This is a genomic window from Paenibacillus sp. Root444D2 (genome assembly GCF_001426375.1).
GTDB lineage: Bacteria > Bacillota > Bacilli > Paenibacillales > NBRC-103111 > Paenibacillus_E.
This window is the reverse complement of the sequence record NZ_LMEO01000015.1, coordinates 265-85,532: the sequence shown is the minus strand read 5'-3', so window position 1 is coordinate 85,532 and position 85,268 is coordinate 265. Positions and strand designations below refer to the sequence as shown.

The 85,268-nt window shown below is 43.3% G+C and carries 72 protein-coding genes and 4 pseudogenes; 71 read left to right on the top strand and 5 right to left on the bottom strand.

All coding sequences use genetic code 11. The features are described from left to right. The 27 genes and pseudogenes from ASD40_RS39060 to ASD40_RS11440 all read left to right on the top strand — a co-directional run. Nucleotides 1–308 (top strand): annotated as a pseudogene (locus ASD40_RS39060) (CARDB domain-containing protein); the annotation flags it as partial. 1 nt (nucleotide 309) lies between these two features. Further along, nucleotides 310–2,654, top strand: a 2,345-nt coding sequence (locus tag ASD40_RS11580; RefSeq protein ID WP_442952652.1) for a CARDB domain-containing protein, incomplete at its 5' end; no start/stop codon positions are given. A gap of 591 nt (nucleotides 2,655–3,245) precedes the next feature. After that, nucleotides 3,246–3,808 (top strand): annotated as a pseudogene (locus ASD40_RS11570) (galactose-binding domain-containing protein); the annotation flags it as partial. Nucleotides 3,809–4,268: 460 nt separating this feature from the next. Next, on the top strand, nucleotides 4,269–4,631 hold the full coding sequence (locus ASD40_RS38550; RefSeq protein ID WP_057303440.1) for a discoidin domain-containing protein: 363 nt from the start codon (nucleotides 4,269–4,271) through the stop codon (nucleotides 4,629–4,631). A gap of 31 nt (nucleotides 4,632–4,662) precedes the next feature. Further along, on the top strand, nucleotides 4,663–7,464 hold the full coding sequence (locus ASD40_RS11555; RefSeq protein WP_057303439.1) for a CARDB domain-containing protein: 2,802 nt from the start codon (nucleotides 4,663–4,665) through the stop codon (nucleotides 7,462–7,464). Between the two features lie 228 nt (nucleotides 7,465–7,692). Then, a complete protein-coding gene (locus ASD40_RS11550) occupies nucleotides 7,693–9,015 on the top strand; it encodes a response regulator (RefSeq protein WP_057303438.1) in 1,323 nt (440 codons plus the stop codon). Between the two features lie 111 nt (nucleotides 9,016–9,126). After that, a complete protein-coding gene (locus ASD40_RS11545; protein ID WP_057303437.1) occupies nucleotides 9,127–10,548 on the top strand; it encodes an ABC transporter substrate-binding protein in 1,422 nt (473 codons plus the stop codon). A gap of 103 nt (nucleotides 10,549–10,651) precedes the next feature. Then, complete coding sequence (locus tag ASD40_RS11540) at nucleotides 10,652–11,563, top strand: carbohydrate ABC transporter permease (RefSeq protein ID WP_057303436.1); 912 nt, start codon at nucleotides 10,652–10,654, stop codon at nucleotides 11,561–11,563. Continuing rightward, nucleotides 11,560–12,441, top strand: coding sequence for a carbohydrate ABC transporter permease (locus tag ASD40_RS11535; RefSeq protein WP_057303435.1), 882 nt, complete (start codon nucleotides 11,560–11,562; stop codon nucleotides 12,439–12,441). Before ASD40_RS11540 ends, ASD40_RS11535 begins: the two co-directional genes overlap by 4 nt. 148 nt (nucleotides 12,442–12,589) lie before the next feature. Beyond that, nucleotides 12,590–14,362 (top strand): sensor histidine kinase, encoded by a 1,773-nt coding sequence (locus tag ASD40_RS11530; protein ID WP_235549225.1) that lies wholly within the window; start codon nucleotides 12,590–12,592, stop codon nucleotides 14,360–14,362. Nucleotides 14,363–14,739: 377 nt separating this feature from the next. After that, nucleotides 14,740–15,498: a class I SAM-dependent methyltransferase gene (locus tag ASD40_RS11525; RefSeq protein ID WP_057303433.1), complete on the top strand. Its 759-nt coding sequence runs from the start codon at nucleotides 14,740–14,742 to the stop codon at nucleotides 15,496–15,498. Nucleotides 15,499–15,861: 363 nt separating this feature from the next. Next, the gene (locus ASD40_RS11520) at nucleotides 15,862–16,041 is read left to right on the top strand and encodes an aspartyl-phosphate phosphatase Spo0E family protein (protein ID WP_057303432.1); all 180 of its coding nucleotides are present in this window, start codon (nucleotides 15,862–15,864) and stop codon (nucleotides 16,039–16,041) included. 183 nt (nucleotides 16,042–16,224) lie between these two features. Next, nucleotides 16,225–16,890, top strand: coding sequence for a prolyl oligopeptidase family serine peptidase (locus tag ASD40_RS11515; protein WP_057303431.1), 666 nt, complete (start codon nucleotides 16,225–16,227; stop codon nucleotides 16,888–16,890). Nucleotides 16,891–16,939: 49 nt separating this feature from the next. Further along, a complete protein-coding gene (locus ASD40_RS38185; protein WP_057303430.1) occupies nucleotides 16,940–17,152 on the top strand; it encodes a histidine phosphatase family protein in 213 nt (70 codons plus the stop codon). Between the two features lie 861 nt (nucleotides 17,153–18,013). After that, entirely contained in the window at nucleotides 18,014–19,582 is a 1,569-nt protein-coding gene (locus ASD40_RS11505) for an FMN-binding glutamate synthase family protein (RefSeq protein ID WP_057303429.1), read from the top strand. A 589-nt stretch (nucleotides 19,583–20,171) separates the two neighbouring features. Next, on the top strand, nucleotides 20,172–22,103 hold the full coding sequence (locus tag ASD40_RS11495; protein WP_057303427.1) for a fructose-bisphosphatase class III: 1,932 nt from the start codon (nucleotides 20,172–20,174) through the stop codon (nucleotides 22,101–22,103). 537 nt (nucleotides 22,104–22,640) lie between these two features. Next, entirely contained in the window at nucleotides 22,641–22,868 is a 228-nt protein-coding gene (locus ASD40_RS11490) for a hypothetical protein (protein ID WP_057303426.1), read from the top strand. Between the two features lie 572 nt (nucleotides 22,869–23,440). After that, on the top strand, nucleotides 23,441–24,055 hold the full coding sequence (locus ASD40_RS11485; RefSeq protein ID WP_057303425.1) for a PH domain-containing protein: 615 nt from the start codon (nucleotides 23,441–23,443) through the stop codon (nucleotides 24,053–24,055). Nucleotides 24,056–24,087: 32 nt separating this feature from the next. After that, nucleotides 24,088–24,522 carry an AGE family epimerase/isomerase gene (locus ASD40_RS11480; RefSeq protein ID WP_057303424.1) on the top strand — a complete coding sequence of 145 codons (435 nt, stop codon included), beginning with the start codon at nucleotides 24,088–24,090 and terminating at the stop codon, nucleotides 24,520–24,522. 282 nt (nucleotides 24,523–24,804) lie between these two features. After that, on the top strand, nucleotides 24,805–26,910 hold the full coding sequence (locus tag ASD40_RS11475; protein WP_063870764.1) for a hypothetical protein: 2,106 nt from the start codon (nucleotides 24,805–24,807) through the stop codon (nucleotides 26,908–26,910). Between the two features lie 83 nt (nucleotides 26,911–26,993). Then, nucleotides 26,994–28,676 (top strand): sensor histidine kinase, encoded by a 1,683-nt coding sequence (locus ASD40_RS11470; protein WP_162251230.1) that lies wholly within the window; start codon nucleotides 26,994–26,996, stop codon nucleotides 28,674–28,676. A gap of 35 nt (nucleotides 28,677–28,711) precedes the next feature. Beyond that, on the top strand, nucleotides 28,712–30,178 hold the full coding sequence (locus ASD40_RS11465) for a response regulator (RefSeq protein ID WP_057303422.1): 1,467 nt from the start codon (nucleotides 28,712–28,714) through the stop codon (nucleotides 30,176–30,178). Nucleotides 30,179–30,274: 96 nt separating this feature from the next. Then, a complete protein-coding gene (locus tag ASD40_RS11460) occupies nucleotides 30,275–32,248 on the top strand; it encodes an ABC transporter substrate-binding protein (protein WP_200957399.1) in 1,974 nt (657 codons plus the stop codon). Between the two features lie 104 nt (nucleotides 32,249–32,352). After that, entirely contained in the window at nucleotides 32,353–33,351 is a 999-nt protein-coding gene (locus ASD40_RS11455) for an ABC transporter permease (RefSeq protein ID WP_057303420.1), read from the top strand. A gap of 63 nt (nucleotides 33,352–33,414) precedes the next feature. Then, on the top strand, nucleotides 33,415–34,239 hold the full coding sequence (locus tag ASD40_RS11450) for an ABC transporter permease (RefSeq protein WP_057303419.1): 825 nt from the start codon (nucleotides 33,415–33,417) through the stop codon (nucleotides 34,237–34,239). Nucleotide 34,240: 1 nt separating this feature from the next. Continuing rightward, the gene (locus ASD40_RS11445; protein ID WP_057303418.1) at nucleotides 34,241–35,239 is read left to right on the top strand and encodes an ABC transporter ATP-binding protein; all 999 of its coding nucleotides are present in this window, start codon (nucleotides 34,241–34,243) and stop codon (nucleotides 35,237–35,239) included. Continuing rightward, a complete protein-coding gene (locus ASD40_RS11440) occupies nucleotides 35,229–36,206 on the top strand; it encodes an ABC transporter ATP-binding protein (protein ID WP_057303417.1) in 978 nt (325 codons plus the stop codon). Before ASD40_RS11445 ends, ASD40_RS11440 begins: the two co-directional genes overlap by 11 nt. 3 nt (nucleotides 36,207–36,209) lie before the next feature. Here ASD40_RS11440 and ASD40_RS11435 read toward each other — a convergent pair whose 3' ends face one another. Continuing rightward, nucleotides 36,210–37,097 carry a helix-turn-helix domain-containing protein gene (locus ASD40_RS11435; RefSeq protein WP_057303416.1) on the bottom strand — a complete coding sequence of 296 codons (888 nt, stop codon included), beginning with the start codon at nucleotides 37,095–37,097 and terminating at the stop codon, nucleotides 36,210–36,212. 190 nt (nucleotides 37,098–37,287) lie between these two features. Here ASD40_RS11435 and ASD40_RS11430 point away from each other — a divergent pair, with 190 nt between their 5' ends. From ASD40_RS11430 to ASD40_RS11325, 23 genes and pseudogenes are all read left to right on the top strand, one after another. Then, a complete protein-coding gene (locus ASD40_RS11430; RefSeq protein WP_057303415.1) occupies nucleotides 37,288–38,370 on the top strand; it encodes a glycoside hydrolase family 172 protein in 1,083 nt (360 codons plus the stop codon). Between the two features lie 419 nt (nucleotides 38,371–38,789). Further along, nucleotides 38,790–39,227: an RbsD/FucU family protein gene (locus tag ASD40_RS11425; RefSeq protein ID WP_057303414.1), complete on the top strand. Its 438-nt coding sequence runs from the start codon at nucleotides 38,790–38,792 to the stop codon at nucleotides 39,225–39,227. A 33-nt stretch (nucleotides 39,228–39,260) separates the two neighbouring features. Then, a complete protein-coding gene (locus ASD40_RS11420; RefSeq protein WP_057303413.1) occupies nucleotides 39,261–41,054 on the top strand; it encodes an L-fucose isomerase in 1,794 nt (597 codons plus the stop codon). Between the two features lie 55 nt (nucleotides 41,055–41,109). After that, nucleotides 41,110–42,783, top strand: a complete 1,674-nt coding sequence (locus ASD40_RS11415; protein WP_057303412.1) for a ribulokinase — start codon at nucleotides 41,110–41,112, stop codon at nucleotides 42,781–42,783. A gap of 145 nt (nucleotides 42,784–42,928) precedes the next feature. After that, nucleotides 42,929–44,707 carry a cache domain-containing sensor histidine kinase gene (locus ASD40_RS11410; protein ID WP_057303411.1) on the top strand — a complete coding sequence of 593 codons (1,779 nt, stop codon included), beginning with the start codon at nucleotides 42,929–42,931 and terminating at the stop codon, nucleotides 44,705–44,707. 22 nt (nucleotides 44,708–44,729) lie between these two features. Next, the gene (locus ASD40_RS11405; RefSeq protein ID WP_057303410.1) at nucleotides 44,730–46,298 is read left to right on the top strand and encodes a response regulator transcription factor; all 1,569 of its coding nucleotides are present in this window, start codon (nucleotides 44,730–44,732) and stop codon (nucleotides 46,296–46,298) included. Between the two features lies 1 nt (nucleotide 46,299). Continuing rightward, entirely contained in the window at nucleotides 46,300–47,643 is a 1,344-nt protein-coding gene (locus ASD40_RS11400) for an ABC transporter substrate-binding protein (RefSeq protein WP_057303409.1), read from the top strand. An 88-nt stretch (nucleotides 47,644–47,731) separates the two neighbouring features. Next, nucleotides 47,732–49,060, top strand: coding sequence for an ABC transporter substrate-binding protein (locus ASD40_RS11395; protein ID WP_057303408.1), 1,329 nt, complete (start codon nucleotides 47,732–47,734; stop codon nucleotides 49,058–49,060). 79 nt (nucleotides 49,061–49,139) lie between these two features. Next, nucleotides 49,140–50,027: a carbohydrate ABC transporter permease gene (locus ASD40_RS11390; RefSeq protein ID WP_200957398.1), complete on the top strand. Its 888-nt coding sequence runs from the start codon at nucleotides 49,140–49,142 to the stop codon at nucleotides 50,025–50,027. Between the two features lie 11 nt (nucleotides 50,028–50,038). Then, entirely contained in the window at nucleotides 50,039–50,851 is an 813-nt protein-coding gene (locus ASD40_RS11385; RefSeq protein WP_057303407.1) for a carbohydrate ABC transporter permease, read from the top strand. 34 nt (nucleotides 50,852–50,885) lie between these two features. Further along, nucleotides 50,886–51,980: a glycoside hydrolase family 172 protein gene (locus tag ASD40_RS11380; RefSeq protein ID WP_057303406.1), complete on the top strand. Its 1,095-nt coding sequence runs from the start codon at nucleotides 50,886–50,888 to the stop codon at nucleotides 51,978–51,980. A 251-nt stretch (nucleotides 51,981–52,231) separates the two neighbouring features. Further along, nucleotides 52,232–52,498 (top strand): hypothetical protein, encoded by a 267-nt coding sequence (locus ASD40_RS11375; protein WP_156389972.1) that lies wholly within the window; start codon nucleotides 52,232–52,234, stop codon nucleotides 52,496–52,498. A 15-nt stretch (nucleotides 52,499–52,513) separates the two neighbouring features. Then, nucleotides 52,514–54,325 carry a cache domain-containing sensor histidine kinase gene (locus ASD40_RS11370; protein WP_057303404.1) on the top strand — a complete coding sequence of 604 codons (1,812 nt, stop codon included), beginning with the start codon at nucleotides 52,514–52,516 and terminating at the stop codon, nucleotides 54,323–54,325. Beyond that, nucleotides 54,300–55,496, top strand: coding sequence for a response regulator transcription factor (locus ASD40_RS11365; protein ID WP_057303403.1), 1,197 nt, complete (start codon nucleotides 54,300–54,302; stop codon nucleotides 55,494–55,496). Before ASD40_RS11370 ends, ASD40_RS11365 begins: the two co-directional genes overlap by 26 nt. After that, complete coding sequence (locus ASD40_RS11360; protein WP_063870763.1) at nucleotides 55,493–56,452, top strand: substrate-binding domain-containing protein; 960 nt, start codon at nucleotides 55,493–55,495, stop codon at nucleotides 56,450–56,452. Before ASD40_RS11365 ends, ASD40_RS11360 begins: the two co-directional genes overlap by 4 nt. A gap of 133 nt (nucleotides 56,453–56,585) precedes the next feature. Continuing rightward, the gene (locus tag ASD40_RS11355) at nucleotides 56,586–58,112 is read left to right on the top strand and encodes a sugar ABC transporter ATP-binding protein (protein ID WP_057303402.1); all 1,527 of its coding nucleotides are present in this window, start codon (nucleotides 56,586–56,588) and stop codon (nucleotides 58,110–58,112) included. A 6-nt stretch (nucleotides 58,113–58,118) separates the two neighbouring features. Beyond that, nucleotides 58,119–59,135: an ABC transporter permease gene (locus tag ASD40_RS11350; RefSeq protein WP_057303401.1), complete on the top strand. Its 1,017-nt coding sequence runs from the start codon at nucleotides 58,119–58,121 to the stop codon at nucleotides 59,133–59,135. 24 nt (nucleotides 59,136–59,159) lie between these two features. Beyond that, complete coding sequence (locus ASD40_RS11345) at nucleotides 59,160–60,191, top strand: substrate-binding domain-containing protein (RefSeq protein WP_057303445.1); 1,032 nt, start codon at nucleotides 59,160–59,162, stop codon at nucleotides 60,189–60,191. 403 nt (nucleotides 60,192–60,594) lie between these two features. Beyond that, nucleotides 60,595–60,714, top strand: a pseudogene (locus ASD40_RS39370) (hypothetical protein); the annotation flags it as partial. 136 nt (nucleotides 60,715–60,850) lie between these two features. Further along, nucleotides 60,851–61,828: a LacI family DNA-binding transcriptional regulator gene (locus tag ASD40_RS11340; protein WP_235549226.1), complete on the top strand. Its 978-nt coding sequence runs from the start codon at nucleotides 60,851–60,853 to the stop codon at nucleotides 61,826–61,828. Nucleotides 61,829–62,016: 188 nt separating this feature from the next. Next, the gene (locus ASD40_RS11335; protein ID WP_057303399.1) at nucleotides 62,017–62,253 is read left to right on the top strand and encodes a hypothetical protein; all 237 of its coding nucleotides are present in this window, start codon (nucleotides 62,017–62,019) and stop codon (nucleotides 62,251–62,253) included. Between the two features lie 761 nt (nucleotides 62,254–63,014). Next, nucleotides 63,015–63,854 (top strand): hypothetical protein, encoded by an 840-nt coding sequence (locus ASD40_RS11330; RefSeq protein ID WP_057303398.1) that lies wholly within the window; start codon nucleotides 63,015–63,017, stop codon nucleotides 63,852–63,854. Next, the gene (locus tag ASD40_RS11325; protein ID WP_057303397.1) at nucleotides 63,805–64,608 is read left to right on the top strand and encodes a LysM peptidoglycan-binding domain-containing protein; all 804 of its coding nucleotides are present in this window, start codon (nucleotides 63,805–63,807) and stop codon (nucleotides 64,606–64,608) included. Before ASD40_RS11330 ends, ASD40_RS11325 begins: the two co-directional genes overlap by 50 nt. A 278-nt stretch (nucleotides 64,609–64,886) precedes the next feature. Here the strand turns inward: ASD40_RS11325 and ASD40_RS11320 are convergent, their stop codons facing one another. Beyond that, complete coding sequence (locus ASD40_RS11320) at nucleotides 64,887–65,834, bottom strand: serine hydrolase domain-containing protein (RefSeq protein ID WP_057303396.1); 948 nt, start codon at nucleotides 65,832–65,834, stop codon at nucleotides 64,887–64,889. A 152-nt stretch (nucleotides 65,835–65,986) separates the two neighbouring features. On the opposite strand from ASD40_RS11320, the gene ASD40_RS39365 reads away from it, so the two are divergent. The 18 genes from ASD40_RS39365 to ASD40_RS11235 all read left to right on the top strand — a co-directional run bounded on the left by ASD40_RS39365 (nucleotide 65,987) and on the right by ASD40_RS11235 (nucleotide 80,702). After that, the gene (locus tag ASD40_RS39365) at nucleotides 65,987–66,223 is read left to right on the top strand and encodes a DUF5316 family protein (protein ID WP_162251229.1); all 237 of its coding nucleotides are present in this window, start codon (nucleotides 65,987–65,989) and stop codon (nucleotides 66,221–66,223) included. A 248-nt stretch (nucleotides 66,224–66,471) separates the two neighbouring features. Then, the gene (locus ASD40_RS11315; protein ID WP_057303395.1) at nucleotides 66,472–66,879 is read left to right on the top strand and encodes a tetratricopeptide repeat protein; all 408 of its coding nucleotides are present in this window, start codon (nucleotides 66,472–66,474) and stop codon (nucleotides 66,877–66,879) included. Nucleotides 66,880–67,094: 215 nt separating this feature from the next. Then, nucleotides 67,095–67,670, top strand: a complete 576-nt coding sequence (locus ASD40_RS11310; RefSeq protein ID WP_057303394.1) for a hypothetical protein — start codon at nucleotides 67,095–67,097, stop codon at nucleotides 67,668–67,670. Between the two features lie 153 nt (nucleotides 67,671–67,823). Then, a complete protein-coding gene (locus ASD40_RS11305; protein ID WP_063870762.1) occupies nucleotides 67,824–68,060 on the top strand; it encodes a hypothetical protein in 237 nt (78 codons plus the stop codon). Nucleotides 68,061–68,070: 10 nt separating this feature from the next. Then, a complete protein-coding gene (locus ASD40_RS11300; protein ID WP_057303393.1) occupies nucleotides 68,071–68,622 on the top strand; it encodes a GNAT family N-acetyltransferase in 552 nt (183 codons plus the stop codon). Between the two features lie 207 nt (nucleotides 68,623–68,829). Next, nucleotides 68,830–69,639, top strand: coding sequence for an aminoglycoside phosphotransferase family protein (locus ASD40_RS11295; RefSeq protein WP_235549224.1), 810 nt, complete (start codon nucleotides 68,830–68,832; stop codon nucleotides 69,637–69,639). A 394-nt stretch (nucleotides 69,640–70,033) separates the two neighbouring features. Then, nucleotides 70,034–71,200, top strand: coding sequence for a metallophosphoesterase (locus ASD40_RS11290; protein WP_057303392.1), 1,167 nt, complete (start codon nucleotides 70,034–70,036; stop codon nucleotides 71,198–71,200). Between the two features lie 600 nt (nucleotides 71,201–71,800). Further along, nucleotides 71,801–72,334 carry an AAA family ATPase gene (locus ASD40_RS11285; RefSeq protein ID WP_057303391.1) on the top strand — a complete coding sequence of 178 codons (534 nt, stop codon included), beginning with the start codon at nucleotides 71,801–71,803 and terminating at the stop codon, nucleotides 72,332–72,334. A gap of 172 nt (nucleotides 72,335–72,506) precedes the next feature. Then, a complete protein-coding gene (locus ASD40_RS11280) occupies nucleotides 72,507–73,070 on the top strand; it encodes an MOSC domain-containing protein (protein ID WP_057303390.1) in 564 nt (187 codons plus the stop codon). Nucleotides 73,071–73,465: 395 nt separating this feature from the next. Continuing rightward, entirely contained in the window at nucleotides 73,466–74,629 is a 1,164-nt protein-coding gene (locus ASD40_RS11275; RefSeq protein WP_057303389.1) for a serine hydrolase domain-containing protein, read from the top strand. A gap of 332 nt (nucleotides 74,630–74,961) precedes the next feature. Next, nucleotides 74,962–75,192, top strand: a complete 231-nt coding sequence (locus ASD40_RS11270) for a hypothetical protein (protein WP_057303388.1) — start codon at nucleotides 74,962–74,964, stop codon at nucleotides 75,190–75,192. Between the two features lie 247 nt (nucleotides 75,193–75,439). Beyond that, nucleotides 75,440–75,856, top strand: coding sequence for a hypothetical protein (locus ASD40_RS11265; protein ID WP_057303387.1), 417 nt, complete (start codon nucleotides 75,440–75,442; stop codon nucleotides 75,854–75,856). 431 nt (nucleotides 75,857–76,287) lie between these two features. Next, nucleotides 76,288–77,067, top strand: a complete 780-nt coding sequence (locus ASD40_RS11260; RefSeq protein ID WP_057303444.1) for a squalene/phytoene synthase family protein — start codon at nucleotides 76,288–76,290, stop codon at nucleotides 77,065–77,067. Between the two features lie 229 nt (nucleotides 77,068–77,296). Next, nucleotides 77,297–77,704 carry an SMI1/KNR4 family protein gene (locus ASD40_RS11255; RefSeq protein ID WP_057303386.1) on the top strand — a complete coding sequence of 136 codons (408 nt, stop codon included), beginning with the start codon at nucleotides 77,297–77,299 and terminating at the stop codon, nucleotides 77,702–77,704. A 260-nt stretch (nucleotides 77,705–77,964) separates the two neighbouring features. Beyond that, on the top strand, nucleotides 77,965–78,435 hold the full coding sequence (locus ASD40_RS11250; RefSeq protein WP_057303385.1) for a DUF6843 domain-containing protein: 471 nt from the start codon (nucleotides 77,965–77,967) through the stop codon (nucleotides 78,433–78,435). Nucleotides 78,436–78,636: 201 nt separating this feature from the next. Next, on the top strand, nucleotides 78,637–79,212 hold the full coding sequence (locus ASD40_RS11245) for a dihydrofolate reductase family protein (protein WP_057303384.1): 576 nt from the start codon (nucleotides 78,637–78,639) through the stop codon (nucleotides 79,210–79,212). 342 nt (nucleotides 79,213–79,554) lie between these two features. Next, nucleotides 79,555–79,890 carry a GNAT family N-acetyltransferase gene (locus ASD40_RS11240; RefSeq protein ID WP_082562179.1) on the top strand — a complete coding sequence of 112 codons (336 nt, stop codon included), beginning with the start codon at nucleotides 79,555–79,557 and terminating at the stop codon, nucleotides 79,888–79,890. Nucleotides 79,891–80,069: 179 nt separating this feature from the next. After that, on the top strand, nucleotides 80,070–80,702 hold the full coding sequence (locus ASD40_RS11235; RefSeq protein ID WP_057303383.1) for a LysE family translocator: 633 nt from the start codon (nucleotides 80,070–80,072) through the stop codon (nucleotides 80,700–80,702). A 268-nt stretch (nucleotides 80,703–80,970) separates the two neighbouring features. On the opposite strand, the gene ASD40_RS11230 is transcribed toward ASD40_RS11235, so the two are convergent. Beyond that, on the bottom strand, nucleotides 80,971–81,555 hold the full coding sequence (locus ASD40_RS11230; RefSeq protein ID WP_057303382.1) for a peroxiredoxin family protein: 585 nt from the start codon (nucleotides 81,553–81,555) through the stop codon (nucleotides 80,971–80,973). A gap of 60 nt (nucleotides 81,556–81,615) precedes the next feature. Continuing rightward, nucleotides 81,616–82,320 carry a Crp/Fnr family transcriptional regulator gene (locus ASD40_RS11225; RefSeq protein ID WP_057303381.1) on the bottom strand — a complete coding sequence of 235 codons (705 nt, stop codon included), beginning with the start codon at nucleotides 82,318–82,320 and terminating at the stop codon, nucleotides 81,616–81,618. A 272-nt stretch (nucleotides 82,321–82,592) separates the two neighbouring features. Between ASD40_RS11225 and ASD40_RS11220 the strand changes: the two genes are divergently transcribed. Then, a complete protein-coding gene (locus ASD40_RS11220) occupies nucleotides 82,593–82,805 on the top strand; it encodes an NUDIX domain-containing protein (RefSeq protein WP_057303380.1) in 213 nt (70 codons plus the stop codon). Nucleotides 82,806–83,061: 256 nt separating this feature from the next. Continuing rightward, on the top strand, nucleotides 83,062–83,673 hold the full coding sequence (locus ASD40_RS11215; RefSeq protein WP_063870760.1) for an HAD-IIIA family hydrolase: 612 nt from the start codon (nucleotides 83,062–83,064) through the stop codon (nucleotides 83,671–83,673). Here ASD40_RS11215 and ASD40_RS11210 read toward each other — a convergent pair. Beyond that, on the bottom strand, nucleotides 83,642–84,679 hold the full coding sequence (locus ASD40_RS11210) for a DUF3231 family protein (RefSeq protein WP_057303379.1): 1,038 nt from the start codon (nucleotides 84,677–84,679) through the stop codon (nucleotides 83,642–83,644). The genes ASD40_RS11215 and ASD40_RS11210 overlap by 32 nt on opposite strands. Nucleotides 84,680–85,103: 424 nt before the next feature. On the opposite strand from ASD40_RS11210, the pseudogene ASD40_RS39360 reads away from it, so the two are divergent. Continuing rightward, nucleotides 85,104–85,268 (top strand): annotated as a pseudogene (locus ASD40_RS39360) (IS110 family transposase); the annotation flags it as partial.

Below are 85,268 nucleotides of genomic sequence, written 5' to 3'. Positions count from 1 at the left end.
CATTCACGACGCTTGTTTCTCCCGCTACATACACGTTTAATCCGTCTTCCGGCAACGTGCTCACAATTCCTGTGACAGCGACAGTCAGCGACGTACAATTGAAAATCACGGCGAACTCCGGTGCGCCGGGGGCTCAAGTTGCCGAGTTTGAAGTCATCGGTACCCCAGCTCCGAATCCGGATCTGACGATCACTGGCATGTCATGGACGCCGAATTCGCCAATTGAAACCGACGCCATTACACTTAACGCTGTTGTGAAAAATATCGGCACCGCCTCCTCAACGGCGACAACCGTTAACTTTTACGTANTGACGATCACCGGCCTGACTTGGACGCCGAATTCGCCAATTGAAACCGACGCCATTACACTTAACGCTGTTGTGAAAAATATCGGCACCGCCTCCTCAACGGCGACAACCGTTAACTTTTACGTAGGCACGACGAAAGTCGGATCTGCCCCAGTAGCAGCTTTAGCTGTAGGTGCAACGGCTAACGTGTCAGTAAACATCGCAGCCCAAGTGGCAGGCAGCTACACACCGACAGCGAAAGTGGACGAGGAGAATGCCGTCATCGAGCTGAATGAAAGCAATAACAGCTACACAAGCAGCTCCAACTTGGTTGTTAATACGGTTCCGAGCTCTGATTTGGTAGGTACCGCTTCATCGGCACCAAGTAATCCAGTAGCCAGCAATAATGTATCCTTTACTGTAAATCTGAAAAACCAAGGCAACATCGCTTCTGCGAGCGGCGCTCATGCCCTGACCTTAGTTCTTAAGAACTCTGCTGGTGCAATCATTCAAACATTTACTGGATCCTATAGCGGTGCCATCGCAGCGGGAGCATCCGTCAATGTGAATATGGGAACTTGGATAGCTGTTAATGGCAGCTACACATTAACCACGACGGTTGCGGTCGATGCTAACGAAGTAAGCATCAAACAAGCAAACAACACAAGTTTGACAAGCCTTTATTCGGGACGGGGCGCTAATATGCCTTTTACCGTTATTGAAGCGGAATTGCCTTCCAATGCCACAAACGGAACGAGATTGGTTCCGAACTTTACACCTGGCGACTTTGCCGGTGAAGCCTCCGGACGATCGGCGGTTTATCTGGACACAAATGGCGAATATGTCGAGTTTACGCTGACCTCACCGGCCAACGCTTTCGTTCTGCGTAATGCCGTTGCTGAAAATACGACGGGAACCGTCAGTATTTATGCCGATGGTGTAAGTAAAGGCAAATTCAGCGTATCCTCTAAGTTCTCTTACTTGTATGCTACGCCTACTACGCTTGGTCGACTCGGTTATGATAATTCGGGTACGAAAGCTTACTGGCTCTATGAAGATTCCCAACTGATGCTCGACCAAGTCTATCCGGCAGGAACGAAGATCAAAATCCAGAAGGATGCCGGTGACATTTCTTGGATCTACGTAGACATGATCGAAACGGAAAACGTCGCTCCGGCTGCTTCCAACCCCGATCCGAGTAAATACGTCCAGGTTACGGCATCGAAATCGATCGATCAAGCATTGAATGAATTTAGACAAGATACAACAAAGAAAGGGATCTTCATACCAGCTGGCTCTTGGACAATCAATAGCAAAATCTTCATTTACGGACGCGCAACTGAAATCATCGGCGCGGGCCCATGGTATACAAAGCTGACGGCACCACAGGATCAATCCAACACAGATGTTGGCTTTAATATTGCTGCGACCGCGAATGGCTCAACCATCAGAGACTTATCCGCTTGGGGTAACTATCAGTACAGAGTGGATGGACCTGGTAAATTCATCGATGGTAATGGCATGCAAAACGTAACGATTCAAAACATCTGGGCGGAGCACTTCGTCTGCTTGTATTGGGGAGTTGGCGCTTCTAACAATACGTTCAAAAACAACCGGATTAAAAACACATTTGCAGACGGAATCAACATGACCAACGGTTCCAACAACAACATAATCGACAACAACTACGCGAGGGCAACCGGCGACGATTCCTTCGCAGAGTTCAGCGCGGTTGATGCCGGTGGATCGTATAATGTAGGCAACAAGTTCACTAACCTTACCGCGGTTACTGTAAGACGTGCGGCTGCTTTTGCGGCGTACGGCGGTTCGGATAACTTGTTCCAGAACCTCTACGGCGCAGATACGTTGACGTATCCGGGTCTAACGATCAGCAGCTTGAGCTTTGGTTACAATACTTTGGGCTTTGGTGACGTGGATACCGTATTCGACGGCATCACTCTGGACCGTACAGGCGGAGATTTCTGGACCAGTGTAGGAGCAGACGACAAGATCAACGATTACCAGAACTTCGGAGCAATCTGGTTCTATGTCGGTGATCGTGCATTCAAGAATATCGTGGTCAAAAATGTCGACATCAACAACTCAGTGTATTTCGGGCTGATGTTCCAGAATATGTATCCGAATGCGCTTGCAATGCAAAACGTTCGCATAGAGAACGTCAACATCAATAATCCGACCCGCTACGGCATCAAGCTTGTTGCTAGAGCGGAGCAAGGCCAAGGACCGGTAGTCGGTGCGGCAAGCTTTACTAATGTAAAAATCAATAATCCTGGTGTTACAGCTATCTATGGTGAATCATTGAGCCCGAACTTTACGGTCAATAGAGTTGCCGGCAACAACTGGTGATGTGGCTTAATTAATCGACAAACAGCTTACTCGGATAACCGAGTAAGCTGTTTTTGTTCGTAGATAAGAAAGTATAAATTTTTATGCTTTTGCTTCGCATCTACCTTGACAAACGCGCTCGTCCCTGAAGGACGACGGAGTCGTTTATCCTTGAACCATCGCACCCCGTTCAAGATGTGCACCAATGTGTGAACGAAACAGCCTGCTTGGTTAAGCGTTAGTGATCGTCATTGACGTGTTACAGTATAAAGAAATCTTCCTTGAATTGTATGAATTTCGTAATTTTGCACACGAACTAAGTAAGGAAGCACATCGTGCTCTCGTTCACTTGTTTGTTATGATTAAGATAGCGGCCGTCGCTNAATTGTATGAATTTCGTAATTTTGCACACGAACTAAGTAAGGAAGCACATCGTGCTCTCGTTCACTTGTTTGTTATGATTAAGATAGCGGCCGTCGCTAKGATAGGAGGTGGAGGTTAGTAATTAAGCGGCCTCAATCTAATCGCTKAAGGAGTGGGAAGCGCTTTCATTATTTTTGTAACAGGTACCTGCAAATTTTACATGTTTACTAATAAGGAGGTTTAATTCTAATGAAGTTGCAGTTCAATCGAGTTCATAAGTCAAAAAGCATGCTTGTCGCTCTCATTTTGGCGGTATTGTTCGCYCAGTTAGGAATAGCAGTGCCAGCTGCTYTTGCAGCCACGAATCTATCGGCAGGCAAACCAGTCACCGYTACTGGCTATAACGATGTCTATGTGGCGACTAACGTCAAYGACGGCAATCAAGCCACATACTGGGAAAGCACGAATAATGCATTTCCCCAATCGATTCGCGTAGACTTGGGAAGCACGTATTCCGTCAATCAGGTCGTGCTGAAGCTTCCTGTYGGCTGGGRAACGCGGACCCAAACGCTTTCCGTACTCGGTAGCTTGAATGATTCTACATATACCAATCTCACAGGCTCAGCTAGCTATACATTTAATCCTACAAGCAACAACATTGTGACCATTAATTTCACGGCAGCTTCTGCCCGATATGTCAAATTGACAGTCACCGCCAATACAGGCTGGCCTGCTGCGCAGCTTTCCGAATTTGAAGTATACGGAGCCGCGACTGGGGATACACAGGCGCCGACTGCACCAGCAAATTTGGCNCACCGCCAATACAGGCTGGCCTGCTGCGCAGCTTTCCGAATTTGAAGTATACGGAGCCGCGACTGGGGATACACAGGCGCCGACTGCACCAGCAAATTTGGCGTATACGACGCCTGCTTCTGGTCAAATTAAATTGACGTGGAACGCTTCAACGGATAACGTCGGCGTAACCAGCTACGACATCTACGCGAATGGCAGTCTGCGCGGAAGTGTAGCTGGAAATGTGCTGACTTACACCGATAACCAACCGGATACGGCCACGGTCAGTTACTACGTTACATCGAAAGATGCAGCAGGCAACGTTTCTGCCGCAAGCAATACGGTAACGCGTAACGGCAGTGTCGCAAGCGGCACCAACCTCGCTGTGGGCAAAACGATCACAGCATCGTCAAGCACGCAAACNCCGCAAGCAATACGGTAACGCGTAACGGCAGTGTCGCAAGCGGCACCAACCTCGCTGTGGGCAAAACGATCACAGCATCGTCAAGCACGCAAACATTTRTCGCAACAAATGCGAATGACGGCAGTGCCTCTACATACTGGGAGAGTGGTTCCGGTGCTTATCCGGCTACGCTTGCCGTTAGCTTGGGCGCAAATGCTTCCATCTCGTCTGTTGCTGTCAAGCTGAACCCAGACCCGGTGTGGGCAACGCGTACGCAAACGATCGAAGTGTTGGGAAAAGCGCAAGGCAGCACGGCATTCACGACGCTTGTTTCTCCCGCTACATACACGTTTAATCCGTCTTCCGGCAACGTGCTCACAATTCCTGTGACAGCGACAGTCAGCGACGTACAATGCCGCAAGCAATACGGTAACGCGTAACGGCAGTGTCGCAAGCGGCACCAACCTCGCTGTGGGCAAAACGATCACAGCATCGTCAAGCACGCAAACATTTATCGCAACAAATGCGAATGACGGCAGTGCCACTACATACTGGGAGAGCGCTTCCGGTGCTTATCCGGCTACGCTTGCCGTAAGCTTGGGCGCAAATGCTTCCATCTCGTCTGTTGCTGTCAAGCTGAACCCAGACTCGGTGTGGGCAACGCGTACGCAAATGATTGAAGTGTTGGGAAAAGCGCAAGGCAGCACGRCATTCACGACGCTTGTTTCTCCCGCTACATACACGTTTAATCCGTCTTCCGGCAACGTGCTCACAATTCCTGTGACAGCGACAGTCAGCGACGTACAATTGAAAATCACGGCGAACTCYGGTGCGCCGGGGGCTCAAGTTGCCGAGTTTGAAGTCATCGGTACCCCAGCTCCGAATCCGGATCTGACGATCACCGGCCTGACTTGGACGCCGAATTCGCCAATTGAAACCGACGCCATTACACTTAACGCTGTTGTGAAAAATATCGGCACCGCCTCCTCAACGGCGACAACCGTTAACTTTTACGTARGCACGACGAAAGTCGGATCTGCCCCAGTAGCAGCTTTAGCAGCAGGTGCAACGGCTAACGTGTCAGTAAACATCGCAGCCCAAGTGGCAGGCAGCTACACACCGACAGCGAAAGTGGACGAGGAGAATGCCGTCACCGAGCTGAATGAAAGCAATAACAGCTACACAAGCAGCTCCAACTTGGTTGTTAATGCGGTTCCGAGCTCTGATTTGGTAGCAACGGCTTCATGGGCACCAAGCAATCCAGTAGCCGGCAATAACGTATCATTTACTGTAAATCTGAAAAACCAAGGCAACATAGCTTCCGCAAACGGCGCTCATAACGTCTCCGTAGCTCTTCAAAATTCTTCTGGTTCAGCCATTCAAACATTTACTGGCTCTTATAGCGGTGCCATCGCAGCGGGAGCATCCGTTAATGTAGCCCTTACTGGTACATGGACCGCAGTAAATGGCAGTTTCACGGTAGTTGCAACGGTTGCAGCCGATGCGAATGAAGTAAGTATGAAACAAGCAAACAACACTAGCACTACAAGCCTTGTTGTCTATGCTGCACGTGGTGCGAGCATGCCATATACCCGATATGATACGCAGGATGCATCCATCGGTGGTGGTGCCAATGTGAAGTCCGCACCTACATTTGATCAATCGCTTACCGCATCTGAAGCTTCTGGTCAAAGCTATGTAGCTCTTCCTTCGAACGGCTCCTTTGCGCAATGGGCAATCAGACAGGGGGAAGGCGGAGCAGGTGTAACCATGAGATTTACGATGCCAGATTCGAGTAACGGCATGGGATTGAACGGTTCGCTTGACGTTTATGTAAATGGCGTTAAAACCAAAACCGTTTCATTGACATCCTACTATAGCTGGCAATATTTCTCCAGTGACCAGCCTGCAAATGCGCCTGGCGGTGGACGTCCGCTTTTCCGTTTTGATGAAGTGCACTTTAAACTGGATACAGCCCTCCACCAAGGAGATACGATCCGTATACAGAAGAACAATGGAGACAGCTTAGAATATGGCGTTGACTTCCTCGAAATTGAGGCAATTCCTACCGCTATTTCACGTCCGGCTAACTCGGTCTCTGTAACCGATTACGGTGCCGTTCCGAACGATGGACTAGATGATCTTGCAGCTTTTAACTCTGCTGTCAGTGCAGCTGTTTCATCTGGAAAAACGTTGTACATTCCAGAAGGAACGTTCCATCTTAGCAGCATGTGGCAGATCGGTACTGCCAGCAACATGATTAATAACCTAACAATTACGGGTGCAGGCATTTGGTTTACAAACATCCTATTTACGAATTCAAATGCGGCTGGCGGCGGCATCTCGTTCCGTATCAGCGGTCAACTTGATTTCAGCAACGTATATATGAACTCGAATCTCCGTTCGCGTTATAACCAAAATGCCATATACAAGGCATTTATGGATAACTTCGGGACAAACTCCAGAATTCACGACATCTGGGAAGAACACTTTGAATGTGGTTTCTGGGTAGCCGATTATGCTCACACGCCAGCTATTCATGCCGATGGTCTGCTGATTGAAAACAGCCGCGTCAGAAACAATCTTGCCGACGGCATTAACTTCTGTCAAGGAACGAGCAACTCAACAGTACGCAATTCAAGCTTGCGCAATAACGGCGATGATGCTCTCGCTGTTTGGACAGATAACACCAATGGCGCTGTAATGGGTGTAAATGATACCTTCACCTTCAACACAATTGAGAATAACTGGCGCGCAGGTGCTATTGCATTCTTCGGAGGAAGCGGACACAAAGCTACTAACAACTTAATTGTAGATACTGTTGGTGGTTCCGGTTTCCGAATGAACACTGTATTCCCGGGTTACCATTTCCAAAACAACACCGGTATCGTGTTCTCGGATAATACCCTAATTAACACGGGTACTAGTCAAGATCTTTACAATGGGGAACGTGGTGCGATCGATCTAGAAGCTTCCTCGGATCCTATACAAAACCTGACTGTCTCCAACGTTACTATTCTTAACACGCAACGCGATGCAGTTCAATTTGGTTATAGTGGAGGATTCCAGAATATCAACTTTAATAACGTTACTATTGACGGTACTGGTCTCGATGGGGTGACAACTTCACGCTTTGCAGGACAACATAAAGGTGCTGCTATCTATACGTACACGAATAATGGTTCCGCAACGTTTACTGGATTGACGACCAAGAATATTGCTTATCCTAGTCTTTACTTCATTCAGACCGGTTTTAATTTAACAATTAAATAAGTCAAATTCATGTTTGTCGGCGGCGAGGAGGTTATTTAAACTCCTCGTCTTTGTAATCCACTTAAGTCCGAGCCAGCAATATAGTCCGATTAGGATCCAGGCTGTTTAAATTGTTTATCCTCACAATTCGGAACATAAGACACAATAACCGTAATAAAACACATGTTAATTGCCATTTGTTGTACAATAAAATGGTATTGATGCATAAAAGGATAGTGAGGTGGCCGCATGGTTAATATTTTGGTTGTAGATGACGAGCCGATGATTTGTAAAGGCGTGGCTACTATATTGAAACAGTCGAATCTGGACATCGCTGAGGTTTTTATCGCATATAACGGTTTTGAAGCGTTGGATTTTATACATTTGGAGAAAATCGATCTTGTTTTTACGGATATACAGATGGAAAAGATGAACGGTATTGAATTAATTGAAAATATATTCATGGAAGATCCTACGATTCCAATCGTCATTTTATCCGCCCATGGCGAGTTTGAGTACGCACAGAAGGCGATCCGTTTCGGAGCCAAGGAATATTTGGTCAAGCCGATAACGCCGCCTCATCTCATTTCGGTAGCAGCTAAGTTGCTGGGGGAGAAGAAAGAGAAGCAGCGGCATTTCTCGAATTGGGAGAGCAGCCGAACCCTGTCAGAGCATACGTCGCTCGAGATGAATTATTACTTGAATGAGCTTGTCACCGGAACGGTCCATGAGTCCGAGGTACCTGCCATTATGGAGAAGCTTGGAACCCGAATGAGGGGTACGCATTACAGCATGTTAGTGATCAAATTATCCCTAGATCGAGGCGGCATTCATGATCAGGAAATATCGACGCTGAAGGACCGTAGTCTTCTGAAGTACGCCGCTTTGAATATTATTGAGGAGACCGTGAATCAGTGGTGTCATCTTGTTTTTAATAATCATAATTCTACTTTCTCCTTGCTGCTGCAAATTCCTGAAGAGGAGATTAGGGGCTCTCATAGCATTAATCATTTGTTGATGGTCGCCCAGATGAGTCACACGAATTTGCAGAAATACGTCAATGTCAAATGTCAGATTGGGATCAGCCGCATTCGGGAGGGTATCACACAGCTGCCTGTTATCTATCAAGAAGCTCTGGAGAGCTTGGCTTGGAGCGAAAAACACAAAGGGCATCACATGTTCTACATTGAGGATATCGGCAAAACGACGAACGAGCAGAATTTAACAAACACGCAGGTTGATGAGGCTAATAACCGAATTGTTTATGAGACAAAAACCTATATTGAAGGACACTTCTGTGATAAAGGCCTGAAGCTACAAGATATCGCCGATGCTGTGCATTTAAGCCCTAATTATTTGAGTTATTTGTTTAAAAAAGTGATGGGAGTCAACATTTGGGATTATGTGACCAAGCTTCGTATGGAAAAAGGGAAGCAATTGATTCTGACCACGGACAAACGCAGGTACGAAATTTCAGAGGAAATCGGTTACGAATCACCAGAGCATTTCAGTAAAATTTTTAAAAAACATTTCGGGTTGAATATATCGGAGTTAAAACATACGGGTCCGTAAGATGCGACATGATTAGCGTAACAGGACACATCGTCGTTCTTGGCGGTTCCCTTTATAATCGAAAGTGTAGGAACTAACATTTGATGAAACGATTCGAAAGGGGAACCAAACATGAAAGCTAAAAAGGCTTCAGCCATCAGTGCGATTGCACTGACCGTTTTACTCGCAGGATGTGGTACGAACAGTACCACGACTAGCACAACAAGCAGTCCCGCCTCAGCAAAGGAAACAGCAGCAGCAACAGCAACGCCTGCAGCCAAAAAAGTGACAATTACAGCCCAAGGCTTCAAGCCTGACCAGAAGGAAAAGAATGACCAGCTTGACCAGCGGATCAGCCGCTTTAAGGCGAAAACCCCGAATGTTGATTTTAAGAAAGACGACTGGCAGTACAACCCGTTGGAAATTGGGATCAAAATGGCTTCGAATAGCGCGCCAACCGAATATACGACGTATGCAACAGAAGGTAAAGTGCTCGTTGACAAGAAATGGGTCGCTGATATTACCGATTCGATTAATGCCTGGGAACATGCTAAGGACATGAATGATCTTCTTTCCAAACCGTTTGTGGTGAATGGTAAAACGTATGGAGTGCCCATCGACGGTTACGTGATGACCATTACGCTGAACAAGAAGCTTTTCAAAGATAAAGGTGTCGAGCTGCCTCCAATGGATTGGACGTGGGACGATCTGTTAACGGCAGCGAGAAAGATTAATGATCCGGCCAAAGGCATCGCGGGCTTTATTCCAATGGGTAAAGGACCGGAAGCAGGCTGGAACTGGACGAATTTCCTTTATGCAGCTGGCGGCGATGTGCAGAAGCTCGATAACGGGAAAGTGGTAAGCGTGTTCAATTCTGATGCTGGTGTGAAGGCGCTTGAATTTTATAAAAAGTTAAAAGACGAGAACTTAATTCCTCAGAACTGGGCCTTAGGGTATGGCGACGCATTGAGCGCTTTCTCCCAAGGACGCGGTGCGATGGTGATGTGCGGAAGCGGCAACGCGGCTGATGCAGCGATCAATGAAGGCGGTATCAGCAAAGAGGATATGGTCGTATATCCAATGCCTTCGATGACGAAAGGCGGCAAGCATACGGGCGTTCTTGGCGGTAACTATCGTGTTATCAATCCGAAGAGTGATAAGGATCAACAGCAAGTTGCTTTCAAATGGATTACGGATGAGTACTTCACAGACGACTTCTTGAATTCCACGAAAAAAGAAATCGAAGACCGTAAAGGTAAAAATCGTGTCTACATTCCACAACCGATTAATTACTGGAAGGATTCCTCCGATTTCGGCAAAAAGTATACCGATTTACTGGCCAAATATGACAACGTATTTAAATATGACCCGCAATTGCTGAGCCTATGGGATGGCAAGCCTGAAGCGCAGTATGAAGCACAGAAATATTATACCGAGATGGCCAATGTGATCCAAAAAGTGTTCACAACCAAAGATGTTGATTTGAAAAAGACGTTGGCTGATGCTTCGAATAAAGTGCAAACAGAAGTATTTGACAAAGTGAAAGTCGAGTAGCACCGGAAAATCGGATCTAAGCCGTTTAGCGGTTTAGGTCCGATTTTATAAGTTTATGCTTGCGAAGTAAGTTTTCTAACGAAAACTTTAAGGAGTGTTCAACATGGCAGCAGAATTGAGTGTACGGCCTGTCGTAGCGAGTAGTACGGTGAAGAAGAAAATCAACTGGTATTTGTGGGGGACGCTGTTTGTCCTTCCTGAAATGGTGTTATTTATTGTATTTTTATGGGTGCCGATTTTTAAAGGGATTTTCTACAGCTTTTACAATATTGATTTTGTCGATGGCAATCATTTCATTGGCTTGGCTAACTATGTAAGTATTTTTCAAGATGGACTGCTAATCACCTCGATTACAAATACGCTGTACTATATGGGCTTAGGCGTCCTACTCGGATTCTGGGTACCGCCGCTTATCGCAATCGTTGTCTCCGAATTGAAATGGTTTCAAGGCGCAGCCCGTATAATTGGCTATTTGCCAAGCGCTGTTCCAGCCATCGTGCTCTATGGGATGTGGCAGTGGTTTTTTGATGCCGTTGGCCCAATTAACAGCCTGTTACAAACGTTCGGTATCCCAAAAGTGGAGTTCTTCAGTCCGAAGATGGCCATGGGTTCGATTGTTCTGCTAGAAACGTGGCAAAGCTTTGGCGCAGCCACTCTCATTTATATCGCTGCAGTCGTGGGTATTCCGAGGGACATATACGAAGCGGCTGAGATCGATGGCGCCAGTGTCTGGCAGCGTATCCGTCATATCACCTTGCCAAGTATCAAGACGTTGATGCTGCTTCTGCTTCTCTTGCAGTTGATCACAACTTCACAGGGTTTTCAAGCGCAATTATCGATGACCGATGGTGGCCCGAATAATGCGACGCTTACGTACTTGCTGTGGATGAATCATACGGCGTTCCGTGATCTTGATTTTGGCAAAGCGAGTGCAATGGGCAGCTTAATGTTTTTCGTTTTAATTTTACTTTCCGTGCTATACAATTTGCTGCAGCGTAGAGGTGAGAAGGCATGAAGCGGGATGAACGTGGCATTATATCGCCATATGATATGAAAAAAGGTTCTGTGAAAACCGGTTACACCCTCATGGTACTGCTGATGATCGTCATTGGCATTACGACGTTATACCCGTTTTTTAATACCTTTTTTGGTTCGCTCAAAACACGGGAGGAATTCTTTGCTTTTCCACCGACCTTTTTTCCGAAAAGCTGGATTTGGACTAATTACAATGATGCGTGGAACGGGTTCGATTTACCCTTACTGACTTTCTTGAAGAATACCCTATTCATCTACATGGGAAATGTCGTGTGCTCGCTGCTGTTAATTGGTTTAGCGGCCTACGCACTGTCACATTTGAAGGTACCGTTCAAGAGATGGGTGACGCTGTTTTTCTTGGCTACATTGTTGATACCGCCCGCCACGTATATTGTTCCTAACTTTATGAACCTGAAAAGCTTGGGCATGATCAATACGTACTGGGCCTTCTGGCTGCCGGCGGCGGCGAACGCGTACTTCATGCTTCTGCTCAAAAACTTCTTCGATGGCATCCACAAAGAAATTCTGGAAGCAGCGAGAATCGACGGAGCGAGTGAATTCAATTCATTCATTAAAATTGCTGTTCCACTCTCTACACCCATTATCGGGACCCTGCTGATTCTGTCCTTCTCAACAACATGGAACGATTTCTATTGGCCTAGCATTGTAATGACGGAAAAGGAGATGTACCCGCTTGCCACAGGGATTTATCGGTATGTGGTGTACTCAACATCAGTTATTCCGTGGAGTGTGCGGTTTGCTATCTTGACGATGGCGATGCTGCCGCCAGTTGTGTTTTTTCTCATTTTCCAAAAATTTATCATTCGTGGATTAACCGTTTCCAGTGTCAAGGGTTAGGTCAAAGAACGCCCCTCAGAATGCTTATTCTGATGGCGTTTTCTTTGGCTTAAAGGAGATTGTGGCCGTAATAGCGAAGCTAAGTATGAATGAGACGGCTGGGAGGAATAATTTCCGAGGATACAGCTTGAAAGGAAGGAATGTCGGTATGCGAAAAATGCTGCGTAATATGAATTTGATGAAAAAGTTGATCGTACTACTCATCTTATTCGTCGTCATCCCGATATTAGTATTGGATTTGTTTGTAGCTAAGAAGCTGGAGTCCATTACGGAAGAGCAGGTGGGGAACGCGCTGCTCCAGTTAGTGCGAGGAAGTCATTTGACACTAGATAGAGAGAGCAGTGATTTCGAGGAAAAGACAGAGAAAATCATGATATCTCAGGAAATCCAACAGCTTGCAAGCATCCCGTCCTCATCGGAGTATGAACGATTTGAAATTTTTAAAGCCCTTGATAAATATTTGAACAACTATTCGACGAGTGCGGTGCGATATTCGCTGTTTTTTTCGGATACAGATAAGCAGTATTCGTTTGTCCCCAATCCGGATCTTCTGAACAATGGTATTTTTTATTCAACAGACTTGAATGCGCTCTCTTGGTATAAGGAAGTGAGTCAGGCCAAGGGGGAGGGGGTTATTCGTGTTATTGATAAATTCGGATACAACCCTAATAATTTACAAACTGTTGCCTATATGCGCCAATTAAATAGCATTTATAACGGGGAAAGTGTGATTGGTTATTTGGTTGTATCTGGCATTGATACACCTCTTCAGTTGGATTTTTCACCTTTTGACAAGTATGCGGATGCGGAATTGATGTTGTTAAACCAAGACAATGAGGTGCTCGCGACGAATACAACCAATTTTGAGATCGGATCCTCGGTACATGTTCCGGCTAATCAAGTAGAAGGGGTTTATAAGCTGAAAGAGGCTGATCATGAGTTCATGTGCGTTCTTCATACAAGTGAATATTCGAAAACGAAATTGCTCATGCGAGTTCCTGTTCAGTCGATTATTATCGATCATATTAGTGTGCAGCGATTGGTTGATTGGATCATGGTTATTTATTTCTTTATCTTGATTTTGGCGAGTATATACTTTATCCAGTCGATCTTGAAACCGATCTCTCGATTAGCCCGCATCACGAATTCTTATCATCCAGGTAGACCCTTAGCTATTTCCTTACACTCGGATAGCAAAAATGAGATTGTTTTACTCAATAATCATTTTATACGCATGACTGATCGCTTGAATCAAACGATTTATGACCAATATGAACTCGAACTGAAGCATAAGGAGATTGAATTATCTATTCTTCATACACAAATTAATCCGCACTTGCTCTACAACACCTTGGAATCTGTATATTGGCATACGCTAATGGAAGGGGCAGCAGAGTCTGCTGAAATGATCAAGGATTTATCGCTAATTATGCGAATTGGGCTCAGCAAAGGGAAACTTTTAATTCCGGTTATGGAGGAAATCAATCACGCGGAGGCTTATGTTCGCTTGCAGCTATTCCGCTATGAATATGCCTTTCAAGTCCATTGGGATATTGAAGAGGGAGCGAAGCGATTTGTCATGCCGAAGGTCGTTCTTCAGCCGATTATTGAGAATGCGATTCTGCACGGGATTAAGAACATGAGCCAGGATGGGGAATTATGGATTTCGGTAAAAAGCGCGGATGATAATGTCATCATCAGTGTAGAAGATAACGGTTATCGCCAGGTGGATATCGAGATGATGAATGGTATCCTGCAGGGTAAGGAAAATAATCGAGGCTTCGGAATTATTAATGTTCAGAAGCGGATTCAGCTGCATTTCGGCGAAAACTACGGTTTACATTACAGCTTTAGAAAAGATCAAGGTGTACGAGCTTGGATCGAGCTCCCAGCTGTACTTGACGAGAATGAATTGAAATAGCTCCATTATCTGGGGCGCTGCCATTTCTTCCGATAAGCTACTTTTTTTATTAAACTAACGGGAGTATAGCGTGGTGGAAGGGCTATTTATTATTGCTCCCTTTGTGATACGGGTCACCGCGAAATATCCGATTGTTTCGCGGATCAGTTGTCTGATTACATATTTCAAATGTTGTAAAGCAATTTTGAAATATTTCAGAAATGCTAAGCGAAATTTATGACACTATGAGTGAAATTTGAAGCGAAATGATATAGCATAATGTTCCAATAAATGGTATTATGTATTTTTCTTTTGAGTTGTATGCGGTTTCTTTTATTAAACATGCTTGTCAAGACAGGAAATCAAAATAGATTAATAGGAAGGGAGATTCGACTAATATGAATGAACAAAGTGCTAAAAATAAGATAGCTTGGGAACATCGAGCATATGAATTTTGGAACAGACGAGATGGTTCACCTAAGGATAAGGCAAAACAAATATTGGTGAATCCCAAGGCACAGCTAAAAAAACATAAGCAATATTTTGAACAGATTGCTGGAAAAAAGATTGCTAATCTTTGTGGTTCAAATGGAAGAAAAGCAGTCCCGTTAGCACTGTTAGGCGCAGATGTAACAGTATTTGATATATCGGAAGAAAATAAAAAGTATGCCCTAGAACTGGCGGATTCCGCCAATGTATCTATACAATATGTTATTACTGATATCTATGATATAGACTTAGAAAAGTATAGAGGTCATTTTGACATGCTATACTTAGAAGGTGGAATATTACACTATTTCAATGACATTAAAAAATTCATGTCTCTTCTTTTTTCATTACTTAAAGATAATGGTGTAATGGTTCTAAGTGACTTTCATCCCTTAAGAAGGTGTATCGTTTCTAACTCTAAAACCGAATATCAAATCCAACAAAGTTACTTTGACGAAGAATTACATAGTGGGGATGTAGCATATAAACATTATTTCGATGAACATGAACAAGAAGACTTTCCAGATGTTTCGATTAGGCTTTATACCCTTAGCGAAATAATAAATTCCGTTATTACATCTGGCTTTAATTTAAAGAAATTTGATGAGCATCGTGGTTGGGAAAATGAAAACATTCCATGGGAATTTACAATTGTGGCTAATAAATAAAAGGAAAGTTCTATCCAAAGAAGAACCACTCCATTGTCGGAGTGGCTTCTTCTTTATATAATAATGTATATTTTGTGTTCACACTGTACTTTGTGCTTAGATACATTACGGTGACCCGTAACATAAATAAAAGTCAGTTCATTGAGCTAACGGAAACGATAGCTAGGTATGCGAAGGAATGTCCAAATTAGGATATTCCTTATTTTTGTTGAGGAGTAGGAGTGGCTTCTACCTTACTTATTTATATTGGGTGAAATAATATTATTTTAAACAAATTACTAATATTTTCCTAATATTTTTGAGTTAAAATACTAATTAGAGGTATCAACTTACGAAATATAACATAGAATGGAGAATGATACGATGGAATCAATTCTTCAAGAAAAAATTGAATCATTACGCTTTGAAATGATTAATCAAGCATTTATAAATGGAAGTCTAACACATGAAAAAGTCATATCAGTTAGTCAGCTCTTGGATAGATACATTTTACTTTATCAAAAGCTTATATTGAAAAAAGCCCAACTGAAGTTAATTAGTTAGTGTTGAGAACTAGCTACATATAGTATTGATGGTAAAATAAATAAGGAAAGCTATCCGTAAAAGGGTAGCTTTTTTCATTATTATAGATGATATAATAAGGTGAATTACAAAAAAATGGAATTTCAATCGAATAAATTCGGTGGCCATAATTCTCCCAATTTATCATTAGAGGTGGGCTATTAAATGGCAGTTAATAATTATGAGTTTCACAAAGAAACACCACAGAAAATGAGTGTAAAATATCAATTATTTTTACCTCATGATTATGAATCAAAAGCAGACAATAAGTATCCATTAATTTTGTTTCTTCATGGTGTTAAAAAACGCGGAGAGGATATTAGTGTGCTAGATGATTACGGGCTTACTTGGATTGCAGAAAGTAAACAAGAATTTCCTTTTATTGTAGCTACTCCACTATGTCCATCCGATTCTAATTGGGCGTTGGAATATCATTCGATCACAGCTTTGGTTAATGAAATAATAACAAATTATCGAATTGATTCTGACAGGATATATGTTACTGGATTTAGTATGGGTGGAAACGGTACATGGGATTTCGCTTCAAGATCGCCGGAACTATTTTCGGCTATAGTTCCAATTTCAGGGTGGTTCGATTCGGATAAGGCTATGTTACTAAAAGATATACCTATATGGGCTTTTCATTGTGTAGACGATGATATTGTCCCTGTTTCAGGAACAAAGGATATGGTTAACGCTTTAATAAGTATTGGTGGGAATGTAAAATTTACTTACTATGCTGGATTAAAGCACGATCACCGAGTAATGCACGAAACATTCAATAATGCAGAACTATATACTTGGTTGTTGAATCAAAAAAGAAAAATATGACCTTTGGTGATTTTACTAACGAGAAAGTATTGTTTGGAGAGATGAATACTTGAAATTATCTGTTACAAGACATGGTCAAACTGAATGGAATGCTGAAAACAGAGTTTGTGGAGTAACAGATATCGACTTAACTGAACGATTGATAAAGAGTTTATTATCGACAACAGACTTATTGAACAAAACTATGGTGCTTTTGAAGGAATATCTCGAGACTCAGTGGATTTTAAATACGCCAGGAAACAGTTTCCAAGCAGACTTATAACAGGCGAATCATTATTCCAAGTTGCATATAGAGTATATGGCTTACATGGCAGTGTGTGTAGAGTAATCAATACCTATTTTAATGAGCTATCTAACGATGAATACTACTTATATTACACAGGCAATTGTGAACTCAAAGAATATGAAATGCAATAACAAACTTCAAGGAAAACGTGTTAATCCATCATTTAGAACGGAAGTGAAGGAGCTTGCATCGCGGCAGCTCCTTCACTTTCGTTCATTGAAGTAACGGGCAGGCTATCTTGGAATAATATGGATAAAAATTTTGCTTTATGTTAAAATGCTGAATTAATAAACTACTCTCATTGTGGAGGTTGAATTGTTTGTTTGACTGGTTATAGTTACTGAGATATCTATTCATTATACGGACGTCAAAAAAGTCTATAAAAACGGTGTTTTACGAAATGTTAGGGGTTTAAAACCTCACTCAAGGAAGATCATCGAAGAAAAGCTTATTGAGGGAATTTATCCAGTTGTAACAGATTTATATCGAAACAATAATCTTACAACTGGGAAGAGGAATGTAAAGTATTTTTCTACTGTATTCGCTCATTCGCTTTTTCTTGTGGTCGATACAAAGGACAATAGTGTTATTGGTCTTGATATTGGTCTTGATATTGGTCTTGATATTGGTCTTGATATTCACGGATAATGGGTTAAGCTAACGGAAACGATAGCTTCATAACAAGTTCTAGCAGGCTGCCGGTGATAAATTCGGTGGCCTATTCCGCTAACGGGCAGAAATTTATGTAGCTAACCAATACTATCATGTTGGCTTAAAGTTGGAATAAGATGGAATACTAAATACGGTTCACTTTTAGCGACTTGGAGGTTTTTCTAAATGGTACATATTGTACTGATGGTCATTTTGATTGCTATCGTTATTTTGCCACCCCTCATTTTTTTTAGTTATATGTATGCTTTATCCAAAAAACCAAAGCATTCCATCATCCGATCCCACCCTTTCCTTGGTTGGTTGCGCTACTTGCTTGAAAAGCTCGGGCCCGAGTTCCGCCAATACTGGTTTGACAACGATACGGAAGGGAAGCCTTTCTCGCGAGCCGATTTTGTCGGTATTGTGTATGCAGCGAAATACAGAACAGATCTCATCTCATTCGGCGGTAGGCGCGATTATGAGAAGCCCGGTTTCTATTTGTCAAATGCCATGTTTCCGAAATTAACTAGTGAGCTTAGGGTGGATAATAATAGGATGATACCCGGAAAAAAATATGTAATTACCGATGAGGGGCTTTTTACTCGGAAGGAAAAATTCGTAGAAGAACAAGTAAAACCTTGGTTGCTGGATGATGATGATGTCATTGTAGTAGGCGGAAACCGCAAAAACCCTTGGAGGCTCAAGGGAATGTTCGGCGCTTCGGCCACATCCTACGGAGCAGTCGGCGAGCATTATATTCAGTCAACAGGGAGCGGTGCATGTATGGCTGGCGGCTCATGGATCAATACAGGTGAAGGCGGGGTTGCGGATGTACATCTTGCCTCGGGGGTCGATGTCATTTCACAAATTGGGCCTGGCATGTTTGGCTTCCGAGATGGTAGTGGCCAGTTCTCAATAGAAGAATACAAGCACAAAGCTAAGGTCCAAAATATAAAGGCCTTTGAATTGAAGTTCCATCAGGGCGCCAAAATACGTGGCGGTCACCTCGAAGGTTCAAAGGTAACCGAGAAAGTCGCAGCAGCTCGCTTAGTGCCTGTTGGTAAAACAGTGAATTCACCGAATCGGTTTGAATTTCTAACCAATCCGATGGAAGCGCTCCGTTTCATAAGCACCCTCCAAGAAGAGGGAGGCAAACCGGTGGGCATCAAAATCGTCGTTGGCGATCCGAAGCGACTAGAACCGTTTTTCCATTCTATGATCGAATTGGATATCTATCCGGATTTCATTACCGTAGACGGTTCTGAGGGTGGTTCTGGAGCGACTTTTAAAGCGATGGCGGATGGCATGGGATTACCGCTCTTTTCCGCTTTGCTCATCCTCGACGATATAGCTAGAAAATTCGGCGTGCGCGACCGTTTCAAAATTTTCGCTTCCGGTAAACTCATAACGCCTGATAAAGTTGCAATTGCACTAGCATTGGGCGCCGACTGTGTCAACTCTGCTCGCGGCTTTATGATGGCTAATGGCTGCATCATGGCAATGCAGTGCCATACCGGAAAATGCCCGACCGGCATTACAACTACTGATTCCAAGTATCAGGCTGCTCTGGCGCCAGAGGAAAAGCAATGGCGGGTAATGAACTACATTCTTCAACTGAGGGAAGGTTTATTCTCTCTTGCTGCGGCCTGTGGCTTGGAAAGCCCACGTGGATTTAGCCGAGAACATGTAGTGTTTACAAACGAAAGCGGTCAATCCGTGCGAATCGTTGATTTGTTTCCTTATCCAGAATCCTGATTAGCTGCTGCATTGCAGCACTATATTCAACTAACGGAAACAATAGGACAATAAATTAAGTCAGGATGCCGATCACGTCTGCAGCCTTGCTGTATTAACGAGTATAATAGTATTTGAACAAAATGAAAGCTGCCTTACCGATCGACAATCGGATTGTTGAAGGTAGTTTCCCATTTTCATTTGGATAGAAAATTATTCTCAGATAACGCCTGTTGTTTGTCGTTGATGCTCGAGCATCAGAGAGATCGTTTTACTTCTGAGTAAGGAAGCGATCCACTCTTTTTGTTTCAACTTTAAAGCGGAAAACTTTTTGTTGGTTTGAAGCAATTTTCCATTTATGCGTATATGATTTTTCAACACTTCAAAGCCCCATTTTTTTGACATCATGGTCTCAATAAACGATACCATGCCATTTTCTATTATAACTGATATTTCAGTTATAATAGCTGTTAGTAAGAGTACCAATGGGAACCTAGGAAACCTAATGTTTTTCCCTTTACTGTTTACACTAAGCTTAAAGGTACGTGGCTAGCCCCATTTAAAAAACCTCTTATACATCACCATATTTCCTTGAAGGGGGACATCTGTTTTGGATGCGCAGTTTCTAGATTTATTGGCCCAGAAATATGATACGGAAGAAAAAGTTGTAACAGAAATCATCAACCTTGAAGCGATCTCCAATCTTCCCAAGGGAACTGAGCATTTTGTCAGTGATTTGCATGGGGAGTTCCAGGCATTTCAGCATGTACTAAGAAACGGTTCGGGTACCGTAAAAGAGAAAATCAAAGCCTTGTTCCATGAGGTTTGGACGGATCATGAAATCAATGATTTTACGGCGTTAGTTTATTATCCAGAAGAAAAAATACAGCTAGTTAAAGGAGACCTGTGCAATAAACAAGCATTGAACCGATGGTACAGACGAACGATTGAACAAATGCTTAAGCTCATTTCTAATGCCTCTTCCAAATATACGCGCTCGAAATTGCGTAAAGCTCTGCCGGAGGAGTTTGTATATATTGTAGAAGAGCTTCTATACAATACGGATTCAACCAACAATAAGGACCCTTATTACGAGGAAATATACCGGCAAATTATTTCCTTGGGCCAGGCAGACAAGCTCATTATCGGCCTTGCTTATACGACCCAGCGCCTGGTGGTTGACCATCTTCATGTGGTCGGAGATATCTATGACCGCGGGCCGGACCCCGATAAAATTATGGACACGCTGATCAATTACCATTCTGTAGATATTCAGTGGGGGAACCATGATGTCCTGTGGATAGGCGCCTATGCGGGTTCCCTGGTCTGCCTTGCGAATATTATCCGGATCTGCGCCAGATACGACAATCTGGACATCATCGAAGACGTATATGGAATCAATCTTCGCCCACTGCTGAACTTGGCGGAGAAATACTATGATGACAATCCGGCCTTTAGACCGAAGCTGCAGACCGACCATAACGGTTCGGAGCAGGAAATCCTGCAGATTACAAAAATTCATCAAGCCATTGCCATGATCCAGTTTAAGCTTGAAATCCCTATTATCAAGAGACGCCCATACTTTAATATGTCTGAAAGGGTTTTGCTTGAGCAAATCGATTACGACAAAACTGAAATCAAGATCGGCGGAAAAACTTACCCGCTGGAAAACACCTGTTTCTCAACCGTAAATCCGCAGCAGCCTGAAAAATTGCTGGAGGAAGAACAGCAGGTGATGGAAAAGCTGCTTTTCTCCGTTCAGCATTCCGAAAAGCTGGCCAGACATATGAAATTTTTTATGAAAAAGGGCAGCCTTTATCTAAAATACAACGGGAATTTGTTATTTCACGGCTGTATTCCTTTGGATGAAGAAGGAAACATGGAAGTAATGCAGATTGAAGACAAGACTTATTCGGGCCGTAAGCTGCTCGATGTTTTTGAATATTATTTACGTTACGCCTTTGCGCATCCGGAAGAGACGGATGATCTGGCTACGGATATGGTATGGTACATCTGGACAGGGGAATGTTCCTCGCTATTTGGAAAGAGAGAAATGACCACCTTTGAACGGTACTTTATCCAAGATAAAGAAACCTATAAGGAGAGAAAGAACCCTTATTACCATTTGCGTGAAAATGAGGATATCTGCCGGAAAATCCTGCTGGAATTTGATATGAATCCGGATCATGGACATATCATTAACGGCCACACGCCAGTTAAAGAAATTCGTGGAGAGAACCCCGTTAAAGCAAACGGGAAAATGGTTGTCATTGACGGCGGTTTTTCCAAAGCCTATCAATCCACAACGGGCATCGCCGGATATACCTTGTTGTATAATTCCTTTGGCATGCAGCTCGTTGCCCATCAGAAATTTATTTCAAAAGAAGATGTGCTATGTAACGGAACGGACGTATTGTCGGTAAAAAGGCTGGTGGACAAAGAACTGGAGCGGAAGCTGGTGAGGGAAACCAATGTCGGGGAGAAGCTGCTGCAGAAAATCTCAAATTTGAAGAATCTCCTGGAATATCGCTACATGAAATGAAACAACTGCTAAATGAAACAACTGCTAAATGAAACAACTGTTACAGCCGCGTTACGATCCCGCGAAATGATTCAGTTTCCTCACTCAGACTCATGAATTCGCAGGATTTCATCCTTTAGATAGTATGAAGAAGTGGATGGAGGAGGAGCCGGTAGCTTAGGGATGGGGAACTGGGCATGCATCTATTAACAAAATTGGTAAGTAGTAAGTAGGGGGTGAATAGTCTAGCTTACGACTGCTGTCTAGTGACAAGAATATAGACCGATAAGCATCCGCAGAAATTGCGGATTTTTTTACTTTATCGGAATAAATTCTTGTCATTTCTCAAAGACAACAATTTGTTCCGATTGCGATCGAGGCCAAGAATATGGACTGGTTACCGGTACCGATTGACAAGAACATTATCTCATTCAAGTAGGAAGTTGGAAGCGCATCAATTAAAATAACGGGCAGATTAGCTCAACAATAGACCACTGCGAAAATGCCGCAGGAATTAAGGTATTAGTACCTGGTACTAAGTTATAAGGAATGGTACAGTTGAAGTATTTTATTATTTCTGGTACATCTCGCGGCCTTGGCGAAGCAATTGCTGAACAACTCATTGATCCAGAACATCATCTGATTTGTATTTCGAGGAGAAAGAATGATACTTTAATTTCAAAATGTAATAACATCGATTATTTCGAGTTTGACTTAAACAATGTAGACGAAATTGGCAAACGGGCAGAATTGCTCAACACATGCGGGTATTTTTTTCTCTTTTAAGGAGGACTATCATCCAAGAATTGTCTCTGCTAGTTTCATATATTGTAAAGATTATTCACCAATCCATTGGTCTATTCCGCCAACTTAACAATACCCGGAATCGGAACTGATGGAGCGCTTATCTTTCCCTTTAACGTTAGTGGATCCGATTACAACGTTCCAGCCCCGCCTAACAACGAGCTTATTTATTCCGCATTTGTAAGTTCTAACAGCACGCAGCCAATTCGGATCGGTCCGGAAAGTTTTAACACTACAGCCTATTGTGACTTGTAATTTGAGAATAGAATAAGAGCCTTGATAGTTTTGAATTAATCTAATGGAAACCAAAAAAGGAGCAGCAGCATAAAAGCAGCTCCTTTTTTGGTTTCATTTCGGTAAAGGGCAGGATACGATCAACAGTCTAAAGCTTTTCCTGATATAATTAGGACTCATAACACTCTAATCACTGCAATCCAACTACTTATGTGAAATCTACCATTAATGTATAATAGGGTAACACTAAGGATCGGTTTTTCTAATTCCCGAGTTGAATACCAACTTATCCTTATTTCCAAAATGAGAGGATGATTCCATTGTTCAAGAAGTTTGCGGCAGATGCATTAGGTTTAAGTGATATCGGTAAGGTAATTAGTCCGAGTGATTTCGACAAGGTAGATTCAGATGATTATGTCATGCATGAGGATGGCGAGAAGATTTTCTTCATTATTAAGTCTAAGAAAGACGAATACTGCTTTACCAACTTTGCCCTAATCCACCTTGATGGAGATAGTGCTATTAGCAGCAAGCGTATGCTGAAACGTTACAGCTACCACACAAATGCAATTTCCAAGGTGTATTTGGAAACTGCAGGAACTATCGATCTTGACGTCGAGATCAAGTTCGTTATCGGTGACGTCAACTTCTCAATTGATGTGGACAAGAAGCAAATTGAGCAGATCAAAGACTTGTATAAAGCCTTAATTAAGATTTCTGAGACGGTAGCACATAACGAGGACTTGTTTGGTTACGCGAAGCAAAGCGTAGTTATTGCTAAAGAAGCGACAGGCCGTATCACAACTCAAACTACTTCCCCTGTAGCCCAATTCGATGCAATCAACGAATCTACTTACAATTGGTTGAAGACTAAGCACTCTGAGTTAAAGGTCAAGGATTTCGGTTACATTTTCGAACGCTATATCAACAACTAAATGTGAAATATTTTGGATGCTTCACCTTTTTGATGGAAAATAAGGGGAATTCGAAGCTAACCGCTTCAAGCGACCGGTATGATTCCAGCATTTTCGCCGATTGCTTTGTCGACAGGGAGGGAGGTCCTCCGGGAAGGAACAAGGAAGGCATTGAACATACATCCATGGTAAAACAAATAGAACAGAATTGGGATTCTAAATTGCGGTGGCCTCATTCCGAAGCGCTTTATACAATAATGCTCCTCTATAAGTTGATTGGAGATCCGGAGTTATTGGCTCAGTACAGCAGGCTTCACGATTATTCGTTCAAGACTTTTCCCAACCCGGATCGCAGCGTTGGAGAGTGGATTCAAATTCGTTCGCGAAGCGGCAAATTGATCAATCAAGTCGTCGCGTTGCCTGTAAAGGATCCTTATCATATCATTCGCAACGTCATTTTAATCATTGAATTGCTTGCAAGTAGATAAAAGCCTTTTAAAGTGGATTATATTCACTTGAAAGGCTTTTTTGATTGTATGTACCCGGCTTCTGAGAAAGTACGTATTCGTTTTCGTGAATAGCAAGAATGGATAATGAATAACAAATACCAACAAAGAAAATAGGTAAGTAGTCTGATAATATTAGCAATGTAATCGGAGAATGGTTGCGATTACAAGGAGGTGAGTCATGCCCTTGTTGAATGAAGATCGGAGAACATAGCCGTTGCAGAAAATCCGAGAGAATTTTAAAGAAGAAGGTGGCTAAGTGATATGAAGATATTTAGGAAAAAAAGCAAATTCGTAATTCTGGTTTCAGTGGCTTCTTGCTGGATGCTTGCAGGTGCGCTGTCATTACCGGCGCACGCAGTCGTGCCGCAGGACAGCACTTTTTTCTCCACAACAGCAATCGAGTCGTCGGATACAATCAATACGGCTTCACAAGGCGATTTGTGGGCATCGTGCTGGGCAGATGACGGCCATCTGTATGCGGCCAACGGAGATGGAAAAGGCTTCACGCTAGGTTCCACCACACCGAACAGCGTACCACCCGCGCCACCGAACCCGGACATCGCTGTAAACCGTATTACCGGAAGCATTGGCAGCCTTAGCGGCATGACACTCGCCACCAATAGTGCAGTTGGGCAAATTTGGAATACAAGCGGCGCCTATAATCGCAAGCCGACCGGGATGGTGTGCGTGAACGGAGAGCTCTATTTGGCCGTACAGGATTTAAACCTCGACTTCAATGACGCGCCGAATGCGACGATTGCGAAATCGACAGATCACGGTACGACTTGGACATGGAACACAGCAGCTCCGATGTTTAACAATCATACATTCACTACGATTATGTTCCTTGACTATGGACCCAATTCTGCATGGAACACGTTCGACAATTATGTATACGCTTACGGGCTCGACAATAACTGGCGGGATTCGTTCGACAATACGGTGTCCGATCCCAACAAGCTGTTCCTCGCAAGGATACCGAAGTCGAGTATCCAGAATCTTACGACCTGGGAGTTTTATACCGGGGACTTGAATGGTAACGCGACCTGGTCGAATGATATCAACCTGCGCAAGCCTGTGCTTCAGGACGACCGACGCATTTACGTCAGCACCCGTGACTCCGCCCATCCTGGCAATACGTCTGTCTTATCTCAGGGCGGCATCGTCTACAATAAAGCATTAAATCGTTACCTGTATACGTCTTGGACGGAGTACACGTTCGAATTTTATGAAGCGCCGCAGCCCTGGGGCCCGTGGAAGAAGTTCATGACCAAAGATTTTGGCGGGTACCCTTGGTCGGATACGAAGAATGGCGGCTACACGACGGTTATTCCTTCTAAGTTCATTAGCGCGGATGGCAAAACAATGTACGTGCAGTCTAATACTTTCGTGGGTGGAGCAACCAACTATAATTTCTCACTGCGCAAGTTCGTCGTAGAGCCATACGTCTCGACGACGGCGGCGAACGCGAAAAGCGACACAACCAACTTGGCAGCTCCGGCAAACGGCATGAAGCCTATTGAGAAGGTTGCGCATTACGGCAATACACAATTCTACAACGACGGCAGCACCACGCAAAATGAGGATAGTTGGGATCAAGAGAACAAGACGACAGACTGGTGGGGATATACGTGGCCTCGGAATTACAACATGAACAAACTCGTCTACACAACCGGGCAAATATTTAGCGACGGCGGCTGGTTCAGTGGCGACTTGAAGGTGCAGATACGCCGTAATTCGCAATGGGTAGATGCAACGAACGTGCAGGTCGGGCCGAATTACCCTTATAACAATACAGCCGGTCCGAACAAAACGTACACATTTACCTTTGACGACACATGGGGTGACGGCATTCGCATCATCGGTACACCCGGAGGCAGTGCAAAATTTACCTCCATCAGTGAATTATCGGTCTACTATGCGAGCGGCGTTGTTCAGGACACGTGCTTTGAGAAACAAGCTACCGCAGTGGTTTCCGCGCCATGGACCACGGATGGACCTGATAATAAAGGCATCGACCGGGGCATCGGTTTAGCGCACAGCGGGGCGAACAATGCTTGGATCCATACGTCTTCAACGAATTGGAACGCCCTTATGCAGCAAGTGAACGTGCTGCCGAACACCAATTACGTATTGAAGGGCTGGATTCGGAACTCGAACAACTTCACGGGCGGTTTTTTCGGCGTACGCAATTCATCCGGAGGCGTCATTAGCGAAGTTAATTATGGAGGTTTACTGAATTATATGCAGCAAACAGTCTCCTTTAATTCTGGTTCTAATACATCTGTAACCCTATTCGTCGGCTATTGGGCACCAGGGATTGACTCATGGATTCAAGTCGATGATATCGTTTTGGAAAAACCATAACAGCGAGTGTTTTCAGACAAACTTCCAAGGGGGATAAAAGGGATTACAATTTGAGTATGAACCTCTTTGCAAAGGAGAATGGCATGCATACTTCGCTCAAGTCGAAGATCATCCTATTTTTTATACTTTTTTCCAGTCTTATCTTACTGTTGCAGATCGGGATATTTCAGCATTGGATGGGCGCCATTATTTTAAAAAAGTCGGACACCTATTTTCAAGAAACCGTTAATCAGGTTGGAAAACGGGTGGAGCTTCAAACGAAGCAGTTTATTAATTTGGCAGTGGGGATGAGAAATAATCAAGTTGTGAAAAATTATTTATCGGATCTTAAAAATCATACGATTAATTATAATATCGCCAAATACAAAATCAGTAATGAAATATTAAGAACAACCAATATGGAATGGATAGACAATATCTACATCTTTCCAGTCAGCTCACAGCCGATTAATTTATACTATTCGACTGCTGTTTTTGAAGCGGATGATACGATTAAAAAGTTGTTAAATGAGGGTTTCAAAAACAATTCAGATGAAATGGTATGGACGGATTTACAGTCGGAACCGTATTCCTTCTCCGCGCTTTGTCTGATTCAAGAAAAAGATCGTTTGGGCATACTCAAAATTAGTCTGAATGAACTCCTTTTTAGTCAGATTTTAGATCAAGTGCATCTGGGAAAGGAAGGGAAGGCTTATCTTGCCAAAGATAATATGATCATTTACGCGAAAAATCGGGAGTTCATTGGAAAACCGGTGTCCGTTCTGGACAATATGCTCAGTTCCCAAGTGGAATATGAGCTCGAGGAAAAGGGGTGGAAGATCATTGGCGCTGTGCCTCAAGCCGAAATTCTACATCAAATCGACCAATTCAATCGGATTTTTATTTTCATGGTCATCTGTATTCTAGCGGCTATTATGGCATTCGCGATCGCTACGGCACAGGTCGTTTTGCGGCCTTTAGGAAAGATCATGAGAGGAATGGAAAGTGTTCAGCAAGGCAACTTACACGTTGTTCTGGATCATAAAAGCAATGATGAATTTAGAACGATCTTCTTTCATTTCAATTACATGGTAGAACGTATTAATCATCTGATTGAAACGATCTACCAGCAGCAGACGCATCATAGGAAAGCGGAATTATTGAGCTTACTCTCCAAGTTAAATCCCCACTTCCTGTACAATTCGTTAGATATGATTTATTGGAAGGCCATTATGAAAGAAGAAGAGGAGATTGGAGGAAGTATTGTTGCCCTCTCCAATATTCTCAGGTACTCGATATCGCATAAAAATGAGTTTGTGACAGTGACAGAAGACATGGAACAGTTAGCGAACTATTTGATGATCCAAAGAATGAGATATGAAGATAAATTGCAATATAAATTTGAGATTCAACATGAGATAGCGGACTATAAAATTCCTAAGCTGGTCATTCAACCATTGGTGGAAAATGCGATTAAATATGCCTTCCAGGATATGAAGCATGATGGAATTATTCATATTCGGGGTTATATGGATGCGGATGGTTTGTATTTTGAGGTGACCGACAATGGGATTGGTATGTCAGAGGAGAAAATTCAGATGCTCTTGTCTACTTGCGAGTCTGTAAGCGAGGAAGCGGGGTTGGGGATCCAACTCGTTCATCAAAGAGCGAAGTATATGTATGGAGAGGAGTATGGAGTTTCTATTGTAAGTGTAGTCGGAAAAGGAACAACAATTAAAGTGAGACTGGGCATAAAAAAAGAGATGAATCTGGCGACAGTAATGTGAGCGCTATCATTAAATATAAAGAGGGGAACCTTTATATGCTCAAAATGATGCTCGTTGATGATGAGAAGACCGTTTTACAAGGAATCTCACATATTTTGAACAAATATTGCCCGAATTACGAAGTAATAAGCATGGTTCAAAGCGCTGCGGAGGCACTGTTCATTCTACAAGATATTTGCGTCGATGTCGTGATTACGGATGTGAAAATGCCTGATATGGACGGAATTGAACTTACGAAACAGATTCGGACGTTATACCCGCAAACCGAAGTGGTTGTTTTGAGCGGATACGACGATTTTGAGTTCGTCAGACAGACAATGAAGAACGGGGCGTATGATTATTTATTAAAGCCGTGTCACTATCAGAGTATTTTGGACATTTTACGTAAGCTTGAAGAAGGTATCGTGCAGCGTGATAAAAAAGCGGCTATTTCGGACGAGCAAGAATGGTTCGAAAAGTATGCCGATTACGATAACCTAAAAATGGCCGTCGTTTCTGTTCAAGGATTCACAGATTCTGGATTTATGGAGCATCTCAAACAAGAATTAAAAAAAGGAAATATGCCGAAGGAATATGTTGAATGTATCGCGGTTGATCATCATTACGTAATTCTTTTTCAACATTCCTTAGATGTATCCGCAGCAAGGCAACGATTTTACGGTTATCGTCAAAGCTTGTTACAGAGAGGTTATTCCACGAATTGGGCCGTTGCCGACTGCCATCGTGGCACGGCGCGCTTGAAACAAACGTTTGATTTTTGTGTGGAAATGATTGACTTTCTACAATTCAATGAAATGACCATCGTTTTAGATGTGGAGATGTACCAGAAATATGTGGACCAGCAAAAAACACAGCATTTTAGTCATTATTTTTCAAGCGAGACACTGGGGAAATATTTACTGAATGGAGATTTCGAAAAATTAAGTCACTATCTGGAAACGAAGTGGTGTCAACTGTCTCACAGAGACTCTATCTGGGATTCGAAATTACTGAAGAATGAGGCAGTGAAAGAAGTACTGTATTTGGAACATCAATTGATGGATCATGGACTTCAACCTATTTGCGGGGAATTTGCGGATTATATTGAAAGAATCAATCTGTTGCCCACAAGCCGTGCGTTATTGGATTGGTTGAAAAATATGATCATGAACATCGTTACGAATTTGCATGTCGAAGGGCCTACGCCTCAGTACATTCATGCTGTGAAGAAATATATCGAAACTCATTATATGGAAGATCTATGCTTGAAGACGGTTTCGGACACCGTATTTCTGAATCCATGGTATTTTAGCACCCAATTCAAGAAATATATGAATATCACTTTCAGTGAATATTTGAATCAAGTGAGAGTGCGTATGGCAAAGCAATTTTTAAGACAAAGGGATTTAAAAGTGTATCAAGTGGCAGAAATGGTAGGTTTTCAAGATGCTGCTTATTTTAGCACCGTGTTTAAAAACGTTGAAAATATGAGCCCCAAGGATTTTCAGAAAACGGTTTCATAAAAGTGCTAATGCTTTTAAAAGAAATCAAAGATTATTAAAATTTTTAATTTTGCACACCTGATACAATCTAATAAATCGTACAAAGGAGGAGTCGAAGTGAGAAAAAAGCAAGGTTTTATTAGCTTGGTTTTAACATTAATGCTGCTGATGAGTGCATGCAGTGAAGAAGCGACTAATACGCAAGAGCCTGCAAGCACGGACTCGGGTAAACCAATGGCAAGTGCAGCTGCAACTGCTTCAAGCACTGTGGGCGACGGGAAAATGACCGATGTCGGTACGCCAAGAAATCAAACACTGATTGTCGACATTTTGAGCGGTAAAACCGCTGACCCGGATCTGGTAAATCCATACGTGCCAGGTGCGGTGCCGATGGATGCCGGGTTCCATCAATTGATATTCTCAAGCTTATGGGAAATTAATACGGAAAAAGGGGAACAAATTCCCGACTTGGCGGCGACATTTCCGGAGCCACTGGACAACACCAATACGAAATTCAAATTCAAGCTGCAAGAGGGCTTAGCTTGGTCCGATGGTGTGGAATTCACGGCAGATGATGTTGTGTACACATCAGACATGATCATTAAAACGAAAGAACTCGGATACAGCGGTTATTACGCGAGCCTCGTGAAAAGTATGAAAGCTCTAGATAAATATACGATCGAGGTAGAAACGGTTAACCCTGAAACCAGATTAGCCCAAAAATTAGGTGTAGTCATCTGGGGAACTGCCTTCCGAGTCATGCCTAAACATATTTGGGAAAAAGAAGATCCGACGAAATTTAAGTTCAAGGATCCTGTCGGTCTCGGACCGTATACGTTGAAATCACGTGATCCTCAGGGGAACTGGTTCCTCTATGAGAAACGTAAAGACTGGCAAAAGAGCGATATCGGTAAAATCGTTGGCGAGCCAGGCGCGCAATACATCCTGTTCAAGTTCTTCGGGCCGGAAGAAAAACGGATCATCGCATCCATTCAACATGACATGGACATTCTGCAGGATATTACGCCTGAGAGCTGGGATGTACTCCGTCAAAAGAACAAAACGGCTCTTGCCTGGTATGAAAACTTCCCTTACGCAGATATGAACGACCCTTGTGAACGAGGTATGTCCTTTAACGCCTCGAAAGCTCCGTACAATAATGAGGATGTACGCTGGGCGATGGCTTTAATGACGGATATCAAGAACGTATCCTTGGCTACCTTCGGCGGGATGCTGAGAGTTTCACCGATTCAACTGCCACCGATCTCTGTGCTGCAAGAGAAATACCACAAGCCTATGTTGGGTTGGCTTAAAGATTTTCAACTGAGCGACGGTTATAAGCCATTTGACGAAAGCTATGCGACAGACATGGTGGAAATGTTGAAGCAGCAAGGCATTAAAGGTTTGCCGACGGATACGAAAGAAGCTGTAAACACCTTTGGAGTAGGTTGGTATAAATACGATCCTGACGAAGCCGGTAAACTGCTTGAAAAAGCCGGATTCAAGAAGCAAGGCGACAAATGGATGAAACCTGACGGCACGCCATGGAAAGTGACGATCAATGCACCTGCCAACTTCGAAGTGCAATCCATGCGACTTGCATTTGCGGTAGCAGACAGCTGGAAAAAGAACGGCATTGACGCAAATGTACAACAAATGGATGGCGCTACATTCTGGGATAGCGAATCTACTGGCGCATTTGAGGTTGGTTCCTATTGGCCGGCTTGCGGATTGCTGCCTGACAGCACCGCTAACTTCCAAGGATGGCACAAACAATACATTGTTGATAACGGAAAACAAGCGCCAGGTAACCGCAATCGCTGGGCCAACGACAAAGTAAGCTCATTGATCGACGAGTTAGCCGGTATGCAAAGCAGCGACCCTAAGGTTATTAGCCATATTACCGAAATCAATAAGGAATTCGTTAAGGGTATGCCGTTCATCCCTATGTTCGGCACCTCGAAGTTCGTTCCTGTCGATACGTATTATTGGACTGGTTTCCAAACATCTAAAAATGCATTTGAAGGCCCGTGGTGGTGGTGGTCACAGTTTAAATACTACACGCCTCACTTCAAGCCTACGGGTAAGTAAAGCCTTATTTTCCAACATAGGTCGCATACCGGGCCTGGTTGGCTCGGTGTGCGATTTTAGCCTTACCATTGGATCTAGATGTTAAATGAGGGGAAGTGACTCCTGTGGGATTTTATAAGTTTTTACTATCTAGAGTAATAACGTTTGTACTCGTCATTTTTATTGGCATCACAACGGTATTTTTTGTGCCGAGATTTTTACCTTCTGATCCCGTGGAAGCAATGATCGGTCGAATGACTTCCAAATCGGCTTTTATGGAACCGACAGCAGTTGAGTCCATGCGTAAAACATTAAACGAATCGTTCGGTTTGCAAGGGTCGATCATGCAGCAATATTTCGGTTTTATCAAAAGAGTTGTTTTTACCCATGATTTCGGACCGTCCCTGGCTAATTACCCGACACCGGTAACCGAGCTGATTGGCCGTGCTTTGCCGTGGACGATGGGATTGCTGCTTATTTCCACACTCATTTCTTGGCTTATCGGAAATGCCATAGGTCTCTTGTCAGGATTCCGCAAAGAGAAAGCGTACTCCAAAGTGCTCGAAGCCATTTCTATCGCCTTGTATCCAATCCCATATTATATATTTGCATTAATTTTAATCATGCTTTTTGCGTACATCATTCCCATTTTTCCGCTTTCTGCGAATTTTATGGGAAAAGGTTTTTCCTGGGAGCATATAAAGAGTCTGCTTGTTAACTCGGCACTACCGGCGCTTTCCATTGTTTTAGTCGGAACCGGCTGGTGGGTCATTAGTATGAAGACGTTGTCTGCAGGCATTGCAGAAGAAGATTACGTGCATTTCGCCCGCTTGAAAGGGCTGAAAGAAAGAAAAATCATGACCAAATATGTGCTGCCGAATGCCGCTTTGCCTCAAGTTACAATGCTCGCGCTGCAACTCGGGAGCATTTTTAATGGCGCATTGATAACGGAATTCTTATTCGGCTATCCGGGCATAGGAACTTTAATCTTTGGAGCCATTTTACAATCAGATTATAATTTAATCATGGGTACAATTACCATTTCGATTATTGCTGTGGCAGGCGCGACATTTATTATAGATTTCTTGTATCCGTTCCTGGATCCCCGGGTGCGTTATAAGTAGCAAGCGGATGGCGCTTTGTGGTGAAGCCAGTTTTGCTCCGCAAAACTCTCAGGAGGAAATGGCATGAAAAATTGGAATTTTCGTTTGAAAACCGGGGTGTTCATTTTGGGGATCTTTCTGATTTTAGGATTCATCCTTCCCCTTTTTCACTCTGGCAACCCCACCGAGTGGGGAACATATCCGAAAAACTTAAAACCGAGTTCAGCACATTTTTTCGGTACGACCAATCTTGGTCAAGATACATTTTGGTTATTGGCTAAGTCTATACAAAACTCCTTTATTATTGGGATTATGGTTGCCTTTTTCGCAACGGTGATTGGTGCGCTGCTCGGTCTCTTAGCAGGATTTAAAGGTGGATTTCTCGACAGATTGATTACGCTGCTTACGGATTCTTTTATCGTGATACCCTCCTTGCCCATACTGATTCTATTAGGGAGCTTGATGAAAGGAAGAGCCTCGTTATTTTACATCGCTCTAGTTTTAATTATTTTTAACTGGCCGTGGCCAGCAAGACAGCTTCGTTCCATGGCATTATCGTTGAGTGAGCGAGAGTTTATCAATACCGCTGTGTTTTCAGGTGCAAGCACAATGAAAATTATTATGAAAGAGATATTTCCCTATGTTGCGGGATGGTCTGTTGCCAACTTCGTCAATACGATCCTGGTTGCCATAGGCTCCGAATCCGGTTTGGCCGTAATCGGAATGTCCAGCAACGAAAAAGCTACACTGGGAACGATGATCTACTGGGCAAACCAGCATCAGGCTATGTTAGCTGGACGATGGTGGTGGATCGGTTCGCCAGTAATCGCAATTGTTCTGATCTTCATTGCACTGTTCCTGACTATGACGGGATATCAGCAATATTCTGCGTTAAGGAGGGGGAAATAACATGCTGCGATTAAAAAACGTAAGCGCACAATACAACATGCTGACCGAATACGTAAAAGCCGTGGACCATGTCAATTTTGAAGTTCGAAAAAACGAAATTTTTGGCATTGCGGGTGAGTCGGGCTGCGGCAAATCGACATTGCTGAAAGTTATGTACGATTTGATCAACTATCCCCTGGAAATTTCAGAAGGCTCAGTGGAGATCCACTCGACAGATAAAAATGGCAATCCGCTGGTTTATAAAAACGGCGAAATCCACAAAAGTTGGTGGAAGATCATTTCTTATGTACCGCAGGGTGCGATGCACGTAATGAATCCTGTGACCAGAATCAAAAGCCAGTTCTTCGACGCAATCAGCAAATACCATGATAAAAAGAACAAAAAAGAGCTAGAAGCCGAAATCGCGGGCTATTTGAAAGAATTGGAGCTTTCGCCTGAGGTGTTGAACGCTTATCCCCATCAATTAAGCGGAGGGATGCGGCAGCGTGTATTGATTGCACTGGCTACGTTTCTCCATCCGGAAATTGTACTGGCTGACGAACCGACTACCGCATTGGACGTTATCGTCCAAAGAGGAATTTTGACCATGCTGTCCCGCGTCCAAAAGAAAATGGGGAATTCTATGGTCATCGTATCCCATGATATGGGTGTCCATTATCAAATCACGAATCGAATGGGCATTATGTATGCTGGGCAAATGATCGAAGTTGGACCGACGGAGCAGATCTTTACTAATCCCCAGCATCCGTATACCAAAATGTTAATTAACGCATTGCCTAAAGTAGGTGACAATAGTCAGAAGGAAGGAATTCCAGGCACGCCTCCTAGTTTGAAACAACCCCCTGCAGGGTGCAGGTTTGCTGCAAGATGCCCTGTTGCTATGGACTTATGCCGCACAAGGGAACCGGCTCGATATGAGGTTGGGGCCGATCATTTTGCCAGCTGCCACTTGCTGAGTGATATGGATATTGCCGCGGAGGTGGAGAGACATGGCGCATAATCGGTTGGAAATCAATAATCTCTCACGGCAGTTTAAAATCGGCGGCATGCTGTTGGGCAAGAAAATCGTAGCTGTAGACAAGATCGACCTGAAACTGCCAGGCGATAAACCGCAAATTATGAGTATCGTAGGCGAATCCGGATGTGGGAAAACGACACTGGCCAGAATGATTCTGCGACTTCAGGAACCGTCATCAGGCGAGATTAAGATAGATGGAATCCCTTTGTCTTATTACGACAAACGAAAAAACCGAAAAGAGTTCCTAAAGAAAGTACAACCCATTTTCCAGAACCCCTTCACCTCATTCAGCATGAGAAAAACGGTGGACACCTATTTATTTGAGACAGCATTGAATCTGGAGATTGCCAAGAATAAGCAAGAAGCCCAAACGGTTGTGAGTGAAGTCTTACATTCAGTTGGGCTTGAACTTGACCATATTAGAGGGAAATATCCGAATCAATTTTCCGGTGGAGAGCTGCAAAGGATTTCTATCGCGCGTGCATTGATTCCTAAACCGAGTTTGATTGTCGCCGATGAACCTGTAGCGATGATTGATGCTTCTCTACGTATGAATATTGTGAACTTGTTTAAAAAGCTCAAAGACGAGTACAAGGTTAATTTTATTTACATTACGCACGACCTTTCAACGGCCTACTATGTTAGCGACTATATTGCGACGATGTATCGCGGGCAATTAATTGAGTTCGGCGATGCAAAACTTATATTAAATAAGCCATCACATCCGTATACGGAATTATTGTTAGATTCAATACCAAGAGTTGGAAAGAAATGGAATGAAGATATCGTGCTTCCTGATATGGAAGACAAGGAGTACAGGCTTGACGGCTGTAAATTTGCAAATCGCTGTACGTATGCCAAGGATATTTGCCGTTCGATGAGTCCCCAAAAGGTCCAGCTCGATAAGGAACACATGGTTCTTTGTTTTAAGCACAATGATTACAGCTAAATACTAGATACCTGGAAACGTCTGCATGAATTGCCTGGGTGATATACCTTCTGATTGTTTGAAAGCCTTACTAAAGGCGAAAACACTGCTATAGCCGATCTTTTCTGCGATGGATGTCAAGGAAAGCTGGCTGTAGATCATGAGCTCCTTTGCTTTTTCAAACCGGTATTTCATTTGGAATTGATGGGGCGAGAGTCCGAATTTTTGCTTGAACAGTCTCGAGAAATGGTAAACGCTCAGACAGGCTAATTTTGATAAATCATCAAGGCTGATAGGCTGGTCGTAGTTTTCTTTGATGTGTGTTACGGTGTTTTCTAAAGCGGTCTGATGAAGGATAGACGGAGAACTAGCGGTCGGCTCCAGACCTTTCAAAATGAGATACAGGATTCTAAGCGTTAGGGATTTTTGAAGAATTGGGAAATCCGTAACACATCTTTCATAGGCATGAATCAATTGAACCAGGCTTATATGAACCTCGTTATGATTCTTAATCCGGATGACATCGGGAATGTTTAAAATATTGCCGAGAACGTCCGGACGAATCAAGGTAGTCTCGTATTCCAGACATTCTGTCTTACTTTTGAAATTAATGGGAACATCTTCAAAATTGTCGTAGTACAGCACATCAAAGTGAATGTGTGGCATCCAACTCTCACCTGTAGATCCTAGAAATTCATGCTCCTTCCCCGGCTTAAAAAGAACGATATCACCGGGCTCAAGTGTATATAGTGTTTCTTCAATTCGGACTCTCAGTAAGCCTCGTTCCAAATACAAAAGCTCATAATCGAAAATAATCCTTGATTTCAATTTCATTTCGGGTACACGATGGTTCCACGCTCTGCGTACGTTGGGTGAAAGATGCATGAAGAGATTTTTTTTATCAGTTTCCATGAGATTCTTCGCCTCCAATAAAGCAAGAATGGATATGTTTTAACAATTATGGCCAAAGCAAAGGACAGGCAAACTTGATAATATTATTACGGTAAACGTTTACATTATATAAGGGATAACAGGTGGAGAGCAAGAGGCGAACCTAAATTTATGAAGAACTTAATTAAATAACGGATAGGAGAGAGACTGGATGGTTATGTTTAATGGTTTGGATATGGGGATGGGAAGTTTAGCACGATTATCGAATGCCAAGACGCGATCAATTAGTGCGGAGAATTTTCAAGGCGACAATGGAAAGGGGGGCATGGCGGTAGATGGAACGGGCGCCGATTGCGCACGGGATTTGGGCGTCGGCTGGAAGTTGTCCCCATCTGTAGAGATTAAGGCTGGTTCAATTTTTACAATGGCGGAAATCGAAGGGCCTGGAGCCATTCAGCATATTTGGCTAACCTGCTTCCCTAGCCATTGGCGCAACCTCATTATCCGCATGTACTGGGACGAGGAGACGGAGCCTTCAATCGAAGTCCCGCTCGGCGACTTTTTTTGCAATGGGTGGCAAGAACGATGTAATGTCAACTCGATTCCGATAGCTGTCAATCCAGCAGGGGGAATGAACAGCTACTGGTTAATGCCTTTCCGCAAATCTGCCAAGATTACTATTGAAAACCTTGAACCGGATAAGGTCGTCCTGTATTACCAAGTCGACTACACGTTGACTGAAGTACCGGCAGACATGGCTTATTTGCATGCGCAATGGAGAAGAAGCAACCCTGTACCTTATAAAGGGGTTCATACGCTTATCGACGGCGTGAAGGGCAAAGGTCATTACGTAGGTACTTACTTGGCTTGGCAAGTCAACAATACAGGCTGGTGGGGAGAAGGAGAAATTAAATTTTACATGGACGGTGATGACGAATTCCCGACGATATGCGGTACTGGAACCGAGGATTACTTTGGCGGGGCTTGGAATTGGGAGCAACCACAGGGGCAGTATGGCACTTATTCGACACCATTTCTGGGAATGCACCAGGTCATTAAGCCTGACGGTCTATACCGCAGCCAGCAGCGCTTTGGCATGTATCGCTGGCATGTAATGGATCCGATCCGTTTCGAGCGGGAGCTAAAGGTGACGATCCAGGATTTGGGCTGGCGGTCCGGAAGAAGATATTTGCCACAGCAAAGCGATATAGCTTCGACTGTGTTCTGGTATCAGGCGGAGCCTCATGCGAGTTTCCCCGAACTGCCAGGGAATGATGAACGGGAGGTCATTTAACGATGTGGCTCGAAGGGACGGATCGTTTGGCTGAGCTAGGCATAGACAGGATATAGCAAATAGATAGGTTACAAACTATGAAGGCACAATTCAGACCACCTGTTCGGACTATTCATGTCCTTAAAGGTGGTTGGTTGTGTTTGGGTACATGAAAACAACGGAGGATTATGAAGTTTTCTTTGCATTTGTTGTATAACCCGCGAATATTTAAGTATAAGTGCAACGAAAGTGGAAATGTAACGGGAAATTTTTTAGGCAGGGGAGACTATTTTTGTTCTCGAAAAATGCGTGGGATGAATAAGCAAAATGTGGTTGACAGACGAAGGTTTGTGGAATTAGAATGTATGTAAACGATTACGTAATCGATTACATATTAGTAAATTAGATCCTTGTTGCTGTAAGAAGAGAGGTTGAGAATCTTGTTAAAAGGGATACCGAGTCTTATATCACCCGAGATGCTTAAAATTCTCATGGAGATGGGACATGGGGATGAACTGGTTCTAGGCGACGGCAATTTTCCTGCGGCCAGTTGCGCCAAGCGATTAGTAAGGGCAGACGGGCATGGAATATCCGCGTTTCTTGAGGCTGTGCTTAAGCTTTTTCCTCTCGATACGTCAGCTGATGCAGTCACCGTCATGCAAGTAGATCCCGGCGACCCTGTTGTGCCTGGCATTTGGGAAGATTACAAGCAAATTGTTCAGCGAGCCGCGAATCAACCTGTTCCAATCGTGGCGTTGGAACGTTCCGCTTTTTATGAGCGATGCAGAAATGCTTACGCGGTAGTGGCTACCGGTGAAAGTGCCTTATATGCCAACGTAATGATAAGAAAAGGTATCGTTACATCAGATGACCAGTAACACACAAATTTCAAAAAAACGGAGTGATCAATCATGGAAAATGTTAAAGTTGAGAATCGTTTACAAGGTTCTATGCCTAAAATCGGTATTCGTCCTGTCATAGATGGAAGAAGAGGCGGGATTCGTGAGTCATTAGAAGACGTCACGATGGATATGGCTGTTACAGTGGCTCGTTTCTTGACCGACCATTTGAAACATTCGAACGGGTTGGATGTGGAATGCGTAATTGCTGACACTTGTATCGGCGGTGTTGCGGAGGCTGCACTGGCAGCGGAAAAGTTTGCGCGCGCGGGCGTCGGGGTAACGATCACAGTAACTCCTTCCTGGTGCTACCCGACTGAAACGATGGACACGGATCCTCATATGCCCAAAGCGATTTGGGGCTTTAATGGAACGGAACGCCCTGGGGCCGTATACTTGGCTGCAGCATTAAGCGCTCATAACCAGAAAGGGCTGCCTGCATTCAGCATTTACGGCAAAGATGTACAGGATATGGGAGACAACTCTATCCCTGAAGATGTGCAGGCCAAATTGCTGCAATTCGCCAAAGCGGGTCTTGCCGTGGCAACGATGCGGGGGAAATCCTATCTATCGTTGGGATCAGTATCGATGGGAATTGCAGGGTGTATTGTGGACGAGAACTTCTTCCAAAACTACTTGGGCATGAGAAATGAATACGTGGATATGAGCGAATTCGTGCGTAGAATGGATCGCGGCATTTATGATCAAGATGAGTTTGAGAAAGCCCTTGGGTGGACCAAAGAGAACTGTCAAATCGGGCATGATGTGAACCCGCCTCATCTGACAAGGACAGATGAGCAGAAACAAGGCGATTGGGAGACTGTAGTGAAAATGACACTCATTGCCCGTGACATGATGGTGGGCAATCCGAAGCTCGCACAAATGGGTTACGGCGAGGAAGCGCTCGGCCGTAATGCGATAGCAGCGGGATTCCAAGGCCAACGAGCTTGGACGGATCACTTCCCGAACGGTGACTTCATGGAAGCGATTCTGACCAGCTCTTTTGATTGGAACGGCATACGCGAACCGTTCATGCTTGCGACTGAGAATGACACGCTTAACGGAATTACGATGCTTTTCGGTCACCTCTTGACCGATGCGGCGCAAATTTTCGCTGATGTGCGCACATACTGGAGTCCGGATGCGGTGAAGCGCGTAACAGGCCATCAGCTGACCGGAACGGCAGCAAACGGAATCATTCATCTCATTAACTCCGGCCCGGCGGCACTGGATGGAACCGGTAGACAAGAGAAAGACGGAAAGCCTGCCATGAAGCCGTTCTGGGAAATCACGCAGGACGAAGTGAAGCAGTGTCTGGAAGCGACACAGTGGTGCCCGGCTGTTGACTTCTTCCGCGGAGGCGGATATTCCACCGACTATACGACACGCGAAGGAATGCCGGTTACCATGGCTCGAATCAATTTGATCAAAGGGCTTGGCCCCGTTCTTCAACTTGCCGAGGGCTACACGGTTGAACTCCCGGATGACGTTCATGACAAGCTCGACCAACGTTCGAATCCAACATGGCCGACTACATGGTTCGTTCCGAACATCACAGGAGAAGGTGTGTTCAAGGATGTTTACACAGTGATGAATAACTGGGGTTCCAATCACGGTGCGCTCAGCTACGGCCACATAGGAGGCGATTTGCTTACGCTGGCATCTATGCTGCGCATTCCGGTTTGCATGCATAACGTTCCGGAAGATCGCGTTTTCCGTCCGAGCACGTGGACCGCATTCGGCGTGATGGAACCTACGGGTGCCGATTTCCGCGCATGCGCGAACTTCGGACCGTTATATCGATAACTAGCTTACGCTTACGAAGAAAGTTTTGCTAAAGCAAAACTCTAAGGAGGTACCTATGCCAACAGCAAACAGGATTTTTACAATCGGAATTGACTATGGTACACAATCGGGGCGCGCGGTGCTCGTCGATATTCAGAGTGGTCACGAGGAAGCTGTGTACGTGACTCCATATCGACATGGCGTGATTGATGAATTCCTCCCCTCTAATGGTATGAAGCTGAAGCCCGATTGGGCTTTGCAGCATCCGGAAGATTATTTGGAAGTGCTGCGCACATCCGTACCTGCGGTGATCAAAGCTTCAGGGATCAATCCGTCTCAAGTTATCGGCGTTGGCATCGATTTTACGGCTTGCACCATGCTGCCTGTGGATGCGGAGTTTCAGCCGCTTTGCCTGAAAGACGCATGGAAGGAACGGCCCCACGCATGGTTAAAGCTATGGAAGCACCACGCGGCGCAAGAAGAAGCGACGGCTATTAATAAGCTGGCCGAAGCGCGCGAAGAACGGTGGCTGCAGCGTTACGGCGGGAAGCTATCCTCGGAGTGGATGCTGGCGAAGAGCTTGCAAATATTAAAAGAAGATCCAGAAGTCTACGCGGAGGCGGATTTATTCGTTGAGGCCGCTGACTGGATCGTCGCGCAAATGACCGGCCAGTTGAAAAGAAACAGCTGCACAGCCGGGTACAAATCCAACTGGCACAAAAACGAAGGATATCCATCCAGCGAGTTTTTGGAGCAACTGCACCCCGGCTTTGCAGATTTATATGCGACGAAGCTGCGTGGTGAGGTATCGCCACTCGGAAGCTTGGCCGGAAGCTTGTTACCGGAAATAGCCGAACAAATGAATCTCTGCCCAGGAATTGCAGTCGCAGTGGGCAATATTGACGCGCATGCCGCAGTACCAGCCGTAGGCGTGGTTTCTCCGGGGAAGATGGTCATGGTGATGGGTACATCCACTTGCCACATGCTGCTTGCCGAGGAAGAACGATCCGTAGAGGGCATTTGCGGTGTTGTGGAGGACGGCATTATTCCAGGTTTGTTTGGTTACGAGGCCGGACAATCTGCTGTCGGCGACATCTTCGGATGGTTCGTTGACGAGTCAGTACCGGCATATATGGAAGCCGAAGCCATGCAAAGAAACATTTCCATCCATGAGCTGTTAGAGGAAAAGGCTTCACACCTGCAGCCTGGAGAAAGCGGCTTGCTCTCGCTGGATTGGCACAACGGCAATCGCTCTACTTTAATGGATGCAGACTTGACCGGCATGATGCTCGGTATGACACTCAGTACGAAGCCGCATGAAATATACCGTGCGCTGCTCGAAGCCACAGCATTCGGTACGCGCACAATCGTAGAAGCTTTCCGCAAGGGCGGTTTGGACGTAAATGAACTGTATGCTTGCGGGGGTCTGCCGAAACGCAATAAGCTTCTCATGCAGATTTACGCGGATGTGAACAATATGGAGATCACATTGTCCGATACTGATTTAACTCCTGCTATCGGTGCAGCGATGTTTGCCGCAGTAGTAGCCGGTTCTGAGGCGGGTGGTTACAATTCCCTTCAAGAGGCGGCCGTGTTCATGGCCAGGGTCAAAGAAGAGACCGTATTGCCGATTCCTGAGAACGTTAAGATTTATGAGGACTTATATAACCAATATAAAAGGCTTCATGATATATTCGGTAAAGATGTAGATAGCGTTATGAAAAATATGAAACGAATCAGAAATTTATAGACATGCTGCAAGTGCTTTTACCTACTAAGGTGTAAAGCACTTTTTCTTTCATCTAGCAGATGGAGATGGATGATTTTTCTGACTGCGCTCCAGACAGCTTATGGTATACTTTTGTCAAAGACTACGTGAATTGGAGAAGCGGTCCATGCATCTATCGTTCCTGAAAACTTGGAATCTGCGGACGAAATTAATGATTGTTCTCGTGTTGTTTATTTTATCGCCGCTCATGATATTTGGCATCTTGTTCTACCAGAGTTCCAAAGACCTTGTGGCACAAAGGACGGATAAAGAGGGGCTGCAGGTACTCACACTCGTCAATCAAAACGTTAACCAGCTTCTCAAGGGATACGAATCCCAATTGAATGATATTTATGAACATGAAGATATCATTAAACAAATCAGTGATTCATATGAAACGGAGCCAGGTGATCAGATACCACTCAGCGACGATTCCGTGAATCGCTTTCTTCGCGACTTCCTGAGAGGGAAGGATGATTTGGATTCCATCTATTTGTTCACGCTTAAAGCCACGTATTTCGGTGATTTTAAAGGACCTAACCTTTTTACGCAATTTTACCAAGATCATCCGATGTGGGATCGCTTCATTTCTTTAGGTACCGGACGGGCTGTTTGGCTGCCAAGCTATGAGCTTCCGCCAAACCAGTACAACTCGAAGCCTTCGCATTATTTTGCTGTAGGCATGCAGGTCAAGGATGTGTATGATTCTCTACAATCGTTAGGCACTTTAATTGCTAACGTAAAGATTGATGCTTTGGATAAGATCATTAATAACGTTCAAGTAAGCCCCAATAGCGTAGTACTAATTACGGATCATCAAGGCAACTTGATCTGGAACCGGAATCCCGATGCCTACGGCATTAATTTATCGACTTATCCTTTCTTTAAACAATTGGACCAAAAGGAAGACGGACACTTTACCCAGGAAATTAACGGCAGTTCCTATCGGGGCACCTTCCTGCGTTCCGCTTATAACGGCTGGTATTATTTTTCCTTTGTACCACAATCCGATTTGAACGCACAAACCAACGATCTGAAGCGCTTTCTGGCAGCAACGGTTGTCGCCTTCGCTGCTTTATTCATTGTGCTGGCTGCCTTTACATCGAATTATATTACACGCCCGATCCGTCAAATGGCACTGGCGATGAAGCATATTCAAAAAGACAATTTCGAAATGGCGCAGCTAACCCAATCTTCAGATGAAATGGGCATGTTGCAGGCCGCGTTTCTCGGAATGCGTGGAAGAATAAACGACCTGATTAAGGAAGTCAGGTTGATTTCCAGTAAGGAAAAAGAAGCTGAGGTTAGAGCGCTTCAGGCTCAGATCAATCCACATTTTGTCTACAATTCACTTGATGCCATCAACTGGATGGCGATTGAGAATGACCAAAGCCGAATCAGCCGTATGATTACCTCTCTTAGCGATATTATGAGATATGCCATTAAGCCGGGCGAACAGTTGGTTACGATCGAAGAGGAGCTAAAGTGGGCGCAAAATTATGCTTATTTGCAAGAAATGAGATTTGAAGATAAATTTGAAGTCTTCTTTGATGTGAAAATAGACACAATGGATTTAAAAGTTCCGAGATTGCTGTTTCAACCGTACTTAGAAAATTCGATCATACATGGCATGGAGGATATCGATACGGGCGGCGTCATTCGGATCACGGTCCAGAGCGCTGGAAATGAAGAAGGGATGAAGCTTACGGTCATCGTTGAAGATAACGGCGGCGGAATTTCAGCGGATAAGCTTCAACAAATTAAAGAACGCCGAAGCCATGGTATCGGCATCTACAATTTGGATGAGCGGTTGAAGATGGAGTATGGGCCGACCTACGGGACGACGATATATTCGGTCTACGGCGAAGGTACCATCGTCACCATTGTCCTGCCTTATATTCGTTAAGACACAACGGGGGAAGATCAACATGTACAAGGTTTTAGTGGTAGATGACGAGCCGAGAGTTCGCAGAGGTCTAACGAGTCTAATTCCAAAGCTTGACAGTGATTGGATTGTGATCGGTGAAGCCAAGAATGGGTATGATGCGCTGGAGGCGGTCAAAAAAGAGATGCCTGATCTAGTTATTACAGATATCCGCATGCCGCATATGAACGGGTTGGATCTTCTTAGTCATTTGAAGGAATATCCAGTACATGTCGTCATCTTATCGGGATACGGTTATTTTGAATATGCACAAACGGCGGTTAAATATGGCGCTTTCGATTATTTGTTAAAGCCGCTGAAGCCTGAGGACATCGAGAGTGTGCTGAGAAGAGTGAAGCAGGACCGACAATTGTTTCCAGCTGTGTCTCAGACCAGCTCCAGTCGGCCGAATTACTCTAAGCTGTGGAAGGATTGGCTGCTCGGACTGCAGGAGGAGAAAGAGCCTCCGAAGCTGCTCAGCCCTTTATTCCCTATCGATATTTCTACGTTTCGGATCATGGTCATCGAAGTGGATCTCATTGATGAACTGATCAACGAGGATCAATGGGGGGACAGACAATTGGTCTTGTTCGCCGTTCGTAATATTGTCCAGGATGTTACCGGTATGAGAGCAAACTCGGATTCCCATTTTTTATTCGTGAGCGGTGCTCAATTGTTCTTTCTCACCATCAATGAAGACGATACGAGACAGTTAGCCAAAACAAGCATCGAGGAAGTCCGCCGCTGGCTCAAAATATCGATTTCCATCGGGATCAGCGACGCCACCGACTCTTACCTCGAATTGCCGGGAATTCTGCAGCATGCACGCGTAGCCCTTCAAAATAAATGGCTTTACGGGTGTGGAACGATAAGCGATTACGATGACTTGAAAATGGAGGACATCATTGAGGTTGGTTATCCGAACGGGTTGGAAATGGAGCTCATCAAGGCGATTCGAGGCGGTCAATCTGATCAATTTTCGCTCGTACTGACCGAGTTCATAGAAACGGTCAAACAAAGGAACGTTTCATTTCGGTTGTTTCGGAGATTTTGCTTGCAATTGGTATCCTCCGTTATTCGCTTGACCTATGAACAAAAAATGTACGATCTTGTGATTGAAAATTTGGCTCGTCCGATCGATTTATTTGACAAGAACTTTACACTCGAAGAGTATGTTGAATTTATGGAAAAACTGATTGAATCCTGTATTTTGTCTATGGAATGGAATAAAACACAAAAGCAGAATCGGACGATCGAAAAGGCGCTGTCTTTTCTTCAATCGAACTATTCGCAAGACATTTCATTAGAAGACGCAGCGCGTCATGTCCAGATGAATCCAAGTTATTTTAGTACTTATTTTAAACTTGAAACCGGCAGTTCATTCGTTGAATCTTTAACAGGGCTTCGTATGGAGAAGGCGAAAACGCTGATGATGGATTCCGGATTGAGACTGTATGAAATTGCACAGATGGTAGGCTATCAAGAAGTAAAATATTTCTCGCGATTATTTAAGAAGAAAATGGGTGTCACCCCTGTGGAATATCGGCAATTTTTCTTCCGAAAGGAGGATTGACATGGAAAAAACAATATCGCTAAGGGGAAAGCTTGCCAGAAAGCTGCTGCTTTTAATGCTTGTGTTCGGCCTGCTAATTGCCTGTGAGCAAAGCACGACAACGAAATCACCTGAACTCGACAAGCTGTTTCGTTCGCAGACAGGACCAAGCAAGGATGCGAGTGCACCTAAAACAGTGCTTCGCTTATGGTCATTTCATACTTCTAAGGAGTTTGAGTTTTGGCAGGAACTTGCCAAGCAGTATCAGCAGCTGCACCCAGACATTGAGATCAAGGTGGAGTACGTGTCCAGCGATGATTATTTTACAGGGGAGCGGCTGCTCGCTTCATTCGCATCCGGAACAGGTCCGGATATCTTTTTTGTATCATCGCCTATGATCAAGCGGCTCGCGGATGTCAACATGTTAATGCCGTTGACCTCCTATTTTACGCCAACAATGAAAGAGGATTTCTACCCGACGGCGCTGGAAGCCGTTACTCTATACAATACGATTTATGCGGTTCCGATTGAAACAGAATTAATGGGGCTATTTTATAATAAATCGATGTTTCAAAAGCAGCATCTAACTCCTCCCAAAACCTGGAATGAGATGATGGAAGCGGCGAAGAAGCTGAGAACATCACATGTAAGCGGTTTAACGATAGAAACGTTCGGTGGTGTTTACCAGAACTTCTCCTGGTTTCCGTTTCTATGGCAAACCGGTGCCGATTTAATCTCGGAGGATGGCAAGCATTCCGGGCTGAGCCAAGTGAAAGGCGAAAACATGTATAATTTTTTCCACAGTATGGTCAGTCAGGGGTTAATTAATATGCAGCCATCACGGCCGGCAACGGATATTGGCATTTTGACGAATGGTGAAACGGCGATGCAGGTAAGCGGGACGTGGAATATTCGCATGTTGGAGACGCAGTATGCCGATCAACCAATCGGTGTCGTTCCTCTGCCGACACCGGATGGCGGGAACCGTCTCACGATTGCAGGCGGATGGAAAATTGCGGTGAACTCGCGAAGCGATTATGCAAGCGAAGCTGCGAAGTTTGTGATGTGGGCTTTTTCCGGCGATACGAGCATACCGCTCAAGTGGTGCAGCGATGTGAAGTTTGCTTATTCCCCGCGCAAGTCCGTCATGGAAGCTGGAACCGACTATTATCGCCGCGGTCTGCGAGAGGTTTTTACCAATGAAATTTTCGGTACGGAGCGGATGGAGCCGCAATATCCGGAAGAAATCAACCGGACATTTACCCAGTCATTGCAAAGCATATTGTACAGCGGGGTATCCGGCAAAGAAGTGGTTCAAAGCATGGATGAGAAGATCGATCGTTTCCTGTCCAAAATCCAAAAATAGTCCACCTAACTAAATAATTTCTCGTTATGTACAGCTGTTCCCCCGGATTATACTCAAGATGTAAACGAAATGAAAGGGGATACAACAGATGAAACGGAAATGGAAAACGTTAGGGGTTACGGCGATTAGCTCTGCACTTGTTTTACAACTTGGTTGCGGATCCTCGACAACGGACACGCAAAAAGCAGGCGACGCTGCACCGAAAAGCACGGAAGCCGCCAAGGATACAAGCGCTGCCAAGAACAAAGTCAAGCTGGCTTTCTGGGACATGCACACCGAAGCCGAGAGTAAGTTCTTCAAAGATTTGATCGATGAGTACATCAAATCACAAGATCAAGTGCAAATCGAGTATTCAACCTATGATCAAGCTTCCTACACAACTACCAAGCTTCCTACTGGCTTTGCCAGCGGAGAAGGTCCAGACATTTACATGATCAGCCCAGGTGATTTCATGAAATTCGCGAAATCCGGTTTAATGAAAGATCTGACTCCGGATTTCGCGCCAGGCGTTAAAGAGGATTTCCTTCCTGCATCTCTTGATGCTGTGACGTATAACGGCAAGATCATGGCTCTGCCATTTGAATTGGAAACGCTAGGTCTTTACTATAACAAGGAAATGCTGGATAAGGCAGGCGTGCAAGTGCCGAAGACTTGGGATGAACTCCATGCCGCTGCGAAAAAACTGACAACTGATAAGGTAGCCGGTCTGATTATCCCGCCGGATAAAGGCCCGTACTTTAACTTTATCTGGTATCCGTTCCTGTGGCAGCAAGGCGGTAACGTGCTGAGTGCTGATGGAACCAAATCTACTTTCAACACACCAGAGACGGCAAAAGCACTCGATTTCTGGGGAAGCTTCTTTAAAGAAGGTCTGTCTCCGAAAAAACTGCAGCTCGGCCCTTGGGAAATTGATAACTTGGGCAACAAAACCGCGGCTATGCAAATTGTCGGAACGTGGGCCATCAATCGAATTGAAGAAAAATATAAGGACGTTCAGATCGGTCTAGCTCCAATCCCGACTCCTACAGGAGGCAAAGCGGCAACGGATGCAGGCGGTTGGAAAATGGCTGTCAACGGGCAAAGCAAGCATGCGGCTGAAGCAGCTAAGTTCGTGATGTGGGCATTCGGTTCATCGGATCTCAGCCATGCATTGAAATGGGGTACGGAAGTGAAGTTCGCTTACTCCCCACGGAAATCCGTAGTCGAAAAAGGTAAGGACATCTATAACAAAGGCTTGCGTAAAGTGTTCACTGAAGAAATTTATAACTCCGCTATCCCAGAACCGCGATATCCGTCCGAAGTGGTTGATGCAGTTGGTGATGCCATGCAGTACGTCATGTTCGGTAAAATGTCAGGTGCCGACGCTGCCAAAACCGTTGATGCGAAAATCACGGATATTCTAAGCAAACAGAAATAACAGGATTCTGGGGAGGGGGACGGCTTGCTCCGTAAAACTGCAAGACGGTCTCCCTTTTCAATTCGGGGAGGGGTAAAGAGTGACTCCAAGACGCAGCAATGCCCGCATGATTCAAGAATGGGTTACGGCTTACAGCTTCTTGCTTCCCAATATCTTGGGATTAATGATATTTGTTTTTATACCGATTTTATATGCTTTTTATGTAAGTTTGCATGAATGGAACGCGTTATCACCGAAAGTGTATGTTGGGTTTCAGAACTATGTAACCTTACTTTCGGACGATCAGTGGTGGCATTCGGTAACCAGAACCTTGCTGTTTAGTGTTATTTATGTGCCTTTGTTATTCTGTTTCGCTTTGCTTTCCGCGTTATTAGTGAATGGGCTTCGTGGTAAGACGGTGGGCGTGGTTAGAACGATGTTTTTACTACCATTTGCGGTCACATCGGTCATATCAGCTATCATTGTCATGTTCCTGCTTGATCCGAGAAACGGCCTTGCCAATCAACTGCTTTCTCTTGTCGGTATCGGAACACAACAATTTCTCGGTTCTCCTACACAGGCAATCTATTGCGTCATTCTGACATTGTTATGGATCAACATCGGATATAACATGACTATTTTTCTATCAGCTATCAAGGAAATTCCGATTGATTATTTCGAAGCGGCCCATATTGACGGGGCAACCCGCTTTCAAAGCTTTCGGCATATCACATTCCCCTTATTGCGGGAAACGAATACGTTTATTTTGATTGTCACCACGATCGCGTCCTTTCAAATTTTCGACCATATCATCGTTATGACAAAAGGCGGACCGATGGATTCAACGGAGGTTAGCGTACTTTATATCTTTAAACAAGCGTTCCAAATGTTGAATATGGGGTATTCTTCCGCGCTCGCGTTTGTTTTGTTCCTGATTGTTTTCGCATTTTCGATGATACAACTTAAATTTTTCTCTTCTAAAGATTAGGCGGTGCTACTATGAGAATAATGAACCGATTCATACTACCGACGGTTTCGATCATTGTCGGGATCGCCATGATTTTTCCCATTTACATGCTATTTATAGGCTCCTTTCGTTCGGAAACTCATATCTTCGATATTCAGCTGTGGCCGACGGAATTTGAGTTTCCCAACTTCAAAGAGGCCGTCACATCATCGCATTTGCTCAGATCGATTATGAATTCGTTGATTGTGTCCACAACCGTGACTGCGGTTGCTATGCTGTTCCATGCGATGTCCGGATATGCGCTTGCTCGCTTTCAATTTCCTGGGAAAAATGTGATCTTCGCTTGGATGCTTAGTACGTTAATGATTCCCTTTGCTGTGATCATGCTGCCCTTGTATTTAATTACGAAAAATTTAGGCATGACCAACTCTTTTGCCGGTTTGATTATTCCTGCCATTTTTAACGCTTATGGAATTTTTCTGTTCCGTCAGTTTTATCGGGAATTTCCTAAGGAACTGGAAGAGGCAGCCTACATAGAAGGGCTTTCTCAGGCAGGGACGTTTTTCCGAATCGCCTTGCCGCTTTCCATGCCGATCATTGCCCCATTAACCATCGGATTTTTCTTGGCTAATTGGAATTCCTATATATGGCCGCTCATCATTACGCAAAAAGAGAGCATGTGGGTTATTCAGGTTCAACTGGCTAACTTAGTTGGCGGGGGCTACGTGACGCCGTGGAACATTGTGCTTGCTGCGGCCGTTATTGCCGCATTACCTACTTTTTTACTATTCTTCGTCATGCAGAAATATTTGGTGGAAGGCATTAAAATGACCGGTATTAAATGATGCCGGCTACTTACAACAAGGAGCTGATTTGACCATGTTAGGATCATCGTTAAGAGATTTGTACCGCACTCGACAAGGAAAACGCAAAAGGGTTTCCAGCTATGATACAACGGGAGGAAATCGTGACTATAGCAAGTTGTACCCAGGAGAAAAAATCAAAATATTCGATATAGATGGCTCCGGCTGTATTACTCATATCTGGATGACAATGGCACCGCTTGACGACGCTGCGATAGAAACATACTTGCACCGAAAAGTCGTACTCAAGATGTATTGGGATGGGGAAGAGAATCCAAGTGTACAGGCTCCTATCGGCGATTTTTTCGGCATGGGTCACGGCATCACAAAAAACTTCAGCTCTGCGCCCCTTGCGATGAGTCCGGAAGATGGAAGAGCGCTGAATTGCTTCTTCCCGATGCCGTTTGGCCGAAATGCCAGAATAGAGGTCGAATCCGATGCTGATCAACCGATCAAATTCTACTACTATATCGATTATGAGCAATATGCGTTCCCAATCGACAGTGATCTTAGGTTTCATGCCATCTGGCGCCGTGAACTTACGGATGGTATCGAAGATAGCATTTCCAATGCACTGTTTGAATTTGGCGGAAAAAATATAACGGGCGACGGCAACTATGTGATGTTGGATGCGGTTGGTAAAGGCCACTATGTCGGCTGTAACCTGAACATTCATAACTTGCGTATGACGCGGGAATGGAACTGGTACGGAGAAGGGGATGACATGATCTTCATTGATGGGGAACCATGGCCCCCTTCACTCCACGGCACGGGGATGGAGGATTATTTCAACACGGCCTGGTGCCCGCAGCAGGAACAATGTACGCCGAATCACGGTCTTATACTTGGTGGAGGGCCGAACTGGTCAGGCAAAATCTCAGCGTACCGTTTCCACATTGAAGATCCTGTGATGTTCGACACATCCATTAGAGTGACGATCGAGCATGGACATAATAATCATCGGAGTGATGATTACTCCAGTACAGCTTATTGGTATCAAACGGAGCCACATAAAGATCATCCCATTATTTTGCCTGTAGCTAAAAGATTACCGCTTGCTGATATTTTAACCTTCAATCAGAATGATTTGAAAACATGCTTTGATTATTGATTATGAAACAATTGAATAACCGCTGCTTTCATCCATGAAGGCTGCGGTTATTCGCATTTACGGTCGTTGTTCCATCGCATTAAGGGTTAGTATAATGATTATAGGGATCATTTTTTTTGTACATGCATGTAAACGATAACATACAAGATAAAACTAAGTACTGTGCGAAGGAGACAGAGTGAGTGCAGATCCCTCTCTTTTTTTGTGGTCAATGCCATAATTGCAAAACGGGCAAGGGGAATCAATGTACGGTGCGTTGTGAAGATCCCGAAAGTATGTCATTTGCCGAGGTGGCATTCATTGAGCCAATGGCTTGTGTCGTCCACGCTATGAATAGGCTAGGTGTGAAAGCCGGGGATAGGGCAATTCTTTTAGGTGCGGGTGCTATGGGTCAGCAATTGATCCAGACTTTAGTGCATTCGGGTGTTTCGGAGCTTGTCGTTGTAGATATTTCTACCACAAAATTGGAACTGTCTAAAGCCCGTGGAGCATCCCGCACCATTGTGCCTTTATTCTGAAAAGGGGATGTTTGTTTGAAATGGTTGTTCCAATTGTTTAAAAGAAAAGGATTGCGGTTTAAACTTTTGCTTTATTTTATAACGTTAATTTTGCTCCCTGTTGCTACGTTGGGGATTATCGGTAACTTAGTTTCGGTCCAAACGCTTGAAGATGAAGCCAACAACCATACTACTCAAATGATTGATCAAGTGAAGAAAAATGTTGATTTTTATGTGCAAAGCGTGAAACAGAGCATCCAAATAATTTCGTTAGACCCGAATGCGATTCAATTTATAAATACGAATCCCAGCGTTTCATCGGAGCGGAGACAATCTACCGAAACTGAAGTGAGAAGGTTGCTTAGCAGTTTAACATCCATACATCCAGAAATTGCAGGGATTATTATTGTGAATGAGAACGACATGGATATTAGCAATGAAATGTTTCGTGTTTCTAGAGATCCGTTGACAAGCGAAGACTGGTATAAGAAGGCGATGGAACACCCTGGCGAACTACAGCTTATCAGCAAGCCGATCGGCAGAAATATTACGACGTTAGTGAGTTATAGTCCTGACGACGTGCTTTCTGTTGTGCAAGCGATTGCAAATCCGGAGACAGGCGCTTTTCAAGGAGTGGTACTGATCGATTTTAAGCTGGCTACGATCGAAAGTGTGATCCGTGGCGTGACCCTTGGGAAAAGCGGATTCATCTATATCTTAGATGCTCTAGGAGAAATTGTTTATGCGCCAGAGAATCCAATTGTGTATCGGGTAAGAGCGGTTTGGATGCGACAATCGGATGAACAATCCATCGTCAAAACCATTCGAAATGAGCGGTATCAAATTATATATACGTTATCCGACTTCACCCAATGGAAAACGGTCGGTGTCTTTTCATTAAATGAAACGTTGAAAGATGTGACAAAGCTTCAAAAGATTTCTTATGTTTTAGGCGGGTTGACCATTATTGTGGCTGTAGTGACCGCTTTGTTTTTTACCCGTTCGATTGTTCAACCGATTGGTAAGCTGAGAAAGCTTATGAAACGCGCGGAAGCCGGCGATCTGTCCGTTCAATTCGAGAGTGCGAACCAAGACGAAATTGGCCAACTCGGACGCAGCTTCAATAACATGATTATTGAAATTCGCAATTTAATCGATCTTGTTTATGAAGAACAGAAGAGCAAACGGGAAGCGGAGCTTAAAATTTTGCAAGCTCAAATCAAACCGCATTTTCTTTACAACACGCTGGATACGATACAATGGATGGCTCAAGAACGAAAAGCGGACGATGTAGTTGTGATGATTATGGCACTGACGAATCTGTTTCGCATCGGTTTAAGCAAGGGCAGGGAGTCGATTCCCGTAAGTGAGGAAATGGAGCATATCCAAAGTTACTTGTTTATCCAAAAAGCACGTTATGAGAATAAGCTTAATTATGAAATTTACGTCGAACCCGAGGTCAGCCAGGAAATGGTGTTCAAGCTGACTCTGCAGCCTTTAGTGGAGAACGCCATCTATCACGGCATTAAGGCACGGCGCGGAGAAGGGCATATTCAGATCAAGGTGCATAAGGTCGATGATAAGCTTTGTTTACGTGTTTCGGATAATGGTGCGGGCATTCCCTCCACGCAATTAATGGAATTGCAGGCTGTGCTGTCTGGCAGGCATGCAGGCAAAGAATCATTAGGATATGGCTTATTTAACGTACATGAACGGATCCGGCTCGTTTACGGAGATAACTATGGCGTTCGGATAAATAGCACAATCGGGGAAGGCACCCAAGTAGAAGTTTGGTATCCGCTCAGAAGGAGTGTAGTGAACGATGTGGAAAGTAATCATCGCCGATGACGAACCCAAAATACGCAAGGGTTTACGGCAAAATATAGACTGGTCATTTCTCGATATGGAAGTGGTTGGCGAAGCCGAGGACGGTATGGAGGCTCTGGAGATCTCAGAAGCGGTAAGGCCTGATGTTTTGTTGGTTGACATTTGCATGCCTTTGATGAGCGGACTCGCGTTTGTCGAAAAGCTGCAATCGTTTTTGCCTGATGCATTGATTATTCTGGTGACCGGCCATGATGAATTTGTGTATGCTCAACAGGCACTCAAACTTGGGGTATTTGATTATTTGCTGAAGCCGGTATCGAAGGAGCAATTGAACACAGTGCTGATGGCAGCCAAGGAACGGCTTACGGAGAAGAAATACATGGATTGGGCTGCACAGCAGGTAACCAAGCATCTTCCGTTTGTAAAAGAACGCTTTATGAACGATTGGATCGGTGGACATCTAACGGAAATCGAAGTAAAGGAACAGCTTGGTTTTTTGCAGGTGCCATTAGAGGCTTCTTTCGGGATGATTTTGGTCAAGGCAATCGATAACATGCAATTCCAAGAAAAATCGGAGGAATGGGATCGACTGCTGCTCTTATTTGCTGTACAAAATGTGGTGGAAGATATCGTACGCGAATGGGGTTGCAGTACTGTATTTCGAGATCGTAAAGATAATATCATGGCTATCGTGCCGTTCGACGGAAAAAATAGCTATGGCGATATCTCAGCAACGATTACAGCCGCAGTGGAGCGTTATGTTAAAACCACGGTAGTCGTTTATTACAAAGCCGAGATTTCAGGCGTGAGAGAGGTCCCTCTGGCTTATGAACAGTTAATTCAAGAAGCTGTGAAAGAAAGCAGTGCAACTCCGATAGTGATGCTCGCACAAAAATATATCCGCGATCATTACGTTAGGGAAGATCTTACACTGCAAGAAGCAGCTGACGCTATCAAGATCAGCGCTGCTTACTTGAGCCGGTTGTTAAGGCAGGAAATAGGTGTGTCTTTTATTGATTTCCTGACGCAGATTCGCATTAAACAGGCTATTCGTATGCTCCACGATCCAACGTTGAAAATATACGAAATCGCAGAACAGGTCGGGTACAGCAGCCAGCATTATTTCAGCACTGCTTTTAAAAAGGTGCTTGGCGTATCTCCTATCGAATATCGAAAGGGCGGAATCAAGTGAATTACGCATTCAAATGGTTAGCCATTCTTGCAGTGGTGTTATTGTTCTTAACTAGTTGCTCGCAATCTGAGAATGATGGGGAAGAAGTCAAATACTTGATTGGCGTGTCCCAAGCCAATTTGGGAGAACCTTGGCGAGTGAGTATGAATCGTGAAATTCAGGAGGAAGCCGCCAAGCATAAGGAAGTGCGCGTTATCTTCACGGATGCTGCGCAGAACAGCCAGAAACAGATTCGCGATGTGGAAAAGTTAATGAATCAGGGCATTGATCTATTGATTATTTCGCCTAACGAAGCGAAGCCGCTTACGCCTATTGTCCAAACGGCTTATCGTAAAATCCCGGTTATCGTATTGGATCGTGAAATCGAAAGTACAGATTATACGACGTTCATCGGTGCAGACAACCGCTTAATCGGCCGAATGGCAGGACAATTCATCGAACAGCTGCTGGGCGACAAAGGAGGGGAAGTGCTGGAAATCAAAGGCCTTCTTGATTCCACACCTGCGATAGACCGAAGCGAGGGATTTCGGGAAACGATTGCGGGTAATGCCAAGATACACCTAGTCGGATCGGTCACTGCCGATTGGCTGCGTGATAAATCCGAAGATATGATGAAGAACAAGCTGCTGGAGTGGCCGCAAGTAGATGTGGTTTTTGCACATAATGATCCGATGGCATTAGGGGCCTATAAAGCAGCGGAATCTATAGGCAGGAAGGAGACCAAGTTTGTTGGGATCGACGGTTTGCCAGGCCAATGGGGTGGGCTTCAGCTCGTAAAGCAAAAGGTGCTGCAAGCCACGTTCATTTATCCCACAGGAGGGAAAGAGTCCATACAGTCAGCTCTGCGAATACTGAATCATGAAGCTAATATACCTAAAAGAGTTACACTCAGCAGCACCAAGGTAACCGGAGAAAATATAAATGAGTTTGTCCAAGCGAATGGAAGCAGCAAATAACAGTTATTCGGAAAATATCCGGATAGCTGTTTTTTTTATTGCGTAAAATGAACAAAAATGGCGTTTTTTCGTAAATACTTCAATTGCCCTCTCCGCCTATAATCAGCTTAAGGCAAGAGTAGGAGGTGAAACAATGGAAGAACACAGGACATTACTTCGTTTGGATCAGATTCGTAAATCATTTTCGAATGTACAAGCGCTCAAGGGGGTCAACTTAGAGCTGAAAAAAGGCGAAGTGCTTGCACTCATGGGTGAAAACGGTGCGGGCAAATCGACGCTCATGAATATTTTGCAAGGGGCGGTAGGGACTTATGAAGGGGATATTTATCTGGAGGATAGGAAAATCGTCATCCATTCTCCTGTAGATGCGAGAAATTTAGGCATCGCCAAAATCCACCAGGAGCTGCAGCTTGTACCTGAGTTGACGGTAGCCGAAAATATTTTCCTCGGTAGAGAACCGCGGACGAAGATGGGTTTCGTTGATTTTCCAAAAATGAATCGAGAGATAATGCCATACTTGGAGGCGCTCGATTTAGATATAAAGCCGACGGCCCGAATCAAAGAGCTTCGTTTGGGCGAGCAACAATTAATTGAGATTGCTAAAGCATTATCTCTTAACGCCCGCATCTTAATCATGGACGAGCCAACTTCTGCGCTTAGTGAAGCCGAAACCCAGAAATTATTTCAAGTGATCCGAAGGCTCTCAGCGGAAGGGGTCTCCATTATTTACATTTCCCACCGCATGGAAGAAATTTTCGAGCTTACGCATCGCATTACAGTCATGAGGGATGGCGAATATATCGCAACCGTCAAAACTAGTGATGTTACGAAAGACGAATTGATTCAGATGATGGTGGGACGTTCCGTATCCGATTTGTATCCAAGCCGCAGAATGAAGCAAGGCAAGGAGATGCTGTCAGTAGATCAATTGGCATTTCAGCCTCCTGCGGGAAGCGCAAAGAAAAGGTTAACTAACATTTCCTTTAAGCTTCACCAAGGAGAGGTGCTTGGAATAGCTGGGTTAATGGGATCAGGAAGAACGGAAATATTGGAGTGCTTGTTCGGCATGTTTCCTGAGCAAACGGAAGGACGCATTCTATTGAAGGGCGAAGAGATTCAAATCCGAAGTCCTCAAGAGGCCATCGGCTATCGAATGTCTTTTGTCACGGAGGATCGCAAAGGGCAGGGGTTAGTTCTTGGACGTCCGATTGGCGAAAATATGACGCTACCGCTGCTTAAGCAGCTCAGCCGTTGGTTTATGCTCCGATTTGGAGATGAAGAAGCACTTTGCCAAATTCAAATGGACAATTTAAAGATCAAAGCGGAAAACACGATGATGCATGTAGGGAATTTAAGCGGAGGCAATCAACAAAAAGTAGTTCTTGCGCGCTGGATGATGATCAATCCCGATATATTGCTTCTGGATGAACCGACAAGGGGAATCGATGTGGGAGCCAAAGCTGAAATTTACCAGCTCATTCATAAGCTTGCGGACGAAGGTAAAAGCATTATCATGGTGTCGTCTGAGCTTCCTGAATTGATTGGGATGTGTGATCGAATGATTACGATTTGCGAGGGCAGGGTTACAGGTGAATTTAGCAATTCGGAAGCAACACAAGAAAAATTGTTAGCCGCAGCGACTTTGAGGGAAGGAGAGTAAACCGGCATGTCTTTGCAAAAATTGAACAACAAAAACCTAGAGAAGGATATCCGGTGGAACCGTAAAACGTCGTTTCAGGTGATTAAGAGGTTCCAAAGCGTTTTCGGTTTGGTTGCCATCGTTCTGCTCGCGACCGTTTTATGCGTTAGGGACGGGGAATATTTATTTTTGAACCCATCCAATCTGGCCAATGTGATCCGCTCGATTTCGGAAAATGGCATTATTGCCGTAGGTATGACCCTGGTCATTCTTGTGGCAGGAATCGATTTGTCCGTCGGCGCCATATTGGGTCTTACGGCTACGGTAGCCGCAGATCTTATGATGCATAAGGATTTGGGAACTTTAAGCACGGTGCTCATCGTTATGATCATTGGCGCCCTGATCGGAATGTTTAACGGTGCGATAAGCACGAAATTATCCATCCAATCGTTCATCGTCACGTTGGCTGCGATGAGCATTGCGAGAGGGATAGCCCGTTTCTGGTCAGGAGGTATCGGCATTCCGATTTCGTATGGCAAAGAAGCAAATTTAGCGCCAGTTGCCTATTCGGTTTTGAGTGAACGTGTATGGGGCATTCCAGTTCCAGCCATCTGTTTTGTTATGATTAGCGTTCTATTTACCGTACTTCTGCGGTATACACGATTTGGAAGATATGTGTATGCGATCGGCGGAAATCCAACAGCAAGCCGTTTATCCGGCATTCGTGTGGATCGAGTTAAGATCGCCGTATTTACGATTTGCGGCGTCCTTTCGGCAGTAGCCGGTCTCATTCACGCTGCTCAGTTGAACCAAGGCAGCCCGAATGACGGTATTGGCTATGAATTGAACGCAATTGCGGCAGTCGCAATCGGAGGAACCAGCTTATCTGGAGGGATCGGAACGATTCCTGGAACAGTCATCGGGGCTCTAATCTTGGGCGTGCTCGATAATATGCTTGGATTATTGAACGTGAATAATAACTTGCAGATGGTTGTCAAAGGTTTAATCATTATTGCAGCCGTCGTGCTGCAAAGAAAAAAATAACAAATTTGAGAGGGTGTTATGTTCATGAAAAAGAATAACCTGATCGTGTCTTTCCTATTGGTAATGGTGTTAATTTCCTTAAGTGCTTGCGGCAGCGGTTCAACGACGACTTCCAGTAAAACAACGCCTGCTCCAACAACTGCGGATACAGCTGCGAAGGCGTCGGAAGTGCCTAAGAAGAAATCAAGCTACCTGATCGGGATGTCGCAAGCGAATTTAGGCGAGCCTTGGCGCGTGGCTATGAATGATCAGATTGCTGCAGCAGCTGCCAAACATCCGGAATTAAAAGTCGTGTATGCCGATGCAGCACAAGATAACAGCAAGCAAATTGCCGATGTCGAGAATTTTATTCAACAAAAAATTGATTTGCTTATTATTTCCCCGAATGAAGCAAAGCCGCTTACAGCCGTTGTGAAAAAAGCGTACGATGCAGGCATTCCGGTTATCGTCTTGGATAGAAAAGTGGAAGGCGACGCTTATACCATGTATATCGGCGGCAATAATAAGCTGATCGGTAAAAAAGCAGGGGAGTACGTTGCGAAGATTCTCGGCGACAAAGGCGGTAATGTTGTTGAAGTTAAAGGGCTTGAAGGTGCGACGCCTCAACAGGAACGCCATGACGGCTTCATGGAAGGAATTAAGAGTAATCCGAATGTCAAAGTCATTGCTTCCCAAAATGGCGATTGGTTAAAAGATAAATCCATCACAGTCATGGAATCCATTCTCCAAGCAAACAAAAAAATCGATATCGTCTACGGTCATAACGATCCAGCGGCTGAAGGAGCCTTCATTGCTGCTAAAAATGCTAAACGTGAAACAGAAATGAAATTCATCGGGATCGATGCGCTGCCTACTCCGGACGGAGGGATTAAAGCCGTTATGGAAGGCAGGCTAACGGCAACTTATGTCTACCCAACAGGCGGTAAAGACGCTATAGATAACGCTATTAAAATTTTGGAAAACGGTGAGAAAGTCGAAAAGTCCATCACGTTGGATACTTTGGAAGTTACGAAAGAAAATGCGGCAGACGTTTATAAACAATTTGGCGGTAAATAAGAACAAATAATTATTGCTGAGATACTAAACAACAAGTGAGGCGCTGCTTGCGGCCTCGCTTGTTGTTTTTTTAACCACACTATGTAAGTTAAGGTCATTCATCGATCAAAAGAAAATCCACCACGCCAAATTTTTTCTCCTTATTTGCGTATTTCACAACCTTTATACTTAGTTTAGAACATCAAATTTAGAAAGGGGTCATTGTATGCATTTCGCTTGAAATCGGTTTTTATTTTAAGTACGGCCTTATTGCTGCTGCTCTCTTCCTTCATTTCCGTAGGACGTTTACAGGCATGGAAACTGTTGTTAGGCCTCAGATGTGGAGTCCATTCTGTCTAAATTCATAGATGGCGCGTCGGTTGCTCCATGGGCTAAACAAGCGGTTTCTGCATAAGTTCAACATGGGATTGTCGACGGATCGTATGCAGGCTTGCAGCCGCAGAATAACATTACAAGAGCAGAAACGGCTGTTCTGGTGCAAAGGTTGTTAAGAACAGCCAAGTTGATTGAAAACCGTAATTGATCCGCCGAAAACCTAAGGGTTCCTAGTCTTCATTTATTGACGAAACGAAATTCTCCAGATAGTATTAATGTGGTAACGTTAACATGGAGAATCGACTCGATGACTCTGATGTAAAGGATGGATCCTCTTGGTCAAAATGACAATCAAGGATGTAGCTAAAGAAGCAGGGGTGTCCACAGCAACGATTTCGCGTGTTATGAACAATTCCGGTTATGTGAGTGAGGATATCAAGCAGCAGGTGTTGGAAGTCATCCGCAAATTTAACTACCAACCAAATGCGATAGCCAGAAGCTTAAAACAAGAAAAATCACGCAGTGTGGGGATTGTTCTGCCTGATATGGCGAATCCTTATTTTATGAAAATTGCCCGTACGATTCAGCATCGCTGTTTCCAACTAGGCTATCATCTACTCTTTATCGACACCGAAGAGAATCCTGAGAAAGAAAGGGAAGCTCTCGAATTTCTGACGGAAAAAAGAGTTGAGGCTCTCATTCTTGCTGGTACCGGTGAGAACAGGGATCAAATTCAGGCAATCAGTGATTCAGGCATACATGTCATTTTGGCTGACCGTCGTTTTTCCAATTTAAAACTGGATACAGTAACAGAAGACAATATTTACGCCTCTAAGTCTGCAATTGAGCATTTACTGGAGAAAAAGCATACGCGAATAGGTATTATTAATGGTCCAAAAACGATTAGTACCGCAAGGGAAAGAAGGCAAGGCGCGATTATTGGGTTGGAAGAAGCGGGGATTACGCCAACGAATGAATTCATGTTTGAAGGTGATTACACCAGAGAATCGGGTATTGAAGCTATTCGGTACTTCAGCCAATTACCTGATCGCCCAACTGCTATTTTTTCAGCAAATAACGAAATGACTTTCGGTGTTTATTTGGGTTTGCAAGAATTGGGTATACCGCTGGAAAGCATCGAAGTGGTTTCATTCGGCAATCTAGAATTTTCTTCTTTGTTTCATCATAATCTATCTGTCATAATGCAAAATCCTCAGGAGCTTGGGGAAACGATTGGTGATTTGTTAATTAAACGGTTAAACGGTGAAGCGGATTCTGTACAGAATAGAATCTTAATGCCACACCTTGTTCCATCAAAGTAATGGTTATGATAATGATCTTATGGATCATTTTTTAAAAAACATGTAAACGATAACATACTATAACACCATTATTATGGGATCTAATGAGTAAAAAGGCTGCCTGTGTGACCGGCAGCTTTTTTACTCACCTACGGGTAGGGAAATATGGTAATATTAGGTATATTATTTTTTTATTGGAGGGATAGCTGTTGAAGCAAGTAGTGAGCGTGCTAGATGCGGAACCGGGATGGCACGATCGATTCATAAATGAATCTGAGCCATTGATTTGGTACAAGATTACTACTGAACAAGGGGAGTCTTGGATTAGACCGAAACATCCCGAATATCCCGAAGAATTTTTCGAATGGATTCAACCGTCAAGAGAAGAGTTTTTATATGATGAACCATCGAACCAAGGGAAAACAATGAATACGATTTCTCCATAGCCATTGAAATCTATGGGTACTTATCACGGATATTACCGTATCCAGACATGGCTCGGGTACAAATGGATCAAACCGAAGCATAAGATTGTTCCATACTACATTCCGACGAATGAAGATATTAGCTTGAACGCGCCCCACCTGTAAGAGGACAAGAACATATATCTATAGAGATCCGAGCTCAGCGCGGATTTATTATTTTATGGATGTAAGTTCTTGTCTTTTTCGTAAGACAAGAACTTACATGCAGGTATTTAGTTTCATTTAAAAATCGAAGGTGAAAAATGAACAAGAAAGAATCTATATTTTATTTTATATTAGCTACGTTTTTATTTGGCGGAGTCATCTGTCTATTCAAGAGCATTTTTGGTCTTTATTTTTTTTAGTATTAATAAGTTTTCTATTAACACTCAAGATCTCAGATGAAAAAAAGAGTTTCGGGAAACAAATGTATAGTGCTTGTTTAGGTCTTTTCTTTTTTGGATGGATCGCAGTTTTAGTAATCTTGCTGATTAAAATATTCATAATGTACTTATATTACTCATTAATCTAACGAGGTACTGATAGTGGAGGAGCCAGCTTTGTCAGTCGGCAGCTAATCCTTTATTTTCGTTAAACTAAAGGACAGCAGAGCAACGCATTTTCTGCTTTTAAGGAAGAAAAAATGGCAATGCTCTCCTTAATACACGCAACCTTTCAGTTCAGTTTAGCGTTATTAAGCAAAATGAACAGTCTTTCAGGTGAAGGGAGATGTGAGCCTGATCATGAAAAAGAAGTTGGTACTTGTAATAACTCTGGCTTTATGCGTAGGGACTTTGGGTTGGGAGAAGTACTCAGCCTTTGCCATGTCAACCGAGACGAACATGCCGAAAGAAAACACTATTACCTTGTTTGAAAACACAACCCTGCTCAGCGATAACGGGACTACGATCGGGATACTGGCTCCCCAAACGGTTACAATACTTAATACAAGCCAAAGAAGAGTAGGGCATGGGGAAGGGTATTTAGTGCCTATCTACCAGATCTCTACTTGGGTCGGCAAGGCGTGGATTATGCCATTCAATGCAGCGCTTGGAGAGCAAGTTCCGTCCCAAGCGAATCTTGAATTATTCGGTGTTGAGCCGATATACTTCGATCCGGGCCTTACTAAGCCGACTTGGATTCAATTAGCCCCACAAACCGTCAAAATCAAGTCGAAATGGGGAGACCGTTATCTGATCGAAACGCAGAACGGCGATAGGTGGATCGCTCCACGCTACGAATCGTTGTACGGTATGGAGGAGGTAAGGCGTGAGGTTCAACTCCAAAATGAAACAAAGTTGCTTCGTTCCCCCTCTGGCTTGGAAACAGGTGCAGCGTTGAGCCCCCAAAAAGTAAAAGTGAATGAGGTGTGGCGCGATTGGTATCGCACCGAATCGTGGCTCGGGCCAGTCTGGTTCAAACTTCCTGAGATGGATACGGCTGTCGGGCAGTCAAGGTTCAACGATAATCACGTAAGCGGACGAATACGGCATATGATGGGTATAAACCTACTTAAAGAGGAGTTGCGTCTCCATGCCGATTTCATCAGGGACCCACTTGTTGTATACTGTTCGTCCGGGTGACACCTTGTATACGATTGCTGAACAATTGGGCACCAACGTACCGTCGCTAGTGCAGATTAATGCGTTATATCCATCTGTTACAGACCCCGACCGAATCTTTCCAGGTCAAGTACTGGTAGCGAGATTGCCAGGTATGGCGGAGCAAAGCTCTGTTTTATATCAGGTTCAGCAGGGAGATACACTATTTAGGATCGCTGAACGTTTTTCTGTAAGCGTTGATATGTTGGCCGGACTCAACCAAATACAGCATCCGGACATTCTCCGAGTGGCTCAGCTGTTGTTTATTGCCGCCTTCGTATACGAAGTAGAGCAGGGAGACTCTCTGTACAGGATCTCCCGCCGTTTCGGAACATCCATGAGCGAATTGATTCGAGCCAACCGAAACCGCCAGGGTTTATCACCTGATGTCATTTATCCCGGTTTCCGTTTGGTCGTCCCGCTTCCGTCCTCGACGAATATCGTAGTGTTAGAGCCTTTGCCCGGAACGAGGATTGCTCCCGGACAGCATTTGACGGGTAGAGCCCGAGCGTTCGAAGCGACGATAAATTACCAAATTCGCGACGCGATGGGGCGTTTCATTACGGAAGAACGAGCTGTAACGGCTGCACAAGGCGCTCCAGCCTTTGGATTATTCGACGTAAAGCTCCAGTTTGATCAATCTCCCACTACACAAAACGGTACATTGATGGTGTACACACGCAGCGCCCGCGACGGCAGCATTCAAGATTTGGTGGAGGTTCCCGTCACTTTTTAATATATCAAAAAACTACGCGGCTGCCGGCATGAATCGGCAGCCGCGTTGAGGTAACTGACAGCATAGTGAAGTAGAGTGAATAAATTTTATTTAGGAATTAAATAAACAAAGTGGTACATACTTACCAATTTTAATCGGTGCTTTGTTACTTATTCTCGCTATAATCGTTTTTACTATTACCTTTTATTTTTGGATTAAGAACACGTCAAAACAAAGTTAGTATGTTTATGGAAGACACCGGAAGATCTTACGGCGTCTATTGGGTGCACGAAAATGTATTATAGCTGCTGCTGCAGTAAAGGTGCGATTAATTGGCGGAACACATCTGCAGGGTACTGTTCTTTTTTTCGTTTATCATTGGTTAGAACAACAACGGTCTTAAGACTAGGGACTATATGAATATATTGTCCTCCATATCCACGGGCGTAATAGTACTCCACAGAATGCGAGGACGAATCGTTTGGATCAACAGGGTATGAATCAGTCCACCAATGCCAGCCATAGTAGCCATGGCGAGGAGCTTCCACGAGTATTGCGGATTGTACCGAACGTGCGACCAGTTCCTGTGAAATGAGCTGTTTGTTATCCCATTTTCCTTGCTGTAAATATAGCTGCCCGAACTTCAGCATATCTGAGGGGCGAAGCCAAAGTCCAAATCCACCTGTATGAATGCCTTGAGGGTCAATTTCCCACTTATAGGATTCAATTTCAAGAAGCCCAAACAAATATAACTCAGCAAAGCGGGCAGTTGTCATACCCGTTGCTTGTACCAAGATGGCAGACAATAATTGTGAAACCCCTGAATTGTATTCCATTCTAGCTCCAGGAGAATCCGATAAGGGCTGTTCCAAAACAAAATTCACCCAATTGGGTGATCTAGTCATACGCGGGAAGGAATTCTGTCCACCAAACTCTGTCCAGTCAAATCCGGCAGACATCGTCAACAGATGCTGCAGTGTAATTTCCTGCTTGCGGGAATCACGGTACAAAGCAAGCTGTGGGAAAAATACGGATATGGGTGTCATTAGTGGCGGCAGCAATCCCTTATCAATTGCGATACAAATCAGCGAGGCTAGGACACTTTTGGTGCAGGAGTTGATCCTTGCTATTGCTGTTGCCGTTTGAGGATCTCTATAGTGTTTAAAGGCAAGCTGGCCTTGCTGAATTATTAAACAACTTCTCAAATCCAGTGGTGCAATAGCAGTAAATAATGATGACAAATTCATAATAGCCTTCCTTTTACTGTCATAGATGTAATCCATTCAGATTCACCATGTATCATACCATTTGCGATATCTGTATGACAAAAACGGCGGAAAGCGTAAACATGCACCGATGGTCAATAAATGAGATTCATATAAAACACTAAATTTTTATTTTGTCATTATTTCTAAATAGTGGTTTTAGTCAACGAATATCGGGCTGCATTGGTTTAATTCTAATAATCTCTACTATTATTACAAGTGGCGCACTGATATCAGGTGACCGCCAACGAGCTAATGATAATACAGAAACCACCAATGATAAAAAACAAAGTGACAGCATCTCTATAGCATGTTTTCTTGCAGCTATCCCGATTTTACTCCTTTGGGGATATCTTAAATATTTTAAGTAAAAGATCGATTGAGCTAACGGAAACAAGAGTTAAGTAAATGTAACATAATTGAAATCTTATTTTCATGTGGCATTAATTAATCAAGCCTATAATAAAGGTCGACCCCCTTTAAAATATAAAACTTAGACCCTCAGCCCGTTGCTGTGGGTCCTTTTTATGCTATTCAACTAAAGGGCAGATTGCGCTGATGAATATTTTACCAACACTTGAGGGAAATTAGCTGAAAAAGCCTAGAGGGTAGGTTGAATATGGGGATTTTTTCGTTAATCAGACCTCTTAGAAAATATGAACATTATGTAGAAAGAGCAAATTCCTATGAATTGATTTTTCTTAGGAAAAAAGCAATTGAAACGATGAAAGATGCACTAAAACAACCATTCTCTAAAAAAGAAATAGCAAGTGGTTTGATTTATTTGGGGATTATGTATGAAAAAATGAAGGAACTTAATCAAGCATCCGATTATTACCATCAAGCACTGGAGTTAACATCCAAAGAGGAGTTTAAATATCACCGTAATTTCAAGAAAGCGATTGAAACGTTTATTAGAAATAGGGAAGAACAAAGAGCCTTATATTGGTTAAATAACCTTCTGGAACGGCAGAGGTACGATAAAAGATTTGTAAAATTATCTGTTCTAAAGAAGCATTTTAGTTAATGAGCTGCTAAACTCTAACACAGAACAATATTTCAATTTACTATACAACTAGGCTGCCGCAGAGATGAGGTGGCCTCGTTACGTGAACGCACGATTCTGCTAAATAATAACGCCTCTGGTATGCGGTAAATATCGCCGGCTACTTATTCTAGCTATTGAAACTGAGCGAAAGCTTGCTTCGTATGGTATGAAGAAAACAACTGGGGGGCTAATCTTTGAAACGTTATAAGGTGATTAATGCGAAGACGGCGACGCTGTTATCCCTTTCTGCCATGGTCCTTACCTTAGTCCTGGTATTTGCCATCGGCCATCGCTCAATTTTAGTAGAGCTCGAGATCACGACCGGCGTTTTAGCCGTAGTACTCTTTACATTTCTGTCCTTTGGTTTGTACAGGGGAGTAAGGTTGCAGAACGATCCCTTATATAAGGAAGGGTGGAAACCGTTTGGAAAGTGGGATGTACTGGATATTGCTTCGGTGGGCGACCTGTTTCCGGTAGAGTTCTCCGGAGAAGGCCTATTTGGGATCGTACTAACAGTTATTGCCTGGATCGCCATTACGATTGTGATGCTCATTCTTATTTTTTTGGTCGGTAACATGCTCTGGGGGATTATCGTGTTTATGGGTATAATGCTGTATTGGTTGTTTTATAGGGCATACCGATATGTCTTTCTAAAAGGGAGGGCGTGCCGTAATCGAGTTGGCTTAAGTCTTGCATATGGCGGGTTGTATACTGTTTTGTATACTGGATGGGCATTTATATTGCTGCAGATCGGGTTTTGGGTGAATTAACCGTGCTTTTTAAGCTCTAATTAAGTACAATTGCTCAATAAACGGGAGCAGACGCTGCGGCGATTTGCTCCTGTTCGTTGTAGTAACGGGCAGGATAGTTTGGTAGCAATGTTGAAATAAAAAGCGTAACTGTAAAGAAAAGGTGGGGTTAATGTGTCGGTTCTTGCATTTATATCTACACCACAAAACGAATATGAAAAATCGTTCGCTGTACCTGTGGCAACTGAAGAATTCTTTTACGATTGTTGGATTCCTGCAATTAATGCATTAAACCTTCAATGGGTAAATCTTTTTCCATCTGGAATTGAAATTACTAAAGAGGATCTTGATGAACACACTAGATCGTTGAATATATTCGACATTTTCTTGCAGGGATTACCAAAGAATTAAGAGGATCAATATGAATAGTTACGTTTGGGCTGGTGTAAAAGTTAAGTTGCGTCCGGTGTTACCCACCGACTGGGAAAAGTTCCATAACAATGATCTTGATTCGGAGAACGCTAGACTATGTGACGAGATACACTTCCCAAGGTCAGAAGAAGGTACAAAGGCGTGGGCCGAACACCAATCCATTAATCCCTCAAATGGTGATAATGTCTTCATGGCAATAGAAACGCTCGATGGAATACTCGTCGGGAGCATATGCACAAATAACTGTACTCCTCGTTATGGAACCTTCAAATATGGGGTTTCGATATTTCGTGAGCATTGGCGTAAAGGTTACGCTTCTGAAGCCATAACAATATTACTGCGGTATTACTTTGAGGAATTACGATATTGTAAGATTAATGCTCACGTCTATGCATTTAATGAGGGTTCTGTAGCATTGCAGGAGCATCTGGGCTTCGTTCAAGAGGGAAGAATAAGGAACATGGTCTTTACTAAGGGCCAACATTACGACGAATATATTTATGGCTTAACTAAAGATGAGTTCGAAAAAGTGCATACGTAGTTGAATACATCTGACTGCCCTTGGGCAGTCTTTATCGTTCAACTAACGGAAACGTTAGTTCAATCCAATAAGGAGCAGTCTTGCCACTGCAGCTGCTCCTTATTTTCATTAAGCTAATGGCAGTATAGTTTAGTTATAAACGTACTTTCCAAAAAAGTGTGTGGTAAACTGTTCGAAGCACGACACTTGAGGGGGATTAAAGAAACTATGGAAGACTCTGTAGTTATACAAGCAGAACGAATTGCAGGCGATTTTCTTCTGGAACAAGTAAAAACTTCATATCAGATCATAGGTAAAGGCATCACAAATCAGGTTTGCGTAGTTGAGACGGAGAGTCGCAAAGTTGTTGTCCGCATGAACGATAAAGATACATTTCCAAGCTTTATCAAAGAAAAATGGTGTATCGAGCAAGCAGCCGCAGTTGGCGTTCCTGGACCTGAGGTGTTGTCTATTGGTATAGTTGATGAAAGCGCATATATGATTCAATCCTTTATTGAGGGTGACAACGGGTTAGACAGTACTGTTCCCAAGTCCGATGTTTGGAGGAAACTGGGCGAATATGCCAAGCTTATTCATTCGATTCAAGTGAAGGGATATGGAGGGAATCTGATTGATCCAGTAGTTGGTGATTTTCAGTCACCTTCTCATGCCGGATCAGACGGCAGTTGGCAAGGGTATGTGCAGTATAATATCAATAGTTTGACTGAGCATGATCGCTTGATTGAGCTTGGAGTAATCACTCAGATGGAATCGCAGAGAGTAAGAAAACTGTTTGAAAATTTGAAGAGTGAACCGTTCCGCTTCGGTTTAAACCATGGAGATATCTCTTTAAAGAATACGATTGTCAATCAGGCAAACCAAGTTATATTGCTGGATTGGAATGCAGAAGTAAGCGTGGTACCGCATGCAACTGTTGCTCAATTGATGCATTACCAAATCCTAGGACTAGAAGAAAGCGCAAGTGTTGAGGAATTCAAAGGAAACGAGGCATTTGCTGCTATTAAGGGCTTTCGATAACCTCAGGTGGGCTATTGATCGGAGTCCTGATCTGATCGAACCCTATGCTGCGTTTGCGAAGCAAGTCATTGACATGATTAAGGATTAGCAAAAAAATGATCAGTGTTTCTGTATCTCAATTCAACCAGGTGTGAAGAACATTATTGAACCGAGGGACGGAACACGATAGTTCAATCCTGACTCGAATTTGTTCTTCCTTGGCGATGGATCATTACGCTCCCTCGATAGCGGAAGAGAAGCTGCCTTGAGGCGGCTTCTTTTTGGTTTTCATTCAACTATCGGGCTGGATGATGATAATTATTCATGTAAAAATAATGGAAAATGATATATGATTAGTGAACGTACGTTCTTTATTTTGGCATAATATATTTAAGCGAAAAGAGGCTTGTATAACATGTTAACTATTGTGAAGGGACCTTACTTACAGTGTCCTACTGAAAATTCCATAACCATTATGTGGGAGACATCAGAACCTGCTTCTTCAACTGTAAATGTCTTAATGGCTGAAAGAATACATAGCGGATATCAGGGGAATTACAAGAAACCCGAACATGTGCTTGTAACCGTAGATGAAAATGAGTATTCAACGATTCATCGGCTTACAGTTAATCACTTAGAACCCAATACCCTTTATTTTTATCAGGTACGTTCGGTGAATGAGCGAGGTGAGATCGAATCAGGATACCATTTCCTCAAAACGGCAGTTCGGAGGGGAGAGTCGTTTTCATTTACTGTGACGAGTGAAACTGGTGGATATAGCGGTTTCGATAAATCCGAGGGGCAAATAAATCGGAATATATTTAGTCAAATGCAAAGATACCGCCCCGATATTACCTTGTTTGTTGGGGATATTGTTAATGACGGAAATAATTACGAGGATTGGGAGAAATATTTTTTTGGTCCAGGTAAGGAGTTCCTAACGAATACTCCGTTTTATAGTTGCTTAGGCAATCATGAGGATAATGCCTCATGGTACTATGACTTTTTTGCTTACAATTCCCCAAAAAATTACTACTCATTTGACTATGGAGATACCCACTTTATCTGCTTAGACAGCACAGATTTCATTGAACGTGAAACCTACCCAAATAGTTCGGGGAAGATGGTACCTGGGAATGAGCAGTTTGATTTTTTTATTCGCGATTTACAATCAACTTCTGCAAAATGGAAAATTGTTTATTTTCATTACCCTCCTTTTGTATCTGGTGGGTATCAGGTCGAAGATTTACAAGAACTATGCCCTCTAATGGAACAGTATGGAGTCGATTTGGTCATTAATTCTCATACGATTGTGTACGAACGAAGTCACCCAATCTGTAATGGTAAGGTCGATTTTGAAAAAGGGATCGTTTATATTGTTGCTGGTGGGGCAGGAGCGATGCCTGATTGGTTTTTACCTAAAAGATCTTGGCATACAGCACAATCCTTAGCGGTACCCCATTTTCTTAATATCGTTATGACTACTAATTCTTTGGAATTGCAAGCTATAGATGAGCATGGAAGTTTGTTTGATAAGTATTGTTTGTATAAGGAGTCAACTGGGAAACGAATTTACCTCTAAGATTGTTCAACTAACGGTGAACGTTAGTTCAATAAAGGGGCGCTATACAAACTATGAATGTGTTGCCATGGTAACAACCTTTGGCATGCTTAAAAAATCGGGGATTTGCAGATGTCTACGCTTGCATTAATTAAAAAAGAAAAAGCACCCAGTTTTTTGAGGTGCTTACTTAATGTGTTCGAATGAATTTAGTTGTCTGCAATGAGGGCAAAAGATGTTGATGAAATATGTATTTCACCGTTTTTCCAGGATCCTTGCCTGATGCTTATCGATGCTTGCAACTGTATAACGTGGCGAATTCATTGGTTGAGCAACTATGGACATAGATTCGAATTCTTTTGTAATCAATGCATTGTGCTTCCCGTCAATTCTCATGATGAATTACGACTCCTTGTATTTGTGTTTTCATTTTCTGTCAAGGGTGGCTCCCATTTCATATACAAATTACTTAACCTTATCTAGCCGTACAATAGTTAACGATTCAATTTTCTATAAACTCACTACTGAGGGACGGGCAGGAAAGTTGAGTGTTGTTTTCATCAAAAATGGTATAATTAGGGCAATTTCTTTACCGATACTACTAATTAGGAGGGATAAATTATGTTAGAGAAGTTGAGTATAGAGCATTTGATTGATCGAGAACGAGATCGTGATTTCTCTTTAATCGTACTAATGTGTGGAATAGCCGGTTCGGGAAAAACTACCTTTTCTCAAAATTTGGAAAAGTATGGTTATGTACGTCTTTCTATTGATGAAGAGGTTTGGTCTACTAATGGTCGATATGGAATTGATTATCCCGTTGAAAAATATAGGGAGTACTTGGAAGAAGCGCATATAAGATTACGTAATAAACTAGTAAAGTTAATTGAAGATAAAAAACAGGTTGTAGTCGACTCCAGTTTTTGGAACCGATCCGAAAGGGATGAATATAAGCGGCTTATTGAAAACTCCGGTGGGAAATGGAGACTTATTTACTTGAAAGTACATCCTGATGAATTACGAACGCGCCTTAAGATTCGTAGCCAACGTTTTGATGCCAATGCAGCCTTTACGATAACTGAGGATATATTGACAACTTTTCTCAATGGGTTTGAAGAACCAAGGGATGAAGGGGAAATTGTTATAGAAAATTAAAGAAAGTTCAATACAAGCATAATAGTTACAAAAAAACGTGAACTGTTGCGCTAATACAAAACTTTAGTTGACCAAAGGGCAGAAATCTTGAATGAACGTTGCAACTTACAAAGGCGACACTTATGATTGTTTTTGACAGGTTTATTTTCAATTCGGAGTGGAGGCGTTGTGAATGGCGAATAACCTTGAAACTCAAGTTGGAGTAGTTGTGTCAGTCAGCTGTAGTGCAACTCATACTTTTAGCAAAGAAACAGTCGATGTCATTAGGCTTCTTGCTGGTCTGGGAGTTGAAGGCGACGCACACATGGGAAAGACCGTAAAGCATCGTTCACGAGTTGCACAAAACCCGAATCAACCCAACTTGCGCCAGGTTCATTTCATTCATTCGGAGTTGTTGGATGAACTACGAAATGTAGGTTTTAATGTCGAGACCGGGCAGATGGGCGAGAACATTACAACCCGTGGGATAAACTTACTCGGACTTCCAACAGGCACAAAGCTGTATATCGGTGAATTAGCAGTTGTTGAAATCACGGGACTTCGCAATCCTTGCGCACAAATAGATAATTTCCAGTCGGGTCTATTAAGTGCGGTGTTGGACCACGATGAGAAGGGGAATCTAATCCGAAAAGCTGGTGTAATGGCTATCGTGCTAACTGGGGGAGAAGTTCGAGTTGGGGACCCAGTCCGAGTTGACCTACCACCTGAACCATTTCGTCCTTTAGAACGAGTGTAAAACTGACCCGGTTGAACGGGCAGTTTAGTTTCAAAAATATAGGGTTTCGGATACTGGGTAGATAACTGATAGAATTCGCTGGGCTGGGGCATCTGTATAATGTAGAAGGCAATATTATTTAATTCTAGATTATTGGTCATTGAGCTAACGGATACATTAGTTAAATAACATCAAGAGAAGGCTTTCGACATCAAACGATCGGCGGCCTTCTCAGCTACCGGGCAGATTCAGTCAACATATCATTATCAGCGCAAACGGTCACGGCTAATAGTAGCATCAGATTATTACACAAACGATCGTTTCTAAAAAACCGAGATAAAAAGGTATTGCTCTAATTCTTATGGAAGATTATGTTATAATTATAGTTGAAAACGTTTCTGGGAAGGGATAGGAAAATGAACCCAAGTAAGCGACTGAATGAACGATTGACACCGCTACTTAAGAGTGTCATGGAAAAGGGGCCTACCGGCTGTGCCTGTACCGTTGTGCGGCGGGGAGAAGTTGTTTATCAGGAAACCCTGGGTTATGCGGATTTGGAGAAGAAGAAGGAGATCACTCCAGATACAATCTACCGGATCTATTCGATGACCAAGGTAATTACCTGCGCAGCGGCACTAATGCTTTATGAGAAAGGACTTTATCTGCTTAACGATCCGTTGGAGGAATACCTGACGGAGTTCAAAAATCCGCAGGTGTACCGATATAACGAATATGGTACCAAGTCTTTATCCCCTGCAGTGGGTCCGATCCGGATCAAGGATCTTTTCACGATGGCCTCTGGGCTTACGTATGGTGGTGACGGCACGGAAACCGAACAGCAAACCCGTACAATCATGGAGAACGCTGCAGCGACAGTAGACATGCAGGCTTTGTCCAAAGCGTTGGCAGAAGTTCCGCTGGCTTTCGATCCCGGCACGCACTGGAAGTATGGTACAAGCCACGATATCTTGGCAGCATTGATCGAAGTGCTGTCCGGACAAACATTCGGAGAGTTTCTGCAGAAGGAAATTTTCGTTCCGTTGGGAATGACCGACACCTCATTTCGGATATCGGAGGATAAGCGGGAAAGTTTATGTACCATGTACGATTGTGCAGAAGACGGCACGCTTACTCCTAATACCAGGATGGACGCCCGCTATCAACCGGGAAGCCGTCATGAAAGCGGCGGAGGTGGCCTGCTTTCGACGATCGGCGATTACAGCCGATTTGCGCAGCTGCTGGCGAAGGGCGGGGAGCTGGAAGGGGTGAGGATTCTTAGCCCGAAAACGGTTCATTTGATGGCAACCAATCATTTAAATCCACAACAGATGAAGGATTTTAACTGGCCGCATATGAGTGGTTATGGCTATGGTTTGGGGGTTCGTGTTATGACCGATCCTGCAGCCGGCGGCATCAACGGCTCGATTGGTGAATTCGGCTGGGCTGGTCTAGCCGGATCTTACTTGTTGGTCGATCCTAAGGAAGAATTGTCCGTCGTGTACATGCAGCAGCTGCTGCCGAGCCTTGAGCCCTTCATTCATCCTCGACTTCGGGCTGCCATTTACGGGGCATTGGACTAAGTTCGGGGTTAACGGTGGCGAGAGAATACATTGGCGCTATTATGATTCAAAAACTGAGAAGCATCGAATTAGATAATCCCTTCCTTTATTGAGACACTGATAAATAACATGTGGTGAAGAAAAAAAGAAGTAATTAGGCGTTCACTCTACTGGGTGAACGCTTTTTTAGTAGGTTGGAGTGATGATTATTCTATATGAAGAATCTTTGTTAGGCAGGTTTTGTAAAGTGATGGCCGCCCCAGCGACTAAACTAACGGACAGTAGTGTTTCAATTTCTGAATTATGGAAAAAATATATGAACGGAATATTACATCTAATTCGGAGGTGGAGGTTTGACCTTAGAGCTTATTGGTGCCATTATTTTTTGGTCTATCGCTTTCATTTTTCTTACATTAGGCATAATAGTTGTTAAAAGTGAAAAACGCAAACAAGATGCAATTGCCGAAGAATTAAAATCACGTGATATCGAAGGTGTTTCCGATTCATTTTTTGTTTGGATAATTTTCTTTGTCGTTAATTTAATTTGGTGCGTTATTAAGAGCATTACCTTGGTGGTTAGTTAAAGTAATTTATATCCTACTCGGTATCGGGTTTGTGTTTTTAGGTATTTGGGCGCTCGATTAACTACAGAAATACTATAAAGTGATAAAGTAACACAGGGGCTACCGAGCGATTGGGTAGTCCTGTTACGCTAAAGGGCAGTATAATTGGAAGTATTTACCCTGAAAAAATCATACTTCATCGAACTTTATAATAATACATTTATTGGAATAAGCGTTTAGGGTTATAGAAGGAAGAAAGGAGAAATTAATGAGAAAAAGATTAATGAACGTGATGGTTATATGTCTCGTTGTTTTATTTGTATTTAGTTTGATTGGTTGCAGTAATACTGCAAAGAAAATATCAACGGATAAAACCTTTGAGCAAACAATCGAAGGAAAACTTAACAATATTACTAATCCAAAAGATTATACAGTATCACTATCCTCTAATCCATATGACTATATTAAGGGTGTAGATAGTAATAAGGATTACAAATACATTGTTTTGCAAGGAGAAAAGTCTTTAAATTATATGCTCAACAAATTTGCTAATAGTGATAAAAATGGATTAGAAGAATATATTATGGCAATCGCCTGTACTGAAATACTAAAAGAGAATCCCGCTTCTAAAAAGTGGGCTTCTGGTAGGGAATGGTATGATAATTATATTAAAGCAAACCAATAATTCTTACTGTTTAAGTTAAATTAGAAGATACTCAAATCTGGAAAGGAGGATTTAATTTACAATGAGGTAAAAAAATTAGAGAGGATTTGAAAATAAAATAATGAGCGAGTGATGGTTGCATCATCCCGAATCCAGACAATTGAGCTAACGGATACGATAGTTAAGTAATTGTTACATGATTGAAATCTTATTTTCATGTGGCATTAATCATTTAAGATTATACTAAGAGTCGGCCGCCCCTTTAAAATATGAACTTAGACCCTTAGCCCGTTGCTGTGGGTCTCTTTTTGCTATTAAACTAAAAGGCGGCTTAGTATATTTGGATTGACAATATCAACGTATGTTATCATGATATCAAGCTATGAATAAGTTAGAAGCTAAGCTATTACTTGGAGGGAAAATCTATTAATAACGTCGTTCTGAATGATGCAATGACCATGTTGAAGAAAACGAGCCGTACTTTTTATATTCCGATAAGTTACTTGGATTTAGGATTGAGGGAGGCTGTAACATCTGCCTATTTGTGTATGCGAGCTATAGATGAAATCGAGGATCATGATGAACTTACAGACCAATTGAAAGTGGAATTATTACTCGGGATACACGAAACATTCCAATCCCCACATAGTATCGAAACAAAAAAATTACTATCACCGTATGGGGCAGTATTACCGGAAGTTACAATGCAACTCGATGAGTGGGCGCTTCTTTGTCCAGCCTCTGGAGCTCCAATCGTATATCATTACATAGCAAAGATGTCGTTACAAATGGCCGAATGGGTTCAAAACGGGTGGAACATTCATACGGAAGAGGATTTGGACCGCTATACCTATAGCGTGGCTGGTATGGTTGGAGAAATGCTATCAGAACTATGGTTGTGGCATGACGGGACTCAATCCGATCTAACGAAGGCGATTGCCTTCGGAAGAGGACTTCAGTCGGTAAATATCCTCCGAAATAGAGTGGAGGATCTTAAACGTGGCGTTGACTTCTTTCCTGACGGTTGGGGATTCAAGGAGATGCAACAGTACACACGTCGCAATTTACAACTAGCCGACTCATATGTCGCAGACCTGAAGGAAGGTCCAGCGTTGAAATTTTGCAAGGTACCACTAGCGCTAGCTCATGCTACGGTAAACCTCATCGCTGTTGGTGGAAACAAATTAACGAGAGATGCGGTTCTAAAAATTGTGAGTCGTGTGAATGAATAACATGATTATCCATATGTAGACGTAAATAAGAAGTAATCCGGTATTTGCGAGTACCGGCTTTTTTTTTGTTATGTTGAACTAACGGGCAGGATAACGTAGTTAAGTGTAAGTAATTTGTGGTAAGATATTTCCAATAAATGTGTCTCTATATGGGTAGGAAATAAACTATAACCATCAAATAAGCTATTCACTAATAACCAACATTCCAAAACACAATGAACGAGGGAGAATGGGGTATTTTTATAACTTGCAAAATGACAATAACGAATTAATCAGTAATATCGAATGCTATCTAGGGCGAATGCCTGAAAGCATGATACCTTTTGTGGATATTACTGGTGGGGATCAACTTTGCATTGGGGTTACTGAGGATGTATGGGGAAAAATTTACTTTTGGGATCATGACCAAGAACACTTTGCCCCCTCAGAAGAGGAATTATGGAATAATGTTTACTTAGTAGCAAACTCATTCTCGGAATTTATCTTAAGTTTTCAAATAGTAGAGGATGAAAATCTACCCAAGGATCTTGGTATTGTTAGTGTAAAGACGACACCTGAGTTTCTAAAACCGGTTGAAAAGTCAAAAGTAAAAAACAGTAAAAACGCTAATGAAGCAAGCTATTTAGCGTTTGATTAGTCTATGTAAATGTAATATGATTGAAATCTTATTTTCATGTGGCATTAATGAATCAAGCATATAATAAAAGTCGACCCCCTTTAAAATATAAAACTTAGACCCTCAGCCCGTTGCTGTGGGTCCTTTTTTGCTATTCAACTAAAGGGCAGTCTAGTTCAAGTAAGAATTGAAATAATTATTATCAGTTGCAAAGAACAAAATATCTATTCCTCCGTCTAAGTATATAAAGGACTAAGCTAGGAAGTAGGGGGAGATCGGTAATGATAAATAAGGCACGTCTTTCTAATTTAATAATTCCGTTCTTCATTGCGATAGTAACTATTTCCATTGTGGTTGGAGGCATTATTTTATTAAATATAACGGAGGGAACTACACATAAGTTCTTATTGCCAAAAGGGTTTACGGGATGGGTTGAGATTACATACGAACAACCTGGTTTTCCTGCTTTAAAAAAAGAAGACCGTACTTTTATCTATAAGGTCCCACCTTCTGGAAAACTAATGACTGCAAGCAAGAATGTTTCAGGAACAATGGTTTTAATTTATGTTGAGCAAGATGGTCGACTAATTGATTTACCAACAGATGTGCCAATGATCCATGGGCAGGGCACATCAGGGGGCGGGCAGGGTGGACCCCATGGACAAACTGAAAAGTTCCCTGATAAACTTACCTTTTTTGTAGGAACGGAAGAACAATGGCGAGAAGCGATGGAAAAACAACCAGCCTTATGAATAGTAGAAGGCCAAAAATCAAGATCAAAAACCGACTTGTATGGATACAACCCACTCAAACGAGGCTGCCGCGAACAGATTGGCGGCCTTCATTGCGCTAACTGGTAGTTTAGCTTAGCAATCCATAAGAAACAATCCAAGCTGAAATGTGCTAAAATGTAACTAATGTAGACATCCCTCATGAACAAAGGAGCACTGAAAATGAGAAAACTCGTTCTATTTTTGCACGCATCGCTTGACGGTTTTGTAGAAGGGCCAAACGGTGCAATGGACATTGGCTGGATTTCCTACGATGGTGATTTAGAGAAATACGCGAAAGAAATTCTAAGTACTGCCGATACCGTCATTTGGGGACGAGGGACTTATCAATTAATGCACGGTTATTGGCCATCTGTGCCTTCGAACCCATCAGCTTCGCAGCATGAACGGAATCATGCCGAGTGGATCGATAAGACAGCCAAAATCGTTTTTTCCACGACACTGGACAAAGTCGAATGGAACAATTCCAGATTGGTGAAAGAAGATGTCGAGGAAGAGATCAAGAACCTCAAACAGCAGCCAGGTAAGGATATGGTCATCCTCGGCAGTCCTAGGTTCGCACACCACCTTATGCAACTTGATTTAATCGATGAGTATAAAATTACGGTTTCTCCCGTCCTGATCGGCAGCGGGTTGCCGTTATTTCAAGGTCTCAAGGAGAAAGTCAATCTTAAACTTATCGAAAACAAGACCTTTGATTCTGGAGCCATAGGTCTCGTTTACCAGTCGGTTAGATGACCTTTGTCTCCTAAAATAGATTACGGGTACGATAGTTCAATGAATTGAAACGGGATCTGCAGCTGCGAATCCCGTTTTTATTGTGATTTTGGAAGCATTTCTTTGCCGAAAGTTCTAAATTTGAAGCATTTCCTTGCCGCCAGTACTGTATTCGACTTCGCTCAACTCCCTCGGGCAGTTTTCTTCAACAATTTATTGTACTAATATGGTAGAATATGTATCTATATATGAGTGGACGAGGTGATTAGAAATGAATTCAGTTGCTAGTGTAAGGCTAGCATCCTTAACCGATGCTGATGAACGCAAGAGTTTAACGATGGTGTAAAAAGACCTCCAGCTAAGATAATTGAACGCCTAAATATAAATCGTAATGAATTGATTGCTGTAGCAGAGATAAGTAGTAAAATCGTTGGTTTTGGCTGTGCTCAAAGTTTTTATTCATTTTGTTATGAAGAACCACACGGAGAAATTACCGAACTCTATGTAGAAGAAGTCGCTCGAAGAAAAGGAATTGCAATTGCAATTATTACTTGTCTGGAAGAAAACCTTAGAGAACGCGGAGTGAAAAGTATTAAGGTACTGACAGGTAGAAGGAACAACGCTGCAATTAAAACGTATGAACATTGCAATTATGTTAAAGACGATGAACAGATGTTAAAGAAAAGGTTGGAGGATTAAGCTAACGGCAAACGATAGTTCAACACCAAAACGGCTGCCGCGGGGCAGCCGTCATTGCGCTATCGGGCAGATTAATTTCGAAATTGACAAAAATCATAGAAAATTATACAGTTTTATGCAGCTTATAAAGGTAAAATATGGCCCTGGTTTAAAAGAATCCATCAGAAAGGAGAAAACTTATCATGAGCTTCGGTACTTTGATATCCTTTGCCTTTGTTTCGCTTGGTATGGTTTGTTCTCCTGGTCCAAACATGATTTACTTAATTTCTCGTTCTATTACGCAAGGGCGTATGGCGGGGCTTATCTCTCTTCTTGGCGTCATGCTTGGTTTTCTTGTTTACATCATTGCAACAATGTTAGGACTCACGATACTTTTTACTGCAGTTCCATTTATTTTCGAAACAGTCAAAATAGCAGGTGCTGCTTATCTACTCTGGCTTGCTTGGAATGCAGTCAAGCCTGGAGCTACAACTATTTTGTCGACTCGAAATCTTCCAATTGACCCGCCAAAGAAGTTATTTCTAATGGGGTTCATGACTAACCTGCTCAATCCCAAGATTGCTATTCTATATGTGTCGCTACTGCCTCAGTTTGAAAACCCTGAGCGGGGATCATTGTTTTTTCAAAGCGCGTCTCTGGGTCTAGTTCAAATAACTGTTAGTTTTACAGTCAACCTCTTGATTATACTTACTGCGAGTAGGGTTGCCACATGGTTCGGCACGCGCCCTACGTGGTTATCAGTACAGCGTTGGCTCATGGGGAGTGTTTTAACTGGTCTTGCTGTACGTCTTGTTTTTGAACGCCGGCAATAAGTTGGTTTAAAAAGGGGAGATTGGTTAATAATCCCTTGGCTCCCGCCAGAGCGGATGCAGGTTTTCGAATTGAGTAAGGCACACATTTTTCGCCGAAATCCCAAAAGGAAAAGACCTTAATATCGGGTACTACCGATGTTAAAGTCTTATTCGTATTACGCCAACAATTTGCCAATATCTTGTATTTGAAAGTGCCAACCTCTTGTCGCTAATGTAAGCATGCCAAAATCTGAATGAAACCTATGTTAATCACCTGATCTATTTTGGCTTAACCTTCAGTTTCAACAGATATTTCTGAAATATTACTAGAAGCAAAACGGTCAATTACGTCGAGCGGTAAGTGATCTATCACAAGTTGGCCGTAGTGCGCATCCTGTACGATGCCGTTGTCGTCGATTAAGAATTCGGCTGGGACGCGATAGAAGTTGGATCCTTCCTCCGGAGTCAAAGTGAAACCTTCAGCCGCCGCCTCAGCTACGAACTTCTGTGTATTCGCATCAGCCATTGTCGCTTTCACCTTCTCCTCGGATACTTCGACACCGTATAGGTTATACAGATCGGCTTGAGGATCAGCAATTATCGGGAATGGAGCGTCCTGGCGGCCGACATACTGGGACATGCTAGTTTCCGGAGACTCGAACACAGCTACTATCTCCAGTCCTAACAGGCTCCACTGGTTGTAGCGCCGGATGAAATGCCGCACCCGCAAGTTGCACATCGCGCAGGCGGCGTTGCGAAAGAACGCAAGCAACACCTTGCGGCCGCGAAGATCGGACAACTGGAGAGGAACTCCGTTGATACCTGTAAACGTGAAATCAGGGGCGATATCCCCCTTAGATAATGGCATTCTCATTGTAATAGCCTCCTAGTCATGTAATGGGTAAACCTCAGTCTGGCTCGACTGACTTATACTTTACCATGAGATGTTCTTGCCTTCTGTGACCTGATCACCAACCAGCTCCATCAATGCTCCCCGCTGCCGAACCGATATCCAACCCCGTCCCATATCGATCCAACTCTTCTTTTGCATTCGGCTCAAAACGCGGCTAACTACTTCACGAGCGGACCCTAGTTCGACAGCTAACTGCTGATGTGTAATCTGGACGGTCGGCTGCTGTTCCAACGTCAGCCTCAACAGCGTTTCGGCGAGCCGAGAGTCCAGTGGCTGCGCAACTTTACTTGAAAGGATGCTGCCCATACGTATCAACCCATCCAAAATGTTGCTAAATACCGCATTCCGAATAGGTGCATACATTTGAATCCATCTTAAAAACGAGCTCTTCGCAACAAACAGGGCCGTCACCTCGGTCTCCGCCGTAATGGTACCAGGGTATTCGCGTTCGCTTAAACCGCTTAGCACCATAATGGCGCATATATCACCGGCTGACAGTCGGTTGGAAAGCGCTTCACGGCCCCCTTCGGTCACATTCGTGATCTGTACTGTTCCTGCAATGATGAACAAGGCATACTCAGCGGCATCCTCTTTACGAAATAAGGTCGATTTAACAGAAAATGTTCTAAGCCGTGGTTTGGCGGCGGCCCACTCATTATCTGGGATTGTTTGGAAACAAGGATAAGTGTCGGACAGGTTATGCAATTCAGGGAAGACATTTGTCATTAGGAAATCTCCGATCGGATAGATTAATATCTTTATTTTACAGGATCGTTACGTGCTGTGACTAGTCACTCAAATGAAGCTAGGTCTAGCTTCATGACAACACTCAGTTAACGGATACTATAGTTCAATCACAACACGACGGTAGCCGGCAAACGATCGGAGCCGTTGTCCGTTGAAGTAACGGGCAGATTACTTAAATATAAGTCTAACAGGAATCCCGAAGTCCCCATCGAATAGTAACTATTAAAATCCTTTTGACAGGAGGGTGCGTATTGAAAGTTGGAAGTGGTGTTAAGGGAATCGTAATTAAAGATAATAGGTTATTAACTATCAAGAAATATGACGATAAATTCGATGCTGACTATACTTTACCAGGAGGCGGTCAAGAACGTGGTGAAAATTTAGTTGAAGCCCTTCAGAGGGAGTTTCTAGAGGAAGTAGGATGCCTTATAAATGTAAAGCAACTCGTGTTTCTTAGGGAGTAGATTGGTAGGAATCATCATGGAAACAGTTTGATAGACCCCGAAACTCATGTGGTGGACCACATTTTTGAGCAAAATGTCGGAAATGGAATTGCTCCGGATGAGGACTGCATTGGGATTGAGTGGATTCCAGTAATAAGTCTTAATGACTATAGGTTTTTCCCGAAAGGATTGATTCATTACATAATTGAAATCGCACATGGTAAAATACCAGATGGCTTACCAGATTTGTCAACTACACAATGAGGGGGCTATTTCATTGAAAATTGAAGCTGTTTTTGTCGATCGTGATGGAACATTAGGTGGGAACGGTCACTTCATTCATCCTCGAGACTTTGAGTTATTCCCTTCATCTTTAGCAGCATTGCAGTTATTAAAAGACCATGGAATTAAAATATTTGCCCTTACTAATCAACACAACATATCCAAGGGACTAACGACAGAATTAGAATTTCAAAAAGAATTTGATAGTTATGGATTCGATGCAGCGTATATATGTCCCCATGAGCCTGAAGAAGGCTGTGAGTGTCATAAACCACGACCTGGAATGCTTCAAAAAGCTGCAGCTGAGCATGAACTAGATCTGACTCATTGTGCTGTTATTGGAGATGTGGGTTCAACTGATATGCTTGCAGCTGCCGCAGTAGGAGCCAAAAGAATCCTTGTCGAGATAGGCTGGGGTAAGCAGTCTTTGGAAAAATACCATCACAAATGGTATGAGCAAGCATCACCAGATTTTATTGCGAAGGACCTATTAGATGCAGTGGGTACAACCGACCAGTATCAAATTCTAGGAGCCATCCAGTCGCGGATGGTTCTTTTCTCATTAACAATAACGATTATTTTTCAGACGCTATCTTATCTCTATTAACAGCAAAGGGTGGTTGCTCCATCCATCCGTTATCAATCAAAATTTTCGCTGCATCTTCAACAAATGATGAGATTTTCATTAATGACTTTGCATAGAGGGCTCCCATATCATGTCTTCCGTTTACAGCCGCAGAATTTCCAAACGCTCTAATTTTCATTGAAAACATGTCAATCTTATGAAATAACATTAACTTATCTGAAAAGGGAGAAAACGTTGATGTTGTAACCAAATGGTCAAGAAATGATGGTGAAGGTAGATTTTCATTATGTAGTTTTTCCATATATTGTTCAATGCTTTTATGAGTCAGATCCTTACCTTCTATAAACAATTTTCGAATCTTTTCCGATTTTACTACTTGGCTAAATGCCATGATTAATGCTTTGCTTGTTACATTGTTTTCAATATTATCATATAAATGAGCAATTTCTAATGCGTGTAAAGGACGTACATGTCCCAAAAAACCATTTAAAAAACCTTGATGAACAAATTCCACTTTATCTGGAACTGGAATAATAGGTGGTTTAATGATTAATCCTTTATTCATTAATATATCTTTGATTTGTCCCATCAAAGCCATGGTAGAATCCATACAATAAATAAAAAACTCCGTTACATCCTTCCTATAAACAAGTGGTACGGCTACGTTATAAATACTCATTCCTGCTTTACATGCATATTTCAAGTAATGAACATAGTATACATCTTCAAACAAACGAGGAGCACCAAGGTTAACGTCTTCTTCTGAAAAACCGTTAGGAATTGGGAAGTTTTCTTTCTTAAAAATATCTTTCGTTGTTTTCATGAACTCTATGCTTAATTTTAAAGCATTCTCTAATAAAGTCTTGATCTCTTCATCTTCAACGTGTTGAAGGTAATAGCTTAATATACATTTTGACATGCTGTTTCCCATATATGTTGCCCAAAGTTTACCCATTTCTGCTGATGTTAATTTTTCACTGATATTCGATTTAGTTGAACCAAGCTGAATGGGTTTAATTATTTCCATGATAAAAACTCCCTAATTAAATTTTTGATTAGTATTTTCCTCCATTCGAAATCATATTCTTAACGCAATATTGAAATTGGACTGGAGTATTAGCCTAAGAAAAAAGGCAGCCGAATTGCAGGCAGGCTTTGTCTTATCTTGATGTTAATTGATCCAATAAAATAAAAAGCCGCCATTTAAGCAGAATAGCCAAATTTGCATATACCGTGGCATCTAAACATTCCTGTTAGTCCTAAGAATTGGACTTTGAAAGAAAAGGAGCGCCTCGGTATGATGGGTTTGTCAAAGGGTATAACCCAACACCATCAAGGAGCTAAACATTCCTGTTAGTCCTAAGAATTGGACTTTGAAAGAAAAGGAGCGCCTCGGTATGATGGGTTTGTCAAAGGGTATAACCCAACACCATCAAGGAGGCGCTCTTATTATGAAGTTTAAGCAATCTGACGGTCAAAATCAACGGATCGAACGAATTTCCACGACTCATCTCATTGTGGGAATCGATATAGCGAAAGAAACACATGTCGCACAAGCAACAAATTTTCGAGGAATCATACTTACTAAGAGGCATCTTTCTTTCTCAAATACAATT

Excerpts from the sequence above, each read along its gene's own strand:
- ASD40_RS11380 (WP_057303406.1), top strand. The coding sequence starts at position 50,886 with ATGTTAGGATCATCGTTAAGAGATTTGTACCGCACTCGACAAGGAAAA.
- ASD40_RS11515 (WP_057303431.1), top strand. The coding sequence starts at position 16,225 with ATGGCAGTTAATAATTATGAGTTTCACAAAGAAACACCACAGAAAATG.
- ASD40_RS11525 (WP_057303433.1), top strand. The coding sequence starts at position 14,740 with ATGAATGAACAAAGTGCTAAAAATAAGATAGCTTGGGAACATCGAGCA.
- ASD40_RS11340 (WP_235549226.1), top strand. The coding sequence starts at position 60,851 with ATGACAATCAAGGATGTAGCTAAAGAAGCAGGGGTGTCCACAGCAACG.
- ASD40_RS11285 (WP_057303391.1), top strand. The coding sequence starts at position 71,801 with ATGTTAGAGAAGTTGAGTATAGAGCATTTGATTGATCGAGAACGAGAT.
- ASD40_RS11400 (WP_057303409.1), top strand. The coding sequence starts at position 46,300 with ATGGAAAAAACAATATCGCTAAGGGGAAAGCTTGCCAGAAAGCTGCTG.
- ASD40_RS11355 (WP_057303402.1), top strand. The coding sequence starts at position 56,586 with ATGGAAGAACACAGGACATTACTTCGTTTGGATCAGATTCGTAAATCA.
- ASD40_RS11445 (WP_057303418.1), top strand. The coding sequence starts at position 34,241 with ATGCTGCGATTAAAAAACGTAAGCGCACAATACAACATGCTGACCGAA.
- ASD40_RS11405 (WP_057303410.1), top strand. The coding sequence starts at position 44,730 with ATGTACAAGGTTTTAGTGGTAGATGACGAGCCGAGAGTTCGCAGAGGT.
- ASD40_RS11395 (WP_057303408.1), top strand. The coding sequence starts at position 47,732 with ATGAAACGGAAATGGAAAACGTTAGGGGTTACGGCGATTAGCTCTGCA.
- ASD40_RS11385 (WP_057303407.1), top strand. The coding sequence starts at position 50,039 with ATGAGAATAATGAACCGATTCATACTACCGACGGTTTCGATCATTGTC.
- ASD40_RS11440 (WP_057303417.1), top strand. The coding sequence starts at position 35,229 with ATGGCGCATAATCGGTTGGAAATCAATAATCTCTCACGGCAGTTTAAA.
- ASD40_RS11475 (WP_063870764.1), top strand. The coding sequence starts at position 24,805 with ATGAAGATATTTAGGAAAAAAAGCAAATTCGTAATTCTGGTTTCAGTG.
- ASD40_RS11275 (WP_057303389.1), top strand. The coding sequence starts at position 73,466 with ATGAACCCAAGTAAGCGACTGAATGAACGATTGACACCGCTACTTAAG.
- ASD40_RS11535 (WP_057303435.1), top strand. The coding sequence starts at position 11,560 with ATGAAGCGGGATGAACGTGGCATTATATCGCCATATGATATGAAAAAA.
- ASD40_RS11265 (WP_057303387.1), top strand. The coding sequence starts at position 75,440 with ATGAGAAAAAGATTAATGAACGTGATGGTTATATGTCTCGTTGTTTTA.
- ASD40_RS11465 (WP_057303422.1), top strand. The coding sequence starts at position 28,712 with ATGCTCAAAATGATGCTCGTTGATGATGAGAAGACCGTTTTACAAGGA.
- ASD40_RS11260 (WP_057303444.1), top strand. The coding sequence starts at position 76,288 with ATGACCATGTTGAAGAAAACGAGCCGTACTTTTTATATTCCGATAAGT.
- ASD40_RS11345 (WP_057303445.1), top strand. The coding sequence starts at position 59,160 with ATGAAAAAGAATAACCTGATCGTGTCTTTCCTATTGGTAATGGTGTTA.
- ASD40_RS11250 (WP_057303385.1), top strand. The coding sequence starts at position 77,965 with ATGATAAATAAGGCACGTCTTTCTAATTTAATAATTCCGTTCTTCATT.
- ASD40_RS11450 (WP_057303419.1), top strand. The coding sequence starts at position 33,415 with ATGAAAAATTGGAATTTTCGTTTGAAAACCGGGGTGTTCATTTTGGGG.
- ASD40_RS11210 (WP_057303379.1), bottom strand. The coding sequence starts at position 84,679 with ATGGAAATAATTAAACCCATTCAGCTTGGTTCAACTAAATCGAATATC.
- ASD40_RS11290 (WP_057303392.1), top strand. The coding sequence starts at position 70,034 with ATGTTAACTATTGTGAAGGGACCTTACTTACAGTGTCCTACTGAAAAT.
- ASD40_RS11480 (WP_057303424.1), top strand. The coding sequence starts at position 24,088 with ATGGAAAATAAGGGGAATTCGAAGCTAACCGCTTCAAGCGACCGGTAT.
- ASD40_RS11320 (WP_057303396.1), bottom strand. The coding sequence starts at position 65,834 with ATGAATTTGTCATCATTATTTACTGCTATTGCACCACTGGATTTGAGA.
- ASD40_RS11225 (WP_057303381.1), bottom strand. The coding sequence starts at position 82,320 with ATGACAAATGTCTTCCCTGAATTGCATAACCTGTCCGACACTTATCCT.
- ASD40_RS11350 (WP_057303401.1), top strand. The coding sequence starts at position 58,119 with ATGTCTTTGCAAAAATTGAACAACAAAAACCTAGAGAAGGATATCCGG.
- ASD40_RS11410 (WP_057303411.1), top strand. The coding sequence starts at position 42,929 with ATGCATCTATCGTTCCTGAAAACTTGGAATCTGCGGACGAAATTAATG.
- ASD40_RS11330 (WP_057303398.1), top strand. The coding sequence starts at position 63,015 with ATGAAAAAGAAGTTGGTACTTGTAATAACTCTGGCTTTATGCGTAGGG.
- ASD40_RS11245 (WP_057303384.1), top strand. The coding sequence starts at position 78,637 with ATGAGAAAACTCGTTCTATTTTTGCACGCATCGCTTGACGGTTTTGTA.
- ASD40_RS11520 (WP_057303432.1), top strand. The coding sequence starts at position 15,862 with ATGGAATCAATTCTTCAAGAAAAAATTGAATCATTACGCTTTGAAATG.
- ASD40_RS11470 (WP_162251230.1), top strand. The coding sequence starts at position 26,994 with ATGCATACTTCGCTCAAGTCGAAGATCATCCTATTTTTTATACTTTTT.
- ASD40_RS11540 (WP_057303436.1), top strand. The coding sequence starts at position 10,652 with ATGGCAGCAGAATTGAGTGTACGGCCTGTCGTAGCGAGTAGTACGGTG.
- ASD40_RS11325 (WP_057303397.1), top strand. The coding sequence starts at position 63,805 with ATGCCGATTTCATCAGGGACCCACTTGTTGTATACTGTTCGTCCGGGT.
- ASD40_RS11420 (WP_057303413.1), top strand. The coding sequence starts at position 39,261 with ATGGAAAATGTTAAAGTTGAGAATCGTTTACAAGGTTCTATGCCTAAA.
- ASD40_RS11435 (WP_057303416.1), bottom strand. The coding sequence starts at position 37,097 with ATGGAAACTGATAAAAAAAATCTCTTCATGCATCTTTCACCCAACGTA.
- ASD40_RS11280 (WP_057303390.1), top strand. The coding sequence starts at position 72,507 with ATGGCGAATAACCTTGAAACTCAAGTTGGAGTAGTTGTGTCAGTCAGC.
- ASD40_RS11505 (WP_057303429.1), top strand. The coding sequence starts at position 18,014 with ATGGTACATATTGTACTGATGGTCATTTTGATTGCTATCGTTATTTTG.
- ASD40_RS11430 (WP_057303415.1), top strand. The coding sequence starts at position 37,288 with ATGGTTATGTTTAATGGTTTGGATATGGGGATGGGAAGTTTAGCACGA.
- ASD40_RS11295 (WP_235549224.1), top strand. The coding sequence starts at position 68,830 with ATGGAAGACTCTGTAGTTATACAAGCAGAACGAATTGCAGGCGATTTT.
- ASD40_RS11315 (WP_057303395.1), top strand. The coding sequence starts at position 66,472 with ATGGGGATTTTTTCGTTAATCAGACCTCTTAGAAAATATGAACATTAT.
- ASD40_RS11365 (WP_057303403.1), top strand. The coding sequence starts at position 54,300 with ATGTGGAAAGTAATCATCGCCGATGACGAACCCAAAATACGCAAGGGT.
- ASD40_RS11545 (WP_057303437.1), top strand. The coding sequence starts at position 9,127 with ATGAAAGCTAAAAAGGCTTCAGCCATCAGTGCGATTGCACTGACCGTT.
- ASD40_RS11550 (WP_057303438.1), top strand. The coding sequence starts at position 7,693 with ATGGTTAATATTTTGGTTGTAGATGACGAGCCGATGATTTGTAAAGGC.
- ASD40_RS11415 (WP_057303412.1), top strand. The coding sequence starts at position 41,110 with ATGCCAACAGCAAACAGGATTTTTACAATCGGAATTGACTATGGTACA.
- ASD40_RS11530 (WP_235549225.1), top strand. The coding sequence starts at position 12,590 with ATGCGAAAAATGCTGCGTAATATGAATTTGATGAAAAAGTTGATCGTA.
- ASD40_RS11300 (WP_057303393.1), top strand. The coding sequence starts at position 68,071 with ATGAATAGTTACGTTTGGGCTGGTGTAAAAGTTAAGTTGCGTCCGGTG.
- ASD40_RS11230 (WP_057303382.1), bottom strand. The coding sequence starts at position 81,555 with ATGAGAATGCCATTATCTAAGGGGGATATCGCCCCTGATTTCACGTTT.
- ASD40_RS11255 (WP_057303386.1), top strand. The coding sequence starts at position 77,297 with ATGGGGTATTTTTATAACTTGCAAAATGACAATAACGAATTAATCAGT.